The following is a 115,343-nucleotide window of genomic DNA, read 5'->3' on the forward strand; positions in this document are numbered from 1 at the left end:
TGAACCATTGCCGAAAGACCCGGCTGCCCGCCTCCAGCGCGGCATCCAGACTCAGTGCCGGGTAAAAATTCAAACGAACCAACTCGGCTCCCGCCAGAGCAGCTCGCAACCGCCGTTCCGCAGCCTGGACATCAGGCCGCTGCGCAATCACGGCTACCGGCTGGCGTTGAACAATGGCGACACTCTCGATAGCCAGCGATTGACGCTCCCAACGCCGTGCAAACGGCGACTGACCAAACAGCAGCGCCAGGGAATTACGCGAGTTCTCCCGTTGCCGGTGCAGGTCATGCTGCTGATTTTCCCGTTCAAGCAACTTTTGCTCGGCCTGCAACACTTCAAACTTTCCGACGTCACCAGCGGCATGCCGCGCCTTCACCCGTTGCACGGTGTTTCGGGCGATCGCCACCGCAACCTGCTGCTGCCGATTTTGCTGGTTCAAATGGGCGATTTGCCAATATAAGCGAGCAGCGGTGCCAATCAGCACCAGCGCCGTATTTTTCCGGTCCAATTCGGAGGCGTCGGCCAGCCATTCAGCCTGTTCACGGGCCCGCGCCAACTTGCCCCACAGGTCCAATTCATAGCTCAGGGAGAAGGCCGTCTGGTAGATCTCCTGAGGTCGCGTTGCGCTCTGCAGCGTTCTGATATTGCGGCCACTCAGGTTGGCGGCCATATCCGGGGTCAGGTTGCCGTTCACCAGCTCAGCGTCCAAAAGGGCCTCGCGCCATTGCAAGCCGGCCAGTGCCAGATCTTGATTACTTGCCAGCACAGCGCCGATCACAGCCGACAGCAGCGGATCGTTAAAATTGTCCCACCAAGCACCATCGCTACGTAGCGCCCCGACATCCTCGTCGGCAATCCGCCATTGTGACGGCAGTAATAGCTGCCGCTGCGCTTCCCCGCCGGCAGAGATCCCCCCGCAACCACCGATCAGCAAAACAAAAAGCAACGTTAAAAATTTTCTCATTCGCGCGCCAATGCCTCTACGGGCTGTAGCCGGGCGGCGGTGCGCGCCGGAAAAAAGCCAAACCCCACGCCGATCAGCGCCGAAAAACCACAGGCCAACAGCAATGGCGGCCAGGTAAATACCATGGTGACCTGCGGCGTCAACCAGGCCAGCGCCAGGCAAACCAGGGCGGAACAGGCAATGCCCATGGCACCGCCCAAACTGCAGATGACCACCGCCTCTATCAAAAACTGGCGCATAATGTCTCTTTCCCTGGCGCCAACCGCCAAGCGAATGCCTATCTCATGGGTGCGTTCCGTTACCGACACCAGCATGATGTTCATCACCCCCACTCCGCCAACCAACAATGAAATGCCTGCGATGGCTGTAATCAGCCAGCTCATAGAGGCGGAGGCTTTCTGTAGGGCTTGCGTCATCTGGTCATCGGTCACCGTGAAAAAATCCCGCCGACCATGTTCCAAAATCAAGCGCCGCTCCACATCATCTCGAGCCTGGGTCAGCGAAAGCCCTTCTCGCACACGCATCACTATCGATTCCAGCGGCATGTCGCCCGATATGCGGCCGGTCAAAGAGGTGTAAGGCAACCAGGCAAGTGGCTGAGCGCCGGCGTATTTAGCTCCCTTGCGTTCCGCCACGCCTATGACCCGATAAGGAACGCCCGCCAGAGGCAGCACTTCTCCGATCGGATCCCGCAAGGAGGAGAACAGCACCTGCCTAAGCTGCGTATCGATAATCACCACCGGTTCGCGTTGGTCTAAGTCCTGTTGAGTAAAAGTGCTGCCGGAGATCAAACGAGTGCCCTGCGTCCGAAAATAACCGTTACCGACCCCCATTACGGGAAGTTGCACCTGCTTGCCATCCCGAACGGCCAGCACCTGAGCACTGGCTACCGGGGAAACGCTGTCGATATACGCCAATGCAGAGAGCAGTGCGACATCCTGCAAGCTCAGCGAGCGTTCAAAATCCGGGCGTTTCTTTTCCCATCCCAACCCCGGGCGGATCTCCAGCGAGCTGGTACCAAGCTGACTGATTTCATTCAGGATGTTTTGCCGGGTCCCCTCGCCGATGGCGATCGAGGAGACAACCGCAGCGATGCCGATGATGATGCCGAGCATCGACAATAACGCCCGAACCCGGTGCCCAAGCAAAGCGCGCCAGGCCATGCTGACGGCCTCCCTGAAAGCCGGCCAGAGGTGCGCCCGACGAAGCGGGGCGGAAAGCGCTGGAAAATGCCCGTCAGCCGGTACCCGACGCGTGTCGTTATGGCGATCGGTAACGATCTCTCCGTCGCCGATCTCAATGATCCGCTCAGCTTGCTCCGCAATCCGGCGATCGTGCGTGACGATGACGATGGTATGCCCGGCCGCGTGCAACGCATGCAGAATGCCCATCAACTCCTGGCCGCTGACACTGTCCAACGCGCCGGTAGGTTCATCCGCCAGAATGATTTCCGCACCGTTCATCAGAGCGCGAGCAATACTGACCCGCTGCTGCTGCCCGCCGGACAACTGGGCCGGGCGGCGGCGCCCATGTTGGGACAATCCCAAACGCGCCAGCAGGCCCTGCGCTCGCAGGCGGCGCTCAGCAGCAGGCATAGCGGTATACAACGCCGGGATCGCCACATTTTCACTGGCCGTCAGGTACGGCATCAGGTGATAGCGTTGAAAAATAAAACCGACATGGCGGCTGCGCAGTTGCGCCAACCGCTCGCCGTCTGCCTGCTGAATCGCCACATCGTTGATGCGGACTACGCCTTGAGAGGGTTTGTCGAGACAGCCGATGATGTTCATCAGTGTCGATTTTCCGGACCCGGAGGCACCGACAATAGCCACCATTTCACCACGCCGAATGCACAACGAGATGTGTTTCAATATCCTTACCCTGTGCTCGCCGGCGTTGAAGTCTCGGGAAACATTTTCCAAAACGATCACTGGGGTGGCCTTAGCGGTCATGATCTTCCTCTGCGTCATTCTGAGGTGCCATTAGCACCCACTCACCTTCCTCCAGCCCTGCCAGAACTTCGGCGTAACCGCGATCGCTAATGCCTGTCCGCACCTGGCGCGACACAGTCTGTTCCCCCTGGCGCACCCGTACCTGATATAGGCCCTCGCCCTGCGGCGCACCGAGCGCAGCCATCGGTACCCGCAGCACGTTCGTCGCCCGGTCGGTAACGATGAACACCTGCGCCGTCATCGAGGTGCGCAACCGGCGCTCGCCGTTAGCGACGGCAAAAACGCCGTTGTAGTACACCGCCGACGACTGCTGGCTCAGATTTCTGCTCATCGGATCGGCCTCCAGTGCTTCGGACGGCGCTTGCTGTATCGTCCCCATCACGCTGTCATAGCGCCATTTAGGATCGGCTGCCGAGTAGAACCACAGCGGTTGCCCCACCCGTACTTTCAGGATGTCGTTTTCCGATATCCGGGTATGCACCATCATGGTATCCACGTTGGCCAGTACCAGCAGGGTCGGCGCACTCTGCGAGGAGACAATGGTTTGCCCTTCCTGAGTAACAATGCCCAACACTTCACCGTCAATGGGGGCAACAATGCGCGTAAAGGCCAGGTTAGCTCTGGCGGTTTCCAACGCCATTTCCGCCTGAACGATTTGCGCCTCATTCACCTTGAGTTGCGCCAGTTGGGCATCCCGCTGCGCCTGAGCCTTTTCCAGATCGCTGAGTACGCCGGCACTATCTCGTCGCAGTACCCTCTGGCGTGTGAGTTCCAGTTGGTATTGCGTCAACAACGCCTCATTCATCAGTTTCTGCGCCTGCGCGCTTTGCAACTCAGCCTGTGATTTGCGCAGTTCGTTTTTCTGCAAGGTCGGATCTATTTCAGCCAACAGTTGCCCCTGGCTCACTCGATCGCCCTGTTTGACATACAGCTTTTTCAACTGCCCGTTTACCTGCGCGCCCACATTGACCTGCAGAGCCGGTTTTAGAATGCCTGTGGCCAAAACGTTTTTCTCGATGTCGCCACGGCCGATGCGCACTGCGTTCGACGGCTCCATTGCGCCCGGACGGTTCAGCAGCGCCAAACTTCCGGCGATCGACAGCACAATGGCAAACAGCCCCATCAGGCTGAAAAACACTTTTTTCCTCATCATGTCACTCAGCCGCCGTATGGCATCTCACCGCTGCGTGGGGAGAAGCTGCGGTTTCCAAACGACCTTCCGCCATGTGTAAAACCCGATCAAACAGCGGCAGCAGCCTCTGGTTATGGGTAACGGTAATCAGTGTCTTACGGTGTTCCCGACAGTGCGCCAATAACGTAGCTATCACCTTACCCGCGGTGTCTTCATCCAGATTCGCCGTCGGCTCATCCAGCACCAGTACCGGGCAATCGCTGTACATGGCGCGCGCTAACAACAGGCGCTGACGCTGCCCCAACGACAAGCCGGCGTGACTTTCCCGCACCAGCGCATTCACCCCTCCCGGTAACTTCGCCACCGCGTCGGCCAGACCCAGTCCGTGCAGCGCCTTTTCGACCCTCTCCCGTTGCCCCGGCACCGGCGACGCAAACAACGTAATATTCTGTAATACCGAGGCATTGAACAAAATATCCTCCTGGCTTTGCAGGAAAAACAACCCCTGAGCCGCACCGCCGTCGATCGTTTGGCCGTCCAATTCCAGCACGCCATGTTGAGGCACCAGCAGACAGGCCATGACCTTAAGCAGGGTACTCTTGCCGGCACCGGAACCGCCGGTAATGGCGATGCACTGCCCCCGTGTCAGGGACAGTGACAGATCCCGCAAAATCGGTTGGCCGGCATCGTAAGCAAACGTCACCGAGCGGTAGCACAAGCGAGCGTTGAAGCCAGACGCCCGGCCGCCGCGTTGCCCGGCAGCAGAAGGCAAAGCGGGGAACAGATCCCGCGCGCGTTCGTCAATCACATGCAGTTGGTTTTTATGCAAGACGGAGAAAAAGATCTTGCTGGTATAAGAAGTGAAAATTTCACGGATGAAACTGTAGGCAAAGAATGCCCCCAGACTGAGCTCGCCGTTCCTCAATAATGGCAACGCCAGCAGCATGAAAAACACCATCTCCAGGCTGGCGATCAACTGGTAAACGCTACCCTTCACCTGCTCATAGATTTTTTGTTGTTGCAGGCAGTTAAACAACGAGAGAGCGTGGGCGGCGAAGCCCTGCTGCCGCTGGCCGGTAAGGCCGGCAGATTTGATGGTTGAAAACCCCTGGATGGTCTCCAGAATAAAGTCATTTTGCGCAGCGCCTTTCGCCTGCAACTGCTGGGTATAGTAGCGATCCTGATAAATGGCCCATACGCTGACGGCCCCCATCAGGAACATGCCGATCACCGGCACCAGGGCCAGCATCGGGCTCAGATAACACATCGCCACCAAGGCTATCGCACCGATAATCCAGTCGGTGCGCAGGCTGTTATCCAACTCTATTTTTTGCCCGGCGGCCATTTGCCAACTGGTAAAACGGCTGAAGATCTCACCCGGCGCACGTTTATTGAAGAAATTCAGCGAATTATCAAGCAAACGGGAAAAGCCGGCTGCACTGTGCAGCAAAACGAAGTGCTTGATAAAGCGTTCGGTAATCATGCGAACGGCCAGCGCCAGAGCGGTCGAAACGACAAATGCCAACAGGTAATAGAAGTAAGGAAAACCCGCTTCCCCCGCAGTCGAGAATACCTGGTTAATCGCGCTGCCCACCATCACCGGCATAATGAATAACGTCAGCGAGATAAAGAATGTCATGGCTGCCAGGCGATAAATACCGGCAAGGGCGGCGGTATCTTTCATGCTCAGGCTGGCGAACGCGCGCCAACGCCCGTTGCGCTTCTTCCCTGCGGGCATAGGGGATGTAGAGGAACCTTCGCGATCCAACACCAGCGCATAGCCGCTAATTTCTGCTTTCAACGCGCCAAGCGGCAGCAGCTGCTGGCCGAACGCCGGGTTCATTACACAGACGTAGTTCCCTTTACGATAAGCCAACACGACATAATGGCCCGCGCCGTAGTGCAAAATCGCCGGCAAAGGCAGAGCGGCGAGATCTTGATGTTCAAATGCCACCGGATAAACCGGCAGCGCCAATTCGGACAGTATGGCGCACAAAGTCGCCAGCGAAGTGCCGTGCTGCGACGCCGGATAACGTGCCCGCAGCTCCGTCAAAGACGCCTCGATCCCTTGAGTTTCCGCCAGCATGGCGATACAGGCCAATCCGCATTCATTGATTTCGCTTTGAAAGACCGGCGTTGGAATAATGTGCTCCATGCTTTTTTACATCCCTGACTTATTCATTAATAAAAAACAATGAATGCGAATGCCATAACAGCCACTCATCCGCATGCCGAACCATTGTCCTTTCCACTATCCCTGGCAGGACATGACCGATATTTTCTGCAGCAACCGGTTCATCGATATGAATGCGGATCCCGCCGTCGTAAGAGAGTGAGTAAAACACCACCTGGGCCTGTAACGCGCGCGACAACCGGGCAATGCCGCTGTGCAAATGCCCCGGGCGATTGAACAAACGGCAGGCCAGCTTGGCCGAGAGATCCTTATTGCTGTTCAGCGTGTAATCCGGTGTGATATCCGGGAACAAAATAATATTGCGGCGATGTTCTGCGGCTTCCAACATCGCCTGCGCCAACTTGCCGGCAATCCGCCGCTGATCGTCGTGAATGGAACAAAGGTCAACATTCTGTTGCCACTTTGGAGCCTGTCGCAGATACTCCTGCGCCTCACCCGAGACAATCACCGTGGCCAGCCCCGGATACACCCCAGCCCCCACCAGCGTGGCCAACACGTCGGAAACCGTATGCATCGGCGCCAGAATCACCGGAACTCCAGACCGGTGCAAAGGCTCCACCACCCGGTTAAGCCGGGCGGAACACTGTGCTAATTGGTCCAAAAGCTCGGCGTTATGTGCGTAAACCGCGGCAAAATCCAACAACCGCCGCCGCTGCATCAACCAGGAAAAATCCAGTTCATCCATGCGCCCCAGCAAACTGCGATAATTCGCCATGGCCACCGCGCTCCGGTTGCGCTGCCCAGACGGCAACAATGCCCGGCAATGCAGCCGATGCCGGAGCCTCAAATAAAGGCGGTAATCCATACGCCGCAGCATGTCGCACACCAGCCGATCCCTGATACCGACAAGCTTTGTGGTATAGAGAACCATGCCGTCGAGGCCATTTTTCCATGCCAGATAGACCCATACGGAAAAGAAGCGCATCAGGGCTCCAGCGGCTTATCATGCTGTAAGAGAGACAGTAACTGCTCGCTGAAGGCCGGGAAGTCGCGATCCTGCACCGCCAGCCATTTCCTGTTGACGATAAAGCTCGGGGTAGCATTGACCTGGTAATAGCGGCTTACCGACGACATATACGCCAGCAATTCTTTCACCGGTGCAGAAGCACTGGCCCTATCGTATGCCGCTTCATCAATGCCGTTAGCCTTCAGCCAACCGACAAGGTGCTGCCTATCCGCCAAATTAATCTTTTCTTTTATGATTACCTGATAAGCGGCCGGACGATGCCGCGCTTCGATCCCCATGACCGTCAGCGTGGCAAACAGTGGCGCAAACGCCGCCATACCACTGTGATCGTCGTCATTGAGGTGCAGCCGTATCAAACGGGTCCCTGCGGGCAGATTTCTTTCCAACTCGGCGATATTGCTTTCATTTATCTCGCAATAATGGCAGGCGTAAGAAAACACTTCGACAATAGCATTAACCTCTGTTAATGGGCTGTCATTCACCTTCTCAGGCGCAATAGCTCTCACGCCCTCACTTTCGGGTTGATTAATAACGTAAACGTGGAAATATACCGAAGTCATAATGGTTGTAATGACAATAATAAAAAATGTATAACTAACGAATAACAACGGGCGTTTATACATGGGGCGCATCCTGCGAACGAACCAATATTCAAACCTGTCAGGTGAATATTTATTATGGAAATTCAATACCCTGAGGAACGGTAATATTATGCTATTGATAAAATGCCGGCAGGACCAAGGCGGGGTGGCGCAGAAACCACCCCGCTTGATAACCCTTAACCTAAATGCAGGCGTTCAGCCCATTTGGGTTAATTAGGCACGCTGGTACCACAGCTGGCCGAAGGCGCCGGACGGTAGGTTTTTTTCACTCCGCCGAATTTATCCGCGCAGGTGGTTACCAGGTTGCAGGTCCGGTTATTGCCGTTGCCCACCCACTCGAAATTTTTGGCACAGGAGAAAGTGCCGCCAACGATTTTTTCCGCTTCAGACAGATTGATCTTTTTCATTACAATATCCTTATTTATATTAAAATCAGAAATACACTACGCTATTGTTTTTCACCTCAGGCAAAAAACAATTCTGAAAAACCATTGCAGGGACAATTGACTAACGATGAAACCAAGTCGCAAAAATAATAGCCTTCTCAAACTGGCAGATCAATACAATTATTTACATTCAGCCATAGCGTTACTTTACCCACTAAGTCTTATTGATAAGATAACTCTATTAAAAAACAAATAAAAAATAAGAAAATAAGAAAATCCCAGTAATAATGGGAAGGTAACGGAAAGGATAATTCTTAAATGAGGCGCTATTTAAATAAGAAATAATCAGATCTGACCAGTTTAAAAAGCCGGTAAGCCGCGATGAAAAGATTGCTTCCTGACGTGCCGGATTTACACTGATGTATCAAACCGGTCTCTGCGATGACAGGATGCCAATGCTAGCCACACACGAATACGCCAATGACCTGATTCTGTTTGCCCTGATTGTTGACTGCGGCTCATTCAGCAAAGCCGCCGAAACCGCCGGCGTGACCAGCTCAGTGGTCAGCAAACGTATCGGTCGTTTGGAAAAGTCCCTCGGCGCGCGCTTGCTGTACCGCACTACCCGAAGTCTGACGCTCACGGAAAGCGGCCTGGCGCTCTACCAGCAGGCCAAAGACATCGGCATGAAAGTTCAGGATGCGCTATACGCCGTCAGTGAAAAAAGTGAAGAACTGACCGGCACTGTCCGTATGTCGGTGCCAACCATTTCCGGGGAACTGTTGCTCAGCGAAAGCGTGGCGGAGTTCTGCGCGCAACATCCAAACCTGAAGGTAGAAATGCGGCTGGAAAACCGCTTTGTCGATTTGGTCGAGGAAGGCGTAGATCTGGCGATCCGCACCGGTACCCTACCCGACTCCAGCCTTATCGCACGCCCAATTCTGGACTCCCGCTGGGTGATCGTCTGCTCGCCAGGCTATCTTGAGCGCCATCCTCAGCCCCGGTCGGCCGCTGATCTGCTCGAACATAATTGCCTGACGTATACCTATCAGGAAAGCGGTACCGATAACTGGCTAATGAAGCAACCGGGCGGCAGCGACATTTACGAATTGCAGGTCAACGGCAACCTGTCCGCCAATAACGCCCGCGCGATCCGCAAAGCGGTCATCGGCGGCTATGGCATTGCCATGGTGCCGCGCTGCATGGTGTACGAGGATTTGCAGGACGGTAAACTGGTGGAAATTTTAGCCGGCCATTGTGCAAAAGTATTAGGCGTTTACGCCGTCTATCCCTACACCCGCAATTTGCCGTTAAAAACCCGCCTGCTGATCGAACATATCATTACGTCCTACCAAAATATCAGCCACTTTTTTTGAATCGGTTCACATTATCGCCATGTAACTTTCACCGTCGGCAACAGGGATTAGATCACTTTCAGACATAAACTGTGGCAAATTCACGCCTAATGAATGCCTCTGCGCATTCCCGTAAAATATAACATACTGATTTAAAACATCTTTAATTAGAGATTTCATTACCCCAGCCCCCTTACTTCTTACCCTTGCCAAGCCTGCTCAAAAAACCGGCATAGAATCCCTTCACCTATTAGGCTTAGAATAAACACAGCATAATTATTAACACTTCCGCTACATTTTAGGCCGAGATTACCCCCGCACGCCGTAATCGGCGGCCTCCATCGCAGAGAGTAAAAACATGATTATTTCCGCGTCAACCGATTACCGGGCCGCTGCACAGGCCAAGCTCCCCCCTTTTCTGTTCCACTATATTGACGGCGGGGCTTACGCCGAACATACGCTACGGCGTAATACCGAGGATCTGGCTAACGTCGCCCTGCGCCAGCGCGTGCTGCGCAATATGTCGGATCTTAGTCTGGAAACCAGCCTGTTCGGCGAAAACCTGGCGATGCCGGTAATACTGGGGCCCGTCGGGTTAACCGGCATGTACGCCCGTCGCGGTGAAGTACAGGCCGCCCGAGCTGCGGCGCAGAAAGGCATTCCCTTCACCCTCTCCACCGTGTCGGTCTGCCCGATCGAAGAAGTGGCGCCGGCTATCGATCGGCCGATGTGGTTCCAGCTGTATGTCCTGAAGGACCGTGGCTTTATGCGTAACGCACTGGAGCGGGCCAAAGCCGCCGGAGTGAAAACGCTGGTGTTCACCGTCGATATGCCGGTGCCAGGCGCGCGCTACCGTGACGCCCATTCCGGTATGAGCGGCCCTAACGCCGCCCTGCGCCGCATGCTGCAGGCATTTACTCATCCGCAATGGGCCTGGGATGTTGGCCTGCGCGGCAAGCCGCACGATCTGGGCAACGTATCGGCCTATCGCGGCCAACCCACCAGCCTGGAGGATTACATTGGCTGGTTGGGGACGAACTTCGATCCCTCCATCTCCTGGAAGGATTTGGAATGGATCCGCGAATTCTGGGAGGGACCGATGATCATCAAAGGCATTCTCGATCCGGAAGACGCCAAAGATGCAGTGCGTTTCGGTGCCGATGGCATTATCGTTTCCAACCACGGCGGCCGCCAGTTGGACGGCGTGCTGTCGACCGCCCGCGCGCTGCCGGCGATCGCCGATGCGGTAAAAGGGGAGATTACCCTGCTGGCCGATTCCGGGATCCGCAGCGGTCTGGATGTAGTGCGCATGATCGCGCTGGGCGCCGACAGCGTGCTGCTGGGGCGCGCCTTCGTCTATGCACTGGCCGCCGCCGGCGGTGCCGGCGTCAGTAATCTGCTGGAACTGATCGACAAGGAGATGCGCGTCGCCATGACGCTCACCGGCGCGAAAACCATTGCGGAGATCGGCGCCGGCTCGCTGGTCGCCGGGCACTGAATCACGGCGGTGCCCCCTTAAGGATCAGCGCCGAAGCTCATCTTGTCGATGAACGCTACGTATTATCATGTCGTCACCGGCTTCATGGCGTAGCGATGCAGATCCTTATGCAGACTGACCATATACAACACGATCACCGCCGAGAACGGCAGGCCGCACAGCACTACGGCGGTCTGCATCGCACTGAAGCTGCCTGCATACAACAGGCCAATGCACACCACGGTGGTCACCGCGGCCCAGAAAATGCGCAGCCAGGCCGGCGCATCATCCTGCGCCGAGCCGCCCTGGCAAGACAGGTTGGCGATCATCAGCGTGCCGGAATCGACCGGCGTCAGGAAAAGCACAAAGCTGATCAACACGGTGAAACCGGCGGTGAGTTGGGTATAGGGCAGGTATTCGAACAGCTTGAACACCGCCATCGGCGGATCGCTCACCGCCACCTGGCCGAGGATCGCCTGCCCGCTTTCCAGCACCAGACTGATGGCGGTGTTACCGAAGATCGACAACCACGCCAGGGTAAAGCCCAGCGGGATCAGCAACACGCCGAAGATCAATTCACGGATAGTGCGCCCTTTGGAGATGCGCGCGATAAACAGGCCGACAAACGGCGCCCACGCCACCCACCAGGCCCAGTAGAACAGCGTCCAGGCGCCCTGCCACTGGCGCGCCTTGCCGTACAGGTACATGTCAAAGCTTCTGCTGACAATCGAGGTCAGATAGTCCCCCACGTTCTGCAACATGCCGTTGACCAGGTTTAGCGTCGGGCCGGCCAGAAACACGAACAGCAGCAGCAGGCACAAAAAACCGACGTTGATATTGGACAGTATCGCGATGCCCTTCTCGACGCCGGTTACCGCCGCCAGCGTGGCTACCACCATCATCACCACGATCAGTATCAACAGCACGCTGTTGCTTTGCGGAATATCGAACAGGTAAAACAGCCCGGAGTTAACCAGCAAGGCACCGATCCCCAGATTGGTCACCATCGAGATCACCGTGACCAAAATGCCGAAGCTGTCCACCAGATGACCAACGCCGCCGTGAATGCGCTCGCCGAAGATCGGATACAACGCCGAGCGCAACGCCAGCGGCAAGCCGCGGCAATAGGCGAAATACGCCAGCGCGGTGGCAATCAGCGCATACAGCGCCCAGCCATGCAGCCCCCAGTGCAGAAAAGTGAGCGCCATCGCCTGACGCGCGGCCTGCACGCTGCCACCGCTGCCTTCCGGCGGCGACAGGAAGTGATCCAGCGGCTCGTAAGCACCGTAATAAACCAGCGCAATGCCGATGCCCGATGAAAACAGCATCGCCACCCAAGAGGGATAACTGAACTGCGGTTGCTCGTCGTCCGGCCCAAGGCGGATCTGGCCGAAACGCGACAACGCCAGCCAAAAAACAAACGCCATACAGGCAACCATCAATAACATGTAGTACCAGCCGAACACATCGGCTACCCAGCTCTGAGCCAGGTTAAGCCACTGCTTGCTACCGGCCGGGAACAGCACAATCAAAACGCCAAGCAGCAGGATCACCGCCGCCGAGCTGAAAAATACCGGTGCATTTAACCTAATCGGTTGTTCACCGTGCGATGGGAGACTATTCACTGTCATTGGCAGGATTCCATGATGCAAAAGACAGACGATTTAAACGCAACCTTTAGTTAACATTTAATCGCCATTTATTTGACATTTTTGCAGCATATAGAGTATTGATTGACCGTTCAATCAATCAAATTAAAACTGTGATTTGCCTATCAGTCGGGGAAAAAATGTACCGTAAAGACATTCCGGAACAGCGTAAGGAGCAGTTGATTAATGCCGCCTTCGCGGCCATTAACGTCGTCGGCCTGGCCGGCATCACCCTGTCGCAGGTGGCAAAAGAAGCGGGGCTGTCTACCGGCATCGTCAGCCACTACTTTGGCGATAAAGAGGGATTGCTGAGCGCCACCATGCGCAAGATCTTGCGCGATCTGCGCGACGCGGTCGCCGAATGCCGCAGCCAGGCGGCCGCCGACAGCCAATCGCAGCTATTTGCCATTATTCAGGGTAACTTTCATCCCAGCCAAACCAATGCGATCTCGATGCGTGCCTGGCTTGATTTCTGGGCCGCCAGCATGCACCAGCCGCCGCTGCGCCGCCTGCAGCGCGCCAACGATCGTCGGCTTTATTCCAATATCTGCAGCCAGTTCCGCCGTGAACTGCCGCAACAACAGGCGCGCGATGCCGCTCGCGGGCTGGCGGCGATGATCGATGGGTTGTGGCTGCGTGGCAGCCTGTCCGGCGGCGAAGCGAATCTCAGCCAGGACTGTCGCATTGCCTGCGACTATGTAATTCGTATCCTGAACGAAGGTCAACCGGCGGCAAACCCTTCAGCAAAAGCGCCGCGCAAGTAGCTGCTGAACTCCGTTACCGCACGCGACACCTGCGGTGCATAGGGCCGTACTACGTGAAGACTGTCGGCAAAGGCGCCAATCGGGCGCCAGGCCGGCAGTACCTCAATCAACCGCCCGTCCGCCAGCGCCTGCTGCGCGCTGAAATCAGGTAGCAGAGCAATGCCCAGCCCTTCCGCCGCCGCATCGCGTATCGACTCGCTGTTGTTGGTGGCAAACGGTCCGCTGACCGGCACGCGGACCTGGCCCACTTTCCCCTCAGTCGAGTGCCTGGCGACAAAGCTCCAGCCCGGCTGCTCGCTCCCCCGCGGATAGTAAAGGCACTGATGCCGTTGCAGCTCGGCGGGAGATGACGGCATGCCGTGCCGTTTAATATAGTCCGCCGACGCCACCGCCAGCGTTTCCGTCGGGCACAGCCGCCAGGCGACGTGCGTATCCGGCAGGCTATCGCTATGACGGATCGCCAGATCGAAACCTTCGGTGGCCAACGATACCAGCCGGTCCGACACCTCAAGCTGCACCCGAACCTCCGGGTTGGCGCGCAAAAAGCCGGTAATACGCGGCACCAACTGCTGGCGGGCAAACGCCACCGGCGCCGTCACCCGGATCGAACCGCGCAGCGGCCCGCTGGAATCGCAAATGCCGGAGAAACTCTGTTTAATCTGCGCGAAAGGCTGACGCAGTTCCTCAACCAGCCTCAACCCGGCATCGGTCAGCCGAACGCTGCGGGTAGTTCGCTGCACCAGCGGCACCCCGGCCAGCATTTCGATCTCTTTTATTTTCTGACTCATGGCCGCTTTACTGACGTCCAGCCGCTCCGCCGCACGGGTGAAACTGCCCTGTTCGGCCAGTACGGTAAGCCAGTGCAAATGGGTCCACAGGGTTTCTATTTTTGGATTTTTCATCGCCAACTGTTCATTTATATAAACAATGAGTTCAAGTATAGCGCTTCTTCCCCCGCTGCGGCTTGGCTAAGATGAGTTATCGTAAGCGATGCAAAAACGCTGCCCTACGCATCTAAAATTTCATTAACTCACTGACAGGATTATACAAATGCCATTACTTATCTTCGAAGTCATTGAGGGCCGCAGCGAAGCCGAACTGAAAACCCTGCTCGATGCCGCCCACCGTGCCGTGCTCAGTGCCTTTGAGGTGCCGCAGCGCGATCGCTATCAGATTGTTCATGAAAACAAGGCTCACCATATGGTGATCGAAGACACCGGCCTTAACCTGACGCGCACCCGCGATCTGGTGGTGGTGCGAGTGATCACCAGCCCGCGCGCCGAAGAGCAGAAACAGCGGTTTTACGCCGATCTCAGCCGCGAGCTGAAAGAAAGCTGTGGAATTGAAAGCAGTGACCTGATGGTGTCTATCACCACCAACAGCAAGGGCGATTGGAGTTTTGGCAACGGCGTGGCACAGTATCTGACCGGTGAATTGTGATGCCTGCGGCTAACGCCCAGTTCGTTAGTGCCCGGACGTTAGCCAGCAAGATTATGACTCCTCGCTGTACTGGTTTTGCCACATCGCGGCGTAACGGCCATCGCTTTGCAACAGTTCCTCATGACGCCCACGCTCGACGATTTCTCCCGCCTCCAGCACGATGATTTCGTCGGCGTCCACCACCGTCGACAGACGGTGGGCAATCACCAGCGTGGTATGGTCGCGGCTCACCTCGCGCAGATGCGCCTGGATCTCGCGTTCGGTTTGGGTATCCAATGCGCTGGTGGCTTCGTCGAACACCAGGATCGCCGGGTTTTTAAGGATGGTACGGGCGATCGCCACCCGCTGCTTCTCCCCCCCGGACAGCTTGAGCCCACGCTCGCCCACCCGGGTTTCATAACCGTCAGGCAGGCCGACGATAAACTCGTGGATATGCGCCAGCTTAGCCGCCCGTTCGATCTCTTCGTTGCTGGATCCGGTTTTGCCGTAGCCGATGTTGTAGCGCAGGGTATCGTTAAACAGCACGGTATCTTGCGGCACAATGCCGATCGCCGCGCGCAGGCTAGCCTGTTTCAGATTGCGGATATCCTGGCCGTCAATAAGTACCGCCCCCCCGTTCACGTCATAGAAGCGAAACAGCAGCCGGGACAACGTAGATTTGCCGGCACCGGAAGCGCCGACCACCGCTACGGTGTTACCGGCCGGAATGGTGAAGCTGACGTCGTTCAAAATCGGTCGACGCGCATCATAGCCAAAGCTGACCGCCTCAAAGCGCACTTCGCCACGAGACAACCGAAGGGCCGCGGCGTCAGGACTATCGACGATTTCCTGCTCTTCCTGCAGCAAATCGAACAGGTTCTCCATATCGATCAGCGCTTGTCTGACTTCGGCATAAATAAAACCGAAGAAATTCAGCGGCTGATACAGCTGAAGCAGATAAGCATTCACCAACACAAAGTCACCGACCGTCATCCGCCCCTGCACAATGCCCTGCGCCGCCATCGCCATCATCACTATCAACCCGATGGAGATAATGGCGGTTTGCCCGAGGTTGATGGCGGTAAAACTGAACTGGTTTTTAATGGCGGCATATTCGTACAGCCGGCGCGACATATTGAAACGCTCGGCCTCGAACTCTTCATTGCCGAAGTACTTTACGGTTTCATAGTTCAGCAGGCTGTCGATGGATTTGCTGTTGGCATCGGCATTGGCCTTGTTGAGTTCACGCCGGAAACGGGTGCGCCAGCTGACCGCGATCACGGTAAACAGGATATAACCGCCGACGGTGGCCAGGATCGCCAGCGCGAACCAACCGTTCAGCATATGCCACATGATCACCGCGACCAGGGTGAGTTCGAACAAGATAGGGAAAATAGAGAACAGCAACCGTGAAAGCACCGTCGCCACCGCTTGGGTGCCGCGTTCGATCGACAGCGACAGCCCGCCAGTCTGGCGCTCCAGATGAAAGCGCAGGCTCAGCGCATGCAATTGCCTGAACACCCGCAGCCCCAGCAGGCGGGTGGCATTCTGGCTGAGATGAATGAACATCACGTTGCGCAGTTCTTCAAACAGCGTGGCGCCGACCCGCGCAACGCCGTAGGCGACGATCAGCCCCAGCGGAATGGCCAGCATTTTCGCAGTATCCGCGCTCAGTGCGTCGACCATCTCCTTATACGCCAGCGGCACCAGCGAAGTGCTGACCTTGGCGACCACCATGAAAATACAAGCTATAACCAGATACCACCGCAGTTTGGGGTTATTTTTCGGCCATAGGTAAGGCAGCAGGAAGGTTAATAAACGGGAGCGATCCATAAGGTAATATTTATCTTCTCAGTCAAAGTGACGACGTCGGCCAGTGATCCATTTTGGCACGTATGACGGCGAAACCCTTATGAAATCCGCTATCGCCGCCTTTTTTGATCGCTGGAGCAAGCCTCCATAGCTCAGAAATTTTGCCGCTTTCCTTCGCCCCATTTATTCTTAAAGTGCGATCTTTCAGGCTCGCCGTTAAAACTTGTTGTTGAGAAGTTACCGCCAAGTTAATATCCGAAAAAATTATTATAAAATGAATTATTGGCTATCGATCAATAATCAAAAGTATCTTTATTTCATCATCTTGTATTCAGTATCTGCCCTACCTTCGCCTACCCAGGCTTTAACACCCGTTGCGAGAAAATCACCATGAGCACTGCATTACCCAGCGAAAATTTGCGTTCGGACAACAATGGAACCGGTTTCAGAAGAAGAGATGTGTTGTTCGGCATGGCTTCCGTCCTCGTCGCCACCTCCCTGCTTGGCTATCCATTTCTGACCCAGGCTGAGCAGCAAACCGCAGCAGCCAACCCGCTTGTCTTTGCACGTTTCTTCACTCTGTCCCGGACTATTACCGAACATCAGGACATCGACCAGGGCATGTCGGCGCGAATATTCACCGCCTTGAGCGGCAGCATCCCCAATTTCTCGGCTCAGATTAAGCAGCTAAGCGCCTTGCTGCAGCCGGAGCAAAGTGCCAAACAGCTGCAAACGCTGGCAATCCAGGCCGGCCTGCAGGATCTGCTCACCGCCATTATCAGCGCCTGGTATACCGGCACCGTCGGGCATGGCCAGCAAGCTGTGCTGATCGCCTACAAGGATGCGCTGATGTACCGCCCCGCCAGCGATGCGCTGATTGTACCGACCTATTGCGGCAACGGCCCGCTGTGGTGGACCGCCGCTCCGCCGATGACCATGACACCCGTTCGCTGAGATTATCCTGATGAAAAAACCTGAATTTACCGCCAATGGCGACGCATCGGCCGACATCGTGATCGTCGGCTCCGGCATTGTCGGCGGCATCATGGCCGACCAACTGGTCAGCCTCGGCTATTCCGTCCTGGTGTTGGAGGCCGGCCTGCGCATCGATCGCGCCCAAGCGGTGGAAAACTGGCGCAACATGCCGTTCGATAACCGGGCGGGCTCAGATTTCCAGGGGCTGTATCCGCAATCTGAATACGCCACCGCACCGCTCTACTTCCCGGAAAACAACTACGTAGCCCTGAGTGGCCCCAGCGCCAGCAGCTTCAAACAGGGCTATCTGCGCACCGTCGGCGGTACCACCTGGCACTGGGCAGCATCTTGCTGGCGCCATTTGCCGAGCGATTTCCAGATGAAAACGCTGTACGGCGTCGGTCGCGACTGGCCAATTTCGTATAACGATCTCGAACCCTACTACTGCCGTGCGGAAGAGGAAATCGGTGTCGCAGGCCCCAACGATCCGGCGCAGCAATCGCCGGTGGAGCGCAGCAAACCTTATCCGATGGACATGGTGCCCTGGGCCTATGGCGACACCCGCTTCGCCGAAGTGGTCAACCCGCACGGCTACCGATCGGTGCCAATCCCGCAGGGACGCAGCATCCGCCCGTGGAAAGGCCGCCCGACCTGCTGCGGCAACAACAACTGCCAGCCGATTTGCCCCATTGGCGCCATGTATAACGGCATTCATCATGTCGAACGCGCGGAAATGAAAGGCGCAGTGGTGCTGGCAGAGTCGGTGGTCTACAAAATTGATACCGACGACCAGAATCGCGTTACCGCCGTGCACTGGTTGGATAATCAAAAACGCTCGCATAAAGCCAGCGCCAACGCCTTCGCGCTGGCCTGCAACGGTATCGAAACGCCGCGCTTGCTGCTGCTTGCCGCCAATAAACAGAACCCCAACGGCATCGCCAACTCTTCCGATCAGGTTGGGCGCAATATGATGGATCACTCCGGCTTTCACTGCACCTTCCTGGCTAAAGAGCCACTGTGGCTCGGCCGCGGCCCGGCGCAGAGCAGCTGCCTGGTGGGACCGCGCGACGGCGAGTTCCGTAAGGACTATTCTGCCAACAAGATGATACTTAATAATATCAATCAGATAGTTCCAGCAACGCAAAAAGCGCTGGCGCAGGGCCTGGTAGGTAAAGTGCTGGATGAAGAGATCCGCCGGCGCGCGGCCTATGGCGTTGATTTGTCGATTAGTCTGGAACCGTTACCAGACCCGAACAACCGCCTGACGCTGAGCGCCAACCGCAAGGACGCTCACGGCCTGCCGTGTCCCGATATTCATTACGACGTCGGCGATTACGTGCGCAAGGGCGCCGAAGCCGCACATAAACAGTTGGAGCATATTGGACGTCTGTTCGATGCCGATGAATTCAAAATCACCACCAACCTGAACGCCAATAATCACATCATGGGCGGCACCATTATGGGCAGCGATCCGCATGACTCGGTAGTAGACGGTAACTGCCGCACCCACGACCATGCCAACCTCTGGCTGCCGGGTGGCGGTGCCATTCCTTCAGCCAGCGTAGTCAACAGCACGCTAACCATGGCGGCGTTGGGCATCAAGGCCGCCGACGACATCGCCCAATCGCTGGCGGTAAAATCATGAAGATACAACTTGGATTTGCCCTGTTACTGGGGCTGAGCGGTGCCGCCCTGGCGACCGACGATGGCGCTGCGTTACTTAAACAGGGTGAGCAGCTTGCCGTAGCTTCGGACTGCCAGGCCTGCCACACCCAACCGGGCGGCGGCAAGCCCTTTGCCGGCGGTTACGGCATCAACTCGCCGATGGGCGTAATTTACTCCACCAATATCACCCCTTCGGCGCATGACGGCATAGGTGGTTACACGGAACAACAGTTCGCTCGTGCACTGCGCGATGGGGTGCGCGCCGATGGCAGCTATCTCTACCCGGCAATGCCCTATACCTCATACAGCAAATTGAGTGATGCGGACATCCACGCGCTCTACACCTACTTTATGCAGGGGGTGAAGCCGGTAGAGCAGAAGAATACGCCGACCGCACTGCCCTTCCCGTTCAATATGCGCTTCAGTATGGCCGGCTGGAACTTGCTGTTTCTGGATAAGAACCGCTTTCAGCCCAATGCCGAGAAAAGTGAGCAGTGGAACCGCGGCGCCTATCTGGTCAACGGCCCTGGACATTGCGATACCTGCCATACGCCACGCAACCTGCTGATGGCGGAAAACGCCGATAAGCCGCTGGCGGGGGGCATGGTGGGAAGTTGGTATGCACCGAACATCACGTCGGACACCGTCAGCGGCATCGGCGGCTGGAGCAATGAAGAACTGGTGCAATATCTCAAAACCGGGCGGGTCGCCGGGAAAAATCAGGCCGCTGGCGGCATGGCAGAGGCGGTGGAAAACAGCCTGCAATACCTGCCTGAACAGGATCTGATGGCCATTGCCGTCTACCTGAAAAGTACCGTACCGATCCGCGATGCTCAGGATAAGCAGGCGGCGGACCGCTTTGGCCAACCGCTGAACGTCGAACCGACGCTACGCGGCCTGCATCCGTCCAATGCCAATAATACCGTCAGCGACGGTGCGTCCTTATTCAGCGGCAACTGCGCCAGTTGCCACCAACCGGACGGCAGCGGCAGCAAAAACCAGGCCTACCCTTCGCTGTTCAACAATACCGCCACCGGTTCCGGCAACCCGGCCAACCTGATCTCCGCCATTTTGTTCGGCGTGCAGCGCAAAGCAGGCAGCGAGGACGTGCTGATGCCGAACTTTGGCCCGCAATCCTACGTCAATCCATTAACCGATCGGCAAATCGCCGCCATCAGCAATTATGTGCTGAAAAACTACGGCAACCCGGCGGTGACGGTAAGCGAGGAGGACGTGGCGATGCTGCGCACCGGAGGCCCGGTACCGCTGCTGGCGAAGCTGCAGCCTTATATGGCTCCGGCCATCGGGGTTGCGGTGGTGGTGCTGTTGGCATTGATCTGGCTATGTGGAAGGAAGCGGAAATAGCCCGCGATAGGGGCCCGCTCCCTGACGGAACGGGCCGTTATCTCCACGCTTAACAAGGTGGCGAAGCGCCTTGCGGCGGCAGATAGCGCTGCGGATCGAGCGCGGTGGCTCGATAGCGGATCTGGAAATGCAGGAACACGGAGTCGGTGCCGGTACTGCCCATGGTGCCAATCTTTTGCCCTGCCTTCACATCCTGGCCGTTGCGCACCAGCGTGGTGTCGTTATGCGCATAGGCAGTGATGAAATCTTCGCCGTGCTTAATCATGATCAGGTTGCCGTAGCCGCGCAGTTGATTGCCGACGTACACCACCTTGCCCTTGGCGGAAGCGAAGATCGGCTGGCCGCGCGCACCGGCGATATCGATGCCCTTATTGCCGCCGTCTGCGTTGGAATATTTCTGCACTATCTTGCCGCTGGTCGGCCAGCGCCAGCAGCGTGAAGCCCCAGGCGGCGGCGTCGATTTAGCCAACACCGCGCCGGACGAGGTATTTTTACGCCGGGTTGACGCCGTTTTGGTCGGGGCGCTGCCGCTCAGCCGCAGTTTTTGCCCGACTTCCAGCCCGTAGGGCGGGCGTATCTTGTTGATTCGTGCCAGTTCGCTGACTTCGCTGTCAGTGATCCAGGCGATGTAATACAGCGTATCGCCACGTTTAACGGTATAGGATTTGCCGCTGTAAGTGCCCTTCGGCAGTTTGTCGTAGTCGCGGTTATAGCTGTTTTTGCTCGAACAACCGGCCAACAGCAGGCTCAATGTCAGACACACTGCGGCGCGGCGCCACCACGCAAGTTTGCTTCCTGTGCTCAAATCCTGTCCTCAATCATATTTCCGGGCGCTGATACGCGTCAGGCGTCAATAGTAACATTTGCACCGGGGCAGTCAAAAAGCGCCAAAAGGACTATGCTAAACAAGTAGGGATTACTGAGCACCATACGACAAATGGAGTACTGTCATGTTAAATTTTGACCATAAAAATCTGCCCCTCCTGAGTGAAGAACGCCTCAAAAAGCAACGCACTGCCCTGCTGATTATTGCCTTCCTGCTCTTGGTGGGCGGTATTCTGTGCCTGATTAACCCCCTGGCATCCGGCACAGCGCTGAGCATTCTGGTCGGCGTCTTACTGTTGCTGAGCGGCGCGGCGTTGGTGACGGGCATGATAGCCAATCGGGCACAAAACACCTGGCCGATGATCGGCGGCCTATTACTGGGCGTGGCTTATTTGATTATCGGCTACCTGTTCATTACCCGTCCATTGGCCGGCATTCTGACGCTGGCGATATACCTCGCCATATTATTTGCGCTCGGTGGTATTGTGCGGTTAGTTGCCGGTTATAAGCTGCGTGAAGTCAGCGGCAGTTGGTTGCAGTTCGTCATTGGCTTCTTGGATCTGGTGATTGCCTGGATGCTGTTTAGCGCCGATCCGATGACATCGGTCATACTGGTGACCACCCTTGTAGGTATTGAAATGTTGTTCAGCGCCTTCAGCCTATTCAGGGTCACCAGGCAGCTAAAGCGCAATTAAGCGCATACGTGAAGGAGGGTTTATCACCCCGCCTTTTTCGCTCATTAGCCGCCCGGCCGCACAATTATGTCGATGTCCCGGTGGCAAGTGCCCTACCCTGAGTAAGGTTTCATGCAATGCAGGCTCAGCCATTCCCTCAGATGAAAGATTGAAATGAGATGATTACGCTATGGAATTCAAGGACTATTATGCCATTTTAGGGGTTAAGCCATCGGACGATCTCAAGGCTATCAAAACGGCCTATCGTCGTCTGGCGCGAAAATATCACCCCGACGTCAGCACCGAATCGAATGCCGAAGCGCAGTTCAAGGAAGTCGCGGAAGCCTATGAGGTGTTAAAAGACGATGAGCGTCGCGCCGAATACGATCAATTGGTGCAACATCGCAACGACCCTAATTTTGGCCGTCAAACGCAGCACGGCCACGCCAATAACGCCGAAGACTTTTCCGATATTTTTTCCTCGATGTTTGGCGAACATGCGCGTTCGCAACACCGACGCCAAAGCCGTGCCATGCGCGGGCAAGACATCGAGATGGAAGTGGCGGTTTTCCTTGAGGAAACTCTGGCCGAGCAAACCCGGACCATTCGCTATAGCCTGCCGATTTATAACGCTTTCGGCATGGTGGAACAGGAAGTTCCCAAAACCCTTAATGTGAAGATCCCCGTCGGCGTGGGCGATGGCGAACGCATTCGCCTGAAAGGCCAGGGGGCGCCGGGCGCTGAGGGCGGCGCCAACGGTGACCTCTATCTGATCATCCGCATTGCGCCGCACCCGCTGTTCGACATCGTCGGCCATAATCTGGAGATCGTCTTGCCGGTATCACCATGGGAAGCTGCTCTGGGTGCCAAGGTGCCGGTTCCGACCCTGAAAGACCCTATTCTGCTGACCATTCCAGCCGGTAGTCAGACCGGCCAGCGGCTGCGTATCAAGGGGAAAGGCCTGGTCGGCAAGAAAGAAACCGGGGATTTATATGCGGTGATTAAGGTCGTGATGCCACCGAAGCCGGACGAAAAAAATGCTGCGTTGTGGCAACAACTGGCGGAGGCGCAACCCGCTTTTGACCCACGCAAAGAGTGGAGTAAGCAAAATGGCTAACGTAAAAGTAACTTTAACCATTACCGAATTTTGCCTGCATACCGGTGTTTCAGAGGATGAGTTAACGGAAATCGTAGGCCTGGGGGTGATCGAACCGCGTAACCCGACGGCTGCAGACTGGGTATTTGACGATCATGCGCTGACCATTTTTCACCGCGCTCAACAGTTGCATCGTGAATTGGCGCTGGACTGGCCCGGTATCGCGGTCACCTTGACGCTGCTGGAGGAAATTGAGCACTTACGTAAAGAAAACAGCCAATTGCACCAACAACTTGCACGATTCGTCACCAGACCCTGATACCGGGGGAACAGCCCGTTGCTACTGCAGCGGGCTACGTCAGGCCCGGATAGCGGTTTCTGAGGCAACATAAATCGACAGCCGGCCTTCTACGGACAAGATCATATTTTGGTTTTTGGGTTAGCTAATGAAACGCTAATATTACCCAAGCATCGGCCCTGCCATTTAAAAAAAACTCCGACATAATACCCCCCCTCCCAAAAAAGGTAAGCCGATAAAAATAAATGTTCAGCGCGGTTTTAAAGAGATCTCGTATAAACACTGTGAATAAAAACATGTTATTAAAAACATGTCATTAAAAACAGTATTGACACCCTTTTAAAAACCCGTAGATTGGTCATCAGCAGCAGCAAAATGGTAGCTAGCTGTTATTACCAAAAGTGTTAATTAAGTTGATTTAAATTTATTTTGCGATAAAGGCCACGAAGTGTTTTTTGTATGGGCATCAATGCCGAGTAAAAGCCAGACCCTCGCTTGATGACGCTTTAAGGCCACGTAGTCAGTATCTACAATCGCAGGGTGCGGACCAAAACGCGATGATGTAATGCCATGATTCAATTGTTTTTTGTTTGCGATTGGTTTTCAAGACAGTCTAGAAAACAGTGCAACAAGATCGCAATGGAAGTGAGGCTACGCATCAAGAGTCTATATCGCGAGGGGAGATGTACTTGTTTAAAATGCCATACCTTGGAATATTCATTCAGGTTGGCGGATAATGTGAACTGGTAAATATAGGGGAGGTTTTAGTTAGTATTATCACCCAATATTATCTGTGATAAACGTGTACATTTAAAAGTAGTACCTTAGCAGTAAGAAATATTAAGTTCATTAATGTTAAATCTGAAGTCAATAGTACCATAAAAGCCCTGACTGCAACGGTCAGGGCTTTTATCTTTTATGCGTCAACCACATTGCGGGGAAAAATGCCGGCTCCACACTCCAAATTCTCGGACAATCATCACACTACGTCAGAAGTGTGACAGCCTACCCACGACATTAATAAAATTAATCCTTGCTTAATAAATCAAACCAAGCCTACTATGACGTCATCGGTTTGGAACACAGACCTTATGAAAGCAGTTTTAGTAAAGCAGTCCTCAGTCCAAGCGTTATCTCTAGATACCCCTTCTTCATGAGCCTCCTCCTAAGTGCCCCATAAGTAAAATTCTGCAAAACAGGCCATGTTCGCCACGATGAGTGGCTCAAAAATGAAAAAGGATGTATCTATGTCTACTAAAATGACTGGTTTAGTAAAATGGTTTAACGCAGATAAAGGCTTCGGTTTTATCACTCCACAAGATGGCAGCAAAGATGTATTCGTACATTTCTCCGCTATCCAGAGCAGCGATTTTAAAACCTTAGACGAAGGTCAGAAAGTGGAGTTCTCTGTTGAGAGCGGCGCTAAAGGCCCTTCTGCTGTAAACGTTATCGCGCTTTAATCGCCGATAATCTCGCTAAAACTTACAATCGCGATGAAGGCAACGGCCTGAGCAGTTAAGTATTAGCGATCCAAAACCCGCTTATGGCGGGTTTTTGCATTTCTGTAATGTCGAAAATGCTTCGAAACCAATAAAATGGAACGCGGTGCTTCAGTCACCCGCTGAAAAACGAATCAAAAACCAAAAGTGCAAAGCCAGTCATCGCAGTAAACAACAGACCAATCCCCCACCATAAGTTCACCTGCATTCCTGTCAGATTGATAATGCTTTATGTTCATTCCAATATGCTGCAGAAACCTGTGGGCAAACCGGCAGCGCAGAGGTTGGCGGGCGTAAAAGCGGGTGCTGGCCACGCTGGCACAGGAAGGAAAATGCCATTCATCTTTAGATTCCAACCAAGAAACGGCAAAAGATAATAACGCAACAAAACCCTATTAAACCCCTTGTTTTTGTTGGTATTTCATAAATACCCCTCTCATATTCCATTGAGATTTTTACCCAAAAATACGCATTAAATTTAATAACATTAAGATTCATCTTAAAGTATACCCGCAGGAATTTAAGGATGTTAATTTCCAGGGAATGTGATTGAAAAGAAAGGATGTCAGACCCGATTATCACGTTGAATATGGCGAAGAATGGAAGCCGGAAAAAACCTCTAAATGGTTTTGGGTCCTGTTGATCGCAATCATCGGTTTTTTGGTCGCCATTTCATAAAGCTGACCGGCAGGTAAACGTGTGCTGCAAGGATTGGCCCAGGCAGGGAACCTTCCCTTGGGCGATCGTGCCACCACGGCGATGCCCTCGGCACGGAACAGGCGGGAGGCCCCGTCCAAGCTCCTCTCGTGCCGCTCTGCCGTTTGACTGGCTGGATATCTCATCAGTAGACCTCGATTGAATTGTGCTTGATGCCCGGCATCGCTTGATGATTTTTATGACACCCATCATAATTAAAATCCGATATCGCAACCATAATACTTGATGTCAAATGAGCGTGCCGGCCGTTTAGCCACGTCATCATGCTATGGCAGCAACGTAGGGAAGAATGTATGGCCGCAATCCTTGTAGGGATAGGACCCCGAACGGCAGATGTCACTCGCACTCTCCTCGTCGCCCGTGGCTCTTCCCCGGGCGGTGGCACGCCCGTCAACCTTCTGCAGCACTTCATGGCCATTTGGGATGAGTGCGTGGGGATCCTGCTGGATCGTCCCCTTACGGGCAAGATCGTCGCGCTTTTCGCCGGGCTGGCTGCCATCGGCATGCTATCCGCGAACATCATCCTCTCTGCCTTTCCGGATATAGACCAGGAGTTGGGCGTGAGCGCACACGAACTCGGATTGACGCTGGCAAGCTTCTTTATCATCTTCGCCCTGGCTGGGGATGCATTATTGTTCTTAGGCACCGCACCTCCAAACCTGTGGTGGTATGCCCTGCCGATGACGGCCTTCCTGTGCGGCATGGGTCTCACCAATCCCCTGTGCACGGAAATCGCCATGAGGCCATTTGGTCAGGAAGCCGGTTTGGCTTCGGCACCTCCCAACCCACTCAACACTGCGATCACGATGAGATCGCGCCTCAACTCTTTAACACGCAAGGAGTAACCGACATGCAGATCAAAGACAGCATTGCCCTGGTCACAGGTGCCAACCGCGGGCTGGGCAAGGCGTTCGTCCAGGCACTTCTGGCGGCCGGCGCAGCCAAGGTGTACGCCGCAGCGCGTGACCCTTCCACCATCGAAGTTTTGCCAAACGTAGTGCCGCTCAAGCTCGACGTTACTCGCCCGGAAGACATCGCTGCAGCCGTCCAAAATGCACCCGATCTCACACTCCTGATCAACAATGCAGGCATCAGTGGCCTGAGCGGTCAAGCGCAAGACAGCATCAGCCTGGACACGCTTCGTCATGAATTCGAGACCAATGCGGTCGGCCCGCTGGCCACCAGCCTGGCCTTCGCACCGATTCTGGCCGCCAACGGGGGCGGTGCCATCGTCAACATGCACTCGGCCCTGAGCTGGATCAATCTTCCGAACACGGTGACGTACTCGGCAAGCAAAGCGGCAGCATGGTCATTGACCAACGGCCTGCGCCTGCGTCTAGCCGCCCAGGGAACGCTGGTGGTAGGTGTACACGTCGCGTTCGTTGACACAGACATGACCCGTGGTCTGGAGGGCGTGCAGAAAGCTGCCCCTCACGAGGTCGTCCAGCGCATTCTCGATGGTGTGCTCAACGAGCAGCCCGAGGTGCTGGCCGACGGAACCAGCGAACAAATCAAGCAAAACCTGAGCAACGGCATCTATCTGCAGCCGATTACACAGGGCTAAGACTTTGGCGGCCGGCTCACAGTAGCTGGCCGCACCATGGCAACTAGCGTGTGCTATAGACGCGAATGGAGTAAGAATTAATGAGCAAAAACGATAATCGTCCCGTGCTGGTGACCGGAGCGGCAGGAGCTGTCGGCGGTATCGGTCGCACAGTGACCGAGACGCTGCTCGCCAGAGGACTGAAGGTACGCGCCTTGGTTCGGCGCGAAGATACCCGCTCTGCCGCTTTACGTCAGCTCGGCGCTGAGGTGGTGGTAGGCGACCTGACCGATCTCACGTCGATGCATCGTGCTATCGAAGGTGTCGCACGAATCTACTTTGGCATGTCGGTGTCGCCGGCTTATCTGGAGGCCACGGTCAATACGGCTGCGGTGGCGCGACATCACGGTGTCGAGGCCTTCGTGAACATGTCACAGATGACGATTTCACAGATGAGTATCACTGAAACAACCGACAGTCCTCAGCACAAGCTGCACTGGTTGGCCGAGCAAGCGCTCACATGGTCGGGGCTGCCTGTCGTAACGCTGCGTCCGACCGTGTTCATGGAGGGTTTTTTTCTGCGTTTTGCCGCAGCCAATGTCCGGGAAAATAACACGTTGCTGCTTCCACTAGGTCAGAGTCGAACCTCACCCATCTGCGCCGCAGATGTAGCCGATGCCGTTTCGACTATTCTGGTTGATCCTGCACCTCATATCGGCAAGGTCTATAACCTCACCGGCCCGCAGTCCACCGATCTGGAGCACTATGCCCGGATATTCTCTGACGCGCTCGGCCGCCCCATCGCCTATCGGGATGTGCCGGTCGCAACCTGGGCGGACAAATTACGCGATGCCGGCGTACCCACGCACGTCGTCGACCACCTATCTGTCATGGCACGGCTACATCAACAGGGGCGATACGACCGTGAAACAGATGAACTGCCCATTCTGACCGGTAAGCCTGCGACGACAATGGCTGATTTCGTCCGACGCCACGCAGCGGACTATGCGCCACAGACAAACGACCTATGAAAAAATCCGCTCACGAGCATCGACTCCCTTAATCCTTTGTGTGGATATGGGTGATCGACACAGGGCACCAAGGGCCGCTCAGGTATTCAAGCCTACGAAAACCAGTGCCATATAGAACGTAGGCTGCAGGCCAGGCGTCACGATGGCTAAAATACTTCACGCACGCTCGTCATCGCGAGGGCCGATTGTGCGGTTTTGTTTTAGCCAGCCAAACAGCGCCTCAATGATGCTCCGCTACAGATACGATGGCCGATCAGATAGTCGAGCCTGGCTGGACTTGGGTGTGCGCGGCAGCGTATTTAGCGGAAACACCAATTGCGTTCGGTAACGGTCGCATTAGTGACGCAGGTGTTCTGCCTCATTGGCTTTGTTAGCCAATAACCTGCACGTCCGCGCAGGCTTACCAGGAATCCGTACTTCATCCAGCAGCGGCCGGGTCGGTGCCCGTCAAAAATGCTGAACCGCACGAAGCGATTATCTTTCGAGGCTAGAACATCGTATTTGGATTGGCAGACTTTCCGGGAACATCCTGGATCACATCCCAATGCTCAACGATTTGGCCGTCCTTGACGCGAAAGATGTCCAGCACAGCTCGGCCCAGATCATCCTTGCCATTGGTCGAATGCACATGTAGCCAAACCAAATCGCCGTCGGCCGCACTGCGCACGATGCGGGCGCGCGACTGAGGGTTGCTCTTGAAGAAGCCAGTGAAGTAATCGACGAGTGGCGCCTTGCCATCCGGCACACCGGGATTGTGCTGACGGTAGTCATCGGCAACGACCTTCGCCGCTTGCACAATATCATGGCGATTAAAGAAACGGTCGTAGAAGGTCAGCACCAGTTGGCGATTGGCCTCCTCGATGGAGGTGTCACGGGCTTGGATAGCAGGCTCCGCCGTTGCGCTCCCCGCCAGTACCAAGCTGACCATAAGAATGAGGCGTTTCAGATACAGCGTCATCGAACCCTCCCCGTCGGATGTTTCTTCATGATTCGCTTCCTTGATTGATATTAAACTGCTGCTTGCCGACAGTTCGTCAGAGTGCCTTTAGCGCACGTTCGACGCTGATAGCAAGCGGCGTGGTTGTCCTCCCGATAAGTTCGGCCAAGGCGCGCTCGTTGCCGTAGAGAGCCCCCTGGGAGGCGCTGACGTCGTAAGAGGCTAAGGCTGCGGCAAGCCCCTTTGGCAAACCAACACCTTCGAGCGCGGCGGCGTAGTCGGCTTCCGGGATATTGTGGTAAGGGATGTTCTTGCCGGTCTGCTTCGAGATTTCCGCCGCCAGATCAGCCAGCGTCCAAGAGGTATCGCCGGCCATAGCCATGAGCCAATATAGGATATAAAATTACTTTAAGTAAGTACGCACAAAAAGGTAAGTGTATGAATGCAAACGTTCCTTCAAGGTCATCAGAAAAGACGTCAGCAGTCCCTTTGTCCGAGCGGTTAAGGCGTGGCGACGTGATGGCTCCACAATGCCCATCGCGTGAAATCCTGAACCACCTGACTAGCCGCTGGGGGGTATTGGTGCTGATTGCTCTGCTGCCTGGCACGCTGCGGTTCAGCCAGCTACGACGCAAGATCGGCGGCGTCAGCGAACGAATGCTGGCGCAGACGCTTCAGTTGTTGCAAAGCGATGGAATGGTGGAGCGTCACGCCTATGACATCGTGCCGCCACACGTGGAATACACGCTGACGCCTATGGGTACGGAAGCGGCTGTAAGAGTGCGAGAACTGGCCGATTGGGTGGAGATGCACTATGCAGCCGTGCTGCGTCAACAAGAAGCTTTAGTCGCGGAGAGAGGCCACCAGGCAGCCGGCACAAAAGGCTCATAGCTCCCCGGGCTGGCTGACATCACATGCCGGGCGCGCGCAGCCCGGTCGTTGAAATCAGTCAACGCGGGCATGCCGCATTCAACTTTTTAATCGTCCCGTTTGCTAACCATGCAATTACTCACTCATCGTCCAGGAAAATCGTGGTAGTTCAATCATTCATCACCCGTGAGAACACCGCCTGATGCAACCAACGTGGGGTGGCCCACATGAAGACCACATTCAATTTATTCACTACGCCTGGCACCACGCTGATGCGCCCCGCTTGAAGTCCTCGTATCCCAGCCCTTACCACTGGCGCTGGTTGCATCATCATTAGCCTTAAGCCAAAGGTGATTTTTTGTTTTGCGGCGCTGGCGAACTCCGTATTGGCCAAACCCGGGCACAACGTCGTAACAGTTACTGCATCTTTTTTAAACTCCCGGTGCAAGGCTTCTCCGAAGCGCAAAACGTAAGCTTTGGCAGCGGAATACACGGCGAAATTCACAACCCCTTGATAAGCCAGCATGCTCGCAACCTGAAGGATTTTCCCACGCTTGCGCTGTCTCATGTCTTGTCCGAAAAGGTGGGTCATGGCCGTCAGGCTTGCGATGTCGAGTTGGATCATAGCCATTGCGTCGTTCAACTTTGCGTCCAGGAACGGACCTTGCAGACCATGCCCGGCATTGTTGATCAAGATATCGATAGGGATATCACGGGCCTTTAAACTTTCGTGAAGTTTTGCGATAGCATCAGTGTCGGACAGGTCGACCTGCTCCACCAAAACCTCAATGCCGTAAGTGTGTTGCAGGAATGTTGCAAGGGTTTGAAGACGTTCCAGTCGGCGGGCAACCAACACCAACGGATGACCTAATTCAGCGTACTGCTTCGCGAACTCTTCGCCAAAACCACTTGATGCGCCGGTAATCAGAACCCACTTGTCTTTTGTAGTGCTCATGCTAATTCCTTCTTTCTACGATAGAACGAGATCAATGTCCCGGTCTGGCGACAGCATCGAGAATGTTCCTGATGTGAAGACAGCAGCCATAAAGCGCTACAACACTTGATAGATATAGATATAGTTGCCTGAGTCTTCATGTGCCAGTGGAACACCTCTACTTTGAAGTGGATAAAGAAATCAGCCGTCCTTTACAGCAAATTCCACAGGTCATACAGGTATAGTGAATTGCACTCTTATGCATGACATTCACCAAAATTCGTACGTACAGAGTGTTTAAAGGTGGTGAATCGGTCGGCTCAGCCACAGTGCGGTGTACCGATCAGACAAGCCTGATGAATTGGATCTCTCTGGAATGTTTTCATCGATAGCTTCCCTCATACGGAACGCTTGTGGCCGGTAGGTTACTATCATTATGAAACCAAGTCGATATCAAAACGATATTAACATAAAGTTATTTTTTAGCAGCCCTTACCCGATCGAACGCCAATTGTGCCTCCAGGACTACGGCCGAATGGTTGATGGTCCAGTGGTACAACGCTCAAAACGGCTCCCTTCCTGTCCCACAGGCACTGGCGCACGGCATCGGCGATGCAGGCGGGGTATCCCGGTTGATAAAGTCGCGGTGTGGTTTCTGGTTGTTTTTCAGCAAAATCTGGCGTTGCCTGCTTCTGGCCCCCTAAGGAAGGCGTGGCTGAAGCGCTGGCAGTTAGAGACATCTGGCTTAAATACGCCTTGCCATGAGCTTTCTGCGAGTATTTAGAGCCTGCAGTGGGGGCTAGTTTTCTTGTTTTGCTATCGCGGTAAGACGCTGGAACGACCGCCAACGGTTTGATATGTTCACAGATCAACCACACACCAAACAGTGACAGTTACGGGTGTAGTTCAATGGTACGGATAGCGTTGTAGGTGAGAAATTACCTTAGCTAGAGGCACTTATTAAATCAATGTGTTGATTTATAAGTAGAACTTGGAGCGGGTGAAGGGAATCGAACCCTCGTATGCAGCTTGGGAAGCTGCCGTTCTACCATTGAACTACACCCGCATCGGTGTGCGACTGGCATTATAACCGGTTATCCACGCCGGGCAAGCGGAGATAGCGCGTAACTGCCGATGTTTTAAGCAGTTAGCCGCATCGGCCCCCTGTTTCCTTCCCATAAGCGAAAAAAAACCGGCGCAGTCGCCTGCACCGGTTGATGTTCACTTCACAAAAGATTATTTCTGCGGGCGCATTGCCGGGAACAGGATCACATCGCGAATGGTATGGCTGTTGGTGAACAGCATAACCATGCGATCGATACCGATACCCAAGCCAGCCGTCGGCGGCAGGCCGTGCTCCAGCGCGGTGACGTAGTCTTCGTCGTAGAACATCGCTTCGTCATCGCCTGCGTCTTTCGCATTCACCTGGTCAGCAAAGCGCTGCGCCTGGTCTTCCGCGTCGTTCAGCTCGGAGAAACCGTTACCGATTTCACGCCCGCCAATGAAGAACTCGAAACGGTCGGTGATTTCCGGGTTCTCATCATTACGGCGCGCCAGCGGGGACACTTCCGCCGGGTATTCGGTAATGAAGGTCGGCTGAATCAGGTGGCTTTCCGCCACTTCTTCGAAGATCTCGGTAACTACACGACCCAGACCCCAGCTCTTCTCAATCTTGATGCCGATGGATTCAGCGATAGCCACCGCCTTGCCCATGTCAGCCAGATCGGCCAGATCGGTTTCCGGACGGTATTTTTTGATCGCCTCGGTCATGGTCAGTTTTTCAAACGGTTTGCCGAAATCGAACACTTCGTCACCGTACTGTACCTGAGTTTTGCCCAGCACGTCCTGAGTCAGGGTGCGGAACAGCGACTCGGTCAGCTCGATGAGGTCTTTGTAATCCGCGTAAGCCATATAGAGTTCCATCATGGTGAACTCTGGGTTATGACGCGGAGAAACGCCTTCGTTACGGAAGTTACGGTTGATTTCGAATACCCGTTCGAAGCCGCCTACGACCAGGCGCTTCAGGTACAGCTCCGGGGCAATACGCAAGTACATATCGATGTCCAGCGCATTGTGGTGAGTCACGAATGGACGCGCAGAAGCGCCGCCCGGGATCACCTGCATCATTGGGGTTTCGACTTCCATGAAGCCGCGTTCCACCATGAAGTTACGGATCCCCGCCATCACCTGAGAGCGCACCTTGAAGGTGTTGCGCGACTCATCGTTGGCGATCAGGTCCAGATAACGCTGGCGATAGCGGGTTTCCTGATCGGCCAGGCCGTGGAACTTGTCCGGCAACGGGCGCAGAGCCTTGGTCAGCAGGCGCAGTTCGGTACAGTGGATAGACAGTTCGCCGGTCTTGGTTTTGAACAGCTTGCCGCGAGCGCCAAGGATATCGCCCAGATCCCACTTCTTGAACTGCTCGTTATAAATGCCTTCCGCCAGATCGTCGCGCGCGACGTACAGCTGGATACGGCCGCCGACGTCCTGCAGCGTCACGAATGACGCTTTACCCATGATACGACGGGTCATCATGCGGCCGGCAACGGTGACTTCCACGCCCAGCGCTTCCAGCTCTTCGTTATCTTTATCGCCGTATGCAGCGTGCAGCTTGTCGGACGTAGTGTCGCGACGGAAATCATTTGGGAACGCAATGCCGTTCTCGCGCAGCCCGGCCAGTTTCTCACGGCGTGACTGCAACTCGTTATTGAGTTCCAACGCCTGATCGGCGCCCTGTGGTTGTTGCTCAGACATTTCTGTTCCTCATAACCCGGCTTTCAAACTTGCCTCAATGAATTTATCCAGGTCGCCATCTAATACGGCCTGCGTGTTACGCGTTTCAACGTTGGTGCGCAAATCCTTGATGCGGGAATCATCCAGCACGTAAGAACGGATTTGACTGCCCCAGCCGATGTCGGACTTGTTGTCTTCCATCTGCTGTTTATCAGCATTTTTCTTTTGCATCTCAAACTCGTACAGCTTGGCTCGCAGCTGTTTAAACGCTTGATCCTTGTTCTTATGCTGAGAACGGTCGTTCTGGCACTGCACCACGATGTTGGTCGGCAAGTGGGTAATACGTACCGCCGACTCGGTTTTGTTTACGTGCTGACCGCCCGCACCGGAGGCACGGTAAACGTCAATACGCAGGTCTGCCGGGTTGATGTCGATATCGATATCGTCGTCCACTTCCGGATAGATAAACACCGAGCTGAACGAGGTATGACGACGGCCGCCGGAGTCGAACGGGCTCTTGCGCACCAGGCGATGCACGCCGGTTTCAGTGCGTAACCAGCCGAACGCGTAGTCGCCGATAATCTTGATGGTGGCGGATTTCAGCCCCGCGACGTCGCCGTCGGATTCTTCAATCACTTCCGTTTTGAAGCCCTTGGATTCCGCCCAGCGCAGGTACATGCGCAGCAGCATGCTCGCCCAGTCCTGTGCTTCGGTGCCGCCGGAGCCGGCCTGGATGTCCAGGTAGCAATCCGCGCTGTCATATTCACCGGAGAACATACGGCGGAACTCTAATTGTTCCAGCTTGGCAGACAGTTGATCGAGTTCGGCTACGGCTTCGTTAAAGGTTTCTTCATCGTCGGCTTCAACCGCCAGTTCCAGCAGGCCGGTGACGTCTTCGCCGCCCTGTTCCAGTTGATCGATGGTTTCCACGATGGCTTCAAGCGCCGCGCGCTCTTTACCCAGCGCCTGTGCGCGCTCGGGGTCGTTCCAAACATCAGGCTGTTCCAGCTCGGCGTTGACTTCTTCTAGGCGTTCTTTCTTGGCATCATAGTCAAAGATACCCCCTAAGAACGGCAGTCCGCTCGGACAGGTCCTGAATTCGGTTTTTTACCGGATTAATTTCAAACATGGTTTTTAGCGTTCTTTTACGTTGATGTCGTCGATGGCGAAATGCCATTAGAACCGGTAATTCTATCGGATCCGGGCGTCAGTTTATAGCGAGTTGGTCAGTTTTTGTGGGGGGAAAGATGTGTATCTGAATCAGGCGCGGCATCACCGCGCCCGTTCAGGAAAAATCAACGCGGCCAGAGGTGCTGGATCAATAACTGCACGTTACGGTTACCACGGAACTCATTGACATCGAGCTTGTAGGCCAGCTCCACTTCACGCACGCTGCTGTCGGGCCACAGGGTGGTGTCCACGTTGAAGGCGATGCCGTCGAGCAACGGGCCGCCACCGAGCGGCTCCACCATCAGCTTCAGGTGTTTCTCGCCCACCAGCCGCTGTTGCAGGATACGGAACTTACCGTCGAAAGTCGGTTCCGGGAACGCCTGCCCCCACGGACCGCCCTCGCGCAACAGCTCCGCCGTTTCCAGAGAAAGCTCCTGCATCGCCAGCTCACCGTCGGACCAGATCACCCCTTCCAGCATCGCCGGATCGAGCCATTCCCCCACCAGTTCGCCAAAGCGCTGACGAAACTCGTCGAATTTGGCCTCTTCCAGCGACAACCCGGCCGCCATCGCATGGCCGCCGAACTTCATCATCAAACCCGGGTTCAGCGTATCCAGCCGCTCCAGCGCATCGCGCATGTGCAGGCCGGCTATCGAACGGCCGGAACCTTTCAGAATGCCCTCGCCCGCCGGCGCAAACGCAATCACCGGGCGGTGAAAACGTTCTTTGATGCGCGAGGCCAGAATGCCCACCACACCCTGATGCCATTCCGGATGATACATCGCCAGCCCATACGGCAAGGCGGTACTGCTGCGCTCCAGTTCGTCGCACAACTGCAAGGCCTCGACCTGCATGCCCTGCTCAATCTCGCGCCGTGTCAGGTTCAGCGCATCGAGATCGTTGGCCAGCATGCGCGCCTGCGCAATGTCATCGCTCAGCAACAGCGCCACGCCAATCGACATGTCGTCCAGCCGCCCGGCGGCATTGAGCCGCGGCCCCAGCGCAAAACCAAGATCGTTGGCCGCCAGTTGGCGCGCGTCACGGTTGGCCACTTCCAGCAGCGCCCGGATGCCCGGCCGACACTTGCCGGCGCGAATGCGATTCAGGCCCTGATACACCAAAATGCGGTTATTGGCGTCAAGCGGCACTACGTCGGCAACCGTGCCGAGAGCGACCAGATCCAACAGTTCTGCCAGGTTCGGCATCGCCAACGCACGTTGTTCAAACCAACCGCTTTCACGCAGCCGGGCACGCAACGCCAGCATCAGATAGAAAGCCACACCGACGCCAGCCAAGGATTTGGAGGGGAACTCACAGCCACGCAGGTTCGGGTTGACGATCGCTTCCGCCGCCGGCAAGGTTTCCCCCGGCAGGTGGTGGTCGGTGACCAGTACCTGCATACCCTTGGCATGCGCCACGTCGACGCCCGCATGGGAAGAGATGCCGTTATCCACGGTCAGGATCAACTCTGCACCGCGCGCCGCCGCCTGCTCGACCACTTCCGGACTCAAGCCGTAGCCGTCCTCGAAGCGATTCGGCACCAGGTAGTCAACCGCACTGCCGCCCATGCTGCGCAACGCCAACACTGTCAACGCGGTACTGGTAGCGCCATCGGCGTCGAAGTCCCCCACCACCATGATACGGCGACTCGCGGCCAGCGCCTGTTGCAGAATGCCAACGGCGGTGTCGATGCCGTCCAATTGTTGCCAGGGCAGCATGCCTTTGACGCTGCGCTCCAGTTCCTGCTCAGCCTTAACGCCGCGCAGCGCGTATAAACGGCGCAGTAGCGGATGCAGGCCGGCAGGCAGATGGCTGTCGTCCGTCGCCGCACGGCGGCGTAGTTGTGTTTTGAGGCTCACCGGCGATTAACCACCGGTTTTGGTTGCGGTCTGATGCGCATCCAGCATGGCGGCCATCTCTTTCGGCCCCTGATAGCCCGGGATCATCATGCCGTTTTCCAGAATGATCGCCGGGGTGCCCTGAATGCCGAACTGCACGCCAAGCGCATAGTGTTTGCTGATGTCGGTTTTACAGGTCGCCGGGGACACCGCATCGCCTTTCATGGCGGAATCGAAAGCCTTGGCCTTGTCGGCGGTGCACCAGATTGACTGCATGTCTTTCTCGGCCTGGGAGTTCAGCCCCTGGCGCGGGAACGCCAGATAGCGAACGGTAATGCCCAGGTCGTTATATTCTTTCATCTGCTGGTGCAGCTTGTGGCAATAGCCGCAGGTGATGTCGGTAAACACGGTGATCACGTGTTTTTCTTTTGGCGCTTTGTAGACGATCATCTGATCTTTCAGCGCTTCCAGCTTGCCGGTCAGCAATTGGTTGGTGACGTTAACCGGTTCTTTGCCGCTGACGTCGTACAGCGGGCCTTGCAGAATGTGTTTGCCGTCTTCGGTCACGTACAGCACGCCGTTATCGGTCAGCACGGTTTTCAGGCCGTTAACCGGTGAAGGCTGCACTTCCGCCTGCTGAATGCCCAGGCTGCCGAGCGCTTTTTTGATTGCCGCATCGTCGGCGTGGGCCGCACCGGTCACCGAAGCCACCAGCAGAGAGAGCAGCATTAAACCTTTATTCATTCTTCCAATCCTTTTGAGCCCGGCGTGTCACGCACGCGGGTGATGCTGTTGATGTAGCTGTTTCAGTCGTTCGGTCGCTACATGCGTATAAATTTGCGTGGTCGAGAGGTCGCTGTGCCCCAATAACATCTGTACGACACGGAGATCGGCCCCGTGGTTCAGCAAATGGGTGGCAAATGCGTGGCGCAACACGTGCGGTGACAGCCTCTCGCTATCAATACCCGCTAGGATCGCATAGTGTTTGATGCGATGCCAGAACGTCTGTCGGGTCATTTGCTGGCAGCGGTTGCTTGGGAACAGCACATCCAGCGCTTGGCCGTTGACCATCCACGGGCGGCCGTGCTCCAGATAATTTTCGATCCAGTACACCGCCTCCTCGCCCAGCGGCACCAGCCGTTCCTTGTTGCCTTTACCGATCACCCGCACCACGCCCTGGCGCAGGCTGACGTCGCTGATGGTCAGCCCGACCAGTTCGGACACTCGCAGACCGGTGGCGTACAGCACCTCCAGCATCGCCTTGTCTCGCAGCTCCAGCGGCTGATCGACGCATGGCGCCTGCAACAAGGCATCGACTTGCGCTTCGCTCAAATCTTTCGGCAGCCGCTGCGGCAGCTTCGGCGAGGCGAGCAGCGCGGTCGGATCGTCTTCCCGCAGCTTTTCACGGTACAGATACTGGAACAGGCGGCGCATGGCGCTCAGCAAACGCGCAGAGCTGGTCGCCTTGTAGCCCTCCGACACCCGTTCGGCGAGAAACGCCTGCAAATCCAGCGCCTGCGCCTGTAACAACGAGGTATTTTGATGGTTCAGCCAGGTGCTCAGCGCCTGCAGATCCAGCCGGTAAGAAGCCAGCGTATTTTCTGCCAGATTGCGTTCGAGCCAAAGCGCATCCAGGAATTGCTCAATCAGCGCACTCTCTTGCTGTTGCACGCGGTCCTCTCTTTGTTAGCTTTCCACCTGCGCCATTATGCCTTAAGCCAGTGCAAATCTGGTACACTCGATGCCATTCCACGAACGGTAACATAACGGTTTAAAAATGAAGATTGGTCTGTTTTACGGCTCCAGCACCTGCTACACCGAGATGGCGGCAGAAAAAATCCGTGAGATTCTGGGCGAAGACCTGGTCGACCTGCACAACCTGAAAGACGTTTCCCCGCAACTGATGGAAGAATATTCCATCCTGATCCTCGGCATTCCTACCTGGGATTTCGGTGAATTGCAGGAAGACTGGGAAGCGATTTGGCCGCAACTGACGACGCTGGATCTGAAAGGAAAAATCGTCGCCATGTATGGCATGGGCGATCAACTCGGTTACGGCGAATGGTTCCTCGATGCGCTCGGCATGTTGCACGATCACATCGCCCCGCTCGGCGTGCAGTTTATCGGTTTCTGGCCCATTGAAGGCTTTGAATTCACCAGCCCGAAACCGCTGAGCGCCGATGGCAAACACTTCGTCGGCCTGGCGCTGGATGAGGTGAACCAATACGACATGAGCGAAGACCGCCTGCAACAGTGGTGCGAACAGATCCTGCTGGAGATGGAACCGCTGCTGTAATGCCAATGGGCGCGATTGCCGCGCCCAACGCCTCTGCTTATTTCCACAACCGGAAGCGGTTTTCGCCGTCACCGGTCGGCGTTTCGCCGCTCAACCGCGCCGGATCGGCCACCTGATACCAGTCCAGCTTACGCGTCAGCAGCATTATTCCCGCCAGAATAGCGAACAGCAGCCCTGCCCCGAGCACCAGCGCATTATCTTCCGACTGCAACAGCAGGTACAACACGCCATAAAGCATCAGCAGGCTACCGGCGAATATCGCCCCGCGCCGCTTACCGCGCAGCACCGCGCTGAGATAAAAGGCAATCAGGCCGCTGCAGGCCACGCTGGCCAACAGGTAGGCGGTGGCGAAACCGAAATGTTCGGAGAACGCCAGCAGGATCAGGTAGAACAGCACCAGCGCGGCACCGACCAGCAGATACTGGATCGGATGCACCCGCAGGCCGGTCAGGGTTTCGAACAGGAAGAACGCCATGAACGTCAGCCCGATGAACAACACGGCATATTTCACCGCACGTTCGGTCAGTTGATAGTGATCTACAGGTTCAATCAGGCTGGCGCTGAAGGCCGGCAGCTTGTCTTCGTCAATGATCCCATCGTCGTAATGAAACGCACTGTTGATGTTGTTGGCGAACCAGGTGCTGCGCCAGCGGGCGCTGAAGCCTTTTTCCGTCACCTTGCGTTCATCCGGCAGGAAGTTGCCAAGGAAATTGGGGTGCGGCCAGTTGCTTTGCAGCGTTAATTCGCTGCTGCGGCCGAGCGGCACCAGTGACAAGCTGCTGGTACCCGCCAGCGTTAGGGTAAAATCGGCATCCAGCCCCTCTTTTTGCAACGCGGCAAGCTGCAACGGCGCATGGATGCCCTGCGGCAGCGTATCCACGCGAGTGCCCGGTTCAAAGAGGGTTGGCGGCTGGGTGCTGGCAAGTGGCGAGATGCTCTTGATACCCCGTGAGTCGCTGAGCGCAACCAGCAAGTAGGGCTGCTCAAGAGTCACGTTGCTGCGCTGCAAATCAGCCAAGTCCGGCTGACCGAATTTTACCTGAAACTTTAACGGTCCCTGATATACCTGGGTTTGATAGATACCCAGCTTGCGTACCTCTACATTCGGCTTGCCGCTAACCTGTAAACTCTCCGGCAGCAGATAACGATAATGCCTCACTCTCTGCACTACCGGTTGCCCCTTGTCGTCCTTCTTCTCTTCCCGCTCGATATAAGGGATGACAATCAACGGCCCCAAAATGCGCTGCGCCCGGCTGGTGCTTTCGCTCACCTGCCCAACCACGCTCTGGCGATAGCCACTGCGCTCCTCAATCACGTTCATCAACTGCGTCACCGGGATAATCATTAAAATCATCAATCCCAGCAGAGTGGTTATTTTCCAAAACAGTACCGATTTCATCATCGCTGCGCGCTCCTTGTAGGTAATGGCGCCACGATAAAACCGGCAAGTGAAAACAGGATGTGGTTATGTGAAGGGACGGTGAAGTCAGAGCGATAAAGTGAAAACGGCTACCACGCCCTGCGGTTGGCGGTTGTACAACTGAATGCAGCCCCGGTGCAATCGCGCCACTTCCTGCACAAAGTTCAGGCCCAGCCCGCTGCTTTTGGGTTTATCGGCCCGCGCCAGCGAATAGAAACGCTCGAACACTTTGTCCAGCGCGTAGTCCGGGATGCCGCTGCCGTTGTCGCTGACGGTGATGAGGTAGTGGCTCTCCCGGCGCTCGCCGCACAGGCTGACGGCACCGCCCGGCGGGGTGAAATCCAGCGCGTTGTCGAGCAGATTGGTCAGAGCCTGGCTAATCAGCAGCCCATCGCCGGTCAGTGTGATCGCCTCCAGCGCATCCACCTGCAACACAACGCCGCGCTGCGCCGCCTGAGCTTCTTTGCCCGCCACCGCCTGGCGCACCAGCGCCGCCATCGCCAGCGGTGCCAATTCCAGGCCAGGCCGGCTCTCGAGCCGCGCCTGCACCAGCAACTTATCCACCAATTGCTGAATACGGGCGCTTTGTTGCTCGATATTGGTCAAAAATCGCCGGGCAGTCGCCGGCGGCGGCAATTCCTGTAATAACTCGGCTGCGCCGCGGATCGCCGCCAGCGGGCTTTTCAACTCGTGGGTCAGGGTATGTACGTACTGTTCGATATAAGCTTTACCTTCCAGCTTCATCCGCATACTTTCCAGCGCTTGCGCCAGTTGCGTCAGCTCGTGGCTGCCCATTTTTGGCAACGGCACGCTTTCGCCCTGCGCTACGCCATCGGCATAGCGCACCAGCCGGCCAATCGAACGGTTGATCCACCAGACGAAACCCAGCCCGATCAGCAAGGCAATGCCCAGCAGCAGCGCGCCGGCCCACAAAATGCGCCGCTCGCTGCGCTTGATCACCGGCGCCATGCTGCTGTTCGGTTTACCTACGCTGAGCACGCCGATAATCTTGCCCTGCTCCAGCACTGGCGCGGCGACGTACATCACCGAGCTGTTTTCATCCTGCGGGTTGCTGCGCGTACTGCGTGCGCCATATTGGCCGCGCAGCGTCAGATAAACGTCATTCCAGCGTGAGTAGTTCTGGCCGACCGCCTGGCCGGCAGAGTCAAAAATAACCGTGCCGCGCGCATCGGTGAGGTACACGTGGTATTCGCTGCGATCCTTGCGGATACCGGCAATGTTGGCGCCAATCGGCCGTTGATTCAGTTGGGTGAACGCCTGTGCGAGCTGCCCGTGCGCCACGTCGCCGCGCTGCAGGTCCAGACGCGCTATTTGCGCCAGCAGGTTAGCCGTGTCCACCAAGGTGCCTTCGGTCGCACGCCGCACGCCAGGTTTTACCTCCTGTACGAAGATGCTCAGTACGAAATAGCCCGCCACCGCCACAATCAGGAAATACCCCAGCAGCAGGCGCAGGCCGATTCTCATGCTTGGCGGCTCACGCTGTAGCCCATACCCCGATGGGTGTGAATAGGCGGTTCACCGGGATCGATCGCACGCAGCTTGGCGCGCAGCGTTTTGATGTGGGTGTCGACGGTGCGATCCAGGCTCTCTTCCGCTTGCGCCCAAACGCTGTCCATCAGTTGCTGGCGTGAAAACACCCGGCCAGGTGCCAGCAGCAGCGTTTTCAACAGCAGAAATTCGTAGCGGGTCAGCGGCAGCGGCTGCTGATGGTAATAAAGGATCGCCGCAGGTTCATCCAGGTCAAAAGGACCAAAGGTGTACAGCGCGGGCTGCTGCAGGCGCTGCTGTTTTTGCAGGCGACGCAGAATGGTGCGCACGCGAGCGCTGACTTCGCGGGGAGAAAAAGGTTTGGCGACGTAATCGTCCGCGCCTATCTCCAGCCCGATCAGGCGATCGACTTCGTCACTGCGGGCGGTGAGAAACAGAATGGGCAAATCCGCCGACTGCGACAACAGACGGCGGCACAGTTCAAAACCGTTGATGTCCGGCAGGCCGACATCGAGGATGGCCAGCGCGGGCGCTCCTTGCGCCAACGCCTGCAATGCCGGCTCGCCACGCTCGAACCAGCGTACCTGAAAGCCTTCGCTCTCCAGGGTGTAAATCAGCGTATCGGCAATGCTGGGTTCATCCTCCACCAGCCAGAGCGTCGGCTTCATCAGGGTTCCTCGTCATCATCGGCCGACGGGTGCAGCAACAACTGGCGCAGATGCCGCCATTCGGCTTTGCCCATGCTGTCGGAGGCCAGCCACAGCCGGCGGCGTTTTTTGCCCTGCGTCGGCTGCAGCGTCAGCAAAATGCCGTAACGCGGCATCCAGGGTTGCTTTACCAGCAACCATTCCTGTCCGTGCCAACTTAACCGCTTATTCGCCAGCAGACGCAGTTCGCCCTGCCGTGACGCAATGCGCTTTTGGCTGCGGATGCATTCAAATACCACCAGCGTCAACAACACCAGCCAGATCGGGCCGTAGCCTTCCGGCCAGGGCGAAATCAGGATCAGCAGGATCAGAACGCCGTGGGTCAGCAGCGAGAGTAGCTGGGTGCACCAGGAAATGCGGACATTACATCGCCACTGGGCCACGGTCTTTATTTCGCGTCTGGATCAGTGTCACCATTCTCTGCAGTTCACTGTCTTGCGGAGCGCCATGATTCATCAACCAGTTGAACAGATCGGGATCGTCGCTCTCAAGCAGGCGGATAAACAACGCTTTGTCTGTGTCATTCAACTGGTCGTACTCATGCTCGAAGAACGGCATGATTGAGATATCCAGCTCACGCATGCCACGGCGGCAGGCCCAGTGAATACGTGCTTTATTATTAATATCCATGTTGTTATGACTAACCTCTTTTCGGCGTGGCAAAAGCCATCGCAGGGTTCAACCGACACACTGTATGGCAACACCTGCGCGATATAATTCCATCGGCCAAAGATCTGTCTGCAAGGGTTACCTTTGGCCGTAATCCCATAGAGTAACAATTTGACATACTCGCCGGGAAGGACGTTCTCTACGTAAAGTGGAATAAAGCGCTAAATGTCAAAAAAAGCGCTGCCGAGGCGGCAAGCGTGAATAACAGTTTGCAAAGCCCGCCGCCTCTTTTACCATGGGGCCAACACACCCTCAGGTAAGCTAAACGTTAAGCAGGATCTTACTATGGCGTATAAAATTCCATTTCCACCCCGTCAGCCTTCCGCCTCTTCCCATCTGCCCCTGACCCTGATCTCTCTGGAGGATTGGGCGCTGGTGACGCTGAGCGGCCCGGACAGGGTGAAATACCTTCAGGGCCAAGTGACTGCAGACATCGAAGCGCTGGCGGCCGATCGTCACGTGCTGTGCGCCCACTGCGATGCCAAGGGCAAAATGTGGAGCAACCTGCGTCTGTTCCACCGCGGTGAAGACTTTGCCTATCTGGAACGCCGCAGCGTACTGGACAGCCAACTGGCGGAAATCAAGAAATACGCGGTGTTCTCCAAGCTCACCATTGCCGTCGATAGCGAAGCGGTGCTGCTGGGCGTAGCCGGTTTTCAGGCACGCGCAGCCTTGGCGGGCGTCTTCAACAGCCTGCCGGATGCGGAGCATCAGGTGGTGCAGGACGGTGAAACCACCCTGCTGCACTTCTCTGCGCCGGCGGAACGTTTTCTGCTGGTGACCACCGCCGCGGTGGCCGAACAATTAACGGGCAAACTGAACGAGCAGGCAGAACTGAACGACAGCCAACAATGGCTGACGCTGGATATCGAAGCCGGTTACCCGGTGATTGACGCCGCCAACAGCGGGCAGTTGATTCCACAGGCCACCAACCTGCAGGCACTGGAGGGCATCAGCTTCAGCAAGGGCTGCTATACCGGCCAGGAGATGGTTGCTCGTGCCAAATTCCGCGGCGCCAACAAGCGTGCGCTGTACTGGCTGGAAGGCAACGCCGGACGGGTGCCGCTGGCCGCTGAGGATCTCGAACTGCAGTTGGGCGATAACTGGCGCCGGACCGGTACGGTGCTGGCCGCCGGTAAGCTGGCCGATGGCCGGCTTTGGGTGCAAGCGGTGTTGAATAATGATTTGGATGCCGACAGCAAACTGCGGGTACGTGACGATGCCGCCAGTCAGTTGACGATCAAACCCTTGCCGTATTCGCTGGAAGCGTAAGGGTTCAGTACGCAGAATCCGTGGGCGCAACCTGTTGCGCCCTACACCCCTCGCTATTCGTCCAACTCTCCGTCACGCTGAACCAGATAGATCAGAACTAAAAGAAGGGTTACAAAGAAACGAAAGGCAGCAGGCACGCCGTTCCACTGTTGCGACATCCACATACCGAACCACTCTCCCCCGATCGACATAAAGCCAACTTGCCAGGTCAGGAACCCGAGCGTCAGGCCGGCTATCGCCAATTTTTTACGACTATTAAACACTTGCGACGGCAATTTCAGGCCCCCCAACAAACGCAGGCCTCCGATCCAACACAGCAGTGCGGTCAGGCTTTCCAGCATAATAATGACGATATAGCCTGCGTGATGCAGCCAGGGCGTTTGTATCGAGCGGTAAGTGATGGTCGCATCGGGGAAAATAGTGTCCATCATAAAAACATGGCGCACAAAGGCGAAATTGGAGCCGTAATCCGTAATATTGCCAAAGGCAACCAGGGTAGCAAACAGCGCCATAGCGCATACCAGCAGCGCTTTAGATAAGCGAACGATCATAGTGATGATTCCTGAAAAAGTGATAGACGCACCGTAAGTGCAAGTGTGCGGGCTCAGGAATGGGAAAGGGGCTTGCTGGATACCCGTAAGAAACAAGCGCTCCCTTTTTAACCCAAAAGAAACGCTTGTTCAATATGGCACTAACACGTGCGAGGTCGACACTCAGACGTACAGATAAATCGCCATAAAATGGCACAGGCTGCCGCCGAGCACGAAACCATGCCAGATAGCGTGACCGAAGCGGAACCGTTTGGAGGCGTAAAAAATCACCCCCAGGGTATAGACCACGCCCCCCACCGCCAACAGCGTTACGCCGCCGATCGCCAGGCGGGTCGCCAACTGATAAATCACGATCAATGACAGCCAGCCCATCGTCAGATAGGTGACCAACGACAACGCCTCAAAGCGATGGGCGAACGCCAGTTTGAACAATACCCCCAGCAGCGCCAACCCCCAGATAACCGCCATCAGCCCTTTGGCCAGCGGCGAGTTGAGCCCCACCAGCAGAAACGGCGTGTAGGTACCGGCAATCAAGAGATAAATGGCGCAATGGTCAAACTTCTTCAGCCAGTGCTTGGCTTTCTGATGCGGAATGGCATGGTACAAGGTTGAGGCGAGGTACAACAGGATCATGCTGCCGCCATAAAGACTGTAACTGGCGATGGCCGTGATACCGGCGCCGGTATCCACCGCCTGTACCAGCAACAACACCAGCCCGACAATGCCGAAAACCAGTCCGATACCGTGGCTGATGCTATTGGCTATCTCTTCTGCCCACGGATACGCCGTAGCGGTATTTCTGTCGTTCTCGGCTTTCATCACTACGCCAGTATTTCCCATAAATCACAAACCCTCAAACGCACAATATTGTTCGAAATTACCGCAAACCAGCTTAACTGAGAACAATTCCAGTGTACACGTGTACGCTAAAATAAAACTGTGAATGCGTGTAACGCCACAAACATCGAAATCCCCTGCCCGCTGGTCTACAATCGACGAGCTTCAACCCACCTACCTTGAGGTTTACACCATGTCATCCGCTGTACCCGCGTTAGATTTCGGCTCAATGACCCAGGTCATCCAGTTCCTGATGGAAATCGACAAGTTGAAAAGCGTGCAACGCCGCACCAAAGTTCTCGGCACCCAGCGCCAGGAAAACTCCGCCGAGCACAGTTGGCACTTTGCCATTGCCGCTCTCAGCCTGGCGCCGTACGCCGGTGAAGGCGTTGATATCCAGCGGGTGATCCAGATGGCGCTGCTGCATGACATCGTGGAAATCGACGCCGGCGACGTACTGGTTTACGATCTGGCGGCGCGCGCAGCAATCCACGATCAGGAAGTGGCGGCGGCACGGCGGCTGTTTGGCATGCTGCCGACGCCACAACGCGAGTCTTTCACCGCTTTATGGCAGGAGTATGAAGATGGCGAGAGCGCCGACGCGCGCTTTGCGCTGGTGCTGGACCGCACCATGCCGATGCTGATGAACCTGCATAACGAAGGTCAAAGCTGGGTCGAGAACGGCATCAGCCTGGAGCAAGTGCTGTCACGCAACGCGATGATCGCTGAAGTCCACCCGGAGCTGTGGAAGCACCTGCTGCAACACCTGCAGGATGCGCAGCGCAAAGGCTGGCTGAAGTAATCTCCATCAGGCTGCAGCAAGCCGGGTGAATCCCTCACCCGGCGTGGTTTTTACAACGGTTTATGCGCCGTCTCCTTCGCGGCAATCACCGCCCACAGCGTGATCAGTAACGCCACCACCACATAGGCCGAGATCGCCAGCGTGCTGTCGTAAGATTTGAACAGCGTAGCGATGATCAGCGGCGCAAAGCCGCCACCGAGAATGCCGGCCAGCGTGTAGGCCAGCGACGAGCCGGCATAACGTACCCGGGTTGGGAACTGTTCGGTGATAAATGCCGCCTGCGGGCCGTACATTGCCGCATGGATCAGCAAGCCGATCACCACCGCCAGGCAGATCAGCACCGGCTGGCTGCTGTCCAGCAGCACAAAGAACACGAACGCCCAAACCATCGCCGCCAGCGCCCCGCCGATATACACCGGCCGACGGCCAAAGCGATCGGACAGCGCGCCGAACATCGGCACGGTAATGGCATTGCCAATCGCCCCCAGCATGGTGGCAGTCAGCGCCAGCGGGCGCGGCAGATTCAGCACCGTAGTGACGTAGGTCAGGGTAAATACCACCACCAGCGCATACAGCACGTCGGAACCGATGCGCGAGCCACCGGCGATCAGCAACGGCCGCCTGTGTTGAGTAAAGACTTCACGGATAGGAGCATGAGTCACATCCTTCGAAGCCTCCAGCTTCAGGAATGCCGGCGTTTCCCCCACGCCGCGGCGCAGCCACAAGCCAAAGACCACCAGCACCAGGCTGAGCAGGAAAGGAATGCGCCACCCCCACTGCTGGAAATCATCCGCCGACATCGCTACCGTCACCAGCGTGATCAACCCTGTGCCGATCAAGGTGCCGCAGGAAGGGCCAACCTGAGCAAACGAAGCGTTGCGTCCCCGCTGATGCGATTTCCCGTGTTCCATCGACAACAAGACCGCCCCCGCCCATTCGCCCCCCAGTGCGATGCCCTGAATAAAGCGCAACGTCACCAACAGCAGCGGGCTCCAGACCCCCCAACTGGCGTAACCGGGCAACAGCCCCATCAGTGCGGTGGTGACCCCCATAATCACCAGCGTGGTGACCAGCACAAATCGCCGACCCAATACGTCGCCGAGATGGCCAAAAACGATGCCGCCAATCGGCCGCGAAACATAGCCGACCGCATAGGTGGAAAACGCCAGAATGGTGCCCACCAGCGGATCGAACGACGGGAAGAACACGTGGTTGAAAATCAGCGCCGCCATAATGTTGTAAACGGTGAAGTCATACCATTCCAGTGCGGTGCCAATCGAACTGGCGGCCGCCAGCCTGCCGGTTTTTGGCGGATGGGCAGCAGAGGCGGCGGCAGATGAATCGACGATCGGCGTTTCAGTGGTTGATGTGCTCATGATGTCAGCTCCTGCTTGGTCAGTTGCCAGCCAAGGACATAGTGTTGAGTGGCCTCAGCCGCTGTTTTCAACTGGCGACAGGCCAGTTCATTTAGCCGCTGACCGGTTGCGGCGCTGCTGCTTTCAATCAGCAGCATCGGCAGCAGGCGACGGTTTTCCCGCGATTCTTTTGGCAACGGCGAGCTGAGTTCAACGTCGGGCGAGAGCAGGCTGCTGCGGACAAAACCGGGTTGTTCCGCCAGCATGCTCCCCAGATGTGTAATGGCGAGCTTAAGCCCCTCAGGCTCTGCCTGCTCAAGGGTGATGATGGCCAAATGACTGCCGCAGCCCTGCCCGGTTACTGCCTCCACCGCGCACACCCGACGCATCGGATCACGCATTTTATCGAGGCTCGACACCGACCAGGGTGTTTGTTGGGTAAAGGCGGCGCGGTAGGCCGCGGAGGTAAAACTGGCCAGGGATTCGGTTTTATACAACCCAAGGTATTTACGCCCGCCCTGCAACGCCTGGTAGCGCGTGCCCGACAAGAAACCGGGAACGCGTACCCGCTCTTCCACGTGCTCACGGTCGTACCACTGATTGAAATCCGCCTCGTCCTGCGCGGCGACATCTGTTGCGACAAACAGCATTCCGTTCGGGGAACCGGTCATGGGTACTCTCCTGTTAGCTCAAAGTATGGCGGGGTCATGCCCCACCGGAAAATCACGCACCGGCGAGACAGCGTTCAATCGCCAGCGCCCAACCCAGCAACGCCTCATCATGCATAGGTAGCCCAGCCAGCATCAGGCCAACCGGCGCTCCGCCAGGCTGCTGACAAGGCAGCGACAGCGCGCAGCCATCGAGGAAATTGATCACCGAAGGATTACGCAGCACGGCGCCATTGATACGGAAATAGGCGTCTTCATCCGCTTCAAGCTCGGCAATGGTCGGCGCGACCAGCGGTACGGTCGGCATCAACAACGCGTCAAACGCTTGCACGGCGGCGGTAACTCGCCGTTGCCAATCGGCACGCTGCTGCTGTAGCTGCTGCAAATCTCCCTCCCCCAGCGGCTGACCGCGGCGAATGCGCGACAGCACCCGTGGGTCATATTCCTCGGCATGTTCGGCGATCAGCGCCTGGTGCCAGCGCCAGGACTCCAGCGCGCTAAAACCGCCGGCGGCGTTGATGGCCGCCAGTTCGGCGAATTCCGTGCAGGGAATGGTTTCAATCTGCGCGCCGGCCTGCGCCAGCCGTTGCAGGCTGAGGTGAAACCCTGCTGCGACCTCTTCATCCAGGCCCTCCAGCACCAGGGTTTGCGGTACCGCAAAGCGCGCCTGACTCAGGTTTTTTAACTGCGGCTGCAACGGCCGTTCGGCTATCGCCGCATCCAGCGCGATGCAACCGGCAACGTCGTGAGCGATCACACCGATCGAATCCAGCGACGGTGACAACGGCAACAGGCCGCCATCGTTAATTCGCCGGGCGGTAGGCTTAAAACCGGTCAGGCCGCAGAAGGCCGCCGGGATCCGCACCGATCCGCCGGTGTCGCTGCCAATCGAACCAAAACACATACCATCGGCCACCGCGACCGCAGCCCCGGAGGATGAACCGCCGGGAATACGACGTGCAGCGCGATCCCAAGGATTGGCAGGCGTGCCGTAGTGAGGGTTGATCCCAAGCCCGGAATAGGCGAACTCGGTCATGTTGGTTTTACCGATAACCACCGCACCCGCCTGCAACAAGCGTTCCACCACGGCGGCATGTTTTGCGGCAGCCGGTGCGGCGGCCAGCACCCGTGAGCCGGCGGCGGTGGCTTCACCGGCCACGTCGAACAGGTCTTTGACCGACACCGGAACGCCGTCCAGCGCTGACAAAGGCTTCCCCTCCGCACGCCGGCGATCGGCCGCCAGTGCCTGCTGTTGCGCCCATTGCGCATAAACGCGGGTAAAAGCGCGCTTCCCCTCGCCCTGCTCATCGGCGATGTGCGCCAGCGCGGCGGCGGTCAGTTGCACGGCGGTCAATTCACCGCTGGCCAGCCCGGCGGCGGCCTGCCCTAAAGTCAGCTTTTTCATCACGCCACCACCGGCAGTTCAACGCTGTGATAGCCATGAGTGATAGAGCGCCCCAGCACCTCGTCCGCCAGTTCCATGCGGAACTCGGCCGCCGGCCGGATGCCGCCAATCGCCGCTACCGTACCGCAGGTCATAGCTAATCCATCACGCGGCCGCGGTACCGTCAGCCCGCCTTCCGGCAACTGCTGGCCGCCCAGATAGCGCTCCAGCAGATCGCCCGGCGTGCGCAGGCTGGCGAGGCTTCCCTGCTGATAAAGCCGGAATTCCCCGTCTTCCTTGATCCACGACCGCAGGATCAGCGAATCCCAGTGCGCGATCACCTCTCGCAGCGGCCAAGCGGTGCGCGCAACCGGCTTAACGCAGATCTGTTTGGAGAGCGCTACGCTGTGCGCTTCCAGTTGACGATCGGTATGATCGGACGCCAGCGAAACGTACAGCTCGCCGCGATGGGCGAAGATCAGCGGTTCCGCTTCCCCGGAGGTGGCGTTGCCGATCACTTCGATGCGTTCGCTCTGGCTAAGCTGGTTAACCGCCACCCGGTAAAACAGTGGGATTGCACTGGGTTGGGGCACGCCCAGCTCGGCCAACTCCCGAATATGGTGCAAGATCGCCTCGCGGTCGCGGCCGGTCCAGCCGGCGATCACCAGATGATCAATCTCGACATCCAGCGCCCCGGCGCCGCAGGATTCGGGTAAAGTGAAGGTCAATCTCATGGCGTTGTGCCTCTTTGGTTAAAATACTGTGAAATTTCACTATATCTTTAGTAACCAAATAAGCGATTTCCGTGCCATGTTTTTGTGTACTATGTCTAAAAACTTTCTTCTTGCAGGAGCAGAACGTGATGACCGTTGACGCAGAGAGCCAGGCACTCCCGACGGCAGAGGAAGCCGGGCTGTCACTGAATGAACTGGCCTATCGGCGCTTCAAGCAGGCGCTGGTGACGTTAAGTTATAAACCCGGTGAATATCTCAATACCGCACAGGTCATGAGCGAACTGGATATGGGCAGAACGCCGATCAATCAGGCGATCCACCGTTTGGCGAATGAAGGGTTGCTGCAGGTGATCCCGCGCAAAGGGGTGATGGTTTCTCCGCTGTCGATGGATGACGCGCTGGAGCTGATCGAAGTGCGGCTGGCCAATGAAATGCTGTGCATGCGGCTGGCGAGCAAAAGGATTACCGAGCCACAGATCGCTGCGCTGACCGCGCTCAATCAACAAATCGAAGCCGCCTGCCAGAGCCGCGACCGGATTCGGATGATGACGCTCGATCATGCGTTCCATCAGGAACTGGCGCTGATCGCCGGCAATAACATGTTGGTGGATATCTTGAGCGTGCTGCACGCCAGGGCGCAGCGTTTTTGGGCCAGCACGTTGTCGCGGGAAGGGCATATGCGGGAAGTGATCGAGGAACATCGGGCGATTATCGCCGCACTGGCCGCCCAGGACAGCGACGCCGCGGCCGACGCGGCAGAAGCGCATATTCTGTCGTTCCGCAGCGCGCTGTTGCACGAGGGCTGAGCAGGCTCAGAGAACAAATCCGGTAACCTGAAATCACCGGATAATTATCCACAACGCCAACTCGATTTTACTCTTCGTGCTCATGCTCCTTCAGCATCGCTTCACGCAGCACTGCGTTCAATCACCGCCCGCCGGCAGCCTCGATAAAACTGCCGGTCACGTAAGACGCGGCATCGGACAGCAGAAAGGCGATGGCTTCTGCCACCTCTTCCGGATAGCCGCCACGCTGCATCGGCAACCCGCTTTTTACCCGGTCGACACGCCCCGGCTCACCGCCGCTGGCATGCATTTCAGTATAAATAAACCCCGGCCGCACGCCGTTGACCCGGATGCCCTGCGCCGCCACCTCCAGAGAAAGCCCGGTAGTCAGCGTGTCGACCGCGCCCTTTGAGGCGGCATAGTCGACATATTCGCCCGGTGCCCCCAAACGGGCGGCGGCGGACGACACATTAACGATCGCTCCGCCCTTCCCTCCATGGCGCTTCGCCATGCGCTTCACCGCCTCGCGGCAGCAGAGAAAATAGCCGGTTACGTTGGTGGTCAATACCTTGTTGATGCGCTCGGCGGTAAGTTGCTCGATACCGGCCTGCTGAAACAGAATACCGGCGTTGTTGACCAGTGCGTCGATCGGGCCAAGGGTCGCGTCCAGCGCCGCAAACATCGCCGCCACCTGGCTTTCATCGGCGATATCCGCCCGCAGCGCCACCGCCCGGCCCCCCAGGGACGCGATCTCCGCCACCACCTGCTGCGCCGCCGCTTCATCTTTCAGATAGTTAACACCCACCGCGTAACCCTGGCGGGCCAGCAGCAGCGCCGTGGCGCGCCCAATGCCCCGGCTGGCGCCGGTGACCAGTGCAACTTTCGACATGCTATTCCTTGTTATGGTTGGGAAATCAGAAACTGTAACTGGCACCCAGGAAGGCAACCCCAGCCACTTTTTTCTCGACGATCGGGCTTTTAGCCGCGTCACCCAACAGAGTATAGATACCCGCACCGGCCTGGAAGGCGATTTCCGGCGTCCATTGGTAATTCAGCGCGCCATTGAGCGTCACCTGCTTAAAACCGCTCCCCGGCCGATAAGCGGCGAAAGAGGTTTGCTGCGCCTGCCGCTGCGTCACGCCAAAATAGCCACGCTGATAACCGCTGTTGGCCCAGGTGGTGCTCAGATCACTCGACAGGGTCAGCGCCTCGCTCAGCGAATAAACCGCCGCCACACCCAGATCGACATAGGCGGTATGCCCCAGATCCTCATCGCCGTAACGACGCGCTTTGGTGGCTTGCATACCTTTCACAAAGGCATGGAAAGGGTCAAATTTATAGCTCAGCTCTATGCCCGCCTCAAAAGCGCCGTCGAGGTCACCCATGCCTTTTAGCCGCTTATTACGGCCGCTCAACGTTTTCACCTCCTCATCACGCCCGGCGTCATAACCGGCCAATAAGGCGATGCCAAACGGCCCTGACAAGGGTAACTGCCAGCGTGCGCCGTCGATCAGGCCCAGACTGAAATCACCCCAGGCCGATTTATCGTAACCGGCCTGAATGTCGTACAACGGCACGGCGCTATAGCTGGAAGCCCCCTGATAAACCGGTGCTACCGCCATACCGCCACTGAGTTTCAATGAAGCTTCTCCGTCATCCTGTGTAAACCCCTGCAGGGGAAATAACATCAATAACGTCACCGCAGAATAACCCAGGGTATTTTTCACCGTATCTACCTTATTATTTAATGGGAGTGTTATAGCGCTATCAGGCGCCGTAATTGTTTTTTCATACGTGGTTTTAAACTGTCAAAAACATCCGACATCTCCGTATGTGAGCTGAGCTGTACGGCTGGAGGGTGTGGGACTGAATTATTTTCCTCCCGGGCACCTATGTGAAAAATCAGCAGCTCCAGAGCGATAAATAAAATCACGCACGGACGGACAATCCCGCCAGAGAGGGCTAAATTTAAAGCGTTGCCAGCATGCATTTTTTTACCCTAAGGTGACTGTTGTGCTGGAGCAGCCTACCCGAAACCCTGAGTCGTTGCCTTAACGCGAAATTAACGCCAGATTAAGGTTTGCTTAAGAAGGCATAACCGAAGAGCCGTACGGCGTTGTCTTCCGCTGAGGGTTGTAGTTATATAGCCGCCAGCGCCGTGACATAAACCGGATATCCAGTGAACATTTTGCTTGTGGAAGACGATCTGCAATTGGGCAAAGCCCTGTGCCGCGCATTGGAACTGGCAGGGTTCGATCTGTGCTGGGTGCGGCTGGTCCATGATGCACAACTTCAATTATCGCAGGGCAGCTTCGATTTAATGCTGCTGGATCTGACCCTGCCCGATGGCGACGGCTTGACGAAACTGGTCGAATGGCGCGCCGCCGGACAAAATATTCCGATCATTATTCTGACCGCACGCGACCGCATCGAGAGCCTGGTCAATAGCCTGGATTCCGGTGCAGACGACTTTCTGGCCAAACCTTTTGCGCTGCCGGAACTGATTTCACGCGTGAAGGCGGTGAACCGACGCATGGCCGGGTTCGCCTCCCAAACCTGGAGTCTCGGTAATCTGTATCTGGACCCGATGAACCATCAGGTCACCCTGGAAGACGAACTGTTGCTGCTATCAAAAAAAGAGTACCGCCTGCTGCACGAGCTGATGCGCTGCGCCGGTACTGTGGTGCGCAAAGCCACATTGGAACAGCGGCTGTTCGGCAATGGCGACAGCGTGGAAAGTAATTCTCTGGAGGTGCACATGCATAACCTGCGACGCAAGATCGGCAAGGAAAGAATTATTACCGTGCGCGGCATCGGCTATTTATTAAAAAAAGAGACGCAGGGATGATCAGTTTCAAGTCTTTTTTTATACGCACCATTGTTTTTCAGGTTATGGCAATACTCGTACTCTGGGGAATATTGCTTGGCTGGGTAAAATATCTGTATTACCCCGATGCAGAGAAGTATTTGGATAATCAGCAACGCATTGTCGCACTCGGCATCGCCAATATTCTCGATAAAACCGACATTACCGAACACAATTATCTCGAGATTATCAAAGATATCGAAATAATGTATATCGATTCGATCAAAAACGGCATGCAGGACGAAATAGATTATCGTCCGTTGTTTTTGGTTTACGACCATAATAATCGGATGCTCTACGCCTCGCCGCCGCAGGAAAAACCCTTGTCCCTGCCTCCTTCAGTGCTGTCCGGCACCATCAGCTATGCCAACGTAAAGTGGCATATCGCCGGCAGTTGGAGCGATAAACAGCGCTTTAGAGTGATCGTCGGCGAATCCTTTGACAACCGCACCACTATTTTCGGCAACCCGGCGGAAAGTACCGCGATCCCGCTGCTGGTGGTCCTGGCTGCCATAATTGTTGCTCTGCTGATCACCGCCTATTTCAGCCTGCGGCCGCTGCGGCAAATCGCCAGGATGATCTCCGATCGCAAACCCGGTAATTTATCGCCGATCAACGTCCGTGAGCAATATCAGGAAATCCGGCCGGTAGTGTTGGAAATCAATAAGTTGATGACGCGTATCGACGCCGCCAATCAGCGTGAAAAACGCTTTATGGCCGATGCCGCCCACGAGCTGCGCACCCCGATCGCCGCCGTGCTGGCGCAATTGCACTTGCTGACCCAGGTGGCGGATAAAACCGAGCGGCAGGAAATTATTGAAGACATGCAGCAAGGGCTGGATCGCGCAGCATCGCTGTCACGCCAGCTGATTGATTTGGCCAAACTGGAGTCGGAGAACTTTCCGCTGAAGATGGAAGCGGTGGATATCTACGCTGAAATCAGCAAGTGCATTGCGCAGCACGTGCCCTATGCGCTGGAGAAGAACGTCGAACTTTCGCTGGATGGCAGTGAAAATGTGGTGGTTGAGACCGACCGCCACTCGCTGATTGCCATATTCACCAACCTGCTGGATAACGCCATCAAATACGCGCCGGCCGGTGGTCATATCGAAGCCAACATCCGTTCACTGTCGCCGATGGGTTGCTATATTAGCCTGCGCGACAACGGGCCGGGTGTGAATAAAGAACATTGCAAACGCCTGTTTGAACGCTTTTACCGCGTGCCGGGCACCCAGCAGATCGGCAGCGGCCTGGGGCTGGCGATAGCCAAGAACCTGGCCGATAAAATCGGCGCGCAATTGCGGATCACCGAAGGGCTTGACGATCGCGGTATCGGGTTTGTTATCGATCTGCCAGAAAATTACCAGGCGCCACAAGGAAAGTAATAAGGGATCTGGCCCATTTTGGGGCAGGTACGGTACTGTGGCTCGGGCTGGCCAGTTTTTTCCTGGCGGCCAAACTGGCCGCCAGGGCTGACGCCTAACGCGAAATGCGGATCACCGAACGAACATCGCTTTTCTTGTTCAAATCCCAGACGGCGGCAATCTCGGACAAGCCATGCTCCTGCGTCTCGACGGCGATCTTGCCTGCCGCCGCCAGGGCCAGGATCTCGTTGGCATACCTTTGCATTTCCGCCACCGGAGGGAAGTTACCGGTGCCACTGCCCATAATCTGCAGTTGATTACTGCGCAGCACCGCAGCCGGCAGCCGGATGTCCGGCCCGGCCATCGAACCGACGTTAACCAGCCGGATGCCGCGCCCTCCTGCATAGGAAGAGAGGTCATGGTTGTTCAAGGTGGCGAGCAGCGCTTCGGTGGCCGCTCCCCAGATATAATCAACAATCACGTGATAACCTGCCGGGCCTGCTGCGTCGGCAAAGGCCTGCACCAGCTCAGCGCCTTCCAGCCCGAGATCTACCGTGCCGTCAACACCCAGCGCATCCAACACGCTCTGTCGACGGCCGGCGGCCACGATGCGCCCCGCTCCCGCCTGACGGGCGGCGGCCACCGCCAGCTTGCCCGACGTCCCCGTGGCACCAATAATCAGCACGGTTTCACCCGGTTGCACCTCGGCGCGCCAATGCAGCGGCAGCCAGGCGGCGAAAGCCGGATTTATCAGCGCCGCTGCGGTGGCGTCATCCACGCCTTCCGGTACCGGCACTGTCCATGACGCGACGGTTCTTTCCGCCAGTGCGCCATGCGGCTGGCGGAACGAGGCAAAATAAACCCGTTGACCGTCCGGCGTGTAGCCCACGCCATCGGTGCCGGGCACAATCGGCAAGGTCCTGGGGCTGGAGTAATGGGTTCCCGCCACCATCGCGCGGTCAAGCTGCTTGATGCCCGCCAACGTCACCTCAATCAACACCTCGCCGGCCTGAGCCTGAGGCTCTTCGACTGACCCGAAAACCGGTGGCTGCCCTAACGCTTTTACGATTGCCGCTTTCATAACGATTCCTTATGCCATTGAGTTTGCCCATTAAGCAGTGAAGCGCAATCACTGCGGCCCGGCAATAAAAAAGGGACACCGCATCATGCGGTGTCCCTTGCCAACAAACGTTGCCGAACGTGTTATTCGTATTCGCTCATTGGCACGCAGGAACAGAACAGATTGCGGTCGCCATACACGTCATCCAGACGCTTCACGCTCGGCCAGTATTTGTTCTCACGCACACCGGCGATAGGGAACACCGCCAGCTCGCGGCTGTAGGCATGCTGCCAATCGCTGACCAGCTCCGCCTGAATGTGCGGCGCGTTCACCAGCGGGTTGTCTTCCAGCGGCCATTCGCCTTTCGCTACCCGGTCAATCTCGCCGCGGATGGCCAGCATCGCGTCGATAAAGCGATCCAGCTCCGCCTTGCTTTCCGATTCGGTGGGTTCGACCATCAACGTGCCCGCAACCGGGAACGACATGGTCGGCGCATGGAAACCGTAGTCAATCAGACGCTTGGCGATGTCCATTTCGCTGATGCCGGTCTCTTCTTTCAGCGGACGAATGTCGAGAATACATTCATGCGCCACGCGATGGTCGCGGCCGGTATACAGCACCGGATAGGCATCTTTCAGGCGGGTCGCGATGTAGTTGGCGTTGAGGATCGCCACCTGGCTCGCCAGTTTTAACCCTTCCGCGCCCATCATGCGGATGTACATCCAGCTGATTGGCAAAATAGAAGCGCTGCCGAACGGTGCGGCGGACACCGCGCCTTGCTGAGTGGTTACGCCGTCGATCTGCACCACGCTGTGACCCGGCACGAACGGAGCCAGATGCGCTTTGACGCCGATCGGGCCCATGCCCGGGCCGCCGCCGCCATGCGGGATGCAGAAGGTTTTATGCAGGTTGAGGTGCGAGACGTCTGCGCCGATGTAACCCGGCGTGGTAATGCCGACCTGAGCATTCATGTTGGCACCGTCGAGATACACCTGGCCGCCGAACTGATGAACGATCTGACACACTTCGCGGATGGTTTCTTCGTACACGCCATGGGTCGACGGGTAGGTCACCATGATGCAGGACAGTTCTTCGCCCGCCTGTTCCGCCTTGATGCGCAGATCGTGCAGATCGATGTTGCCGTTCTTGTCACAAGCCACTACCACGACGCTCATGCCCGCCATCTGGGCGGAAGCCGGGTTGGTGCCGTGCGCCGAACTTGGGATCAGGCAGATATGACGGCCCGCTTCATTACGGCTTTCGTGGTAACGGCGGATTGCCAGCAAGCCGGCGTATTCGCCCTGCGCGCCAGAGTTCGGCTGCATGCAAACCGCGTCGTAACCGGTCAGTTGCACCAGCCACTGCGACAGTTGGCCAATCATCTGCTGATAGCCTGCCGCCTGCTCTGGCGGGCAGAATGGGTGCAGTTCGGAGAATTCAGGCCAGGTGATCGGGATCATTTCCGCCGCAGCATTCAGCTTCATGGTGCAGGAACCGAGCGGGATCATCGCCTGGTTGAGCGCCAGGTCTTTGCGCTCCAGACGGTGCATGTAACGCATCATCTCGGTTTCGCTGTGGTAGCGGTTGAATACCGGGTGGGAGAGGATCGGATCCTTGCGCAGCATTGCCGCCGGGATCGACTGGCTGTTTTTGCTCACCGCCGCGTCCAGCGCGTCGATGTCCAGCCCATGTTCGTCACCCGCCAACAGGGCGAACAGCGTCTGCACGTCTTCACGCGAGGTGGCTTCGTCCAGCGTGATGCCGACCGCACCGTGGATGTCGGTGCGCAGGTTGATGCCAAAGCTCAGCGCGCGCTCCAGCACGGCAGCCTTGTCTTTTACTTCCACCGTCAGGGTATCGAACCAGGTTTTATGACGCAGCGCCAGACCGGCCTGTTGCAGCCCGGCGGCCAGAATGTCGGTCAGGCGATGGATACGCCCGGCAATGCGCTGCAGGCCCTGTGGGCCGTGGTACACCGCGTACAGGCTGGCGATGTTGGCCAGCAGCACCTGCGAGGTACAAATATTCGAGTTGGCCTTTTCGCGGCGGATATGTTGCTCACGGGTTTGCATCGCCATACGCAGCGCGGTGTTACCAGCGGCGTCGCGGGAAACGCCGATAATGCGGCCCGGCATTGAGCGTTTGAATTCATCGCGGCAGGCGAAGAAGGCGGCGTGCGGGCCGCCGTAGCCCATCGGCACGCCAAAACGCTGCGCGGAACCGAAGACCACGTCTGCGCCCTGTTTGCCCGGTGCAGTCAACAGCACCAGCGCCATGATGTCGGCCGCCACGCTGGTGACAATTTTGCGGGTTTTCAGCTCAGCCAGCAACACGCTGTAGTCGTGCAGCTCGCCGGTGGTGCCCACCTGTTGCAGCAACACACCGAATACGCCCTGCAGTTCCAGCACTTTCTCGGCTTTATCGACGATCACTTCAAAGCCGAAGGTTTCGGCGCGGGTGCGTACCACGTCCAGCGTTTGCGGGTGCACATCGTCAGCCACGAAGAAACGATTGGCGTCTTTCAGCTTGCTGGCGCGCTTGGCCAGTGCCATCGCTTCGGCGGCGGCGGTGGCTTCGTCCAGCAACGAAGCGGACGCCAGATCCAGGCCGGTCAGATCAAGGGTCACCGTCTGGAAGTTTAACAGTGCCTCAAGGCGGCCCTGCGACACTTCCGGCTGATACGGCGTATATGCGGTGTACCAGCCCGGATTTTCCAGCATGTTGCGCAGGATCACCGGCGGCGTCAACACTGCGCTGTAGCCCATACCGATATAGGATTTGTAGCGCTGATTCTGCGAGGCAATCGCCTTCAGTTCGGCCAGCGCCTGATGTTCAGTCGCCGCATCGCCCACCGGCGGCGGCCCAGGCAGTTGAATGTCTGCCGGCACAATCTGTTGGATCAGCGCGCTGAGCGAGCGTGCGCCCACCGCTTCCAGCAACTGCTGCTGTTGTTGCGCAGAAGAGCCGATGTGGCGTTCGATGAACGCTTCGCTGTGTTCAAGTTGGCTGAGTGTCTGAGTCATTGCTACAAATTCCTGAATTCTTACGTGATACGGGAGTACGGGATATAGCTTGATCTATAACTAAAACGCCCCGGCCAAAAGGCCCGGGGCGCTGCAACTGTTACTCGTCGATCGAGGCTTTGTAAGCCGCGGCGTCCAGCAAGTTCGCCAGTTCACCTTCGTCTGACGCTTTAATCTGGAACAGGAAACCTTCACCGTATGGCGCGCTGTTCACCAGCTCCGGAGAGCTCTCCAGTTCGCCGTTTACCGCAACGATTTCGCCACTGATTGGCGCGTAAATGTCTGATGCAGCCTTGACGGACTCCGCCACGGCGCAATCTTCACCGGCAGCAACTTGGCGGCCCACTTCCGGCAGATCGACAAAGACCATATCGCCCAGCAACTCCTGCGCATGTTCGGTGATGCCTACGGTGTAAACGCCGTTACCTTCTGAACGAACCCACTCGTGGGAAGATGCGTATTTCAATTCTGTTGGCACATTGCTCATCGCCAGTTACTCCTTCGAAGAAATAAAGAATCAATAAACAAAAAATTAATTAATCAGTGGTTTACCGGCACGGACAAAGCCAGGTTTGGTGACCTTGACCGGCATTTCGCGGTTGCGGATTTGCACAATAGCCTGCTCGCCGATACCGGCGGGCACGCGCGCCAGGGCAATACTGAAGCCCAGGGTCGGCGAGAAGGAGCCGCTGGTGATCACCCCTTCGTGCGCCTGACCTGCCGCGTCGGTGAAACGCACCGGCAGCTCATTACGTAATACGCCTTTTTCCGTCATGATCAAGCCGACCAGTTGTTCGGTACCCTGTTCCCGCTGCTGTTCCAGCGCGTCGCGGCCGATGAACTGGCGATCTTCCGGTTGCCAGGCGATGGTCCAGGCCATATTGGCAGCCAGCGGCGAAACGCCTTCGTCCATCTCTTGGCCGTACAGATTCATGCCCGCTTCCAGCCGCAGGGTGTCGCGCGCGCCCAGGCCAGCCGGTTTAACGCCCGCCGCCAACAGCTTTTGCCAGAAATCCACCGCCTGCTCTTTCGGCAAGGCGATTTCATAGCCCGCTTCGCCGGTATAGCCGGTGGTGGCAATGAACAGATCCCCGGCCTGTACGCCGAAGAAGGGCTTCATGCCTTCAACCGCACTTTTTTGTTCCGGGGTAAACAGAGTGGCTGCGCGTTCTTTGGCCTGTGGGCCCTGCACCGCAACCAGCGCCAGATCGTCACGCACCCTCAGCTCAATGCCATAAGGCGCTGCGTGTTCTTCGATCCAGGCCAGGTCTTTGTCGCGCGTGGCGGAGTTCACCACCAGGCGGAAATAGTCTTCAGTAAGGAAGTAAACGATGAGATCGTCGATCACGCCGCCGGACGCATTCAGCATGCCGGTATACAGCGCCTTGCCGGGTTGAGTGAGTTTGGCGACATCATTCGCCAGCAGATAGCGCAGGAACTCGCGGGTGCGGGCACCGTGCAGATCCACAATGGTCATATGGGAGACGTCGAACATACCGGCATCCTGACGCACGGCGTGGTGCTCATCGATCTGGGATCCGTAATGCAGCGGCATCATCCAGCCATGAAAATCTACCATGCGCGCACCGCACGCCACGTGCTGGTCGTACAGTGGGGTTTGCTTTGCCATCTTTTCCCTCATTCCACTCAGTAGCTGAAGTTAGGGTGCTGCCACGCAATACGTCAGATTATGGCTCGCGGGCCGGGTTACGTGGCGCACTGACTGCCCAACAGAAACGCTGCGTCGAAACGTACGGAAACTGTGGCCAACCGTCGTGACGCAAACGATACCTTTGTTCTGACGTTATCACCGAACGACCGCATTAACCATAAGTTAAAATAGGCTTGGCGGTGTCCGTCGCCAGTAAAACGCCGGGCTAGTGTGCAGAGTTTTTAACTGGAAAAATGCGCTTTAAGGCACAAAACCAACAATTGAAGCACCAAAAATCCGAAGTTATATAACAAACCAACGGCCTGTCGCGGCATTTCGACTTTTGATAACCGGCCATTGAATTAGAAAAAGTAATGCGAAAAATCAACTGAAATTAGATTATTTCAAATGAAGGGTTATATAAGGAAAAGCTATGGATATAAGGAGCCGCACCGACGCGCTTGAGCGAAAGCCACAGCATTCATTGAGAAGGGATTACAGAGGCCGGAGCGCCAGCCTCTTTCATAAGCCGGTTAAGCCAGCCACTCCGGCAAATCGTTCAGGCCCATTGCCTGGCGCACCAGTTTCGGCTTAACGCCCGGCAGGCTGTCGGCCAGACGCAGACCGACATCGCGCAGCAGTTTCTTCGCCGGGTGATTGCCGTCAAAGAGCTCGCGGAACCCTTGCATACTCGCCAGCATCACGGCAGCGCCATGTTTGCGGCGGCGCTCATAGCGACGCAGGTACAAATGTTGGCCAATGTCCTTGCCCTGGCGTTGCAGGCGCCGCAGTTCGGCGATCAACTCGGCGGCGTCCATAAAGCCCAGGTTCACCCCTTGGCCGGCCAACGGATGCACGGTATGCGCCGCATCCCCCATTAACGCCAAACGGTGCGCGGCAAAGCTGCGCGCGTAACGCCCGGTCAACGGGAAGGTCTGGCGTTCGCTCTCAATCCGACAGGCGCCGAGGCGCAGATCGAACGTCATCGCCAGCTCACGGTTAAATTGCTCCGGATCCAGTTGCTTCAGGCGCTCCGCTTCTTCCGGCGCTACCGACCAAACGATAGAGCACAGATGCGGATCGCTGAACGGCAGAAACGCCAGAATGCCATCGCCATAAAATACCTGCCGCGCCGTCGCCTGGTGCGGCTCTTCGGTGCGAATGGTGGCAACCAGCGCGTGATGACGGTAATCCCAGAAGGTCAGCGGAATATCGGCATGCTGACGCAGCCAGGAATGCGCGCCGTCGGCGCCCACCACCAGCCGTGCAGTCAGCATGCGGCCATCTTCAAGCGTGATAAAGGCATCGTTCTCGCCCCATGCCACCTGTTTTAGCGCCGCCGGGGTGATCAGCGTGACATCGCTCAGGCTTTCCGCACGCTTCCACAGCGCCTGCTGGATCACCGAATTCTCAATGATATGGCCGAGATGACTGAAGCCGCATTCATCGCCGCGAAAGGCGATCTTGCCGAAGCTGTCGCGATCCCACACTTCCATCGCGTTGTAAGCGCTGGCGCGTAGGGCGAGGATTTCGTCCCACACGCCAATATGCTGCAGCAGGCGCTCACTGGCGGCGTTGATGGCGGATACGCGCAGCGCCGGCTGTTCCTGCGGCGGCGTCATTTCCGGTTGCCGGTGCTCCAGCACCGCAACGCGCAGGCCGCTGCCTTGCAGGCCACAGGCCAGTGCCAAACCCACCATACCGCCGCCGGCGATAACCACGTCAAATGATTGCATGCTGCTTAATTTCCTTAAATGACTCGCTGCGCAGCGATTGCGCGGCGTTGCGGGCGCAATCGCTGCGCCCCTGCTTATACACCAGCCTAGCGATCCACCCAACCCAGCGTACGTTTGGCAAAGGCATCGCGCACCGCCGGCAGCTGTTCCATCGCCATCAGACTCAGATTGCGCCCGACCACCAACGGACCGTAACGATTGGCGAACAGCCGGATCAGGCCGTCGGTCACGCCGACCGTCGCCTGCTGATCTTTCTGTCGCCGCTGCTGATAGCGGCTCAGCAGCGCATAGCCACCGGGATCTTCGCCCGTCCGCTCCGCCTCTGCCAGCGTTTCCGCCAGCGACATCACATCGCGCAGCCCCAGATTGAACCCCTGGCCGGCAATCGGATGCAGCGTCTGCGCGGCATTGCCCACCAGCGCCAGCCGATGGCTGACATGCTGGCTGGCGGTCAGCAGACTGAGCGGATAGCTGTGGCGTTTGCCGGTTTTGACGATCCGGCCCAGCCGCCAGCCAAACGCCTGTTGCAGCTCACTGATAAAGCGGGCGTCATCCCAACCATCGACCTCGGCGCGATCTTCACGCGCATGGCACCACACCAGCGAACTGCGGCCCTGAGACATCGGCAACAGCGCCAATGGTCCATAGCGGGTGAAACGTTCAAAGGCACGCCCCTGCGGGTCCTCCGAAGTGGTGACGTTGGCGATGGTGGCAAACTGCGGGTATTCGCTTTGTTGCCACTGTACATTGCAGGCTTGTGCCAGTGCCGAACGCGATCCGTCCGCCGCCACCAACAGTTGCCCGTTGATGCGCCGTCCGTTATCCAACAGCACTTCGGCGCGATCTGCGGTACGCAGCACGTCGACCATCCTTGCCGGGCAGTGCAGCGTGACGCCGGGCGCTTTGGCCAGCAACGCGAACAGCCGTTGGCCGGCGTCATGCAATTCAATTACCTGACCAAGCGCATCGACCTGATAATCTTGCGCATACAAGTTAACAAAGCCGGCGTGGCCGCGATCGCTGACGTGCACATGGGTAATGGCCGTCGCACAATCGCGTAGCGCCGGCCAGACGCCAATACGCGTCAGTTGCTGGCAGGTGCCCTGCGCCAAGGCGATGGCGCGGGCGTCAAACCCCGGATGGCTGCGGTCGTCCGGCCGCGTAGCTTCGATCAGATCAACCGCCATCCTTCCCTGGGTAAGCGATGAGATGGCCAGCGCCAACGTCGCCCCCGCCATGCCGCCGCCAACGATAATTACGCTCATCCGCTTACCTTGCCGCCGCCATCAACGCTTCAATGGCATCGGCGTCTTTCACTACCCCGGCGGTCAGGTTTTCATTGCCGCCGGCGGTGATCACAATGTCGTCTTCAATGCGAATGCCGATGCCGCGATATTGTTCCGGCACGTCGGCGTCCGGTGCGATGTACAGACCCGGCTCGACGGTCAGCACCATACCCGGCTCCAGTTCGCGATCGCGAGCCGGCGTGACGTAATTGCCGACGTCGTGCACGTCCAGCCCCAGCCAGTGGCCCAGCCCGTGCATGTAGAACTGACGGTGCGCCTGTTCGGCAATCAGTTGATCCACGTCGCCTTTCAGGACGCCCAGCTCCACCAGCCCGGTAATCATGATACGCACGACCTCGTCGTTCGCTTCACAGATGCTGGCGCCGGGTTTTAACAGCTCCAGAGCCCGCAGCAGCGACTTCAGCACAATGTCGTACAGGGCTCGTTGCGGTTTGCTGAATTTACCGTTCACCGGGAAGGTTCGGGTGATGTCGCCAGCATAGCCTTTATACTCGCAACCGGCGTCGATCAGCACCAGATCGCCATCGCGCAACTCACTTTCGTTTTCTGTGTAGTGCAGGATGCAGGCGTTTTCGCCGCCACCGACGATGGTGTTGTAAGACGGGTAACGGGCGCCAAGGCGGGTAAACTCATGCAGGATCTCCGCCTCAAGCTGATACTCGAACATCCCAGGGCGACATTTTTCCATCGCGCGGGTATGAGCCAGCGCGCTGATCTCACCGGCGCGACGCATCACTGCCAGTTCTTCCGCGGATTTGAACAGGCGCATCTCGTGCAACCACGGGCGCCAGTCGGTGATGGTTGCCAGCGCTTGCAGGTTCTGACGGAAGCCTTTGCGCAGCTTGTCCAATGCCGAGAACAGGATCTGATCGGCATAGGCGTATTCGCCCTGCGCGTGATAAACCACATCCAGGCCGTTGAGCAGCAGGTGCAATTGATCGTTGATTTCATCGAACGACAGCGCGCGATCCACTCCGAGCTTCGCCGGTGCGGCATCCTGGCCCAGGCGACGGCCAAACCAGATTTCCGCGGTCAGATCGCGCACCCGGTTGAACAACACGCTGTGGTTATGCGTTTCGTCGCTCTTCACCAGAATCAACACCGCTTCCGGCTCGTTGAAACCGGTCAAATACCAGAAATCGCTGTTCTGACGGTAGGGATATTCAGTATCTGCACTGCGCGTCGCTTCCGGCGCAGAGAAAATAATTGCCGCGCTGGCCGGAGCCATTTTCGCCAACAGCGCCTGACGGCGGTTGTTGAATTCCTGCTGAGTCATCACCTTCTCCTGAAATCAATCTGCCTGTGCTCACGGCCTCTACGGGCGTGGTATCGGGGTTTAGTGCAAGGTCGGTTTGGCATTCTCCGGCGCCGTCAGCTTGCGGCGGGTAAATTCGGTATGGCACAAAATAGCCGCCACCCGCACATACTCCACCACTTCCTCCAGAGAGTGTTCCAGTTCTTCCTGATCTTCGTCTTCGTCGTAACCCAGTTGGGCGATATTGCGCAGATCGTCGATCGCCTCACCCACTTCGTCTTTCACCTGAGCCAGTTTCGGTTGCATCATCCCCAACCCGAGCAGGAAATGGTTCACCCACCCGGCCAGCGCGTCGGCGCGATCGAAGACGGTTACCGTTTCGCCTTCCGGCATCATCAGTTGGAACATGAAGTCGTCGTCTTCCAGCGTTTCACGCGTAATTTCATAAAGTTGCTGGAGCGGCAGGTTCAATGCCTGCGGAAAGGCCACGCCTTCGTTAGTCAAATCGTAGACCAGCGTTTGCCAGCCGGCGTCGCGGCTGCCACCGCACAACAGGCCGCTGATCAAACCGTGCATTTCTGCTGCGGTCAACGCCACCGCTTGCTGGTTGAGAGCAACGGTCAAAGATTGGTAACTTGGAAATGTATTCTGTATAGACATGCGCATTCGTCATCGTTGGCAGGATAAGTTCGTGTTATGCTACCACCAAGGTCCATCGCTGTACCAGATAAGCGCGACACCTCAGTGGCTAGTTATAATCGTGATGCGCCAGAAATCACACAGTGCCGGCAAGGGGCAAAATGACGCTAAATACGCATTTTGAAACCCTTTTTTGACTGGTAATGTCTGTCGCGGTAGATTACAACCAGGTACTGAAAAAGGGGTTGTATCTTGGTACCGAGGTATATATAGTGGCGCCCGCTTTGGTGGCTCGGTAAGGGCTAACTGGGGCTGGCGCGAAATTTAGGCAGGAAGGTGGCATGTCTGCACAACCGGTAGATATTCAAATTTTTGGCCGCTCGTTAAGAGTCAATTGCCCGCCAGAACAACAAGATGCGTTGAACATGGCGGCGGACGATCTTAACCAACGGTTGCAAGATCTTAAAGTTCGCACTAGAGTCTCAAATACTGAGCAACTGGTTTTTATCGCGGCATTGAACGTATGTCACGAACTTGCTCAAGAACGGTTGAAAACCCGTGATTATGCGTCCAATATGGAACAACGCATTCGTATGCTGCAACAGACCATTGAACAGGCTTTGCTTGAACAAGGTCGCATCTCTGAACGTCAGGATGCACAATTCGAATAACTTAAGTTGCTGAAATCGAAGGTTTCGGCAATGAGTAAAAAATTTCTCTGAGATGTTCGCCAGCGGGCCAGTCCCCTGAGCCGATATTTAGTACCAACAGAATGTGATGATCCGCGATCGGTGTGCATGCTCGGCCCGCCGAGAAGCCTTAAGATTGCGACAGCACGTTCACCTTGAACCATGGGTTCAAGGGTTACAGCCTGCGACGGCATCTCGGAGATTCCCCCTTCCTCAGCGGTATGTGTGCTGATTATGTCTTTTCAATCCCAATATGCCCAACAGCGGCAGAATATCCGAAACCTAATCCGTCAACGTCGTCGCGCCTTAGCGCCTGAACAACAACATGATTTTGCTTTGCAGATAGCCGATCGTATCGCTGCGCATCCGCGTATTCTGGCGGCGCAGAGCGTTGCTGTCTTCTTGTCGTTCGACGGCGAACTGGATACCGGTCCGTCGATCGAACGGTTATGGCGGCAGGGATTGCAGGTTTATCTGCCGGTTCTGCACCCGTTCAGCGCCGGCAATCTGCTGTTCCTGCGCTATACCCCGGATACGCTATTGGTGAACAACCGCTTTAATATTCTCGAGCCACAGCTCGACGTACGCCACGTATTGCCGGTCGGTGAACTCGATGTGGTGCTGACGCCACTGGTCGCCTTTGACAGCGCAGGCCAGCGTTTGGGGATGGGCGGCGGGTTCTACGATCGCACCCTGCAAAACTGGCAGCTTACGGGCCTCTACCCGATAGGGTTGGCGCATGACTGTCAGCAGGTGGAAAAGGTCCCTGTGGAGCATTGGGATATCCCGTTACCGGAAATCATCACCCCGTCGCAGAATTGGGTGTGGCGGGAGCAGGAATAGAAAAAGGCCGGATTTATCCGGCCTTTTCGTTAACGCGCAAACACTCAGAACAACAGACGGGCGCGAATGGTACCGGCAATCGCCTTCATGCGCTGCAATGCGGCGTCGGCACGTTCGGTTTCCGCTTCGATATCGATAACCACGTAGCCGATTTCCGGACCGGTTTGCAGGTACTGCGCAGCGATGTTCACCCCTTCTTCCGCGAAGATCTGGTTAATCTGCGTCAGCACGCCAGGGCGGTTCTCGTGAATGTGCAGCAGGCGGCTGGCGTTCGGGCCATGCGCTGGCAGCGACACTTCCGGGAAGTTAACCGCCGACAGGGTCGAACCGTTGTCGGAGTATTTCGCCAGCTTGCCCGCCACTTCGTCGCCGATATTCTCCTGTGCTTCCTGAGTGGAGCCGCCGATATGCGGAGTCAGGATCACGTTGTCGAACTCGCACAGCGGCGAGTTGAACGGCTCGCTGTTGGTCGCAGGCTCTTCCGGGAAGACGTCGATCGCCGCACCGGCCAAATGTTTGCTGGCCAGTACATTGCACAGCGCAGGGATATCCACCACGGTGCCGCGCGAGGCGTTGATCAGAATCGAACCCGGCTTCATCAGCGCCAGCTCTTCTGCACCCATCATGTTCTTGGTCGACAGGGTTTCCGGCACGTGCAGCGTCACCACGTCGCTCATATTGAGCAAATCGGACAGATGCCTTACCTGCTGGGCATTACCCAACGGCAGCTTGTTCTCGATGTCGTAGAAAAATACCTTCATGCCCAGGCCTTCGGCCAGGATACCCAACTGGGTGCCGATATGGCCGTAGCCGATAATCCCCAGTCTCTTGCCGCGCGCTTCGAACGAGCCGACGGCCAGTTTCTGCCACTCGCCACGGTGTGCCTTGGCGTTGGCGGAAGGAATGCCGCGCAGCATCAGCAACAGCTCGCCCAGCACCATTTCGGCTACGGATCGGGTATTGGAGAAAGGCGCGTTAAACACCGGAATGCCGCGTTTGGTCGCCGCTTTCAGATCAACCTGGTTAGTGCCGATACAGAAACAACCCACCGCCACCAGTTTTTCTGCGGCAGCGAAAACTTCTTCGGACAGATGCGTACGCGATCGGATGCCGACGAAGTGAGCATCGCGGATGGATGCCTTAAGCGCTTCGGTGTCTAACGCACCTTTGTGATATTCAATGTTGGTATACCCGGCCGCAAGCAGATTATCTACCGTGCTCTGATGAACCCCTTCCACCAACAGGAATTTAATCCTGTCTTTCTCCAATGATACTTTTGCCATTTACCCGACCCTATATTCAGACTTCAGAAGCGGCTGTTATGAAACAGCACGCATCCAACATAACAAAAATAACGCGGGCGGCAATACAAACGATTGCCTGCCCGTCAGTACAAGGCTCAGCGTTGTTGCCGGTTTTTGGCAGAAAATGCCAAAGGGAAAGAAATAGACAGAAGCTTTGTGGAGCCAAGGCTCACAATGTGACATATGTCACCAAATTTGGCGCTTTTAATAAAAGATATTTTAGCCAGTGAATTATGCGGTCGGGCAGGATCCAAGACCGCATACAAGATAAAGGCGCACTCTACGCGCCTCCGTAGCATGGGGTTTATTCAACCACCTTCACGCCGTCAGGCGTACCGACCAGCGCCACATCCGCGCCACGATTGGCGAACAGGCCGACGGTCACCACCCCGGCGATGCCGTTGATTTTGTTTTCCAGCGCAATGGCATCCATGATGCTCAGGTTATGCACATCGAGGATCACGTTGCCGTTGTCGGTCAGCACGTTCTGACGGTATTCCGGCAGGCCGCCCAGCTTCACCAGCTCACGCGCCACATAAGATCGCGCCATCGGGATCACTTCCACCGGCAACGGGAACTTGCCCAGCACGTCCACCTGTTTGCTGGAGTCGACGATACAGATAAACTTGCGCGCGATGGCGGCAATGATTTTTTCACGCGTCAACGCCGCGCCGCCGCCTTTGATCATCTGCATCTGGCGGTTGATTTCATCCGCGCCGTCGACGTAAATATCCAGCGAATCCACTTCGTTGCTGTCGAACACGTGGATGCCCAGGCTTTTCAGCTTGGCGGTAGAGGCGTCGGAGCTGGACACCGCCCCTTCGATCTGGTGCTTGATGGAGCCGAGTGCGTCAATAAAGTGGGCGGCGGTAGAGCCGGTGCCCACCCCAACGATGGTGCCCGGGGTAACGTAATCCAGCGCTGCCCAGCCAACCGCTTTTTTCAGTTCATCCTGCGTCATGATATGTCCATTGCCTCTGTACGAAAACGTGTGCGTATTATAGGGTAAATCGCTATTTTTCACTCCGGCAGGATCACACTTCTTCACCCTAAGCCGCATTTTTAGGCGCGCCGCAGCAAAATAGCTCCGTGATTTTTCCACCTGTAAAACGCCAGAAATGTGGCATAGTGCCAGTATCAATCTAATTTAAGGGATATCTTTCCGATGAAACGCCCAGACTATCGAACGCTGCAAGCGCTGGACGCGGTGATCCGTGAGCGCGGCTTTGAGCGCGCCGCGCAGAAACTTTGCATCACCCAATCGGCGGTATCCCAGCGCATTAAACAGCTGGAAAATCTGTTCGGCCAGCCGCTGCTGGTGCGCACCGTACCGCCGCGGCCGACCGAGCAGGGCCAGAAATTGCTGGCGCTGTTGCACCAGGTGGAACTGCTGGAAGAGGAGTGGCTGGGTAACGACACCGGCGCCGATACGCCGCTGCTATTGTCGCTGGCGGTCAACGCCGACAGTCTGGCGACCTGGTTGCTGCCTGCGCTGAAACCGGTGCTGACCGATTCCCCTATCCGCCTGAACCTGCAGGTGGAGGACGAAACTCGTACCCAGGAAAGGCTGCGCCGCGGTGAAGTGGTGGGTGCGGTGAGTATCCAGCCGCAGCCGCTGCCAAGCTGTCTGGTGGATCAACTGGGCGCACTGGATTATCTGTTCGTCGCCTCGAAAGGCTTTGCCGAGCGCTACTTCCCGAACGGCGTCACGCGCTCCGCGCTGCTGAAAGCGCCTGCGGTGGCGTTCGATCATCTCGACGATATGCATCAGGCTTTCTTGCAACAGAACTTTGATCTGTCGCCGGGCAGCGTGCCTTGCCACATCGTGAACTCGTCGGAAGCCTTCGTGCAACTGGCGCGCCAGGGCACCACCTGCTGCATGATCCCGCACCTGCAAATTGAGAAAGAGCTGGATTCGGGTGAGCTTATCGATCTGACGCCGGGCCTGTTCCAGCGCCGCATGCTGTTCTGGCACCGCTTCGCGCCGGAGAGCCGCATGATGCGCAAAGTGACCGACGCCCTGCTGGAGCATGGCCGCCAGGTTCTGCGCCAGGATTAAATGGAAAAGGTTCGCCGTGGCGAACCTTTGAGGTTGTTGACAAAGTTGTCTTTAGGTCCGAGATACCCCGGCCTGGCGCATCGAAGGGCCATTATGGGGCATGTCCATGCGCCCCCTACGGGCCGAGGCCGTTACTCCCCCTTCGGCACGCTCTCCCCCAATAATCGGCTTTGTCAGTAGCCTGAAAAACCCGTGTTATACCCTAAATAATTGGAGTTGCATCACAACAAAGCCTCGGCTTTGTTGAACAGCGCTTGCTCTGGCCCCAACGGGGCGAGGCATTGCCGAGTTACGCGGCCAGGGCAGGAGTCCCCAGGAGCTTACTCAAGTAAGTGACTGGGGTGACTGCGTGCAGCCAACACAGATGCAGCTTCAAGTATGACGGGTATATTACTGAGCGGCGTTGCGCTGCAACTCGAACACCACATCCACCTGATCGTCAAAGTGAATGCTTTGCTGTTCGTAGGTTTGCGCCGCATCGGTTTCCGCCGCTGCCCCCGCCGATTTATACATGCGCGCTACCGGCATCGGTTGGTAGTTGGCCACATGGTAACGAATACTGAAGACCGGCCCCAGCTTGGCGTTAAAGCCTTTCGCCAAAGAAGCGGCTTGCTGGGTGGCATTCTCGATCGCCTTCTGGCGCGCCTGCTCGCGGTACACATCCGGCTTCGCCACGCCCAGCTCAACTGAGCGGATCTCGTTCAGGCCGGATTTCAACGCGCCGTCCAGCAGCTCGTTCAGTTTATCCAGTTGACGTAACGTCACCTGTACCTGACGTACCGCACGGTAGCCTTTCAATACCGACTCGCCGGTTTTCAGGTAATCATATTCCGGCTGAGTGCGCAGATTGGCGGCGCTGATGTCTTTCTTCTCGATATTGTTTTTCTGCAGGAAATCGAAATATTGCGCCACGCGCTCGTCGACCTGCTTTTTCGCCTGCCCGGCGTCTTTGGAAGAAACGCTGACTTCGATAGCCAGCGTCGCGATATCTGGGGTAGCGTCTACGCTCGAGGTACCCGAGGTGACTACGTGTGGCCCTTCCGGCAACTCCGCCGCCTGCAGCGCCAGAGGCAGCGTCCCTAATCCAACCATTGCGGCCATAGCCAATGCTTTAAGCTTCACAGTGTCTCCTTGATGACAGGCTGTAACTGATTACCGGCCTGACAGCCGGTTCCTTGGCATAAAACGTAGCATATCGCGCGGGTTTTTAAATTCGGATTAGTGACAAATTCTTATAAATTTGCCCCCTGCCAGGCCAGTTGCCCTGCGATGGCCCACATCACCAGCCCCACCAGCGTATTGATAATGCGCTGCGCCAGTTGGGTTTTCAGCCACGGTGCCAGCCAGGAAGCCAACAGGGCCAGCGCGAAGAACCAGACGATGGAGGCGCTCACCGCACCCAGCGCAAACCAGGAGCGCACATCCGGCGTCAGTTGGCCACCCAGGCTGCCCAGCACCACAAAGGTATCCAGATAGACATGCGGATTGAGCCAGGTCACGGCCAGCATGGTGACCACCAGACGCCAGCGGCTCTGTTTCAACTCCTCTGCCGTCGCCAGGGCCAAGTGTCGGCTGAACGCCGTGCGAAATGCGCCCCAGCCGTACCACAGCAAGAACGCCACTCCACCCCAGGTGACGGCCGCCAGCAACAGCGGCGAACGGCTCAATAAGGCGCTACCGCCAAAAATACCGGCGCAGATCAACACGATATCGCTCAATGCGCACAGCGACGCAATCATCAGATGGTACTGACGGCGGATGCCCTGATTCATCACAAAGACGTTTTGCGGGCCAAGCGGCAAGATCATCGCGGCGCTCAAGGCGAAGCCCTGCAGAAAGACAGCTAGCATGGTGTTCCTCACAGAGAAAAAGCGCCGTTCGGGGGGCGCGTGTCGGTCAACACGCGCATCATACGAGGAAGTAATTATTAGGTGAAATTGATATTTCTAATCAAGTATCAGGGATGCTAATACTCAAGCCGGGATCACAAACCCCAATTCCTGGGAAATGCGCTGTGCCGTCGCCAACACCGGCTTGATCAGAGCCTTCACGCCAATCTGTTGCAGTTTGGCGGTCGGCAGCGACACTGACACCGCATAGGGAACCCGCTGCTGGATATCAAATACCGGCGCCGCCACGCAGGACACGCCCAGCTCATTCTCTTCACGATCCATCGCCATGCCGCGCTGGCGGATATCGGCCAATTCCTCATACATCTTCGGCAACTCGGTAATGGTATTGCGCGTCAACGTCTGAATCTCTTGCTGATGGGTTTGCCAATAGTGTTCGGGATAGTCGCTGTTGCCATAGGCCATGAAAATCTTGCCCATCGCCGAGCAATACAGCGGCATATGCTGGCCGATATAGGCACGGGTGCGCATCATGCCGGTGGTCGGCTCCAGCTTGTAGATCAGAATGACGTGGTCATCTTCCCGGCTGGAGAAATTCACCGTCTCCCCCACTTCCAGATTCAGCTGTTCCAGATGCGGCGCGGCAACGTGGATGATATTCAGCGAAGAAAGCGCCTTCTGGCCGATGGAAATAAACTTGGTGGTCAGGCGATAGCTGCCAGGCGACGGCGCCTGAGTCACATAGCCGCTGGTGTGCAATCCCTGCAACAGACGATGGACAGTGCTTTTGTTCATTCCCGCCAGCTCGGACAGGTGCGCCAGCGGGCAGCCATTAGGGAAATTGCTCAGGATCTCGATCAGTTGCAAACCACGGAACAGGCTTTGGCTGCCCAGGGGTTTATCTTTCTTGTCATCTTTCTCGTCGACAGCTTTCAGGCTCATAACGCAATTTCTCCAGTGTCGAGCCGCCGGCCAACGCCACGGCGTGGCAAGCGGACCCTTTGTCGGGAATGTTACCCCAAGGCCCGCATCAGGTGAAGACGGAACGCCGTTTCATTGTCAGCAGCAGGTTAAAAATGCGCAACAATCGGGTAACCCCTGAAGTGAGTTGTCCGTCACAATTCCGCAAAGAGACAAATAACACATTGTTTTAAAACAACAATTAAAATGCCTCTGGCTTTGCTTTAGATCACCGATCGGCATATTATTTTTGAAATTGAATTTCGCATAATGAAATTTAAAGGCGATATAACAACCAGAAGTTCACCCATTTTGCATTGCGCCGATCGCGCATGCCGGACACCAGGGGCGCATCACATGACACCAGACAATGCGGAACAACCCATTCTCACCCTCAGCCATATCGTCAAACGTTTTGGCGGCAACGTGGCGGTCAATGACGTCAGCCTGCAAGTGATGCCGGGCGAGGTACTGGCGCTGCTGGGCGAGAACGGCGCAGGAAAATCGACGTTGATCAAGGTGTTGGCGGGGGTTTACCCGCGCGACGGCGGCGACATTCAGTTTCAGGGAGCCAGCATAGCCTCCGCTGCGGCGATAAAAAGTGACAGCCGCCAACCTATTGCCTTTATTCATCAGGATCTCGGGCTGATCGAATGGATGACGGTAGCGGAAAACATGGCGCTGGTGATGGGCTTCCCGCGCCGTTTTGGCTTGATCGACTGGCGCGCCATCCGCCACCGCGCCGTTCAGGCGTTGCAGGACGTCGGCATCGCGCTGGATCCCGATGCCAGGGTATTCGAACTGTCGCGCACCGAAAAATCATTGCTGGCGATCGCCCGGGCGGTGGCGGTCAATGCCGAATTGCTGGTGCTGGATGAACCCACCGCCTCGCTGCCCGCCAACGACGTGCGCCATCTGTTCGCGGTCATCAACCGGCTGCGCGCCAAAAAAGTCGGCATGATTTACGTCACTCACCGGCTGGATGAAGTGATCGAGATTGCCGACCGGGTGTGCGTAATGCGCGACGGGCGCTACGTGGCCGGTGGCAATACCGCCGACTACACACTGCGCGATCTGGTGCAGATGATCGTTGGCGAAGCCATGGCCGACGATCAGCGCGAGCCGCTGCCGGAACACCGGCCGCCGGTATTGCAGCTCAATAACCTGGTGGTGGGCGATATCGGCCCGGTCAGTTTCAGCCTGCAACCGGGCGAAATGCTGGCGCTGGCCGGTCTGCGCGGTGCCGGGCAAGAGGAGATCGGCCGGCTGCTGTTCGGTCTGCGCCAGGCCGACGGCGGCGAGATCCGTTTTCGTGACCAACCCTATACGGCCGGCAACCCGCAACAGGCGATGGCCTGCGGCGTCTCATTGGTGGCAGGCGATCGTACCGGCGAAAGCCTGGTGATGTCGATGAGCGTGCGTGAAAACCTGTTTATCAATCCGACGGCTTCCGGCCACAAGCTGCTTTCGCGCTACAGCCGCCGCGCGGAAATAGGCGCCAGTTGGTGGAAGGTCCAGCTGTTCGATGTACGGCCCAAGGACGTCAATATCGATATCAGCGCCCTGTCCGGCGGCAACCAGCAGAAAGTAGTGATGGCGCGTTGGATGCACCTGGGCGCACCGCTGCTGATCCTGGAAGATCCCACCGCCGGCGTGGACGTCGGCGCACGGGCGGAAATCTATCATCTCTTAAATAAATCCCTGGCAGAAGGCGTGGCGGTATTGGTTGTCTCCAACGATTTTGAGGAGATCGCCCATATCTGCAACCGCGCTCTGGTGTTTAACCGGGGAAAAGTGGTCGGCGAGCTGAAAAATCAGCAGGTGTCATTCGCCAATTTATTGGAACTGGCCTCCGCCAGCGCCGGGGAAACCCTCGCAACAACGTTAGAATCTGAGGTGGGTAATGTCTAAAACATCGGTTAAATCAACGGCACTTGAGCAAAGGGTCAGCCTGTCGCAAGACGGCGTCGGGCCGTGGCTGATGCAGGTTCTCACCCGCTACGGCCTGCTGCTGCTGTGCGTTGCGCTGGTTGTCCTGTTTTCGCTGATCGCGCCGTCATTCGCCTCGATGTTGACGGTGCAGGCGATCCTTTCCAGCAAATCCAAGATCGCCCTGCTGGCGCTGGCGGCGACCATTCCGATGATCGTCGGCAAAATTGACCTTAACGTCGGTTTCGGCATCGTGCTGTGGCATATCCTCGCCATCACCCTGCAGGTGGAATACGGCTTCTCGTGGCAGATGGCGGTGCTGACGGTGTTGGTCATCTCCGCGTTGTACGGCCTGCTGAACGGCATTCTGGTGGCGCTGGCGGATATCGACAGCTTCGTTGCCACCCTGGGTTCCGGCACCGTGCTGTATGCGATAGCGCTGTGGCACTCCGGCGGGCGCCAGATCGTCGGCGATCTGCCGGACGCCTTTATCGCCCTGCACCACACCGAGATCGGCGGGATCCCGATCGTCGCGTTCTACGTGTTGATCGTCGCCGTGGTGCTGTGGTTGATCACCGAACACACTCCGCTGGGCCGCTGCATGTACGCGGTGGGCGGCAACCCGGCGGCGGCGCGGTTAAACGGCATCTCGGTCAACCGCTTTACTGTCGGCGCCTTTATTGCCTCCAGCGTGTTGACCGGCTTCAGCGGCGTACTGATCGCCGCCGAACAGGGTGTCGGCCAGGCCAGCGTCGGCATGGACTACCTGCTGCCGGCGCTGGTCGGCGCCTTCCTGGGCAGCACCACCATTCGCCCCGGCCGGGTGAACGTCTGGGGCACCGTAGTCGGCATCGCCATTCTGGCTATCGGCATCGCCGGTATTCAGCAGTTCGGCGGCGAGTTCTGGGTCGAGCCGCTGTTCAACGGCGCGACGCTGCTGCTGTCGATCACCCTGGCGGGCTATGCCCAGCGCCGCCGGTTACTCAATCAAAAAGCGGTACAACGCAGCCCGGCCGTTACGGCGGATAAAAATAACCAAAAAGCGATCAATCCTTAACCAGGAGCTCACCCAATGAAACGTCTTTGGATCTTACCGACTACCCTGCTGCTGGCCAGCGCCGCCTCACCCGCCTGGGCCGACGCCTATCTCGATCAGGCCACGGCGGCGGTCGCCAAGGCCACCGCCAGCGTCACCCAGTGGGACGGGCCGACCAGCGGCCCGCAGTTGCAGGCCAACAAGAAAATCATCTTTATCGCTTCGGACATGAAAAACGGCGGCGTGCAGGGCGTGCAAGAAGGGCTTAGCGAAGCGGCGAAAGCCGCCGGCTGGAAGCTGGAAACGTTGGACGGCGGCGGCTCGGTGAAAGACCAGTTGGCTTCGCTCAATCAGGCGATCGCTCAGAAACCGGACGGCATCGTGATCGGCGGTTGGAACCCGAACGTAGCCAAGATCCCGCTGAAGAAGGCCATCCAGCAAGGCATAGTGCTGACCGCCTGGCACGCGGTGCCGGAGCCGGGACCGATCGCCAAATACAATGTGTTCTATAACGTCACCTCAGATTCCAACGAAGTGGCGCGCATCGCCGCCCAATACGCGGTGGTGCAATCCGGCGGCAAGGCCAGCGTGCTGATCTTTACCGATTCTCTGTATCAAATCGCGCTGGACAAGGCCAACGTGATGAAAGAAGAAATCGGCAAATGCAGTGGCTGTAAAGTGGTGGAATTCATCGACACCCCGCTGTCGGACACCTCCAACCGCATGCCGGCCATGACCTTCAGCCTGTTGCAGAAATACGGCGATAAATTCCAGTACGCGCTGGCGATCAACGATTTGTACTTTGATTTCATGGCGCCGGCGCTGAAAACCGCAGGCAAAGGCGGCAAGAACGCGCCTTATAACATCTCCGCCGGCGACGGCTCCATTTCCGCCTATCAGCGCATCCGTTCCGGCGACAGCCAGTCTGCCACGGTGCCCGAACCGCTGAAACTGCACGGCTGGCAACTGCTGGATGAGTTCAACCGCGCCTTCGCCAAGCAGCCACCTTCCGGCTATGTCACGCCGGCGCACCTGGTGACGCGCGACAACATCGCCGCCGACGGTGGCAGCAACAACCTGTATGACCCGCAAAATGATTATCAGGGCCACTACAAAACCATCTGGGGCGTGAAGTAAGCGGAGGTCGGTATGAACGGACTGATGGCTGACCATCAGCTTGAGCGCCTGTGTTCACCGGCCATTTGGGCTGAAGGACCGGTGTGGTTGCCGCAACAGGATGCGGTGGTGTTCAGCGATGTGAAAGGCAACCGCATGTTCCGCTGGTCACGGCAGGGGGAGCTGAGCCTGTGGCGCTCCCCTTCGCACTACGCCAACGGCAATGCCCGCGACGCCGAAGGGCAGGTGGTCAGCTGCGAGCACGGACGCCGCGGCATCTCCCGCACTGAAAGCAACGGTGAAGTGCACATGCTGATCGAACGCGTTGACGGCAAGCGTTTCAATTCACCCAACGACGTGGCGGTGCGCTCTGACGGCACGATTTGGTTCACCGATCCACCCTACGGCATTACCGGCGACGAAGAAGGTTACAAGTCGGAAAGCCAGGTGATCGGCTGCTATCTCTACTGCTTTGACCCGCGCGACGGTTCGTTGAACATTGCCGCCTGCGATCTGCAGCGCCCGAACGGCCTGGCCTTTTCACCGGATGAGTCGTTGCTGTACGTGGCAGATATGTCGATCGTCGATTTCCCGACCCTCGGCCGCAGCGAATTGCGGGTGTATCAGGTCGATGGACGTGAGTTGAGCAGCGGCCGGCGTTTCGCCGCCGTAGCCCCCGGCTTCCCGGATGGCTTCTGCGTAGACAGGGCCGGCAACCTGTTTTGCAGTTGCGCCGATGGCGTGCTGATCTTCGACAGCCAGGGGAAACAGCAGGGAAAAATCGACGTGCCGGAACGGGTCTCCAATTGCACCTTCGGTGGGCCGGACGGCAACGAGCTGTACATTACCGCCACCACCTCGTTATACCGCAGGGTGTTGAATACCCAGGGATAACTGACAGGAGAAGTGAACGCAGAGCGGGCCTGTTCCGCTCTGCTTTGTCACGCCTGAAGCACGTCAACGGCCCAAAAACGTGCCGCCGATCACAAAACCATCAGATTAATTTAACCAACTGTTTTATATAAATAACTTTCTCTTTGCTTACTTTGACTTCACTCAGCCGCAGGTATAGCATTTATTTGAAATGCAATTTCGCATATTGAAATTTAACGAACGTAAAACACGCAAATACGCCGTAACGGAGAGCCCGCATGAGAGTGAGTTACACCGATCTGAAACAGCAATTCAAACGCGTACTGCTGTCGCGGGGCGTGGCGGAAACCACCGCTGACGACTGCGCCGGCATGTTCGCCGACACTTCTGCCAGCGGCGTTTACTCCCACGGCGTTAACCGGTTTCCGCGCTTTATTCAGCAGCTCGACGCAGGCGATATCGTGCCGGACGCCGAACCCAGCAAGCTGCTGTCGCTGGGTGCAATCGAACAATGGGACGCCCATCAGGGCATCGGCAACCTCACCGCCCGCAGGATGATGGATCGCGCCATGCAACTGGCCGATAGCCACGGTATCGGCCTGGTGGCGCTGCGCAACGCCAATCACTGGATGCGCGGCGGCGGTTACGGCTGGCAGGCGGCGGAGAAAGGTTATATCGGCATCTGCTGGACCAACTCGATAGCCGTGATGCCGCCGTGGGGCTCCAAAGAGTGCCGCATCGGCACCAATCCGCTGATCGTCGCGGTGCCGGGCAACCCAATCACCATGGTGGATATGTCGATGTCGATGTTCTCCTACGGCGCGCTGGAGCTGAACCGGCTGGCCGGCAAAACGCTGCCGGTAGACGGCGGCTTCGACAACGACGGCCAGTTGACGCGCGATCCGGCCACCATTGAAGAGAACCGCCGCATTTTACCTATGGGTTACTGGAAAGGATCGGCGCTGTCGATTGTGCTGGATATGATCGCCACCCTGTTGTCCGGCGGATCCTCGGTGGCGGAGGTGACCGAAGACAACCGCGATGAGTACGGGGTATCCCAGGTGTTTATCGCCATTGAGATCGAGCGCCTGATCGACGGCAATACCCGCGACGAAAAGCTGCAACGGATCATGGATTACATCACCAGCGCCGAACGCGATAACCCGGAAGTCGCCATTCGCCTGCCGGGCCATAAATTCCCGCGCATCCAGGCGGAAAACATGCGCGACGGCATTCCGATCGATGAACGCGTCTGGGCGCGCATTCAGGCACTGTAACAGGAGAACCGCCATGATATTCGGTCATATCGCCAATACGGCATCCGAACAGTACCCTGCGCCGGTCGCCAACGCCGTCGCCTATTTGCAGAATACCGATTTCAGCGCCCTGCCCGCCGGGCGTTATGAAGATCCCGCCACGGGTTACGTGGTGCAGGTGCTGGATCTGCACACTCAACCGCCGGACGAACTGCGGCCCGAAGTACACCGCAAGAACGTAGACGTACAGTTTCTGGTCAGCGGCACCGAATTGATCGGCGTAGCGGCAGATCGCGGCGATAACCCGATCCATCAGGAATTGCTGGCACAGCGCGACATCATTTTTTATCAGGACGTCGCGGACGAATCCTGGCTCACAATGCGCCCCGGCAATTTCGCGGTATTTTTTCCGCAGGACGTTCATCGTCCGGCCTGTATTCATCAACGGCCCTGCGCTATTCGCAAAGTGGTGGTGAAAATACCGCTGGCGTTATTTAACGCCCAATAAGCAACACCGAGTTTATAACCCTGAACAACACGGGCCTGCGGGCCTGTGTAGACGCCCCTACGCCTTAACACCACTAAATGACTCTACAGGTGTATATATGAATACAGCCTCTGTTTCTGTCACCCAAAGCCAGGCGATCCCCAAATTACGCTGGTTGAGAATAGTGCCGCCTATTCTTATTACCTGCATTATTTCCTATATGGACCGGGTGAACATCGCCTTCGCCATGCCCGGCGGCATGGACGATGAACTGGGCATCACCGCCTCGATGGCCGGGTTGGCCGGCGGTATTTTCTTTATCGGTTATCTGTTCTTGCAGGTACCCGGCGGCAAGCTGGCGGTGTACGGCAACGGCAAGAAATTCATCGGTTGGTCGTTGTTGGCCTGGGCGGTGATTTCCGTGCTGACCGGGCTGGTCACTAACCAGTATCAATTGCTGTTCCTGCGCTTCGCCCTCGGCGTTTCCGAAGGCGGCATGCTGCCGGTGGTGCTGACCATGATCAGCAACTGGTTCCCGGACAAGGAGCGCGGCCGCGCCAACGCCATCGTCATCATGTTCGTGCCGATCGCCGGCATCCTTACCGCACCGCTGTCCGGCTGGATCATCACCGCCTGGGACTGGCGCATGCTGTTCCTGGTCGAGGGCGCGCTGTCGCTGGTCGTGATGGTGCTGTGGTATTTCACCATCAGCAACCGTCCACAAGAGGCCAAATGGATTTCGCAGGCGGAAAAAGATTATCTGATCAAAACGCTGCACGATGAACAGTTGCTGATCAAAGGCAAAACGGTGCGCAACGCCTCGCTGCGTCGGGTGCTGGGCGACAAAATCATGTGGCAGTTGATTCTGGTGAACTTCTTCTACCAGACCGGGATTTACGGCTACACCCTGTGGCTGCCGACCATTCTCAAGGGGCTCACCAACGGCAATATGGAGCAGGTCGGGATGCTGGCTATCCTGCCCTATATCGGCGCCATCTTCGGCATGCTGATCATTTCCACCCTCTCCGATCGCACCGGCAAGCGCAAAGTGTTCGTCGCACTGCCGCTGGCCTGCTTTGCCATCTGCATGGCGTTGTCGGTGCTGCTGAAGGATCACATCTGGTGGTCGTACGCGGCGCTGGTGGGCTGCGGCGTCTTTATCCAGGCCGCCGCCGGGGTGTTCTGGACCATTCCGCCCAAGCTGTTTAACGCCGAAGTGGCCGGCGGCGCGCGCGGCGTGATCAATGCACTGGGCAACCTCGGCGGTTTCTGCGGCCCCTATATGGTCGGCGTGTTGATCACCTTGTTCAGCAAAGACGTCGGCGTTTACAGCCTCGCGGTGTCGCTGGCCATCGCCTCGGTGCTGGCGTTGATGCTGCCGAACAGATGCGACCAAAAAGCGGGGGCCGAATAATGGACTATTGGCTGGGGCTGGACTGCGGCGGCACCTTTATCAAAGCCGGCCTGTATGACCGGAATGGCGCAGAACTGGGCATAGCCCGCCGTACGCTGGACATTGTCGCGCCGCAACCCGGCTGGGCGGAACGTGACATGCCCGCGCTGTGGCAGACCGCCGCCGAGGTGATCCGCGAATTGCTGGCCCGCAACGACATTGCCGCCGCTGATATTCAGGCCATCGGCATCTCGGCGCAGGGTAAAGGCGCGTTTTTGTTAGACGCGCAAGGCCAACCGTTGGGTAACGCCATGCTGTCTTCCGACCAGCGCGCATTGGCGCAGGTGCAAGAGTGGCAGAAACAGGGCGTACCGCAGGCATTGTACCCACAGACGCGGCAAACGTTGTGGACCGGCCACCCGGTCTCGCTACTGCGCTGGGTCAGGCAGCACCAGCCGGAACGCTACCGCCGGATTGGCAGCGTGTTGATGGCGCACGATTACCTGCGTTACTGCCTGACCGGCGAGCTGGCCTGCGAAGAAACCAATATCTCCGAATCCAATCTGTACCAGATGAGCGGCGGGCGCTATGACCCGGCGTTGGCGCAACTGTTAGGCATCGGCGACATCATGCCCGCCCTGCCGCCGATCGTTGGCTCCGCCGAGATCGCCGGGCGGGTGAACGCCGCAGCAGCCGAGACTACCGGATTATTGCCGGGAACGCCGGTGGTTGGCGGGTTGTTTGACGTGGTCTCTACCGCGCTGTGCGCCGGGTTGCAGGATGAGACGCGGCTTAATGCGGTGATGGGCACCTGGTCGGTTACCAGCGGCATCACCGACAGCATCACCGAGGGTTTCGACCATCCCTTTGTCTATGGCCGCCACGCCGAGGCGGGGAAATACATCGTGCACGAAGCCAGCCCCACCTCAGCCGCCAACCTGGAGTGGTTCTGCCGCCAATGGGGGCTGAGCGACTACACCCAACTCAATGACTGGGTCGCCGCGCTGCCCAAGGCCGCCAGCAGCCTGCTGTTCGCCCCCTTCCTGTACGGCTCCAACGCCGGTCTGGGGCTAAGCGCCAGCTTCCACGGCCTACAGGCCTTCCACCAGCGCGAACATCTGGTGCAGGCGATCTACGAAGGCGTGGTGTTCTGTCATATGACCCACCTTAACCGCATGCGGCAACGCTTCCCGGCGGCTAAAGCGTTGCGCGTCACCGGCGGCCCCGCCAAATCGGCGCCCTGGATGCAGATGTTCGCCGACGTCAGCGGCCTGCCGGTGGAACTGCCGCAGGTTGAGGAAACCGGCTGTCTGGGTGCCGCAATGGCGGCCATGGTCGGCAGCGGCGCATTCCGTGATTTCACCGCCGCCCAGTTGGCGCTGGCACCGCGCATCGAACGGGTGCTGCCGGACACCGCAACCGGTGAGGCCTATGTTCGAAAACACCAAGGTTATCAGGCGCTGATTGCGGCGTTGCAAGGGCTGCAATCCGGCCACCAGGAGGTTCCATGAGCAATAAACCGCGCCTGCAACTGGCGCTCGACCATACCCGGCTGGAGGCCGCCCTGCAGACGGCAGAACGCCTGCAATCGCACGTCGACATCATCGAGGCCGGCACCATTTTATGCATCAGCGCCGGTATCCAGGCGGTGAGCGCACTGCGTGAGCGCTGCCCGCAGCATACGTTGGTGGCCGACCTGAAAGTGGCCGATGCCGGTGGCACCCTGGCGCAACAGGCCTTCGGCCACGGTGCCGACTGGATGACGGTGATCTGCGCCGCACCTTTGGCCACCATGGCCGGCGCACTGGAAGTGGCGCAGCTGCATCAGGGGGACATTCAGATTGAGCTGTTCGGCCGCTGGACGCTGGACGACGCCAGACAGTGGCGCGAGCTCGGCATCCGCCAAGCGATCTACCACCGTGGCCGCGACGCGCAGGCCAGCGGGCAAACCTGGGGGCGGCAAGATCTGGATCTGATGAAAGCGCTGTCGGATCTGGGCATCGAGCTGTCGGTCACCGGCGGTATCACCCCGGCCGATTTACCGCTGTTCAAAGATATCGCCGTGACCGCCTTTATCGTCGGTCGGGCGCTGGCGGAGGCTGCCGATCCGCTGGCCGCCGCCGGTCAGTTCCGTTCCGCCATTGATGACATATGGAGAGGTTGATATGCGCCAGCACCCGTTGGGAATTTATGAAAAAGCGTTGCCGAAACACCTGACCTGGCCCGAGCGGCTGGCGCTGGCCAAAGCCTGCGGTTTCGATTTTGTCGAGATGTCGGTGGATGAAAGCGACGAGCGGCTGGCACGTCTGAGTTGGAGCAAGGAGCAGCGGCTGTCGCTGGTCAGCGCCATGCTGGAAACCGGTATCACTATCCCGTCAATGTGCCTGTCGGGCCATCGCCGTTTCCCGTTCGGCAGCCATGATGATGCGCTGCGCCGGCGCGCCTTCGAGGTGATGGAACAGGCCATTCAGTTGGCGAAAGACGTCGGTATCCGCACCATTCAGCTCGCCGGGTATGACGTCTATTACGAACAGCAGGACGACAGCACTCTGGCGCGCTTTACCGAGGGCATGCAATGGGCGGTCGAGCGTGCCGCCGCTGCCCAGGTGATGCTGGCGGTGGAAATCATGGATACCGCCTTTATGAACTCCATCAGCAAATGGAAGGCCTGGGACGCTTGTCTGGCATCGCCGTGGTTCACGGTGTATCCGGACGTCGGCAACCTCAGTGCCTGGGGCAACGATGTGGCGCAGGAGCTGGCGTTGGGCATTGACCGCATTGCCGCCATCCACCTGAAGGACACCTATCCGGTCACCGAAAGTTCGCCGGGGCAGTTCCGCGACGTGCCCTTTGGCGAAGGTTGCGTGGATTTTGTCGCCGTGTTCCGCACGCTGAAACAGCTTAATTACCGCGGCGCTTTCCTGATCGAAATGTGGACCGAAAAAGCCGAGGAGCCGGTGGCCGAGATTGTTCAGGCACGCCGCTGGATCGAACAGAAAATGCAACAAGGGGGAATGACATGCTAACTCTGCCGCAGCTTAAACAACAGGTGCTGGAAGCCAACCTCGACCTGCCCCGACACAATCTGGTGACCTTCACCTGGGGCAATGTCAGCGCGGTGGACCGCGAACGCGGGCTGGTGGTGATCAAGCCTTCCGGCGTGGAATACGAGCATATGGCAACCGAGGATATGGTGGTGGTGGATCTCGCCAGCGGTCGCACCCTCGAGGGAAGCAAGAAGCCGTCTTCAGATACCGCCACCCACCTGGCGCTGTACCGTGAATTCGCCGATATCGGCGGTATCGTACACACCCATTCGCGCCACGCCACCATCTGGGCGCAGGCCGGGCTGGACATTCCCGCCTGGGGCACCACCCACGCCGACTACTTCTACGGCGCCATCCCCTGCACCCGGCTGATGACCGAGCAAGAAATTGAACATGACTATGAGCTGGAGACCGGCAAGGTGATTATCGACACCTTCCGCCGGCGCGGCATCAGCCCCAACGCCATTCCGGCGGTGCTGGTGAATGCACATGGCCCGTTCGCCTGGGGCAAGGATCCGCACAACGCGGTGCACAATGCGGTGGTGCTGGAAGAAATTGCCTATATGGGGATTTTTTCACGCCAGCTGACGCCGGGTATCGGCAGCATGCAGCAAGAGTTGCTGGATAAACACTATCTGCGCAAGCACGGCAAGAACGCCTATTATGGGCAATAAGTCGGGTTAGCCCGCCCTTGCAGGCAAACCGCCACCGTAGTAGCCAGACGCCGAGAGGCGTCTGGTGAAAACAGCCATTAATATCGCGACATAATCTGCGTGACAGCTTGCCACCCGCCGCTCCGTCAGACGAATAGCCGGATTCGCCAGTCGGTTTAAAATTCGTTATCATCCGCTCCCACTCTTCGTCCGGGTAGCCTGATGTCCAAGATTATCGATACCTTTATTGCCCCGCCGTGCCATGACAAGATCGAAAATCTCTATCAGGACGAGAGTCTGGTACTGATCAATAAACCCGCCGGACTGCTCAGCCTCTCGGGGAAAAATCCGCAAAATCTGGATTCGGTGCATCATCGGCTGGTACAGGTATTCCCCGGTTGCACCCTGGTCCACCGCCTGGATTTCGGTACTTCCGGGCTGATGGTGATTGCCCGCAATAAGGCTATCAATGCCGCCCTCTGCCAACAGTTCAGCCAGCGAACAGTGACCAAAGTGTACAGCGCACTGCTTTGCGGGCATCTGGACGACGACGAAGGGGTGATAGACGCCACGATTGCCAAAGACCCGGCGCTGTTCCCGCTGATGTCGATTTGCGCAACCCACGGCAAGCCTGCTCGCTCCAGCTATCGGGTCGTTGAGCGCTTTTATCGTGAGTTGGAAGGCGGGACGTTACTGCCAGTGACGCGGGTGCAGCTAATCCCGGAAACCGGGCGCACTCATCAACTCCGCATCCACTGTCAGCTGTTGGGCCACCCTATTTTGGGCTGTGACCTGTATGGCGGTCGCCTGCTGCCGGGTACCGAGCGGATCCCGCGGCTGATGCTGCATGCCAGTGAACTGCATTTTGTTCACCCTATTGGCAAAGAACAGATCAAAGCCCGTCATGCCAGCCCGTTCTGAAAGCGAAAGTCGCTATAACGATGCCGCCGCGAAGGAACCCGATATAGGCAAACGGTAATTACCACATCAAATCATCGGGCACTTTAAAATCGGCATACGGATCTTCTTCATCTTGCTCTTCCTGACTAAGCGCACTATTCAATACAATGCTGTTCGCATCTCGCTGCGCAATTTTATCGGCTACGCTCGCAGGGATGATTGCATATTGGCTCTCAGCGCTGTTATCCGCAACCAAACGAGCAATGGCGAGGCGGCCACTAATCAGCTGAGCTTGGGTTAGCTTATCCACAAATACTTTTTTTATTACATTATTATCTGTGAAGTTAAAACCAATATCGCCTTTTGCAATGTCGATCCTGTTCATTTCAATGAGCTGCTTCACCTGAGCTTTATACTCTTTAGATAAAGCGGCTTGTTTTTGTTGTTCGCTTAGCTGTTTATCACGCTCAAGTTGTGCTTTTTTATTTTCTTCCACCGCCTCTCTTGCCTCACGCGCCTGCACCCGTGATTTTTTAGCGGTTTTTTGGACTTTGGCCATTTTTTTGCTGGTCACTAGTCCCGCTTTCAGCATCTGCTCTTGCAAGGTGAGTTTTGTCATTTTCGTTTCTGAACCCGTTGAATAATTTGTGGGATTATACCTGTAATTTTCGAGGCTGTACCAGAGGCTGGCGTGGCCTGCTGATGCTCCGCGCCTGGTGTCGGTATCGGTGGGCTCAGCCGCCCTCCTCCCGCTCTACCGGCTCAGCTTGTACCGCCAGGTACCCGCGTCTGGATCTGCGTTGCCAAACTGACAAAACGAAAAGCCGAGGCTGCCTCTCAGGGAGATAACCTCGGCCAGCAATAAAAAAAGGGGCCTGGGCCCCTTCTCGCTTATTCCGCTTTAGCGGCGGCTTGTTCAGTGCGATAGAGATGAACGTCCATCTGCGGGAACGGAATGCCGATGTTGTTGGCATCCAGCGCGCGCTTGAAGTTTTCCATCAGATCGAAGTACACGTTCCAGTACTCCGCGTTGGTGGTCCAGGAACGGGTCACGAAGTTCAGCGAAGAGGGCGCCATTTCGTTCAGACGCACGGTCACGCCCTTGGCATGCATAACGCGTTTGTCGGCCGCAATCACATCGCCCAGCACCTTTTTCACCACGTCGATGTCGGCGTTATAGGCCACGCCCACCACGATATCCACACGACGATTCGGCTCGCGGGAGTAGTTGATGATGTTGCCGGCAATGATTTTGCCGTTCGGCACCACGATGGTTTTGTTGTCTGCGGTACGCAGAGTGGTGGAAAAGATTTGCACCTGATCGACAGTGCCGGCCACGCCGCCCAGATCAACATACTCGCCCACGCGCAGCGGGCGGAAGATCACCAGCAGTACGCCGGCGGCAAAGTTGGACAGCGAGCCCTGCAGCGCCAGACCCACGGCCAAACCGGCGGCACCCAGTACGGCGATCACCGAAGTGGTCTGCACGCCAATGCGCCCCAGCACCGCAATAAAGGTAAACGCCAACACGCCATAACGCACGATCGCAGACAGGAAATCCGCTACCGTGGCGTCAATGCCGCGCAGCTTCATCACGCGGTTTAATGCGTTGCCGATCACTCGGGCAATAATCGAACCGATAATCAGGATAACGATGGCGGCGACGATGTTAACCGCGTACTGGATCAGCAGATCCTGGTTCTTCACCAGCCAGTTACCGGCGCCGTTGATGCCATCCACTACATTCAAATCTTTCATTCGTGTCGTCCTAACTTTGTCCCTAATGGGATAAACTCGCAAAAATATACTGACATCAATCGCCAGTTGGAAACCACCGTCTTAGGTTAACCAACATTCGTCCAGCATCCAACCGTAAGCGCTAAAAATAACCGAAACAACGGCGTGTTTGCAGCCATATCCTCTATGCTAAACAAAGCGCTATCCCCATTAAGTTAATCAGGAACCCCATCCGTTATGTACATTCCTTCGTCGATTAAACACTACTGGCAGGTTCGGCCGAGGCTGCTGCTTTCGGTGGGGGCCGGCATTCTGTGCTACCTGCTGCTGCCGGCTCAGCTTTCTGAACTGCAACGCCTGATGATCGGCTGGAACGTGCTGGCCTGGCTCTACCTGCTGTTTCTCTGGCGCCTGATGCTGGTGAGCACGCCACAGCACATCCGCCAGATCGCCCGCTTGCAGGATGAGAGCGCCAGTATGGTGTTGGCGCTGGTCAGCATCGGTTGCCTGGTGAGCATTCTGTCTATCATGTTTGAATTGGGCACGGCCAAACAGGTCAGTGATTCGCTGAAAACGCTGCATCTGACGCTGACCGGTGCCACGTTGGTGGTGTCCTGGCTGCTGCTACCGACCGCCTTCACCATGCATTACGCCCACCAGTTTTACCGTAAGGGCGCGCAGCAAGACCCGCTGCCGCTGGTGTTTCCCGGCAATCTTGTCGAACCGACCTATCTGGACTTCGCCTACTTCTCCTTCACCATCGCGGTGGCGTCGCAAACCGCCGACGTGGCGGTCGGCGCGGCGGAAGTACGCAAAATCACCCTGCTGCAATCGGTCATCTCTTTCGTGTTCAATATGGTGATCCTGGGGCTGTCGATTAACGTCGGTGCCGGCCTGTTGAGCTAAAAACGAAAAAGGCTCCCCGAGGGGAGCCTTTATGGCAAAACAGCTAATCGAGATTACAGAACGTCTACTGCGTTCAGATCTTTGAAAGCCTGTTCCAGACGAGTAATCATCGAAGTCTGGGCTGCACGCAGCCATACGCGCGGATCGTAGTATTTCTTGTTCGGCTGGTCGGCGCCTTTCGGGTTGCCCAACTGGCCCTGCAGGTAAGCTTCGTTCGCTTTGTAGTACTGCAGGATACCGTCCCAGGTTGCCCATTGGGTGTCGGTATCGATGTTCATTTTGATCACGCCGTAGCCTACGGACTCTTTGATCTCTGCGTCGGTAGAACCGGAACCGCCGTGGAACACGAAGTTCAGGCTGTTGTGCGGCAGGTTGAATTTCTTGGACACGTAGTCCTGAGAATCGCGCAGGATGGTCGGAGTCAGTTTAACGTTGCCTGGCTTGTACACGCCGTGAACGTTACCGAAGGACGCCGCGATGGTGAAGCGTGGGCTGATGGCGTTCAGTTTTTCGTACGCGTAAGCCACGTCTTCCGGTTGGGTGTACAGAGCAGATGCGTCCATATGGCTGTTGTCCACGCCATCTTCTTCACCGCCGGTGCAGCCCAGTTCGATTTCCAGAGTCATACCCAGCTTCGCCATGCGAGTCAGGTACTTGCTGCAAATCTCGATGTTTTCTTCCAGAGACTCTTCGGACAGGTCGATCATGTGAGAAGAGAACAGTGGTTTGCCGGTAGCGGCGAAGTGCTTCTCGCCGGCGTCCAGCAGGCCGTCCAGCCATGGCAGCAGTTTCTTCGCACAGTGGTCGGTGTGCAGAATAACCGGCACGCCGTAATGCTCAGCCAACTGGTGAACATGATGTGCACCAGAAATCGCGCCCAGAATCGCTGCGCCCTGCGGAACGTCAGTCTTCACGCCTTTGCCGGCGATAAACGCGGCACCGCCGTTGGAGAACTGAACGATAACCGGAGCACGTACCTTCGCGGCTGTTTCCAGCACGGCGTTGATGGAGTCGGTACCCACGCAGTTCACTGCTGGCAGCGCAAAGTTGTTCTCTTTAGCTACTGCGAATACTTTCTGAACGTCATCACCAGTGATGACACCCGGTTTTACGAAATCAAAAATTTTAGACATGTTACTTTGTCCTGTTTCGTCGGCCGTAGATGGATGTAAATCGATTTTTTCATGCCGCGCCGCCTTGGCCGCGCGGTATAAAACAAACGGGCGGCTTTCGCCTCCCGTTGTTTGAATTACTGCTTAGCACGCTCTTCCAGCATCACTACCGCCGGCAATGATTTACCTTCCACGAACTCCAGGAAGGCGCCGCCGCCGGTTGAGATGTAGGAAATCTTGTCAGCAATACCGAACATGTCGATTGCAGCCAGAGTGTCGCCACCGCCTGCGATAGAGAAAGCTTCGCTGTCTGCGATAGCGTTCGCGACAATTTCGGTGCCCCGACGGAAGTTAGGGAACTCGAAGACGCCAACCGGGCCATTCCACAGAATGGTTTTGGCGTTTTTCAACAGCGCTGCCATTGCATAGGCAGTTTCGTCGCCGAAGTCCATAATCTCTTCGTTATCAGCGATGTCTGAAACGCTTTTCACCGTTGCCGCGGCGGTTTCAGAGAACTCTGTGCCCACGCGTGAATCGGTTGGAACTGGAATGCCGTACTGATCGCGCAGATCTTTTGCCGCAGCAACGAAGTCTGGCTCGTACAGTGATTTGCCCACGTTGTTTTCGATAGCAACGAAGGTGTTTGCGATGCCGCCGCCGACAATCACGGTATCCGCGATTTTCACCAGTGATTGCAGAACGTCGAACTTGGTAGACACTTTAGAGCCGCCAACGATAGCGACCATTGGGCGAGCCGGGTTACCCAGCGCTTTGCCCAGGGCTTCCAGCTCTGCAGACAGCAGCGGGCCTGCACAGGCAACAGGAGCAAACTTGCCCACGCCGTGAGTCGAAGCCTGCGCGCGGTGCGCGGTGCCGAAAGCGTCCATCACGTATACGTCGCACAGCGCCGCGTACTTCTTGGACAGGGTTTCGTCGTCTTTCTTCTCGCCCTTGTTGAAACGGACGTTTTCCAGCACGACCAACTCACCTTCTGCAACGTCAACGCCTTCCAGGTAGTCTTTGGCCAGACGTACCGGGTTTTTCAGGTGTTCTTTCAGGTAGTTTACAACCGGCAGCAGGGAGAATTCTTCGTTGTATTCGCCTTCGACAGGACGCCCCAGGTGGGACGTTACCATCACGCGAGCACCTTGTTTCAGCGCAGCTTCAATCGTCGGCAGGGAGGCACGGATACGTGCATCGGAAGTCACTTTACCGTCTTTCACTGGAACGTTCAGATCGGAGCGGATCAGAACGCGTTTACCTGCCAGATCCAGATCGGACATGTTAATTACAGACATGGTGAACCCTCTTGGTTAAATCTCTATAAAGTTGCCTGAGCGACGCACCGGCAAACTGCCGATGCCGCCGTACTAGAAACCGCTGGCGGCCATTGCCCGTGTTGTATCCAACATCCGATTGGCAAAGCCCCATTCATTATCGCACCAGACCAAGGTCTTGATCAGGTGCTGCCCGCTGACCCGGGTCTGCGTACCGTCGACGATAGCGCTATGCGGGTCGTGGTTAAAATCAATCGAGACCAATGGCAGTTCCGTGTAATCGACTATACCACGAAAAGATCCCTGTGCGGCCTTTTGCAACAGCTGGTTGACCTCTGTCACTTTTACCGCCGAACTGACGCTGACGCTGAGATCGATGGCCGTCACGTTGATGGTCGGCACGCGCACGGAAATCGCTTCGAAACGATCGCAAAACTGCGGAAAAATGCGGGTAATGCCGGCGGCCAGCTTGGTGTCGACCGGAATAATCGACTGGCTCGCCGCGCGGGTGCGCCGCAAATCCTGATGATAGGCGTCTATCACCGGCTGATCGTTCATCGACGAGTGAATGGTGGTCACGGTGCCCGATTCGATGCTAAAGGCATCGTCCAGCAGCTTGATCACCGGAATAATGCAGTTGGTGGTGCATGACGCATTGGACACGATACGGTGTTCCGCCAGCAGCGTCTGATGATTGACGCCAAACACGATGGTGGCGTCCAGATCGTTGCCGCCCGGGTGGGCGAACAGAACCTTCTTCGCACCTGCCGCCAGATGGGCCTCGCCATCTGCCCGGCTGCCGAACACGCCGCTGCAATCCAGCACCACGTCGACGCCCAGCTCGCTCCAGGGAAGCAGCTCTACCGCCGGCTGATGCAGCAAACGGATAGTGTCGTCCCCGACGGTCAGCATGTCGCATTCCTGGCGTACGTCCCAGGCAAAGCGCCCATGGCTGGAGTCGTATTTCAACAGGTGGGCCATCCCCTCGGCGTTCGCCAGTTCGTTGATCGCCACCACGGAAATTTCCGCTCTACGTCCCGATTCATACAGTGCGCGTAAAACGCTGCGGCCAATGCGGCCAAAGCCGTTTATCGCTATGCGGATGGTCATGCTGCTCCTGAAAAAGGGCCTTCTTCCGCCGGGCGCGTTCACCGGCATCGAGAGGGCACTGGCTGGTTATCTGACTAACCTGCATAGAGTAGTGTATCGCACCGCCTGCTGTGAATCGCCGCGTAACATTATTCCTTTCTGCCGGCGGATCTTCACCGGCGTCACTCGGGCATTTCTGCGAGATACTGCTACAACTGAAACGCTTCAGCCGAGCATAAACCAAAGTTTTGCCAAAAGGAACAGGTGCAGCAAGCCGGTGGGCAACGCGAGAGGGTTTTGCGAGAATAAGATGATCTAGCGCACACTTTTGACTTAAGACGGCACCAAAGCCTGACGATGAAGCGCTCACCTTTTAGCCAGCAGGCCGCCCCCCCCATTGCAGGGTGCGGCCATGCCGATATTATTCTTTCGGGAAAATCCACAGGTGCTCTGCCGGCAACGATAACCTGCACAGCGCCTGCTCGCGAACCTCGCTGCCATAGGCACGCACCACAAAATCCTCGGCCACCGTGCGGAACAGATATTCCCAACGATCGCCAAGATACATGCTGGTCAGCAGAGGCAGCTCAAGTTGATTGCCCTGCGGATCGTCCCCCAGATGCACGCGTTCGACACGGATCACCGCCGTCCCCTCTGCGCCGGCTTTTACCCCCGCGCCTGCCATGCCCCACAGCGCCCAGTCTTTGCCTTCGATGCGTGCTTTACCGTCACTCACCTCCGTGACCTTGCCGTACAGGCGATTATTGCTGCCCATAAACTCGGCGGTAAACAGGGTCGAAGGTGAACCGTACATTTCCTGCGGTGTACCTTGCTGTTCGATTTTCCCGTTGTTGAGCAGCAAAATACGGTCGGAAATCGCCATCGCCTCATTCTGATCGTGGGTCACCATCAACGCCGACAGGCCAAGCTTGATAATCAACTCGCGCAAAAACACCCTCGCCTCTTCACGCAGCTTGGCATCCAGGTTAGACAAGGGCTCATCCAGCAGGATCACCGGCGGGTTGTACACCAGCGCCCGGCCAATCGCCACGCGCTGTTGCTGGCCGCCGGAAAGTTGGTGCGGATGGCGCTTGCCCAACGCCCCCAGCCCAAGCTGATCGAGCACGCCCTGCACCCGCTGGCTAATTTCCGCCGAGGCGACTTTGCGTAATTTCAGCGGATAGGCAACGTTCTCAAACACGGTTTTATGCGGCCATAACGCGTAAGACTGGAACACCAGCCCAAGGTTGCGCTCTTCGGCCGGGATCTCACTGCGCGAAGCGCCATCGTATACGGTATTGCTGCCGATGATAATGCGACCCTGCGTCGGCTTTTCCAGCCCGGCGACCGCACGCAGCAACGTGGTTTTCCCACTGCCCGACGGGCCCAGCAGCGAAACCACTTCACCCCGTTTCAACTGCATCGAAACGCCTTTCAGCACCGGGTTGTCGCCGTAGGTCAAATGCAGATTATCTACCGAAAGTTCAATCATGTAATTTCACTCCAAAGCGCAGGGCGATACCCAGACCCAACACCACCAACAGGATGTTGATAAAGGAGAGCGCCGCAACGATATCAATGGCGCCCGCCGCCCACAGCGAAACCAGCATCGATCCTATGGTTTCCGTGCCCGGAGAAAGCAGATACACCCCGGTGGAATACTCGCGTTCAAAAATCAGGAACATCAACAGCCACGAACCAATCAGGCCGTAACGCGACAGCGGAATGGTGACGTGTCGGGTGATCTGGCCACGGGTCGCCCCGGCGCTGCGCGCCGCTTCTTCCAGTTCGGGGCCAACCTGCAACAACGTGGAGGAAATCAGCCGCAGACCGTAGGCCATCCATACCACGGTATAGGCCAGCCAAACGCTGAAGATGGTGCTGCGCAAGGAACGCAACCAGACGATCAGGTTCTCCCGCAACCACTCGGCCACCGGCAGCGCCGACAGCCAGCCCTCTTTCAGCGATTTATCCAGCCACATCGGCAGGAACAGGAATACCCACAGGAAAGCCAGACCGGCCAGCAGGCCCGGCACCGCTCGCGGCACCAGCACGCTGTAGTCGAGGAAACGGGTCGCGCCGTCGGGCTTGCGGTGCATGGCGATGCCGATAAACAGGTAGCAAGCCACCGCCAGCGCGCCACCGAATACCCCAATCGCCATTGAGTTGACAATCGCCCGCAGCAGGTTGGGTTGCTGCCAGATAGTGCGGAAAGTATTGAGCGACAGTTCGTCCCAGATGGAAACGCCCACGCCCCAGTTGGAGATAAAGGCACGCAATACCACCCCCACCAGCGGTACGCCGATGGTGACTGTCAGCCAGAACACCACCACGGCACCGGCGACCCAGCGCCATTTACCCAGCGGCAACGCGCGGGCCTGCGAAGCCTTGCCTTTGACGGTAACGAAACGGTTGGCGGTGCGCATCAGACGGCGCTGCAACATCACCAACGGAATGGTGATGCAGATCAGCACCACCGCCACCGCCGCCATCAAATGGTAAGACGGCGTACCCAGCTTATTGGTCAGTTGATATAGGTAGGTCGCCAGCACCAGGTTACCTTCCGGGTCGCCCAGCACCAGCATCAGGCCGAACACTTCCAGCCCCAGGAAGAACAGCAGCACACCAGCATAGAGAATGGACGGCCGCACCATCGGCAAGCTGACGGCGGTCATCACCTGCAAGGGCGAGGCCCCCGCCGTGCGCGCCGCTTCTTCCACGTCGGAGCCTACGCTGCGCAGCGCCGAAGAAATGTAAAGATAGGCGTGGGGCACATGCGTCAGCCCGGCGATGACCACGATGCTGGACATCGAGTAGATATTCCACGGCACGAAGCCCAGCAGCGCCTCCGCCCACAGAGAGAAAAAACCCACCGGCCCGGCGGCCACCACGTAGCCAAACCCCAGCACCATCGGGGAGACAAAGATCGGCACCAGGATCAGCGGCTCAATGAAGCGGCGGCCGGGCAAATCGGTTCTGACCATCAAAAAGGCCAGAATACCCCCCAACGGAATGGCGATCACCACCAGCCCGAAAGCCAGAATAAAGCCGCTTTTCAGCGCTTTGTAAAAGTCGGGGTCGGTAAAAATAAACTGAAACGCCTCAAGGCTGAACACCTTGGACGGAGAGAAAAAGGGGGCAGAGAGGAAACTTTGAATCACGATAAACGACAGCGGCACATAGATAACCAATGCGGTTATCAACACCACCAAGCCGCGTGGCAGGCTTTGCCACTTTCTACGCCATGCTTCCATAAAATATCCCAATGGTTGTAAACGACGACGACCAAAGGGCGCGCGCCGACGTGGCAGACGCGCGTCCGGATCCGGTTATTATTTTGCCGCGGCGGTACGCCATTGCTTGATATAATCCAGGCGTTTGGCCGGCTGCAGATACTCCAACAGGCTCTCATCCACCGGGATAGGTTTCAGCGCGTTGCCGAGCATTTTAGTCATGCCTTCAATGTCGTTCTTGCCTTCGATGTCATTGCGGATGGAAGGAATGTCCGCCTGATTGGCAAGTATGCTTTGGCCTTTTTCCGACAGCACGTAGTTAAGCCACAGTTTCGCTGCGTTAGCGTTGGTCGCCTCTTTGCTGATAAAGGACACGCGCGACAGCACCAGCGTGTAATCCTTCGGATAAGAAATACCGAGCGAAGGGTCGGTTTTGGCGCGCGCCTCGGCATAAGAACCCAGAATGTTGAAACCGATCAGGTTCTCACCGGATGACACCCTTTCCATCATGGTGCCGGTGGAGGACTGTACCGCCAGGCCGCCTTTGGCTACGTCAGCCAGGGTAGCGAAATAGTGCGGATCGGCCTTGGAGTCCTGTACCGACAACATGAAACCCAGCCCTGACTTTTCGATGTCATAGGTGGTGACTTTCTTTTTGAACTTGTCGGTCTGGCTGGCGATCAGTTTTGCCAGTGCGGCGTGCGAGTCCGGTACGTCACCCTGCGGGATCAGCCGTTTGTTATAGATGAATACCACCGGCTCATAGGTGGTGCCGTAGGCCTTCTCTTTCCAGACCGCCCATTTCGGCAATTGGCCCTGTTCCGGCGAGGCGTACTCCTGAGCGTAGTCGGTCGCCAGTTTCAGCGCGGTGTCCATCGACGAGCTCCAAACCACGTCGCCGCTGGTGCCGCCCGCCGCCTGTTCGCTGATGTAGCGGTTGTATAATTCGGTGCTGTTCATGTCGTTGTATTCGACTTTCACGCCCGGATACAGTGCTTCGAACCCCTGAATCAGCGGGCCGGCAGCTTTGGTGTCGGTGGTGGAATACACCACAACCTTGCCTTCTTTCTTCGCGCCATCGACTATCTTCTGATAGTCAGCCGGATAGCCTGCCGGGAAGTCGGCATAGGCAGGCGCTGCCCCCAGTACCGCGATCGCAACCACAGACGCACTGATTCTTGTCAACATGATCAACTCCTGGTTACATTTAAGAAACTAAAAATTAACATATAGTTAATCCTCGTTCTTAAGCAACGCCGTTGATTTTTTATCTTCGCGTTTTGTGAAGTTAGGCGTTTTTTTGGGCAATAAAAAGCCCGAACACAGTACGATGCCGGGCATCCAAAGGTGAAAACATTTAAAAGTTGTCGGTCAATTTTTATATAAATTGGCGTAATAACTCAATTTACGACTGAAGTTATCGATAAAGAAAAGATAATTGTCAGCGCAGCCCAAAGGATATCCTGCGCCTTATCAAGGCCAGTTCACCACCTATACTTTATTAGTAATAATAAACCTGGAATATTAATCTGCTACATCCATATCAGGAATAAATGAACCGATATTATAGGCTTCGAGTTTTGGCATTTTATTCACGCCATGCTCAAAATCAAAAATAGTAATTGTTCCTGGCGTTGCCGGCAACAATTGTTCTGGCGGTAGATTCAAAAAAACCTTACAGGCAGCGCGAATAACGCCACTATGAACAACGGCCAAAATATCACTATCTTCTTCATTCACCCAGAAACTCAGTGCCGAACCTATACGCAAGCAAAAATCAGCCCAGCTTTCTCCTCTTGGCGGCGTATAGCCTCCAGAGCGCCAATTTCTATATTTCTCTGGTGCATACTTAATCAGTTCAGGTTTTCGTAACCCCGTCCACTCCCCCATATTGATTTCTCTTAATTTACTGTCGGGAATAGCATCTGGATAACCCACGATTGCTGCAGTTTGTAGTGTTCTTCCCAAGTCAGATGAGACAACACGCCGGGGTGCCAGTAAACGAACAAATTCTTTTATGGATTCAGTCTGTTTAACCCCATTCGTAGATAGGCATGAGTTCGCGTGTCCCTGAAGGCGTGAATCCATGTTCCACAATGTCTCTCCGTGTCTGAGTAAAATAAGTCGCATAGTATTATTCCTTTGTAAAACTCATCACAGTCCGTATCCAAGAATCCGGAGCCAGGTAAAAATAGCCAGTGATATCAATGATGCGCAAATAAAACAGGTGATTAAACCGTACTTCATTTGATCGAGTACACTGAAGAAACCGGTAGAAAAATAAATTGTATTTACTTTCGAGTGAGGTGGCAGCGTAATAGTATATGTGAGTGTAAATGAGGCTGCGAGGGCAAGCGTTACCGGATCCATTCCCAGTGTTTTTGCCAATGCAATTATAGAAGGTATTAATATCGTGGTTCTGACTGTCTTACTGGTGAAGATTAAATGGCTATACATGCACATAAACACGACAACAATATAGACAAGATATGAACTCATGTTTTCAATGCCAAGCCCATAGACCAACTTTCCGATTAACCACTCTGCTCCACCAGTAGACTCCAGTGTATTCCCTGCAGCATAAGCGCCTGCGGCAAATATCATCAAATCCCATTTAATATTAGCTTCAGCCCAACTTAACAAACCTATTCTGGGCATCAAACAGAGAATAGCAGCAATCACTGCTGTCATATAAACACTTATTTGAAAACCCAACATTTCCTGATGATAGCTTTCCGTCGCCCAAAGGACGACTGCCATCATAAAAATGTACATGGCCTTTTTTTCATTTTTTGTTAATTGACCCAGCTCTGCTCTTTCTGCTTTAAGTTTCTCTAGTGCTCCAGAAAAATCAACTTCATCTTTAAATGAATAGAGTTTTAATCCAATTAAAAATGAAAGCGTCATTCCAACAATCGCAATGGGGAAAGAGGCAATAAGCCAATCCATATAACCGATCGAACCACCTGCCTGAGAATTAATAAAGCCAACCGCAATGATATTTGCAGCAGTCCCCGTCATAACGCCGGAAGTAGCAATGGCATCGGCCTGTACTCCTTGAAGCATCATCACTTTGCCAAAATTGCTTTTTCCTGGTGTGGCCTTGTAAATCTCCAGCAAGATCATACAAATTGGCACCATCAACGTAGCGCGAGCCGTTGTTGAAGGGACAAAGAAAACCAAGCAGAAGTTGATAATGATAAGCACAAAGAGTGCTTTTTTGGGGGTTTGGCCAAACCTTGTAATCATCCATAAAGCAAAACGGCGGGCAATATTTGATTTAATCATCGCAGATGTGAGCACAAACGCAGAAACCATCAACCAAATAACGTCATAGCCGAGTGTAGCGAAGACGACCTTCTCTTTTGCAACCGTGCCTGTTAAGGGAAGCAAAACGATGACAATCATTGATGTCAGATAAATAGGCAAAGACCCACACACCCATAATGTCAAGGCAGCGCAAAATATGGCAATCGCCTTTTGCCCCTCCACACTGAGCCCTTGAGGTGTCTGGATATTCATTATAACCAGTAGGATAAATAACGAAGCAGGGATCCCAATGTTTTTTAATGTCAGTTTTTTTTCGGGCTTTCGTGTTGAAGATGGTGCTGGTTTAACAAGTATATCGTTTACCTGCCTGTCAGTCTTTTCCATAACCGAATCCTCTTGATCGTAGGGTAGAGGCGCTAAGTATAGGGTTGTTGAGGTATATTGAAAATTATATTAAAATATGGATATCATAAAATAATTTTATGGACTAGTATGAATTTAAATCAAATAGAAGCTTTTTTGGTATTGTCTGAATGCTTAAGCGTGACAGAAACGGCTCAACGTTTGTTTTGCACGCAACCTAGCATCAGCATAAAAATTCGCAAGCTTGAGGAGGATCTGAAAACGGTTCTTTTTGAGAGAGTAAATAATCGTTTATTCCTCACGCCTCAAGGAACGATATTCAAACAATATGCCATCCAGATTATGAATCTGATAAAAGCATCAAGGGAGCATGTTAAACAGTTTGATAACCCATTACATGGAACAATAAAATTTGGCGCAAGTAATTTTGCCGGTGTTTATTTGCTTCCAAAAATAATGGCGATATTTAAAAAAGAAGCACCAACAGTAAATCTTAGCATGGATATATCTACATCCAGTCAACTTATTCAAAAATTAGAATCTCAAGAACTTGAATTTTTAATTATGTCTGATCATATTTATATTGATGCGGAAAAATATAAACTGGATACATTTTTGACAGACCCACTGGTTGTTATTTGCTCACCTTCACATCGATTGGCAAAAATTGGCCATTGTCAGTTTTCAGACATCGAGTCGGAAACTTTTTTAATAAAACCAGAACACTCTGCAACACGAGACTTTATATTAAGTCGACTTAAAGATGAGCATAAAACACTGCGTAATGTTATGGAGATAAGTAGCCTGGAAGGCATTAAACAAGGTGTAATTCATGGGCTTGGTATCTCGATTGTCTCTAAACTTGCAGTTTTACAAGAAATTCGTGCTGGAGTTTTATGTGAGATAGGGTTAGTCGACATGACGTTCTCAAGAGGAATTCGTTATGTCCACCACAAAGATAAATACATTTCTCCAGCCACCAGGAACTTCTTGTCTGTATTAACCAAACAGTCAAACATGTAAGCATGCAAAAAACGGTAATCCCGAACGGCACAAAAACAAAAAAAGCACCGAAAGACTGAACATTCGGTGCTTTTTATATTATCTGAATTTCCGTTATTCACTCTATCACAAGAAGATTAAGTGAACGGCATTACGGTAATTTCAGGCCCTTCAGTGGGCTTGCGCGATGCCTCTTACTTCAGCAGCGCCTGCGCCTTGGCCACCACGTTGTCCACGGTGAAACCGAACTCTTTGAACAGCTGGTCTGCCGGGGCCGACTCGCCAAAGCTGGTCATGCCCACGATAGCGCCGTTCAGGCCCACATACTTGTACCAGTAATCCGCGATACCCGCTTCCACCGCCACGCGCGCCGTAACTGCCGCCGGCAGCACCGATTCACGGTAGGCCGCATCCTGCTTGTCGAACGCGTCGGTCGACGGCATCGACACCACGCGCACTTTCGTGCCCGCTGCGCTCAGCTTGTCTGCCGCTTCCACCGTGATGCCCACTTCCGAACCGGTCGCAATCAAAATCACTTCCGGCGTGCCCGCGCAGTCTTTCAGCACGTAGCCGCCGCGGTACACGTTCGCCAGTTGTTCGGCGGTGCGTGGCTGCTGGGTCAGGTTCTGGCGCGAAAAAATCAGCGTGGTCGGGCCGTCGTTGCGCTCGATGCCGTACTGCCAGGCAACCGCCGATTCCACCTGGTCACACGGGCGCCAGGTGCTCATGTTCGGGGTCACGCGCAGGCTGGCGATTTGCTCGACCGGCTGGTGCGTCGGGCCGTCTTCGCCCAGACCGATGGAGTCGTGGGTGTAAACGAACACATTGCGGATTTTCATCAGCGCCGCCATGCGCACCGCGTTACGGGCGTATTCCACGAACATCAGGAAGGTCGCGGAGTACGGCAGGAAACCGCCGTGCAGCGCGATGCCGTTGGTGATGGCGGTCATGCCGAACTCGCGCACGCCGTAGTGGATGTAGTTGCCCGCCAGGTCTTCATTGAGCGGTTTCGAGCCGGACCACATCGTCAGGTTGCTTGGCGCCAGGTCGGCCGAGCCGCCGAGGAATTCCGGCAGCACCTTGCCGAAGGCTTCCAGCGCGTTTTGCGACGCTTTGCGGCTGGCGATGTTGGCCGGGTTGGCCTGCAGCTGCTCGACGAATTTCTGCGCGTCGGCTTTCCAGTTGGCCGGCAGTTCGCCGTTCACGCGGCGTTTGAACTCGGCAGCCAGTTCCGGGAAGGCGTTGGCGTAGGCGGCAAACTTGTCGTTCCAGGCAGACTCTTTGGCCTGGCCGGCTTCTTTGGCATCCCACTGGGCATAGATGTCCTGCGGGATTTCAAAGGCGGCGTATTTCCAGCCCAGGGCTTCGCGGGTGGCGGCCACTTCGGCGGCGCCCAGCGCAGCGCCGTGCACGTCGTGGGTGCCGGCCTTGTTCGGGGAACCGAAACCAATCACGGTTTTGCACATCAGCAGGGACGGCTTGTCGGTGACCTTGCGGGCTTCTTCAATCGCCGCCTTGATGGCGTCCGGGTTGTGGCCGTCGACGTGACGCACCACGTGCCAGCCGTAGGCTTCGAAGCGCTCGGCGGTGTCGTCGGTGAACCAGCCTTCCACGTGACCGTCGATGGAGATGCCGTTGTCATCGTAGAACGCGGTCAGTTTGCCGAGCTTGAGGGTACCGGCCAGCGAACAGACTTCGTGGGAGATGCCTTCCATCATGCAGCCGTCACCCATAAAGGCGTAGGTGTGGTGGTCGACGATGTCATGGCCCGGGCGGTTGAACTGCGCGCCCAGGGTGCGTTCGGCAATGGCGAAACCGACGGCGTTGGCGATGCCCTGGCCCAGCGGGCCGGTGGTGGTTTCGACGCCCGGGGTGTAGCCGTACTCCGGGTGGCCCGGGGTTTTGGAATGCAGTTGGCGGAAGTTTTCCAGCTCGCTCATCGGCAGGTCGTAGCCGGTGAGGTGCAGCAGGCTGTAAATCAACATGGAGCCGTGGCCATTGGACAGCACGAAGCGGTCGCGGTCAGCCCAGTGCGGGTTGGTCGGGTTGTGGTTCATGTAGTCGCGCCACAGGACTTCGGCGATGTCCGCCATGCCCATAGGTGCGCCCGGGTGGCCGGAATTTGCTTTTTGTACGGCGTCCATGCTGAGTGCACGGATGGCGTTGGCGAGTTGCTTACGAGAGGACATTCATAACTCCAAAATAATTACAGTTCAGCGGCCAGCATGTCTTCCAGCTTCTGCTGGTCGACGGCGAACAGGCGGATACCTTCGGCCAGTTTCTCGACCGCCATGGCGTCTTGATTATGCAGCCAGCGGAATTCGGCTTCGGCAAGCGGGGCGGGCTGATAGAAACCTTCGGTGGACGGCGTCAGTTTACGCTCGACCGGTTGCTCGCTGTGTTTGAGCTGTTCCAGCAGGTTCGGCGCTATGGTCAGGCGATCGCAGCCGGCCAGGGCCAGGATCTGCTCCACCTTACGGAAGCTGGCACCCATGATCACCGTCTGGTAGCGGTGCTGTTTGTAGTATTCATAAATGGTGCGCACCGATTTCACGCCCGGATCCTGCTCGGCGTCGTACTCGGCGGCAGGCTGCTTGGCCTGGTACCAGTCATAGATGCGGCCGACGAAAGGTGAAATCAGGAACACGCCGGCTTCGGCACAGGCGCGGGCCTGGGCGAAGGAGAACAGCAGCGTCAGATTGGTGTTGATGCCTTCTTTTTCCAGTTCCTCGGCGGCTTTGATGCCTTCCCAGGTGGAGGCCAGCTTGATCAGAATACGCGACTTATCAATACCTTGTTCCTGGTAAAGGCCAATCAGTTTGCGCGCCTTGGCTACGCACATGCCGCGGTCGAAGGACAGGCGTGCGTCCACTTCGGTGGAAATGCGGCCCGGCACGCTTTTGAGAATTTCGACGCCGATGTTCACCGCCAGTTTGTCGCTGGCGTTGATCAGTTGGGTTTCTTTGCTGCCGCCCTGTTGGCGGGCATAGTTCAGCGCTTCGACGATCAGTGGCTTATATTGCGGCAGCGCCGCGGCTTTCAGGATCAGTGAAGGGTTGGTGGTGGCGTCCTGGGGTTCGAACTGGCGGATGGATTCAATATCGCCGCTGTCGGCCACAACCGTCGTCAGCTGCTTGAGTGCATCTAATTGGTTCATTTATACGCTCCTTGATCAGTGCCAAACATGTAGGGAAATGAGAACCTTTTTCATCATAGGGTGAACACACTGCATCATAAGCCTGATGAATAAAATGCGCTTTTTCTGATTGTTGCGATGGATAAGAACAATGGATCCCGAAACGAGCCAGGTGGGCTGCGGGTTGCACCTGCGGCAATGCGGTTTTGGCGTGGGGGGAGACGGCGAGAAGAAGAGGGGGCAACGGCAATAAAAAAGGGTTCAGCCCGGCTGAACCCCAGGGTACGTCCTCCGATTATTTACTCAAATTCACGTCAATCGCCTGATAGAAGGCATTGGTGGTGTCTGCTACATCCCACACGGCGAGGATCACATGCGAACCGCTGCGGTCTGCCGGTATGTTGCACTGGTGGGTGACCTGCGCGGCTGGGATCGCGCCGCCGTCGTTGTATTGGCAGAACGGCGTCAGGTCAAAGGAAGCGCGGGTCAGCGGCTGCGACGCATCCCAGTTTGGCTTGGTAATGAAATAACGCCAGCCGGTGGTGCTGTGACGGGCGGTCAGCCTCCAGGTAAAGGAGTTGGCGCCGGTGTGCAGATTGAGCTTGTTCCAGCGGGTTGGCGTTTGCTGATCCAGCTCGAAGAAGGTGCTCTTCTCGGCGCTGGCGATATGGCCGTCCACCGGACCGTTTTGCGGGAAGCCTTTCAGACCTTCGACGCTTTGCGGCTCATACTGCACGCTGCCGCACTGGGTATTGAGTTGCAGCTTGCACTGGTAAGAACGGCTGGCCGGTGTTTCGACATAGCCGTGGGCGTTAGCCTGTTGGGATACGCCAAACAGGGCGGCGCTCAGCAAACCGAGGGACAGAAGGGTACGAGAAGTATTGTTCATAAGTCACTCCGGACAGAAGTTATATTGTAAGTTGAGTGTATTTTCGCCACTTAAATGAGAGGTCATTAACGAAATTAAGAAACATCATTATTGATGGCTTGTTTTATTTTTATCATTCGTGGCATGGATGGGGATGGAATGTTTTATAGGCTATTAACTAAAATTATTATGATGAATGTCTTTTATTCGTTGATTGAATTTATTTAAACGCTGCTGTCTAAAAACGCAGCATCATGATGAATTTTACTTAATGGATTGATGAATACTCTTTCAGATGACGCTCTCCGATATGGAGTATATTGCTTGTGGTTTTGTTTACTCTTGTTCGACTTGAACGTTTTTTACGCGCCAGTTGCCTGGGAATTTAGTGTCAATTTTTCTTATTTTATGTCAAAGAGGAATTAGTATGACTAGATTATCCCTGGATGCGATTAAAATAATCAGCACCATAAAAAGTACCGGCTCTTTCTCTATGGCGGCGGAGGCGCTGCATAAAACGCCTTCGGCGATATCCTACCGGGTTTCCAATATTGAAAGTAAACTCTGCGTGAAACTATTTCATCGAAATGGCCCGATGATTACCCTAACGGATGAAGGGGAATTCCTGCTGCAAGAGGGCAGCTGGATTTTAAATGCGGTGCAGGATCTCGAGAGCCGTGTGAGGAATATCCCGAAACTCGATAATAATATCCGCATCGTCGTCGACAAGTTCTTTCCGTTGGAAACTATCACCCAGGATATACGTGACTATATTCAGCACAGCCCGAACGCCAACATTTCGGTGCAGCGGGAAGCGCTGAACGGCACCTGGGATGCGCTGAAGAACAACCGGGCGGATTTGATTATCGCCATCGGCCAGATCCCGGACAGCGTGCAGGCCAAGACGCTGATGCTCGGCAAGCTGAATTTCGTGCTGTGCGTTTCGCCTTCGCATCCCTTTGCGGCGCAGAAAAAACCGGTGGATAAAAATCAGCGGTTGAATGACATCGTGGTGGTGATTGCCGACAGTAGCCACGAACTGCCAAAGCGCAACCACGGCACTATGCCGTTGCAGCGCCAATTGGTGGTTTGCGACGTCGAGAGCAAGCTGGCGCTGTTGAAGCGCGGTATCGGCCACGGTTTTTTGCCGCCTTCGCTGATCGAAAAAGAGCTGGCGAGCGGCGAGCTGGTGACGGTTCCCGTCGATATGCAAAAAGGTGACGAAATGATTTGGCTGGCCTGGCACCCGGCCAGCAAGGGGACAGGTTTTACCTGGTGGCATGAACGCCTGACGCGTAAAAGCGACGTTTTCAGTCTGATGGGGCGCGAAGTGATTCGCGATGGGGGTTACCCTTGGTGCAATAACTGAGGGCAGCGATACGCTAACGGCAAAGGAATGCGATCATTAAACGGTTAACAGAGTAAGAAACCCCGCAGCATCAGGCTACGGGGTTTTTTTATGCCGTTAAGCTACGCGGCCCACTTTCAGCCAGGCGCTGTCGGAGCCTGGTACGGAAGTGATAAAGCCCCACTTGGTCTGCCAGACGTAGCCCTGATAAGACACCAGCGCGCCCTGTGGATAGGTGGTGCCCGCCACGTACGCCGGCGCGCTCATGATCGGCAGATTGCCGGGGCCGACGCCGGTATAGCGCAGGCCGGTGCCCATATCCAACTGGCTGTCGTCATAGTCGGCAGCGTTGAAATAGCGGTCCAGCGAGGCCAGCAGATCGCCGTTGCGGTTGTCCTGCCCCAGGTGCCAGAACATCACGCCGCCCAGTTGCTGCTGCTTGATGTACTTCGCCTTGTATTTGAAGCTTTCGACGTCGTCATAGGTAACGAACAGGCCGTTGGCCGCATGGTACAGGTACGGCGTTTTGGTTTTGTCGTTCCACAGGCGCTGATAGCCGTAGTTGCCGAGCAGCATCTGTTCCAGTTGGCGGTAAGAGGCGATGCGCGGGTCCTTGTCGCGGATGCACTCTTCGCAGCCCACCAGCCAGTAATCGGTACCCGGGAACGGATCTTCCCCCGGCGTGCTGTGGCTGCTGTATTGGCCGCCGTTGCTGCCGCTGACGCCCTTGAACGCACGGCCATAGAACGGCACGCCCATGACGATCTTGCTGCTTGGCACGCCTTCCAACATCAGGTGTTGCTGTACGGCGGCGTCCACCGTCAGGCTGAACGGACTCGGGAAGGCGCGGGTCAGCTCTTCCCAGCTCCAACCCAGATTGGCTTCGCGCAGCGCGTTATAGAAGGTCGGCCCGGCGCTGTCGCCAAACAGCGCAGCCTGATGGTTGGTGATTTTTTCCCATGGACCGGCCAGATCGTAAGTCATCAGGTTGATGTAATCGAGCGAGGCGACGATCTGCGGCAGCTTGCTGTAGTAGCGCGACAGGAAGAACGCGCCGCCGGCGCCGGCAATGGTCAACTGATAAGGCAGCGCCTGGCGACCGTCGGTCTGGGTCTGCTGGTTCAACAAAGTGCGGATCTCCTGCAGCGCGGCGACAAAACCGTCCACCTCGCTGCTCTGCGGGTATTCCCAGTCAATGTCCACGCCGTCGAAGCCATAGTCTTTCATGATGCGCACGCAGGATTGCGCGAATTTGGTTCGCGCCGCCGGGGTTTTCACCGCATTCACGTAATTGGCGTGGGACACGCCCAAATCGTTGGAGTAATACCAGCCACCGATGGAGAACATGATGCGCAGGTTGGGGTTGTGCGCTTTCAGCGCGGTCAACCGACCGACCACGTCGCGTGCCTTGGCATCTATCGTTGCCGGATCCCAGGCGCACTCCAGATTGCTGTTAATGTCCAGGAACGAGAAGTTAATGTGGGTCAGCTGTTTGGCCTTGGCCGGCGTGATATTGGACACCGGGAAAGGCACGATTGAGGTATCGGTTTCGGTATAGTTATTAATTTGGTTGGTCGGAATAAAATAATAACCAATCACCGCTTTGCGTGCAGACATAGTATTTCTCCAGAGTTGAGGTTTTGTTATCGAGAGCGGTTCTCTCGCCGCTATTAAATGTTTATTTTCCCGGCAAAGAAAAGTCGAAATAAATCACAGTAAAGATGAATTTTTCATTCGGTATTGGCCATTATTCCTGAAGGCTGTTGTGCCAGGGTTGAGCGTGAATGAATTTGACCATAGACGCTGTTTTTATTCATTTGCTTTGTTATAGCATCCTTAACTAGATTCTGACTGTACCGATATCCTGCCGGCCGTGATTGGCATTCAATTAAAATTAAAAATAGGAGAGTAGCTATGTCCAGCATAGAGCCAGACGCTGTTGGCTTAATTATTCAGCGAGCCTGTGAATACCTTCAGCCGGCAATGAATGCCATTTTGGCCGGCATTATGGCGCTTTTGCATGGCGCCTATCGCAACGTAGGGATGCGACGTCGGTTATTAAATGCAGGCATGTGCGCGTTATTGGCCTGGACGGTGCGTGATGCATTGGCGCTGGCGGGCCTGGAGTTAAAATGGGCGAATCTTGCCAGCGTGCTGATTGGCTTTATGGGCGCTGATTATATTAGCGCATTAATTAAAAAAATCATTGGCAAGAAGACGGGGTTAAAAAATGTTAAATGAAATTGAGGAAATGCGCTTTACCGCACGCAGTGAGGACAACTTAATGGGCGTGCATCCGGATCTGGTGCGGGTGATGCGGTTGGCGTTGAATTATTCGCTGGTGCCTTTTTCCATCAGCGAAGGGGTGCGCAGCATGGCGCGGCAGCGTGACATGCTGCGCACCGGCAAAAGCCAGACGCTGAGGAGCCGGCATCTGACCGGTCACGCGGTGGACGTGGTGGCGATGCCGGCGGGCGTGGTGTCCTGGGAGTGGGATTACTACGCGCAAATTGCCGTGGCGGTGCGCCGCGCAGCACGTGAATGCGCAGTCAGCGTCGAGTGGGGCGGCGAGTGGCGCACGCTGAAGGACGGGCCGCATTTCCAGCTCTCTTTCAAGGATTACCCGGCATGAGCGGTTGGCTGAATAAGCTGATACAGGGCGGGTTGCTGCTGCTGTTGGCGGTGGCGATTTGCCTCGGCGGTTACAGCTCGCTGCTGTCGCACCGGCTGGCGCTGGCGCGGCAGCAGGCGGCCGAACAGCAAAAGACCTTGGCGCAGCAGGCCGGGCTTATTGTCACGCTGCAAACCCAGGATGCGCAGAATCGTGCGCTGATGGCCGCTCAGCAGCAACAGGAACAGCAGTTGCGCCGGCAAAGCGACGTTTACCAGAGGAAATACCGTGAAGCGATTAAAAATGATGCCTGCGCTGGGCAGCCTATGCCTGGCGCTGTGCGTGAGCTCCTGCGCCCAACCGCCGACGGTACCGACGCCCGTGGTGCTGCAGCCCCCTGAATCCGTCTTTACGCCCTGCGAGCAGCCTCTGTTGCAGGGCGACACCTGGGGCGATGCCGTCAGCTATACGCTGGCATTGCAGACCGCGTTGCAAATTTGCGCGGGCCGGGTGGCGACGCTCAACGCCTGGCGAGCAAAACTGCCGTTGCATTGACGGCAGTATTCTTATTCCCCGTCCTGTGGGACTTTTTTTTACTTTTATAAAATTATTTCGATCAAGGTTATGGCCCGCTTCAAAGTTTGTGACGTTTCTCTCACTATACTGGTCTAGCCTAAAAGCCTTACCTCAACATAAAAGCAAAAAGCAAAGGAACCCATAATGGACGAACAGCTCAAACAGAGTGCCCTTGATTTCCATCAGTTTCCGGTCCCAGGGAAGATCCAGGTCTCTCCAACCAAACCCCTGGCGACGCAACGCGATCTGGCGCTGGCCTATTCACCGGGCGTTGCTGCCCCTTGTCTGGAAATTGCCGCCGATCCGCTGGCGGCCTACAAATACACCGCCCGTGGTAACCTGGTCGCGGTGATTTCCAACGGCACGGCGGTACTGGGGCTGGGCAATATCGGCGCATTGGCCGGTAAGCCGGTAATGGAAGGCAAAGGCGTTTTGTTCAAGAAGTTTTCCGGTATCGACGTGTTCGATATCGAAGTGGATGAACTTAACCCGGACAAGCTGATCGACATCATCGCTTCCCTCGAGCCGACCTTTGGCGGCATCAACCTGGAAGACATCAAGGCGCCGGAGTGTTTCTACATCGAGCAAAAACTGCGCGAGCGCATGAAGATCCCGGTGTTCCATGACGATCAGCACGGCACCGCCATTATTACCACCGCCGCAGTGCTGAACGGCCTGCGGGTAGTGAAAAAGAATATCTCCGACGTGCGCCTGGTGGTGTCCGGCGCCGGTGCGGCGTCGATAGCCTGTCTGAACTTGTTGGTGGCACTGGGGCTACGTCAGCAAAACATCACCGTTTGCGATTCCAAAGGGGTGATCTACAAGGGCCGCGACGCCAACATGGAGCAAACCAAGGCGGCCTATGCCATCGAAGATAACGGCCAGCGCACGCTGGGGGATGCGATCCCCAATGCCGATATTTTCCTCGGCTGTTCCGGCCCGGGCGTGCTGACCCAGGACATGGTGAAAACCATGGCCAGGGATCCGTTGATCATGGCGTTGGCCAACCCGGAACCGGAAATTCTGCCGCCGCTGGCGAAGGCCGTGCGGCCGGACGCCATTATCTGTACCGGCCGTTCCGACTACCCGAACCAGGTGAACAACGTGCTGTGCTTCCCGTTCATCTTCCGCGGGGCGCTGGATGTGGGTGCCACCACCATTAACGAAGAGATGAAGCTGGCCTGCGTGCATGCGATTGCCGATCTGGCGCTGGCGGAACAGAACGACGTGGTGGCTTCCGCCTATGGCGATCAGGACCTGTCGTTTGGCCCTGAATACATCATTCCAAAACCTTTCGACCCGCGCCTGATCGTTAAAATTGCCCCGGCGGTGGCCAGAGCGGCGATGGAGTCCGGCGTGGCGACGCGTCCGATCGAAGACTTCGACGCCTACGTCGAGAAACTGTCCGAGTTCGTCTACAAAACCAACCTGTTCATGAAGCCGATCTTTGCCCTGGCGAAGAAAGAAATGAAGCGTGTGGTGCTGGCGGAAGGCGAAGAGGAAAGGGTGCTGCATGCGACCCAAGAGCTGGTGTCACAGGGCCTGGCCTATCCGATCCTGGTCGGCCGCCCAAGCGTGATTGAAATGCGGTTGCAAAAACTCGGCCTGCAACTGACGCCGGGCAAAGATTTTGAAGTGGTGAACAACGAGTCCGACCCGCGTTTCAACGAATACTGGGGCGAGTATTACCAGATCATGAAGCGTCGCGGCGTTTCGCAAGAGCAGGCGCGCCGTGCGGTAATTGGCAACCCGACGCTGATTGCCGCCATCATGCTGCATCGCGGCGAGGCGGACGCGATGATCTGCGGCACCATCGGCAGCTACCATGAGCATTACGAAGTCGTGAAAAACGTGTTCGGCTTCCGCGAAGGCGCGCACGTCGCCGGGGCGATGAATGCGCTGCTGCTGCCAAGCGGCAACACCTTTATTGCCGACACCTATGTCAACGACGATCCGACGCCGGAACAGCTGGCGGAAATCACCCTGATGGCGGCGGAAACCGTGCGCCGCTTCGGCATTGAGCCGAAAGTTGCGCTGCTGTCCCACTCCAGCTTCGGTTCCTCCGACTGCCCGGCGGCGCGCAAAATGCGCAAAACACTGGAGCTGGTGAACCAGATGGCGCCGGAACTGGAGATTGACGGCGAGATGCACGGCGACGCCGCGCTGGTTGAAAGTATTCGCCACGATCTGATGCCGGACAGCCCGCTGAAAGGCGCGGCCAACGTGTTGATCATGCCGAATATGGAAGCGGCGCGCATCAGTTACAACCTGCTGCGCGTATCCTCTTCGGAAGGGGTGACCGTGGGGCCGGTGCTGATGGGGGTATCGAAACCGGTACACATTCTGACGCCAATCGCCTCGGTGCGCCGCATCGTCAACATGGTGGCGTTGGCGGTGGTGGAAGCGCAGACCGAACCGCTATAAGCCTTGAGTGACGACAAGCCCCCCGCGTCTGGCGCAGGGGGCTTTTTTTATGCCTTGCAGCGTGCGGCGATCTGGCGGATATCCTGCGGCGTAGTGCGGCAGCAGCCGCCAATCAACCGGGCGCCGATGTGTTGCCATTCCCCAATCTGATCGATAAGGCTGCCATTCTCGCCCCCGCAGGCATGCCAGGTTTTGGTGACCGCGTCGTAATGCTCGCCGGAGTTCGGATAGACCAGCAGCGGTTTGTCGGTAAGCGTGGCCAACTGCCGTAACGCCGGGGTGACGTTTTCCAGCGCAATGCAGTTGATGCCAATCGCCAACACCTGCGGATTGCCGTGCAGTGCTGCCAACACCTGTGTCAGCGGCGTGCCGTCGCTGAGATGTTGGCTATCGCGCAGGGTAAAGGCGAACCAGGCGCCGAGCGTCGGGAACTCCTGCAACAATGCCAGCAACGCTTGCAGCTCGCTGAACGACGGCAGCGTCTCGCAGGCCAGCAGATCGACCCCGGCCTCGGCCAGCGCGGCAATGCGTGGGCGATGGAAAGCGATCATCTCTTCTTGCGGCAACGAGTAATCGCCGCGGTATTCGGAACCGTCGGCGAGGTAGGCGCCATACGGCCCCACAGAGCCTGCGATCAACAAAGGTGCGGCCTGCGGATGCTGTGCCAGATAGTCGCTGCGCGCCTGTTGCGCCAGTTGTACGCTTTTGGCGATCAGCGCCAGCGATTGCTGTTGGTTCAGGCCGCGGCGCAGGAAACCCAGCGGCGTGGCCTGGTAACTGGCGGTGATGGCGCATTGCGCCCCGGCGTTGAAATAGTCGAGGTGAACCTGATAAATCAGCTCGGGATTTTCAATCAGCACTTTTGCCGACCACAGCGGATCGCTGAGGTCGCAGCCGCGCGCCTCCAGTTCGGTGGCCAGCGCGCCGTCTAAAATCAGCGTGCGGTTAGCGGCCAATAAGGCGGCGACGGTATTGTTAACGGACATGATTCTCTCCCAACGAAGATTTTTGCCCGGCGCGGCGGGTCAGATAATAGGCGGCGTAGCACAGGGCGACAAACGGCAGCCCGCAGTAAAGCGCGATGCGCTGTGCCGGATCGAAAGCCAACCCTACGCAGGCCAGCAGGCACAGGACGAAACCGAGGATCGGCGTCAAGGGGTAACCCGGCGCACGGTATTTCAGGCCCTCGATCGGCTGACCGCTGCGCAGATAATGGCGGCGGAAGGCGTAATGCGCCGCGCAGATGCTCAGCCAGACCGCCACCACCGCAAAGCCTGAAATGGCCGACAGGGCGACAAACACCGTGTCCGGCGCGATAACGCTGGTCAGCAGCGCCAGAACGCCGCCGAGCATGCTGAAGGTCAAGGCATTGACCGGGATGCCGCGTTTATTCACGCGTGAAAAATAGGCCGGCAGGGTGCGCTGATTGGCCAGCGACCATAACATGCGCCCCGAGGCGTACAGACCCGAATTGGCGGCCGACAAGATGGCGGTCAGGATCACGAAGTTAAAGATATCGGCGGCATAAGGTATGCCAATGCGTTCAAACACCAGCACGAACGGGCTTTTCACAATCCCGGCCTGATCCATTGGGATCAGCGCTGCCAGAATAAATACCGTGCCGATAAAGAACAGCATCAGGCGGATCACCGTGGTGCGTATCGCCCAGGGCACCACTTTTTCCGGGTTTTCGGTTTCGCCGGCGGCAATGCCGATAAGTTCGGTGCCGGAGAAAGCGAAGTTCACCGCCACCATGGTCATCAGGATCGGCAGCGTTCCGTTCGGCAGCCAGCCGGAGGCGGTCAGGTTATGCAGGAACGGTGCAGGCGTGCCGTCTTTCATCGGCAACAGGCCGAACATCGCAGCACCGCCCAGAATGATAAAAGCCAGAATGGTGACGACCTTGATCAGCGAGAACCAGAATTCGCTTTCGGCAAAGAAGCGGGTAGTGATCACGTTGAGCAGAAAAATCGCCGCGCAGAAGATCAAACACCACAGCCACACCGGCGACTGCGGGAACCAGTACTGCATGCAAAAACCGGCGGCGGTCAGGCTGGAGCCCAGCGCCACCGTCCAGGTCAGCCAATACAGCCAGGCAACGGTATAGCCGGTAGCCGGGCCAAGATAACGTGAAGCATAGACGTGGAAAGCGCCGGTTTCCGGCATCGCGACGGCCAGTTCACCCAGGCACAGCATCACCAGATAAACCACCAATGCGCCGATCAGATAGGCCAGCAGGGTGCCCAGTGCGCCGGTAGTAGAAATAATATAGCCGGTGTTGAAGAACAGCCCGGTACCGATCACGCCACCCAGCGACAGCATCACCAGATGCCGGGCTTTCATGGTGCGTTTGAAGTGCCCTTCGGCGGGTTCAGGTGAGTGCATGATATTTCATCCGTATAGACGTCTAAGCAGCTAAATGGCTATTGGTTATACCCGTAATATTTCATGAAATCAATGTAAGACCAGAAGTCATAAAGTAAAAAATAGTTATCGATGTCTCAGGCGGGGTGTGCGGTTATATGCAAATGATAATTATTATCTATAATGCCTGCACTTTATTGCAGGGGGCAGCATGAGAATTCTGATTTTACTGGCCGCGCTGGTACTTGGCGCTTGCAGCCAGACCCCGGTGTCCGTACCGAAAAACACCCTTGACGGCCTGGGGAAAATTACCGATTTACGCAGCGGCGAAACCCTGTTGCCTGAACAGCTTCTTGCCCGTCTGGCTGCCGAGCCAAGGGTGATGATCGGGGAAAAACACGACAATCCCTATCATCATCAAATCGAACTGTGGCTGGTGCAAAATCTGCCGCAGCGGCGGCCGCAGGGCAGCGTGCTGATGGAGATGATCACCCCGAATCAGCAGGCCAACGTGGATAAGGTCAAGCAGGAACTGCGTGGCAATTCTGCCCTGTGCGATGAGCGAGTGGCGCAGTTGATTGACTGGCAGAAAGGCTGGAAATGGTCGCTGTACGGCGAGGTGGTGATGGCGGCGATGCGGGCGCCGTATCCGCTTTGGTCGGCCAATCTGGATCGCGAGGAGATCATGGCGTTTTACCGGCAGCCTGTGTTTCCTAAGGGGCAATTGTCGGTACGGCCGGCAGTGCAGAAAGCGTTGGAAGACACCATTCGCATTTCGCACGGCGGAAAAATCGAACCCCAACAGCTGCACGCGATGCTGGCAATCCAACAACAGCGCGATCGACGCATGGCCGAGCGCCTGCTGGCTGCCCCAAGGCCGGCGCTGTTGATTGCCGGTG

At 56.6% G+C, this 115,343-nt stretch carries 104 protein-coding genes, 1 tRNA gene, 1 other RNA gene and 2 pseudogenes (2 of these 108 only partly in view); 46 read left to right on the forward strand and 62 right to left on the reverse strand.

Going from position 1 to position 115,343, the window contains the following annotated elements; all coding sequences use genetic code 11:
• The 7 genes from ACUTSW_RS11925 to ACUTSW_RS11955 all read right to left on the reverse strand — a co-directional run.
• Window positions 1–964, reverse strand: the 5' portion of a protein-coding gene (locus ACUTSW_RS11925; RefSeq protein WP_445584501.1) for a TolC family protein. The gene continues 428 nt to the left of window position 1, outside the view; 964 of the gene's 1,392 nt are visible here — the first part of the coding sequence; the start codon lies at window positions 962–964; the stop codon falls past the left edge of the window.
• Window positions 961–2,916: an ABC transporter permease gene (locus tag ACUTSW_RS11930; protein WP_445584502.1), complete on the reverse strand. Its 1,956-nt coding sequence runs from the start codon at window positions 2,914–2,916 to the stop codon at window positions 961–963. The genes ACUTSW_RS11925 and ACUTSW_RS11930 overlap by 4 nt, the downstream gene beginning before the upstream one ends.
• Complete coding sequence (locus ACUTSW_RS11935; protein ID WP_445584503.1) at window positions 2,906–4,069, reverse strand: efflux RND transporter periplasmic adaptor subunit; 1,164 nt, start codon at window positions 4,067–4,069, stop codon at window positions 2,906–2,908. Before ACUTSW_RS11935 ends, ACUTSW_RS11930 begins: the two co-directional genes overlap by 11 nt.
• Before the next feature lies 1 nt (window position 4,070).
• Complete coding sequence (locus ACUTSW_RS11940) at window positions 4,071–6,203, reverse strand: peptidase domain-containing ABC transporter (protein WP_445584504.1); 2,133 nt, start codon at window positions 6,201–6,203, stop codon at window positions 4,071–4,073.
• Between the two features lie 19 nt (window positions 6,204–6,222).
• Window positions 6,223–7,167, reverse strand: coding sequence for an ABC transporter (locus ACUTSW_RS11945; protein WP_445584505.1), 945 nt, complete (start codon window positions 7,165–7,167; stop codon window positions 6,223–6,225).
• Complete coding sequence (locus ACUTSW_RS11950; protein WP_445584506.1) at window positions 7,167–7,832, reverse strand: DsbA family protein; 666 nt, start codon at window positions 7,830–7,832, stop codon at window positions 7,167–7,169. Before ACUTSW_RS11950 ends, ACUTSW_RS11945 begins: the two co-directional genes overlap by 1 nt.
• Before the next feature lie 188 nt (window positions 7,833–8,020).
• Window positions 8,021–8,218, reverse strand: a complete 198-nt coding sequence (locus ACUTSW_RS11955; RefSeq protein ID WP_006327659.1) for a DUF4762 family protein — start codon at window positions 8,216–8,218, stop codon at window positions 8,021–8,023.
• Between the two features lie 434 nt (window positions 8,219–8,652).
• On the opposite strand from ACUTSW_RS11955, the gene ACUTSW_RS11960 reads away from it, so the two are divergent.
• Window positions 8,653–9,573 (forward strand): LysR family transcriptional regulator, encoded by a 921-nt coding sequence (locus ACUTSW_RS11960; protein WP_445584507.1) that lies wholly within the window; start codon window positions 8,653–8,655, stop codon window positions 9,571–9,573.
• Window positions 9,574–9,910: 337 nt separating this feature from the next.
• Entirely contained in the window at window positions 9,911–11,050 is a 1,140-nt protein-coding gene (lldD, locus tag ACUTSW_RS11965) for an FMN-dependent L-lactate dehydrogenase LldD (RefSeq protein WP_445584508.1), read from the forward strand.
• A gap of 65 nt (window positions 11,051–11,115) precedes the next feature.
• Here the strand turns inward: lldD and ACUTSW_RS11970 are convergent, their stop codons facing one another.
• Window positions 11,116–12,660, reverse strand: coding sequence for a BCCT family transporter (locus ACUTSW_RS11970; RefSeq protein WP_445584509.1), 1,545 nt, complete (start codon window positions 12,658–12,660; stop codon window positions 11,116–11,118).
• Window positions 12,661–12,818: 158 nt separating this feature from the next.
• Between ACUTSW_RS11970 and betI the strand changes: the two genes are divergently transcribed.
• Entirely contained in the window at window positions 12,819–13,442 is a 624-nt protein-coding gene (gene betI / locus ACUTSW_RS11975; RefSeq protein WP_445584510.1) for a transcriptional regulator BetI, read from the forward strand.
• Here betI and ACUTSW_RS11980 read toward each other — a convergent pair.
• Window positions 13,400–14,344: a LysR family transcriptional regulator gene (locus tag ACUTSW_RS11980; protein WP_445584511.1), complete on the reverse strand. Its 945-nt coding sequence runs from the start codon at window positions 14,342–14,344 to the stop codon at window positions 13,400–13,402. The genes betI and ACUTSW_RS11980 overlap by 43 nt on opposite strands.
• A gap of 148 nt (window positions 14,345–14,492) precedes the next feature.
• Here ACUTSW_RS11980 and ACUTSW_RS11985 point away from each other — a divergent pair, with 148 nt between their 5' ends.
• A complete protein-coding gene (locus tag ACUTSW_RS11985) occupies window positions 14,493–14,882 on the forward strand; it encodes a tautomerase family protein (protein WP_004952346.1) in 390 nt (129 codons plus the stop codon).
• Window positions 14,883–14,933: 51 nt separating this feature from the next.
• On the opposite strand, the gene ACUTSW_RS11990 is transcribed toward ACUTSW_RS11985, so the two are convergent.
• On the reverse strand, window positions 14,934–16,694 hold the full coding sequence (locus ACUTSW_RS11990; RefSeq protein ID WP_062868427.1) for an ABCB family ABC transporter ATP-binding protein/permease: 1,761 nt from the start codon (window positions 16,692–16,694) through the stop codon (window positions 14,934–14,936).
• Between the two features lie 369 nt (window positions 16,695–17,063).
• Here ACUTSW_RS11990 and ACUTSW_RS11995 point away from each other — a divergent pair, with 369 nt between their 5' ends.
• Genes ACUTSW_RS11995 through ACUTSW_RS12005 form a run of 3 tightly spaced genes read left to right on the forward strand, consistent with a single transcriptional unit; the run spans window position 17,064 to window position 20,678 of the window.
• Complete coding sequence (locus ACUTSW_RS11995; protein WP_062868429.1) at window positions 17,064–17,627, forward strand: sorbitol dehydrogenase family protein; 564 nt, start codon at window positions 17,064–17,066, stop codon at window positions 17,625–17,627.
• 10 nt (window positions 17,628–17,637) lie between these two features.
• Window positions 17,638–19,293: a GMC family oxidoreductase gene (locus ACUTSW_RS12000; protein ID WP_445584512.1), complete on the forward strand. Its 1,656-nt coding sequence runs from the start codon at window positions 17,638–17,640 to the stop codon at window positions 19,291–19,293.
• Window positions 19,290–20,678: a c-type cytochrome gene (locus tag ACUTSW_RS12005; protein WP_445584513.1), complete on the forward strand. Its 1,389-nt coding sequence runs from the start codon at window positions 19,290–19,292 to the stop codon at window positions 20,676–20,678. Before ACUTSW_RS12000 ends, ACUTSW_RS12005 begins: the two co-directional genes overlap by 4 nt.
• 49 nt (window positions 20,679–20,727) lie before the next feature.
• Here ACUTSW_RS12005 and actS read toward each other — a convergent pair whose 3' ends face one another.
• Window positions 20,728–21,483, reverse strand: coding sequence for an amidase activator ActS (gene actS, locus ACUTSW_RS12010; protein WP_445584514.1), 756 nt, complete (start codon window positions 21,481–21,483; stop codon window positions 20,728–20,730).
• 145 nt (window positions 21,484–21,628) lie between these two features.
• Here actS and ACUTSW_RS12015 point away from each other — a divergent pair, with 145 nt between their 5' ends.
• The 7 genes and pseudogenes from ACUTSW_RS12015 to ACUTSW_RS12045 all read left to right on the forward strand — a co-directional run bounded on the left by ACUTSW_RS12015 (window position 21,629) and on the right by ACUTSW_RS12045 (window position 28,361).
• Window positions 21,629–22,198 carry an HdeD family acid-resistance protein gene (locus tag ACUTSW_RS12015; RefSeq protein WP_445584515.1) on the forward strand — a complete coding sequence of 190 codons (570 nt, stop codon included), beginning with the start codon at window positions 21,629–21,631 and terminating at the stop codon, window positions 22,196–22,198.
• A gap of 169 nt (window positions 22,199–22,367) precedes the next feature.
• Entirely contained in the window at window positions 22,368–23,294 is a 927-nt protein-coding gene (cbpA, locus tag ACUTSW_RS12020; protein WP_004952366.1) for a curved DNA-binding protein, read from the forward strand.
• A complete protein-coding gene (cbpM, locus tag ACUTSW_RS12025; RefSeq protein WP_006327698.1) occupies window positions 23,287–23,592 on the forward strand; it encodes a chaperone modulator CbpM in 306 nt (101 codons plus the stop codon). The genes cbpA and cbpM overlap by 8 nt, the downstream gene beginning before the upstream one ends.
• 1,226 nt (window positions 23,593–24,818) lie before the next feature.
• Entirely contained in the window at window positions 24,819–25,031 is a 213-nt protein-coding gene (cspE, locus tag ACUTSW_RS12030) for a transcription antiterminator/RNA stability regulator CspE (RefSeq protein WP_004952373.1), read from the forward strand.
• A 1,166-nt stretch (window positions 25,032–26,197) separates the two neighbouring features.
• Window positions 26,198–26,407 (forward strand): annotated as a pseudogene (locus ACUTSW_RS12035) (hypothetical protein); the annotation flags it as partial.
• A gap of 230 nt (window positions 26,408–26,637) precedes the next feature.
• Complete coding sequence (locus tag ACUTSW_RS12040; protein WP_445584516.1) at window positions 26,638–27,351, forward strand: SDR family oxidoreductase; 714 nt, start codon at window positions 26,638–26,640, stop codon at window positions 27,349–27,351.
• Window positions 27,352–27,431: 80 nt separating this feature from the next.
• A complete protein-coding gene (locus ACUTSW_RS12045) occupies window positions 27,432–28,361 on the forward strand; it encodes an SDR family NAD(P)-dependent oxidoreductase (RefSeq protein ID WP_445584517.1) in 930 nt (309 codons plus the stop codon).
• 487 nt (window positions 28,362–28,848) lie between these two features.
• On the opposite strand, the gene ACUTSW_RS12050 is transcribed toward ACUTSW_RS12045, so the two are convergent.
• Both ACUTSW_RS12050 and ACUTSW_RS12055 read right to left on the reverse strand, forming a co-directional pair.
• Entirely contained in the window at window positions 28,849–29,319 is a 471-nt protein-coding gene (locus ACUTSW_RS12050) for a nuclear transport factor 2 family protein (protein WP_445584518.1), read from the reverse strand.
• A 76-nt stretch (window positions 29,320–29,395) separates the two neighbouring features.
• Window positions 29,396–29,674, reverse strand: a pseudogene (locus ACUTSW_RS12055) (SDR family NAD(P)-dependent oxidoreductase); the annotation flags it as partial.
• A gap of 143 nt (window positions 29,675–29,817) precedes the next feature.
• Between ACUTSW_RS12055 and ACUTSW_RS12060 the strand changes: the two are divergent.
• Window positions 29,818–30,189 carry a winged helix-turn-helix transcriptional regulator gene (locus ACUTSW_RS12060; RefSeq protein ID WP_445584750.1) on the forward strand — a complete coding sequence of 124 codons (372 nt, stop codon included), beginning with the start codon at window positions 29,818–29,820 and terminating at the stop codon, window positions 30,187–30,189.
• A gap of 148 nt (window positions 30,190–30,337) precedes the next feature.
• Here ACUTSW_RS12060 and ACUTSW_RS12065 read toward each other — a convergent pair whose 3' ends face one another.
• The 7 genes from ACUTSW_RS12065 to xerD all read right to left on the reverse strand — a co-directional run bounded on the left by ACUTSW_RS12065 (window position 30,338) and on the right by xerD (window position 38,514).
• Window positions 30,338–31,123, reverse strand: a complete 786-nt coding sequence (locus ACUTSW_RS12065) for an SDR family NAD(P)-dependent oxidoreductase (protein WP_445584519.1) — start codon at window positions 31,121–31,123, stop codon at window positions 30,338–30,340.
• 971 nt (window positions 31,124–32,094) lie between these two features.
• Window positions 32,095–32,168 (reverse strand) — tRNA-Gly (locus ACUTSW_RS12070).
• A gap of 170 nt (window positions 32,169–32,338) precedes the next feature.
• Window positions 32,339–33,856 carry a lysine--tRNA ligase gene (gene lysS / locus ACUTSW_RS12075; RefSeq protein ID WP_062868484.1) on the reverse strand — a complete coding sequence of 506 codons (1,518 nt, stop codon included), beginning with the start codon at window positions 33,854–33,856 and terminating at the stop codon, window positions 32,339–32,341.
• A gap of 9 nt (window positions 33,857–33,865) precedes the next feature.
• Window positions 33,866–34,964 (reverse strand): peptide chain release factor 2 gene (gene prfB, locus ACUTSW_RS12080; RefSeq protein ID WP_013814375.1). Its coding sequence is split into 2 segments (ribosomal slippage): window positions 33,866–34,888 and window positions 34,890–34,964, totalling 1,098 coding nucleotides; the frame shifts between segments, so codons are not numbered across the junction.
• Window positions 34,965–35,130: 166 nt separating this feature from the next.
• Entirely contained in the window at window positions 35,131–36,864 is a 1,734-nt protein-coding gene (recJ, locus tag ACUTSW_RS12085; protein WP_062868487.1) for a single-stranded-DNA-specific exonuclease RecJ, read from the reverse strand.
• A gap of 6 nt (window positions 36,865–36,870) precedes the next feature.
• The gene (dsbC, locus tag ACUTSW_RS12090) at window positions 36,871–37,587 is read right to left on the reverse strand and encodes a bifunctional protein-disulfide isomerase/oxidoreductase DsbC (RefSeq protein ID WP_004952410.1); all 717 of its coding nucleotides are present in this window, start codon (window positions 37,585–37,587) and stop codon (window positions 36,871–36,873) included.
• 27 nt (window positions 37,588–37,614) lie between these two features.
• Complete coding sequence (gene xerD / locus ACUTSW_RS12095; RefSeq protein WP_445584520.1) at window positions 37,615–38,514, reverse strand: site-specific tyrosine recombinase XerD; 900 nt, start codon at window positions 38,512–38,514, stop codon at window positions 37,615–37,617.
• Window positions 38,515–38,620: 106 nt separating this feature from the next.
• On the opposite strand from xerD, the gene fldB reads away from it, so the two are divergent.
• Window positions 38,621–39,139 (forward strand): flavodoxin FldB, encoded by a 519-nt coding sequence (gene fldB / locus ACUTSW_RS12100; RefSeq protein WP_004952413.1) that lies wholly within the window; start codon window positions 38,621–38,623, stop codon window positions 39,137–39,139.
• A gap of 37 nt (window positions 39,140–39,176) precedes the next feature.
• Here fldB and creD read toward each other — a convergent pair whose 3' ends face one another.
• The 5 genes from creD to sdhE all read right to left on the reverse strand — a co-directional run bounded on the left by creD (window position 39,177) and on the right by sdhE (window position 43,405).
• The gene (gene creD / locus ACUTSW_RS12105; RefSeq protein WP_445584521.1) at window positions 39,177–40,541 is read right to left on the reverse strand and encodes a cell envelope integrity protein CreD; all 1,365 of its coding nucleotides are present in this window, start codon (window positions 40,539–40,541) and stop codon (window positions 39,177–39,179) included.
• A gap of 84 nt (window positions 40,542–40,625) precedes the next feature.
• The gene (creC, locus tag ACUTSW_RS12110; protein ID WP_445584522.1) at window positions 40,626–42,044 is read right to left on the reverse strand and encodes a two-component system sensor histidine kinase CreC; all 1,419 of its coding nucleotides are present in this window, start codon (window positions 42,042–42,044) and stop codon (window positions 40,626–40,628) included.
• Window positions 42,041–42,736: a two-component system response regulator CreB gene (creB, locus tag ACUTSW_RS12115; RefSeq protein ID WP_062868495.1), complete on the reverse strand. Its 696-nt coding sequence runs from the start codon at window positions 42,734–42,736 to the stop codon at window positions 42,041–42,043. The genes creC and creB overlap by 4 nt, the downstream gene beginning before the upstream one ends.
• A complete protein-coding gene (locus tag ACUTSW_RS12120) occupies window positions 42,736–43,158 on the reverse strand; it encodes a protein YgfX (protein ID WP_445584523.1) in 423 nt (140 codons plus the stop codon). The genes creB and ACUTSW_RS12120 overlap by 1 nt, the downstream gene beginning before the upstream one ends.
• The gene (sdhE, locus tag ACUTSW_RS12125; RefSeq protein WP_004952428.1) at window positions 43,139–43,405 is read right to left on the reverse strand and encodes an FAD assembly factor SdhE; all 267 of its coding nucleotides are present in this window, start codon (window positions 43,403–43,405) and stop codon (window positions 43,139–43,141) included. The genes ACUTSW_RS12120 and sdhE overlap by 20 nt, the downstream gene beginning before the upstream one ends.
• A 324-nt stretch (window positions 43,406–43,729) precedes the next feature.
• On the opposite strand from sdhE, the gene ygfZ reads away from it, so the two are divergent.
• Window positions 43,730–44,716, forward strand: coding sequence for a tRNA-modifying protein YgfZ (gene ygfZ, locus ACUTSW_RS12130; RefSeq protein ID WP_006327726.1), 987 nt, complete (start codon window positions 43,730–43,732; stop codon window positions 44,714–44,716).
• Window positions 44,717–44,769: 53 nt separating this feature from the next.
• On the opposite strand, the gene ACUTSW_RS12135 is transcribed toward ygfZ, so the two are convergent.
• Together ACUTSW_RS12135 and trhA are read right to left on the reverse strand one after the other, a co-directional pair.
• On the reverse strand, window positions 44,770–45,267 hold the full coding sequence (locus ACUTSW_RS12135; protein ID WP_445584524.1) for a DUF2165 family protein: 498 nt from the start codon (window positions 45,265–45,267) through the stop codon (window positions 44,770–44,772).
• Window positions 45,268–45,429: 162 nt separating this feature from the next.
• Entirely contained in the window at window positions 45,430–46,107 is a 678-nt protein-coding gene (gene trhA, locus ACUTSW_RS12140; protein WP_004952439.1) for a PAQR family membrane homeostasis protein TrhA, read from the reverse strand.
• 190 nt (window positions 46,108–46,297) lie between these two features.
• Between trhA and ACUTSW_RS12145 the strand changes: the two genes are divergently transcribed.
• Window positions 46,298–46,906, forward strand: a complete 609-nt coding sequence (locus ACUTSW_RS12145) for an HD domain-containing protein (RefSeq protein ID WP_013814383.1) — start codon at window positions 46,298–46,300, stop codon at window positions 46,904–46,906.
• 50 nt (window positions 46,907–46,956) lie between these two features.
• Here the strand turns inward: ACUTSW_RS12145 and ACUTSW_RS12150 are convergent, their stop codons facing one another.
• Genes ACUTSW_RS12150 through ACUTSW_RS12165 form a run of 4 tightly spaced genes read right to left on the reverse strand, consistent with a single transcriptional unit; the run spans window position 46,957 to window position 51,047 of the window.
• A complete protein-coding gene (locus ACUTSW_RS12150; protein WP_445584525.1) occupies window positions 46,957–48,282 on the reverse strand; it encodes an MFS transporter in 1,326 nt (441 codons plus the stop codon).
• Entirely contained in the window at window positions 48,279–48,932 is a 654-nt protein-coding gene (locus tag ACUTSW_RS12155) for a hypothetical protein (RefSeq protein ID WP_445584526.1), read from the reverse strand. Before ACUTSW_RS12155 ends, ACUTSW_RS12150 begins: the two co-directional genes overlap by 4 nt.
• A gap of 52 nt (window positions 48,933–48,984) precedes the next feature.
• Complete coding sequence (locus ACUTSW_RS12160) at window positions 48,985–50,334, reverse strand: amidase (protein WP_445584527.1); 1,350 nt, start codon at window positions 50,332–50,334, stop codon at window positions 48,985–48,987.
• Window positions 50,334–51,047, reverse strand: a complete 714-nt coding sequence (locus tag ACUTSW_RS12165) for a DUF2848 domain-containing protein (RefSeq protein ID WP_445584528.1) — start codon at window positions 51,045–51,047, stop codon at window positions 50,334–50,336. Before ACUTSW_RS12165 ends, ACUTSW_RS12160 begins: the two co-directional genes overlap by 1 nt.
• Window positions 51,048–51,175: 128 nt before the next feature.
• Here ACUTSW_RS12165 and ACUTSW_RS12170 point away from each other — a divergent pair, with 128 nt between their 5' ends.
• Window positions 51,176–51,853: a GntR family transcriptional regulator gene (locus ACUTSW_RS12170; RefSeq protein WP_063200112.1), complete on the forward strand. Its 678-nt coding sequence runs from the start codon at window positions 51,176–51,178 to the stop codon at window positions 51,851–51,853.
• Between the two features lie 121 nt (window positions 51,854–51,974).
• On the opposite strand, the gene ACUTSW_RS12175 is transcribed toward ACUTSW_RS12170, so the two are convergent.
• Complete coding sequence (locus ACUTSW_RS12175; RefSeq protein ID WP_445584529.1) at window positions 51,975–52,721, reverse strand: SDR family oxidoreductase; 747 nt, start codon at window positions 52,719–52,721, stop codon at window positions 51,975–51,977.
• A gap of 25 nt (window positions 52,722–52,746) precedes the next feature.
• Window positions 52,747–53,559: a MipA/OmpV family protein gene (locus tag ACUTSW_RS12180; RefSeq protein ID WP_062868515.1), complete on the reverse strand. Its 813-nt coding sequence runs from the start codon at window positions 53,557–53,559 to the stop codon at window positions 52,747–52,749.
• 452 nt (window positions 53,560–54,011) lie between these two features.
• On the opposite strand from ACUTSW_RS12180, the gene ACUTSW_RS12185 reads away from it, so the two are divergent.
• Both ACUTSW_RS12185 and ACUTSW_RS12190 read left to right on the forward strand, forming a co-directional pair.
• Entirely contained in the window at window positions 54,012–54,680 is a 669-nt protein-coding gene (locus tag ACUTSW_RS12185; protein ID WP_013814392.1) for a response regulator, read from the forward strand.
• Complete coding sequence (locus ACUTSW_RS12190; protein ID WP_062868517.1) at window positions 54,677–56,083, forward strand: ATP-binding protein; 1,407 nt, start codon at window positions 54,677–54,679, stop codon at window positions 56,081–56,083. Before ACUTSW_RS12185 ends, ACUTSW_RS12190 begins: the two co-directional genes overlap by 4 nt.
• 94 nt (window positions 56,084–56,177) lie before the next feature.
• Here ACUTSW_RS12190 and ACUTSW_RS12195 read toward each other — a convergent pair whose 3' ends face one another.
• From ACUTSW_RS12195 to ACUTSW_RS12230, 8 genes are all read right to left on the reverse strand, one after another.
• Window positions 56,178–57,143, reverse strand: a complete 966-nt coding sequence (locus ACUTSW_RS12195) for a quinone oxidoreductase family protein (protein ID WP_062868519.1) — start codon at window positions 57,141–57,143, stop codon at window positions 56,178–56,180.
• Window positions 57,144–57,265: 122 nt separating this feature from the next.
• Entirely contained in the window at window positions 57,266–60,145 is a 2,880-nt protein-coding gene (gcvP, locus tag ACUTSW_RS12200) for an aminomethyl-transferring glycine dehydrogenase (RefSeq protein WP_062868523.1), read from the reverse strand.
• 100 nt (window positions 60,146–60,245) lie between these two features.
• Window positions 60,246–60,632: a glycine cleavage system protein GcvH gene (gene gcvH / locus ACUTSW_RS12205; RefSeq protein WP_062868525.1), complete on the reverse strand. Its 387-nt coding sequence runs from the start codon at window positions 60,630–60,632 to the stop codon at window positions 60,246–60,248.
• Between the two features lie 45 nt (window positions 60,633–60,677).
• Window positions 60,678–61,775 carry a glycine cleavage system aminomethyltransferase GcvT gene (gene gcvT / locus ACUTSW_RS12210; protein WP_062868527.1) on the reverse strand — a complete coding sequence of 366 codons (1,098 nt, stop codon included), beginning with the start codon at window positions 61,773–61,775 and terminating at the stop codon, window positions 60,678–60,680.
• A 554-nt stretch (window positions 61,776–62,329) separates the two neighbouring features.
• On the reverse strand, window positions 62,330–63,532 hold the full coding sequence (gene ubiI / locus ACUTSW_RS12215) for an FAD-dependent 2-octaprenylphenol hydroxylase (RefSeq protein ID WP_445584530.1): 1,203 nt from the start codon (window positions 63,530–63,532) through the stop codon (window positions 62,330–62,332).
• An 86-nt stretch (window positions 63,533–63,618) separates the two neighbouring features.
• On the reverse strand, window positions 63,619–64,797 hold the full coding sequence (gene ubiH, locus ACUTSW_RS12220; protein ID WP_445584531.1) for a 2-octaprenyl-6-methoxyphenyl hydroxylase: 1,179 nt from the start codon (window positions 64,795–64,797) through the stop codon (window positions 63,619–63,621).
• 4 nt (window positions 64,798–64,801) lie between these two features.
• Entirely contained in the window at window positions 64,802–66,115 is a 1,314-nt protein-coding gene (pepP, locus tag ACUTSW_RS12225; protein WP_445584532.1) for a Xaa-Pro aminopeptidase, read from the reverse strand.
• A 60-nt stretch (window positions 66,116–66,175) separates the two neighbouring features.
• Window positions 66,176–66,754 (reverse strand): YecA/YgfB family protein, encoded by a 579-nt coding sequence (locus ACUTSW_RS12230; protein ID WP_445584533.1) that lies wholly within the window; start codon window positions 66,752–66,754, stop codon window positions 66,176–66,178.
• A 320-nt stretch (window positions 66,755–67,074) separates the two neighbouring features.
• On the opposite strand from ACUTSW_RS12230, the gene zapA reads away from it, so the two are divergent.
• The 3 genes from zapA (at window position 67,075) to ACUTSW_RS12245 (ending at window position 68,265) form a co-directional block, all read left to right on the forward strand.
• Window positions 67,075–67,404 (forward strand): cell division protein ZapA, encoded by a 330-nt coding sequence (gene zapA, locus ACUTSW_RS12235; RefSeq protein WP_004931621.1) that lies wholly within the window; start codon window positions 67,075–67,077, stop codon window positions 67,402–67,404.
• Between the two features lie 41 nt (window positions 67,405–67,445).
• Window positions 67,446–67,628, forward strand: a non-coding RNA gene (gene ssrS / locus ACUTSW_RS12240) — 6S RNA.
• Window positions 67,629–67,656: 28 nt separating this feature from the next.
• On the forward strand, window positions 67,657–68,265 hold the full coding sequence (locus ACUTSW_RS12245) for a 5-formyltetrahydrofolate cyclo-ligase (protein ID WP_445584534.1): 609 nt from the start codon (window positions 67,657–67,659) through the stop codon (window positions 68,263–68,265).
• A 44-nt stretch (window positions 68,266–68,309) separates the two neighbouring features.
• On the opposite strand, the gene serA is transcribed toward ACUTSW_RS12245, so the two are convergent.
• Together serA and rpiA are read right to left on the reverse strand one after the other, a co-directional pair.
• Entirely contained in the window at window positions 68,310–69,548 is a 1,239-nt protein-coding gene (gene serA / locus ACUTSW_RS12250) for a phosphoglycerate dehydrogenase (RefSeq protein ID WP_062868532.1), read from the reverse strand.
• A 325-nt stretch (window positions 69,549–69,873) separates the two neighbouring features.
• Entirely contained in the window at window positions 69,874–70,530 is a 657-nt protein-coding gene (gene rpiA / locus ACUTSW_RS12255) for a ribose-5-phosphate isomerase RpiA (RefSeq protein ID WP_006327765.1), read from the reverse strand.
• Between the two features lie 204 nt (window positions 70,531–70,734).
• Here rpiA and ACUTSW_RS12260 point away from each other — a divergent pair, with 204 nt between their 5' ends.
• Window positions 70,735–71,628, forward strand: a complete 894-nt coding sequence (locus tag ACUTSW_RS12260; RefSeq protein ID WP_006327766.1) for a LysR family transcriptional regulator ArgP — start codon at window positions 70,735–70,737, stop codon at window positions 71,626–71,628.
• Window positions 71,629–72,018: 390 nt separating this feature from the next.
• Here the strand turns inward: ACUTSW_RS12260 and ACUTSW_RS12265 are convergent, their stop codons facing one another.
• From ACUTSW_RS12265 to ACUTSW_RS12275, 3 genes are all read right to left on the reverse strand, one after another.
• Window positions 72,019–72,750 (reverse strand): oxidative stress defense protein, encoded by a 732-nt coding sequence (locus tag ACUTSW_RS12265; protein WP_004952521.1) that lies wholly within the window; start codon window positions 72,748–72,750, stop codon window positions 72,019–72,021.
• Between the two features lie 110 nt (window positions 72,751–72,860).
• The gene (gene argO, locus ACUTSW_RS12270; protein ID WP_062868534.1) at window positions 72,861–73,478 is read right to left on the reverse strand and encodes an arginine exporter ArgO; all 618 of its coding nucleotides are present in this window, start codon (window positions 73,476–73,478) and stop codon (window positions 72,861–72,863) included.
• Between the two features lie 123 nt (window positions 73,479–73,601).
• Window positions 73,602–74,420, reverse strand: coding sequence for an IclR family transcriptional regulator (locus ACUTSW_RS12275; RefSeq protein WP_004952526.1), 819 nt, complete (start codon window positions 74,418–74,420; stop codon window positions 73,602–73,604).
• A 375-nt stretch (window positions 74,421–74,795) separates the two neighbouring features.
• On the opposite strand from ACUTSW_RS12275, the gene ACUTSW_RS12280 reads away from it, so the two are divergent.
• The 12 genes from ACUTSW_RS12280 (at window position 74,796) to ACUTSW_RS12335 (ending at window position 87,149) form a co-directional block, all read left to right on the forward strand.
• Window positions 74,796–76,349 carry a sugar ABC transporter ATP-binding protein gene (locus ACUTSW_RS12280; RefSeq protein WP_062868536.1) on the forward strand — a complete coding sequence of 518 codons (1,554 nt, stop codon included), beginning with the start codon at window positions 74,796–74,798 and terminating at the stop codon, window positions 76,347–76,349.
• Window positions 76,342–77,424, forward strand: coding sequence for an ABC transporter permease (locus ACUTSW_RS12285; RefSeq protein WP_006327768.1), 1,083 nt, complete (start codon window positions 76,342–76,344; stop codon window positions 77,422–77,424). Before ACUTSW_RS12280 ends, ACUTSW_RS12285 begins: the two co-directional genes overlap by 8 nt.
• 15 nt (window positions 77,425–77,439) lie before the next feature.
• On the forward strand, window positions 77,440–78,540 hold the full coding sequence (locus tag ACUTSW_RS12290; RefSeq protein ID WP_062868538.1) for an ABC transporter substrate-binding protein: 1,101 nt from the start codon (window positions 77,440–77,442) through the stop codon (window positions 78,538–78,540).
• A gap of 12 nt (window positions 78,541–78,552) precedes the next feature.
• The gene (locus tag ACUTSW_RS12295) at window positions 78,553–79,413 is read left to right on the forward strand and encodes an SMP-30/gluconolactonase/LRE family protein (protein ID WP_445584535.1); all 861 of its coding nucleotides are present in this window, start codon (window positions 78,553–78,555) and stop codon (window positions 79,411–79,413) included.
• Between the two features lie 257 nt (window positions 79,414–79,670).
• Window positions 79,671–80,669 (forward strand): 3-dehydro-L-gulonate 2-dehydrogenase, encoded by a 999-nt coding sequence (gene yiaK / locus ACUTSW_RS12300; RefSeq protein ID WP_445584536.1) that lies wholly within the window; start codon window positions 79,671–79,673, stop codon window positions 80,667–80,669.
• A 13-nt stretch (window positions 80,670–80,682) separates the two neighbouring features.
• On the forward strand, window positions 80,683–81,156 hold the full coding sequence (locus ACUTSW_RS12305) for a YhcH/YjgK/YiaL family protein (RefSeq protein WP_197929681.1): 474 nt from the start codon (window positions 80,683–80,685) through the stop codon (window positions 81,154–81,156).
• A 97-nt stretch (window positions 81,157–81,253) separates the two neighbouring features.
• Window positions 81,254–82,549 (forward strand): MFS transporter, encoded by a 1,296-nt coding sequence (locus tag ACUTSW_RS12310; RefSeq protein WP_013814412.1) that lies wholly within the window; start codon window positions 81,254–81,256, stop codon window positions 82,547–82,549.
• Window positions 82,549–84,039, forward strand: a complete 1,491-nt coding sequence (locus tag ACUTSW_RS12315; protein ID WP_445584537.1) for an FGGY-family carbohydrate kinase — start codon at window positions 82,549–82,551, stop codon at window positions 84,037–84,039. Before ACUTSW_RS12310 ends, ACUTSW_RS12315 begins: the two co-directional genes overlap by 1 nt.
• Complete coding sequence (ulaD, locus tag ACUTSW_RS12320; protein ID WP_445584538.1) at window positions 84,036–84,692, forward strand: 3-keto-L-gulonate-6-phosphate decarboxylase UlaD; 657 nt, start codon at window positions 84,036–84,038, stop codon at window positions 84,690–84,692. Before ACUTSW_RS12315 ends, ulaD begins: the two co-directional genes overlap by 4 nt.
• Before the next feature lies 1 nt (window position 84,693).
• Window positions 84,694–85,554, forward strand: coding sequence for an L-ribulose-5-phosphate 3-epimerase (locus ACUTSW_RS12325; RefSeq protein ID WP_445584539.1), 861 nt, complete (start codon window positions 84,694–84,696; stop codon window positions 85,552–85,554).
• Window positions 85,548–86,249: an L-ribulose-5-phosphate 4-epimerase gene (araD, locus tag ACUTSW_RS12330; protein WP_445584540.1), complete on the forward strand. Its 702-nt coding sequence runs from the start codon at window positions 85,548–85,550 to the stop codon at window positions 86,247–86,249. The genes ACUTSW_RS12325 and araD overlap by 7 nt, the downstream gene beginning before the upstream one ends.
• A 201-nt stretch (window positions 86,250–86,450) precedes the next feature.
• Complete coding sequence (locus tag ACUTSW_RS12335; RefSeq protein ID WP_445584541.1) at window positions 86,451–87,149, forward strand: RluA family pseudouridine synthase; 699 nt, start codon at window positions 86,451–86,453, stop codon at window positions 87,147–87,149.
• Between the two features lie 58 nt (window positions 87,150–87,207).
• Here ACUTSW_RS12335 and ACUTSW_RS12340 read toward each other — a convergent pair whose 3' ends face one another.
• Window positions 87,208–87,747 carry a DUF2058 domain-containing protein gene (locus tag ACUTSW_RS12340; protein WP_062868551.1) on the reverse strand — a complete coding sequence of 180 codons (540 nt, stop codon included), beginning with the start codon at window positions 87,745–87,747 and terminating at the stop codon, window positions 87,208–87,210.
• Window positions 87,748–88,019: 272 nt separating this feature from the next.
• The gene (gene mscS / locus ACUTSW_RS12345) at window positions 88,020–88,886 is read right to left on the reverse strand and encodes a small-conductance mechanosensitive channel MscS (RefSeq protein ID WP_006327780.1); all 867 of its coding nucleotides are present in this window, start codon (window positions 88,884–88,886) and stop codon (window positions 88,020–88,022) included.
• A 216-nt stretch (window positions 88,887–89,102) separates the two neighbouring features.
• Between mscS and ACUTSW_RS12350 the strand changes: the two genes are divergently transcribed.
• Window positions 89,103–89,771, forward strand: a complete 669-nt coding sequence (locus ACUTSW_RS12350) for a DUF1345 domain-containing protein (RefSeq protein WP_445584542.1) — start codon at window positions 89,103–89,105, stop codon at window positions 89,769–89,771.
• A gap of 53 nt (window positions 89,772–89,824) precedes the next feature.
• On the opposite strand, the gene fbaA is transcribed toward ACUTSW_RS12350, so the two are convergent.
• The 8 genes from fbaA to ACUTSW_RS12390 all read right to left on the reverse strand — a co-directional run bounded on the left by fbaA (window position 89,825) and on the right by ACUTSW_RS12390 (window position 100,136).
• On the reverse strand, window positions 89,825–90,904 hold the full coding sequence (fbaA, locus tag ACUTSW_RS12355) for a class II fructose-bisphosphate aldolase (protein WP_004952575.1): 1,080 nt from the start codon (window positions 90,902–90,904) through the stop codon (window positions 89,825–89,827).
• 116 nt (window positions 90,905–91,020) lie between these two features.
• On the reverse strand, window positions 91,021–92,181 hold the full coding sequence (pgk, locus tag ACUTSW_RS12360; RefSeq protein ID WP_062868555.1) for a phosphoglycerate kinase: 1,161 nt from the start codon (window positions 92,179–92,181) through the stop codon (window positions 91,021–91,023).
• Between the two features lie 72 nt (window positions 92,182–92,253).
• Window positions 92,254–93,270, reverse strand: coding sequence for an erythrose-4-phosphate dehydrogenase (gene epd / locus ACUTSW_RS12365; RefSeq protein WP_004952579.1), 1,017 nt, complete (start codon window positions 93,268–93,270; stop codon window positions 92,254–92,256).
• Window positions 93,271–93,670: 400 nt separating this feature from the next.
• On the reverse strand, window positions 93,671–94,741 hold the full coding sequence (locus ACUTSW_RS12370) for an ABC transporter ATP-binding protein (RefSeq protein WP_063203172.1): 1,071 nt from the start codon (window positions 94,739–94,741) through the stop codon (window positions 93,671–93,673).
• Window positions 94,734–96,503, reverse strand: a complete 1,770-nt coding sequence (locus ACUTSW_RS12375) for an ABC transporter permease (RefSeq protein ID WP_020439713.1) — start codon at window positions 96,501–96,503, stop codon at window positions 94,734–94,736. Before ACUTSW_RS12375 ends, ACUTSW_RS12370 begins: the two co-directional genes overlap by 8 nt.
• Before the next feature lie 78 nt (window positions 96,504–96,581).
• Complete coding sequence (locus ACUTSW_RS12380; RefSeq protein ID WP_006327792.1) at window positions 96,582–97,670, reverse strand: ABC transporter substrate-binding protein; 1,089 nt, start codon at window positions 97,668–97,670, stop codon at window positions 96,582–96,584.
• A 336-nt stretch (window positions 97,671–98,006) separates the two neighbouring features.
• Window positions 98,007–98,612 carry a histidine phosphatase family protein gene (locus ACUTSW_RS12385; protein ID WP_445584543.1) on the reverse strand — a complete coding sequence of 202 codons (606 nt, stop codon included), beginning with the start codon at window positions 98,610–98,612 and terminating at the stop codon, window positions 98,007–98,009.
• Between the two features lie 24 nt (window positions 98,613–98,636).
• Window positions 98,637–100,136 (reverse strand): SLC13 family permease, encoded by a 1,500-nt coding sequence (locus tag ACUTSW_RS12390; protein WP_445584544.1) that lies wholly within the window; start codon window positions 100,134–100,136, stop codon window positions 98,637–98,639.
• A 108-nt stretch (window positions 100,137–100,244) separates the two neighbouring features.
• Between ACUTSW_RS12390 and ACUTSW_RS12395 the strand changes: the two genes are divergently transcribed.
• Window positions 100,245–101,138 carry a LysR family transcriptional regulator gene (locus tag ACUTSW_RS12395; protein WP_445584545.1) on the forward strand — a complete coding sequence of 298 codons (894 nt, stop codon included), beginning with the start codon at window positions 100,245–100,247 and terminating at the stop codon, window positions 101,136–101,138.
• A gap of 173 nt (window positions 101,139–101,311) precedes the next feature.
• On the opposite strand, the gene tkt is transcribed toward ACUTSW_RS12395, so the two are convergent.
• From tkt to ACUTSW_RS12410, 3 genes are all read right to left on the reverse strand, one after another.
• Window positions 101,312–103,306 carry a transketolase gene (gene tkt, locus ACUTSW_RS12400; RefSeq protein ID WP_445584546.1) on the reverse strand — a complete coding sequence of 665 codons (1,995 nt, stop codon included), beginning with the start codon at window positions 103,304–103,306 and terminating at the stop codon, window positions 101,312–101,314.
• A 17-nt stretch (window positions 103,307–103,323) separates the two neighbouring features.
• Window positions 103,324–104,274 (reverse strand): transaldolase, encoded by a 951-nt coding sequence (gene tal, locus ACUTSW_RS12405; protein WP_445584547.1) that lies wholly within the window; start codon window positions 104,272–104,274, stop codon window positions 103,324–103,326.
• A 274-nt stretch (window positions 104,275–104,548) separates the two neighbouring features.
• Window positions 104,549–105,142, reverse strand: a complete 594-nt coding sequence (locus tag ACUTSW_RS12410; protein WP_445584548.1) for a lytic polysaccharide monooxygenase — start codon at window positions 105,140–105,142, stop codon at window positions 104,549–104,551.
• A 406-nt stretch (window positions 105,143–105,548) separates the two neighbouring features.
• Here ACUTSW_RS12410 and ACUTSW_RS12415 point away from each other — a divergent pair, with 406 nt between their 5' ends.
• A complete protein-coding gene (locus ACUTSW_RS12415; protein ID WP_004947759.1) occupies window positions 105,549–106,490 on the forward strand; it encodes a LysR family transcriptional regulator in 942 nt (313 codons plus the stop codon).
• Window positions 106,491–106,586: 96 nt separating this feature from the next.
• Here the strand turns inward: ACUTSW_RS12415 and ACUTSW_RS12420 are convergent, their stop codons facing one another.
• On the reverse strand, window positions 106,587–108,086 hold the full coding sequence (locus tag ACUTSW_RS12420; RefSeq protein ID WP_445584549.1) for a glycosyl hydrolase family 18 protein: 1,500 nt from the start codon (window positions 108,084–108,086) through the stop codon (window positions 106,587–106,589).
• Window positions 108,087–108,383: 297 nt separating this feature from the next.
• Between ACUTSW_RS12420 and ACUTSW_RS12425 the strand changes: the two genes are divergently transcribed.
• The 5 genes from ACUTSW_RS12425 (at window position 108,384) to maeB (ending at window position 112,080) form a co-directional block, all read left to right on the forward strand.
• Window positions 108,384–108,710 (forward strand): phage holin, lambda family, encoded by a 327-nt coding sequence (locus tag ACUTSW_RS12425; RefSeq protein ID WP_445584550.1) that lies wholly within the window; start codon window positions 108,384–108,386, stop codon window positions 108,708–108,710.
• Window positions 108,700–109,101: a M15 family metallopeptidase gene (locus tag ACUTSW_RS12430; RefSeq protein ID WP_241921868.1), complete on the forward strand. Its 402-nt coding sequence runs from the start codon at window positions 108,700–108,702 to the stop codon at window positions 109,099–109,101. Before ACUTSW_RS12425 ends, ACUTSW_RS12430 begins: the two co-directional genes overlap by 11 nt.
• Window positions 109,098–109,481 (forward strand): hypothetical protein, encoded by a 384-nt coding sequence (locus ACUTSW_RS12435; RefSeq protein WP_445584551.1) that lies wholly within the window; start codon window positions 109,098–109,100, stop codon window positions 109,479–109,481. Before ACUTSW_RS12430 ends, ACUTSW_RS12435 begins: the two co-directional genes overlap by 4 nt.
• A complete protein-coding gene (lysC, locus tag ACUTSW_RS12440; RefSeq protein ID WP_445584552.1) occupies window positions 109,462–109,635 on the forward strand; it encodes an Rz1-like lysis system protein LysC in 174 nt (57 codons plus the stop codon). The genes ACUTSW_RS12435 and lysC overlap by 20 nt, the downstream gene beginning before the upstream one ends.
• Before the next feature lie 165 nt (window positions 109,636–109,800).
• Window positions 109,801–112,080, forward strand: a complete 2,280-nt coding sequence (maeB, locus tag ACUTSW_RS12445; RefSeq protein WP_062868202.1) for an NADP-dependent oxaloacetate-decarboxylating malate dehydrogenase — start codon at window positions 109,801–109,803, stop codon at window positions 112,078–112,080.
• Between the two features lie 47 nt (window positions 112,081–112,127).
• Here maeB and mmuM read toward each other — a convergent pair whose 3' ends face one another.
• Window positions 112,128–113,066 carry a homocysteine S-methyltransferase gene (gene mmuM, locus ACUTSW_RS12450; RefSeq protein ID WP_063201469.1) on the reverse strand — a complete coding sequence of 313 codons (939 nt, stop codon included), beginning with the start codon at window positions 113,064–113,066 and terminating at the stop codon, window positions 112,128–112,130.
• On the reverse strand, window positions 113,056–114,465 hold the full coding sequence (gene mmuP, locus ACUTSW_RS12455; RefSeq protein WP_445584553.1) for an S-methylmethionine permease: 1,410 nt from the start codon (window positions 114,463–114,465) through the stop codon (window positions 113,056–113,058). Before mmuP ends, mmuM begins: the two co-directional genes overlap by 11 nt.
• 190 nt (window positions 114,466–114,655) lie before the next feature.
• Between mmuP and ACUTSW_RS12460 the strand changes: the two genes are divergently transcribed.
• Window positions 114,656–115,343, forward strand: partial view of a ChaN family lipoprotein gene (locus tag ACUTSW_RS12460; RefSeq protein ID WP_445584554.1) — the 5' portion only. 152 nt of this gene lie beyond the right edge of the window; the window shows 688 of its 840 coding nt (coding positions 1–688); it begins with the start codon at window positions 114,656–114,658; its stop codon lies beyond the right edge, outside the window.

The sequence above is a fragment of the Serratia sp. TSA_198.1 genome (genome assembly GCF_052686505.1).

Coding starts and splice junctions, on each gene's coding strand:
- ACUTSW_RS12170 (WP_063200112.1), top strand. CDS start 51,176: ATGACCGTTGACGCAGAGAGCCAGGCACTCCCGACGGCAGAGGAAGCC.
- ygfZ (WP_006327726.1), top strand. CDS start 43,730: ATGGCGTATAAAATTCCATTTCCACCCCGTCAGCCTTCCGCCTCTTCC.
- epd (WP_004952579.1), bottom strand. CDS start 93,270: ATGACCATCCGCATAGCGATAAACGGCTTTGGCCGCATTGGCCGCAGC.
- ACUTSW_RS12420 (WP_445584549.1), bottom strand. CDS start 108,086: ATGTCTGCACGCAAAGCGGTGATTGGTTATTATTTTATTCCGACCAAC.
- ACUTSW_RS11960 (WP_445584507.1), top strand. CDS start 8,653: ATGCTAGCCACACACGAATACGCCAATGACCTGATTCTGTTTGCCCTG.
- ACUTSW_RS12425 (WP_445584550.1), top strand. CDS start 108,384: ATGTCCAGCATAGAGCCAGACGCTGTTGGCTTAATTATTCAGCGAGCC.
- cspE (WP_004952373.1), top strand. CDS start 24,819: ATGTCTACTAAAATGACTGGTTTAGTAAAATGGTTTAACGCAGATAAA.
- ACUTSW_RS12315 (WP_445584537.1), top strand. CDS start 82,549: ATGGACTATTGGCTGGGGCTGGACTGCGGCGGCACCTTTATCAAAGCC.
- ACUTSW_RS12310 (WP_013814412.1), top strand. CDS start 81,254: ATGAATACAGCCTCTGTTTCTGTCACCCAAAGCCAGGCGATCCCCAAA.
- ulaD (WP_445584538.1), top strand. CDS start 84,036: ATGAGCAATAAACCGCGCCTGCAACTGGCGCTCGACCATACCCGGCTG.
- ACUTSW_RS12175 (WP_445584529.1), bottom strand. CDS start 52,721: ATGTCGAAAGTTGCACTGGTCACCGGCGCCAGCCGGGGCATTGGGCGC.
- rpiA (WP_006327765.1), bottom strand. CDS start 70,530: ATGACGCAGGATGAACTGAAAAAAGCGGTTGGCTGGGCAGCGCTGGAT.
- mscS (WP_006327780.1), bottom strand. CDS start 88,886: ATGAAAGATTTGAATGTAGTGGATGGCATCAACGGCGCCGGTAACTGG.
- ACUTSW_RS12375 (WP_020439713.1), bottom strand. CDS start 96,503: ATGGAAGCATGGCGTAGAAAGTGGCAAAGCCTGCCACGCGGCTTGGTG.
- ACUTSW_RS12155 (WP_445584526.1), bottom strand. CDS start 48,932: ATGACCGGTTCCCCGAACGGAATGCTGTTTGTCGCAACAGATGTCGCC.
- ACUTSW_RS11950 (WP_445584506.1), bottom strand. CDS start 7,832: ATGTATAAACGCCCGTTGTTATTCGTTAGTTATACATTTTTTATTATT.
- creD (WP_445584521.1), bottom strand. CDS start 40,541: ATGATGAAATCGGTACTGTTTTGGAAAATAACCACTCTGCTGGGATTG.
- ACUTSW_RS11940 (WP_445584504.1), bottom strand. CDS start 6,203: ATGGAGCACATTATTCCAACGCCGGTCTTTCAAAGCGAAATCAATGAA.
- ACUTSW_RS12410 (WP_445584548.1), bottom strand. CDS start 105,142: ATGAACAATACTTCTCGTACCCTTCTGTCCCTCGGTTTGCTGAGCGCC.
- serA (WP_062868532.1), bottom strand. CDS start 69,548: ATGGCAAAAGTATCATTGGAGAAAGACAGGATTAAATTCCTGTTGGTG.
- ACUTSW_RS11930 (WP_445584502.1), bottom strand. CDS start 2,916: ATGACCGCTAAGGCCACCCCAGTGATCGTTTTGGAAAATGTTTCCCGA.
- ACUTSW_RS11995 (WP_062868429.1), top strand. CDS start 17,064: ATGAGCACTGCATTACCCAGCGAAAATTTGCGTTCGGACAACAATGGA.
- tal (WP_445584547.1), bottom strand. CDS start 104,274: ATGAACCAATTAGATGCACTCAAGCAGCTGACGACGGTTGTGGCCGAC.
- ACUTSW_RS12380 (WP_006327792.1), bottom strand. CDS start 97,670: ATGTTGACAAGAATCAGTGCGTCTGTGGTTGCGATCGCGGTACTGGGG.
- ACUTSW_RS12230 (WP_445584533.1), bottom strand. CDS start 66,754: ATGTCTATACAGAATACATTTCCAAGTTACCAATCTTTGACCGTTGCT.
- creC (WP_445584522.1), bottom strand. CDS start 42,044: ATGAGAATCGGCCTGCGCCTGCTGCTGGGGTATTTCCTGATTGTGGCG.
- mmuP (WP_445584553.1), bottom strand. CDS start 114,465: ATGCACTCACCTGAACCCGCCGAAGGGCACTTCAAACGCACCATGAAA.
- sdhE (WP_004952428.1), bottom strand. CDS start 43,405: ATGGATATTAATAATAAAGCACGTATTCACTGGGCCTGCCGCCGTGGC.
- cbpA (WP_004952366.1), top strand. CDS start 22,368: ATGGAATTCAAGGACTATTATGCCATTTTAGGGGTTAAGCCATCGGAC.
- ubiI (WP_445584530.1), bottom strand. CDS start 63,532: ATGCAATCATTTGACGTGGTTATCGCCGGCGGCGGTATGGTGGGTTTG.
- ACUTSW_RS12190 (WP_062868517.1), top strand. CDS start 54,677: ATGATCAGTTTCAAGTCTTTTTTTATACGCACCATTGTTTTTCAGGTT.
- araD (WP_445584540.1), top strand. CDS start 85,548: ATGCTAACTCTGCCGCAGCTTAAACAACAGGTGCTGGAAGCCAACCTC.
- ACUTSW_RS12325 (WP_445584539.1), top strand. CDS start 84,694: ATGCGCCAGCACCCGTTGGGAATTTATGAAAAAGCGTTGCCGAAACAC.
- ACUTSW_RS12385 (WP_445584543.1), bottom strand. CDS start 98,612: ATGCGACTTATTTTACTCAGACACGGAGAGACATTGTGGAACATGGAT.
- ACUTSW_RS12290 (WP_062868538.1), top strand. CDS start 77,440: ATGAAACGTCTTTGGATCTTACCGACTACCCTGCTGCTGGCCAGCGCC.
- lldD (WP_445584508.1), top strand. CDS start 9,911: ATGATTATTTCCGCGTCAACCGATTACCGGGCCGCTGCACAGGCCAAG.
- betI (WP_445584510.1), top strand. CDS start 12,819: ATGTACCGTAAAGACATTCCGGAACAGCGTAAGGAGCAGTTGATTAAT.
- yiaK (WP_445584536.1), top strand. CDS start 79,671: ATGAGAGTGAGTTACACCGATCTGAAACAGCAATTCAAACGCGTACTG.
- cbpM (WP_006327698.1), top strand. CDS start 23,287: ATGGCTAACGTAAAAGTAACTTTAACCATTACCGAATTTTGCCTGCAT.
- ACUTSW_RS12435 (WP_445584551.1), top strand. CDS start 109,098: ATGAGCGGTTGGCTGAATAAGCTGATACAGGGCGGGTTGCTGCTGCTG.
- ACUTSW_RS12340 (WP_062868551.1), bottom strand. CDS start 87,747: ATGACAAAACTCACCTTGCAAGAGCAGATGCTGAAAGCGGGACTAGTG.
- ACUTSW_RS12395 (WP_445584545.1), top strand. CDS start 100,245: ATGAATTTAAATCAAATAGAAGCTTTTTTGGTATTGTCTGAATGCTTA.
- ACUTSW_RS12245 (WP_445584534.1), top strand. CDS start 67,657: ATGTCTTTTCAATCCCAATATGCCCAACAGCGGCAGAATATCCGAAAC.
- ACUTSW_RS12160 (WP_445584527.1), bottom strand. CDS start 50,334: ATGAAAAAGCTGACTTTAGGGCAGGCCGCCGCCGGGCTGGCCAGCGGT.
- tkt (WP_445584546.1), bottom strand. CDS start 103,306: ATGTCCTCTCGTAAGCAACTCGCCAACGCCATCCGTGCACTCAGCATG.
- ACUTSW_RS11955 (WP_006327659.1), bottom strand. CDS start 8,218: ATGAAAAAGATCAATCTGTCTGAAGCGGAAAAAATCGTTGGCGGCACT.
- ACUTSW_RS12060 (WP_445584750.1), top strand. CDS start 29,818: ATGGCTCCACAATGCCCATCGCGTGAAATCCTGAACCACCTGACTAGC.
- ACUTSW_RS11990 (WP_062868427.1), bottom strand. CDS start 16,694: ATGGATCGCTCCCGTTTATTAACCTTCCTGCTGCCTTACCTATGGCCG.
- ACUTSW_RS12045 (WP_445584517.1), top strand. CDS start 27,432: ATGAGCAAAAACGATAATCGTCCCGTGCTGGTGACCGGAGCGGCAGGA.
- ACUTSW_RS11945 (WP_445584505.1), bottom strand. CDS start 7,167: ATGCGCTTCTTTTCCGTATGGGTCTATCTGGCATGGAAAAATGGCCTC.
- mmuM (WP_063201469.1), bottom strand. CDS start 113,066: ATGTCCGTTAACAATACCGTCGCCGCCTTATTGGCCGCTAACCGCACG.
- ACUTSW_RS12195 (WP_062868519.1), bottom strand. CDS start 57,143: ATGAAAGCGGCAATCGTAAAAGCGTTAGGGCAGCCACCGGTTTTCGGG.
- ACUTSW_RS12145 (WP_013814383.1), top strand. CDS start 46,298: ATGTCATCCGCTGTACCCGCGTTAGATTTCGGCTCAATGACCCAGGTC.
- ACUTSW_RS12150 (WP_445584525.1), bottom strand. CDS start 48,282: ATGAGCACATCAACCACTGAAACGCCGATCGTCGATTCATCTGCCGCC.
- ACUTSW_RS12280 (WP_062868536.1), top strand. CDS start 74,796: ATGACACCAGACAATGCGGAACAACCCATTCTCACCCTCAGCCATATC.
- ACUTSW_RS11970 (WP_445584509.1), bottom strand. CDS start 12,660: ATGACAGTGAATAGTCTCCCATCGCACGGTGAACAACCGATTAGGTTA.
- ACUTSW_RS12390 (WP_445584544.1), bottom strand. CDS start 100,136: ATGGAAAAGACTGACAGGCAGGTAAACGATATACTTGTTAAACCAGCA.
- ACUTSW_RS11985 (WP_004952346.1), top strand. CDS start 14,493: ATGCCATTACTTATCTTCGAAGTCATTGAGGGCCGCAGCGAAGCCGAA.
- creB (WP_062868495.1), bottom strand. CDS start 42,736: ATGAAGCCGACGCTCTGGCTGGTGGAGGATGAACCCAGCATTGCCGAT.
- gcvH (WP_062868525.1), bottom strand. CDS start 60,632: ATGAGCAATGTGCCAACAGAATTGAAATACGCATCTTCCCACGAGTGG.
- ubiH (WP_445584531.1), bottom strand. CDS start 64,797: ATGAGCGTAATTATCGTTGGCGGCGGCATGGCGGGGGCGACGTTGGCG.
- fldB (WP_004952413.1), top strand. CDS start 38,621: ATGAAGATTGGTCTGTTTTACGGCTCCAGCACCTGCTACACCGAGATG.
- ACUTSW_RS12050 (WP_445584518.1), bottom strand. CDS start 29,319: ATGACGCTGTATCTGAAACGCCTCATTCTTATGGTCAGCTTGGTACTG.
- trhA (WP_004952439.1), bottom strand. CDS start 46,107: ATGGGAAATACTGGCGTAGTGATGAAAGCCGAGAACGACAGAAATACC.
- ACUTSW_RS12295 (WP_445584535.1), top strand. CDS start 78,553: ATGAACGGACTGATGGCTGACCATCAGCTTGAGCGCCTGTGTTCACCG.
- gcvT (WP_062868527.1), bottom strand. CDS start 61,775: ATGGCAAAGCAAACCCCACTGTACGACCAGCACGTGGCGTGCGGTGCG.
- ACUTSW_RS12005 (WP_445584513.1), top strand. CDS start 19,290: ATGAAGATACAACTTGGATTTGCCCTGTTACTGGGGCTGAGCGGTGCC.
- ACUTSW_RS11980 (WP_445584511.1), bottom strand. CDS start 14,344: ATGAAAAATCCAAAAATAGAAACCCTGTGGACCCATTTGCACTGGCTT.
- ACUTSW_RS12430 (WP_241921868.1), top strand. CDS start 108,700: ATGTTAAATGAAATTGAGGAAATGCGCTTTACCGCACGCAGTGAGGAC.
- ACUTSW_RS12000 (WP_445584512.1), top strand. CDS start 17,638: ATGAAAAAACCTGAATTTACCGCCAATGGCGACGCATCGGCCGACATC.
- zapA (WP_004931621.1), top strand. CDS start 67,075: ATGTCTGCACAACCGGTAGATATTCAAATTTTTGGCCGCTCGTTAAGA.
- gcvP (WP_062868523.1), bottom strand. CDS start 60,145: ATGACTCAGACACTCAGCCAACTTGAACACAGCGAAGCGTTCATCGAA.
- ACUTSW_RS12415 (WP_004947759.1), top strand. CDS start 105,549: ATGACTAGATTATCCCTGGATGCGATTAAAATAATCAGCACCATAAAA.
- ACUTSW_RS12305 (WP_197929681.1), top strand. CDS start 80,683: ATGATATTCGGTCATATCGCCAATACGGCATCCGAACAGTACCCTGCG.
- ACUTSW_RS12335 (WP_445584541.1), top strand. CDS start 86,451: ATGTCCAAGATTATCGATACCTTTATTGCCCCGCCGTGCCATGACAAG.
- lysS (WP_062868484.1), bottom strand. CDS start 33,856: ATGTCTGAGCAACAACCACAGGGCGCCGATCAGGCGTTGGAACTCAAT.
- pgk (WP_062868555.1), bottom strand. CDS start 92,181: ATGTCTGTAATTAACATGTCCGATCTGGATCTGGCAGGTAAACGCGTT.
- dsbC (WP_004952410.1), bottom strand. CDS start 37,587: ATGAATAAAGGTTTAATGCTGCTCTCTCTGCTGGTGGCTTCGGTGACC.
- ACUTSW_RS11935 (WP_445584503.1), bottom strand. CDS start 4,069: ATGATGAGGAAAAAAGTGTTTTTCAGCCTGATGGGGCTGTTTGCCATT.
- ACUTSW_RS12285 (WP_006327768.1), top strand. CDS start 76,342: ATGTCTAAAACATCGGTTAAATCAACGGCACTTGAGCAAAGGGTCAGC.
- ACUTSW_RS12135 (WP_445584524.1), bottom strand. CDS start 45,267: ATGATCGTTCGCTTATCTAAAGCGCTGCTGGTATGCGCTATGGCGCTG.
- ACUTSW_RS12260 (WP_006327766.1), top strand. CDS start 70,735: ATGAAACGCCCAGACTATCGAACGCTGCAAGCGCTGGACGCGGTGATC.
- ACUTSW_RS12015 (WP_445584515.1), top strand. CDS start 21,629: ATGTTAAATTTTGACCATAAAAATCTGCCCCTCCTGAGTGAAGAACGC.
- ACUTSW_RS12350 (WP_445584542.1), top strand. CDS start 89,103: ATGTACATTCCTTCGTCGATTAAACACTACTGGCAGGTTCGGCCGAGG.
- fbaA (WP_004952575.1), bottom strand. CDS start 90,904: ATGTCTAAAATTTTTGATTTCGTAAAACCGGGTGTCATCACTGGTGAT.
- pepP (WP_445584532.1), bottom strand. CDS start 66,115: ATGACTCAGCAGGAATTCAACAACCGCCGTCAGGCGCTGTTGGCGAAA.
- argO (WP_062868534.1), bottom strand. CDS start 73,478: ATGCTAGCTGTCTTTCTGCAGGGCTTCGCCTTGAGCGCCGCGATGATC.
- ACUTSW_RS12165 (WP_445584528.1), bottom strand. CDS start 51,047: ATGAGATTGACCTTCACTTTACCCGAATCCTGCGGCGCCGGGGCGCTG.
- ACUTSW_RS12370 (WP_063203172.1), bottom strand. CDS start 94,741: ATGATTGAACTTTCGGTAGATAATCTGCATTTGACCTACGGCGACAAC.
- ACUTSW_RS12275 (WP_004952526.1), bottom strand. CDS start 74,420: ATGAGCCTGAAAGCTGTCGACGAGAAAGATGACAAGAAAGATAAACCC.
- ACUTSW_RS12040 (WP_445584516.1), top strand. CDS start 26,638: ATGCAGATCAAAGACAGCATTGCCCTGGTCACAGGTGCCAACCGCGGG.
- ACUTSW_RS12065 (WP_445584519.1), bottom strand. CDS start 31,123: ATGAGCACTACAAAAGACAAGTGGGTTCTGATTACCGGCGCATCAAGT.
- maeB (WP_062868202.1), top strand. CDS start 109,801: ATGGACGAACAGCTCAAACAGAGTGCCCTTGATTTCCATCAGTTTCCG.